Below are 114395 nucleotides of genomic sequence, written 5' to 3'. Positions count from 1 at the left end.
CTTCACCCTCGGTGCGGCGGTGGTGATCGCCATTGGCCAATTGCCGAACCTGTTGGGGCTGGAGTTATCGGCGAAAGCCACGGCGCTGGCGAGTCTGATGGATCTGCTGCAACACCTCAGGGCTGTGGATAAACCTTCACTCGTTCTCGGCGTGGCCACAGTGGTGGTCGGCGTGTTGCTGAAACAATTGCTGCCGCGCTGGCCGACGCTGTTGATCACGCTGGTGCTCGCCAGTCTGCTGGTGTGGCTGTGGCCGGCAATGTTTGGCCATGTGCATCTGGTCAGCGCCTTCGTCGGGCGCTTGCCGCCGTTCAGTGCGTTGCCACTGGATGTGGATTTGATCCTGCGCTTGCTGCCGAGCGCCGTGGCGGTGGGCATGCTCGGGCTGGTCACCAGCCTGTCGATTGCCCGCTCGATTTCCGCACGGTCGCAGCAGTTGCTCGACGCCAATCAGGAAGTCCGCGCGCAGGGTTTATCGAATATTGTCGGGGCGTTTTTTTCCGGGTCGTTGTCGGCCGGATCGTTTACCCGCTCGGGATTGAGTTATGAGGCGGGCGCCTGTTCGCCACTGGCCGGGGTGTTTTCGGCGATCTGGGTGGCGCTGTTTGCAATTTTCGGTGCGGGGCTGATTTCACACATTCCGATTCCCGCCATGGCCGGCAGCATTCTGTTGATTGCCTGGGGACTGGTCGATCATCGCGGCATCCGCGCATTGCTGCGGGTCAGCCGTGCCGAGTTCGTGGTCATGGCGCTGACCTGCCTCGCGACATTGTTACTGGAATTGCAGACGGCGATTTATGCCGGGGTGCTGGCGTCGCTGTTCTTCTATCTCAAGCGCACCTCGCAGCCGCGCGTGCAGCATTGGCGTGACGGTGAGGATGATGTGTTGCGGGTTGGCGGCTCGATCTTTTTCGGCGCCAGCCATTACCTGCAAGTGCGCTTGCAGCGGATGCACGGCGCGCGGGTGGTGATCGAGGCGCAGCAGATCAACTTCATCGATTATTCGGGGGTGGAGATGCTGCATCAGGAGGCGCGGCGCTTGTTGAGCCAGAATCGTAGTTTGACCTTGCGCCGGGCGCGGCCGCAGGTGGTGGAGGAGTTGAGGAAGCTTGAGGGGCCTGAGAAATGTCCGATCCGGTTTGAGGATTGATCTGATAGCACCGCATAACCCTGTAGGAGTGAGCCTGCTCGCGATAGCGGAGTGTCAGAAAAACCCTATCAACTGACACTCCGCTATCGCGAGCAGGCTCACTCCTACAAGGATTATTGCGCTAGTTGGCGGCGCAGTTCGGCCAATACTGGCGCCGTATCGGGACGCACACCCCGCCACAAAAAGAACGCCTCGGCGGCCTGCTCGGCCAGCATCCCCAACCCATCCATCGACACCGCCGCGCCATGCTCGCTGGCCCAGCGGCAGAACGCCGTCGGTTCCTTGCCGTACATCATGTCGTAACACAGGGTTTTGCCCGGTTCGATCAGGCTCGGCGCAATCGGCGGTACATCACCGGTCAGGCTCGCCGACGTCGCATTGATGATCACGTCCACCGGCTCGCGCAGCCAGTCAAACCCGCTCGCCGACACAGGCCCCAGATCGCAGAACAACTCGGCCAGCAACTCAGCCTTGTCCACCGTGCGATTGGCGATGATCACCGAGGCCGGTTTCTCCGCCAACAACGGTTCGAGCGCCCCGCGCACCGCGCCGCCCGCACCGAGCAGCAAAATTCGTTTGCCGGTCAGGCTGAACCCGGCGTTTACCGTCAGATCCCGCACCAGTCCGGCGCCGTCAGTGTTGTCGCCGAGCAATGAACCGTCGGCGAGTTTGCTCAAGGTGTTCACCGCGCCAGCACGCTGTGCTCGCGCGGTGAGGCTGTTGGCCAGACGGTAGGCGTCTTCCTTGAACGGCACGGTCACATTGGCGCCGCGACCTTGTACGAAAAAGGCTTCAGCACAGCCGGAAAAATCGTCGAGCGGCGCCAGCAGGGTGCTGTAGTCGAGGCTCTGGCCGGTCTGTTCGGCGAACAATTTGTGAATCATCGGCGATTTGCTGTGGCCGATCGGGTTACCGAAAACGACGTAACGATCCATCAGAAATCCTCAGGCTTCGGCCAACCAGTCGCGGTCTTGCAGGAAGTACTCGGTCAGGCGCGCTTCTTCGCTGCCCGGTTCAGCCTTCCAGTCATAGCCCCAGCGCACTTGTGGTGGCAGCGACATCAGGATCGACTCGGTACGTCCGCCCGATTGCAGGCCGAACAACGTGCCACGGTCATAAACCAGGTTGAACTCGACGTAGCGCCCACGGCGGAATTCCTGAAATTCGCGCTGCTGCGCGGTGAACGCAGCGTTTTTGCGGCGCTGCACAATCGGCAGATAAGCATCGATGTAGGCGTCGCCGATGGCGCGCATGAAAGCGAAGCTGGTGTCGAAGTCCCACTCGTTCAAGTCATCGAAGAACAGCCCGCCGATGCCGCGCGGTTCGTGGCGGTGCTTGATGTGGAAGTAGGTGTCGCACCAGGCCTTGTAGCGCGGATAAACGTCGGTGCCGAATGGCGCGCAGGCTTGCTCGGCGACCCGATGCCAGTGGATGCAGTCTTCTTCGTTGCCGTAATACGGAGTCAGGTCGAAGCCGCCACCGAACCACCAGACCGGCTCTTCGCCTTCTTTCTCGGCGATGAAAAAACGCACATTGGCGTGAGACGTCGGCACATGCGGGTTGTGCGGGTGGATCACCAGCGACACGCCGAGGGCCTCGAAACCGCGACCGGCCAATTCCGGGCGATGGGCGCTGGCCGATGGCGGCAGACCGCTGCCGAAAACGTGGGAAAAGTTGACGCCGCCCTTTTCGATCAGCGTGCCATTCTCGATCACGCGGGTGCGACCGCCACCGCCGGCAGGCCGGGTCCAGGCGTCTTCGACGAAGCGCGTGCCGCCGTCTTCGCTTTCGAGTGCGGCGCAGATGCGGTCTTGCAGGTCGAGCAGATAGGCCTTTACGGCGTCGGTGCGGGTCGTCATGGCTTCACCTTGAATCGGGCGGCGCCCCGCAGGCGGGCGACGCAAATGGGCGCGTAGCATACCACCGCAGAACAGCGCGCCGCAGTTGACGAAGATCAAGCATGGGAGTTGGATAGGGGGTTCACGAAAGACCCAAGGAGAGCAGGCAGATGGCAAAGCGTATCCAGTTCCGCGCCCACGGCGGCCCCGAAGTGCTCGAATTTGTTGATTACGAACCCGCCGCACCCGGCCCGAATCAAGTGCGCGTGGCGAACAAGGCGATTGGCCTGAATTTCATCGACACCTATTACCGCAGCGGTCTGTATGCGCCGCCAGCCTTGCCGTCCGGCCTCGGCGCCGAAGGTGCAGGCGTAGTTGATGCGGTCGGCAGCGGCGTCACCCGTTTCAAGGCCGGTGATCGCGTGGCCTACGGCAGCGGCCCTTTGGGCGCTTACAGCGAGTTGCACGTTTTGCCTGAAGCCAATCTGGTGAAACTGCCGGATGAAATCAGTTTCGAAACCGCCGCCGGCGTGATGCTCAAGGGCCTCACCGTGCAGTACCTGCTGCGCCAGACCTATGAATTGAAGGGTGGCGAAACCATTTTGTTCCACGCCGCTGCTGGTGGTGTCGGTTCGCTGGCCTGCCAATGGGCCAAGGCGCTGGGCGTAAAGTTGATCGGCACCGTCAGCTCGAAAGAGAAGGCTGAGCTGGCCAAGGCCAATGGCGCTTGGGCGACCATCGATTACAGCCACGAAAACGTTGCCGAACGCGTGCTGGCGTTGACCGATGGCAAGAAAGTCCCGGTGGTTTACGACGGTGTGGGCAAGGACACGTGGCTGACGTCGCTGGACAGCGTTGCACCGCGTGGTCTGCTGGTGAGTTTCGGTAATGCGTCGGGCGCGGTGGACGGCGTGAATCTGGGGATTCTTGCGGCGAAGGGTTCGCTGTACGTGACCCGGCCGACGTTGGCGACTTATGCCAATAACGCGGAGAACTTGCAGCGGATGGCGGATGAGCTGTTTGAGATGATCATCAGCGGCAAGATCAAGGTGGATATCAGCCAGCGTTATTCGTTGGCTGAGGCGGCCAAGGCGCAGACTGAGTTGTCGGCTCGACGCACGACAGGTTCGACAATTCTGTTGCCTTGACGGGCCCCATCGCGAGCAGGCTCACTCCTACAGGGGAACGCATTCCAAATGTAGGAGTGAGCCTGCTCGCGATGGAAGCGACGCGGTCTTAAGCCGGGCGCACAATGTTGCCCGTGGCCAAATCACGAATCAGGCTCGGGTTCTTGCGCCCACCCAATTCCCCGCCCAACACCAGATCAATCTGCCCACGGAAATACTGTTCAACACGCAACCGCGTGCGCGCTGCCGGGCGCCCTTGCGGGTTGGCCGAGGTCGAAATCAACGGGCCGACCATCGAGCACAGATCACGCACCTGCGGATGATCGCTAACGCGCAGCGCCACCGTGTCGTGCACACCCGTCACCCATTCCGGCAACAAGCCCTGATGTGGCACCAGCCAGGTGTTCGGCCCCGGCCAGGTGCTGGCCATGCGATCGAGCCACTCTTGCGGGAAGTCTTCGAACAGGAAGTCGAACTGGCGGATGTTGTCGGCGACCAGAATCAGGCCCTTATTGACCGAGCGATTCTTGATCGCCAGCAGCCGATCCACCGCTTCTTCATTCCACGGGTCGCAACCCAGGCCCCAGACGGCTTCGGTTGGATAGGCAATCACCGCCCCGGCGCGAATCTCTCGTGCGGCTTGTTGCACACGCCAACTGTTGACCATGAAAAAACTCTCCACAAACAGGTTTCGCGCAGTTTACCGATCTTCCTTGTAAAACCTAGCTCACCCGCGCAAACCAGCGGCCGTTTTCACTCACCGCGCGGCCATCCATTTCCAGTTCGGTCAGCGCTGCCAGCACTTTCGGTAACGCCCAGCCGCTGCTGTCGGCCAGACCTTCGCTGGTATGCGGCGCGGCGTGCAGCAACATCAGCAGTGGATGATCGACTTTCGGCGTGTCTGCGGCTAGCGGCAAACGCTGCCAGCCGCGCAGGGCTTCGAGAATGTGCTCGATGGTTTCCACGAGCACCGCGCCATCGCGAATCAACTGGTGACAACCGCGCGCGCCGGGGTGATGAATCGAGCCGGGAATCGCGTAAACCTCGCGCCCCTGTTCCGCTGCCAGCCGCGCCGTGATCAAGGATCCGCTAGCAACGCTGGCCTCGACCACCAGAACGCCAAGGGACAAACCGCTGATGATCCGGTTGCGCCGGGGGAAGTTGCTCGCGGTCGGCCCGGCGTCCAGCGGAAACTCCGAAAGCACCGCACTGCCGGACGCGATCATCGCGTCGCAGAGGCGTCGATTGCGCTGTGGATAAAAGTTTTCCAGCCCGGTGCCGAGCACCCCGACGGTCAGCCCGCCGACATCCAGCGCGGCTTGATGCGCAGCAGCATCAATGCCCAGCGCCAGACCGCTGGTGATGACAAAACCGGCCCCGGCGAGGCTGCGGGAAAACGCCGCCGCCGTGTCCATTCCCGGACGCGAAGCGCGGCGGCTGCCGACCATCGCCAACTGCGGTTTCTCCAGAATCAGTGGATCACCCGCGACAAACAGCAGCGGCGGCGGATCAGGAATCTGCGCCAGCAGTGCCGGGTAATCCGGCTGATCCCACATCAGCAAATGATGCTCCGGCCGCTCTAGCCAGCGCATTGCGTGGCTGGCGCCATCGCGCACTTGCGGGCAACGGCGCGCTTCGGCACTCGCCGCCGGCATTCCCAGCGAACGCCAGGCACTCGCGGGCGCGCTGATGGCTTTTGAGGCCGAGCCAAAGGCTTCGAGCAATTTGCTAAAACGCTTCGGGCCGATTTCCGGCAAGCGGTGCAGGCGCAGGCGCGCTTCCAGTTCTGCCGGGGAAACCGGCGCGGAGGCAGACATCATCATGGATCATCCTTGATCGTTATAAGCTCCGAACCATTCGGAACAAGCTGTGGATAACTCTGTTGGTAACTTGTGAAGCAAGCTTACGGATTTCGCACCTTGTCGAGCACCGCCAGCGAGCGCGATGCGTTAAGGACGAGGCCGTAACTGAGTTTGTCGTAGGTGCGGAACACCATCAGCAACCCGGCGCGTTCGTCGGGAATTTTCAGCGGTTGGCCAGTGATACGGTCGCGCACGGTTTCGCCGGTTTTCATGACCTCCAGCACGTTGCCTTCGACCAATCCGTCGCGTTTGCCCTTGTTCAGGGTGACCACGTCCATCACGCCGATCTGAGTGACGCCGCGTGGCACGTCGATGATCACGCCGTTGATCTGGGTAGCGGGTGCGCTGGGCATGAACGTCGAGTTGATTGAACGCTCTTCGCCGCTGAACAAACGGTCGCCGAGGCGCACTTCCTGCGTGGTGCGTTGCAGGGCGAGGGTGGCAACGTCACCTTCGGTCGCGACGATTTCACCGCCGCCGATGTCGTCGGCGTTGATGCCGAGGAACTCCTTGGTCTGCGGATCGGTGTAGACCTTGCCCTGGCGGAAGATGCCGTAGACCGGTTGATTCGGGTCGAAATGGCCGCGCGCGTAGATGCGGTCGCCTGTGCCGCTGAGCACACGCTCGGCATCGCCGGCGACGATATACGGCGCCTTGTCGAAATCTTCGGCCTTGTCGACGATGCGGTTGCTCAGCAGAAAACTGTTGATCGATTTCAGCGGAATGCTCGGAATCGCCTCGGCCACCGGGCTGGTGCGAATCCGAGGCGAGAGTTTGATGGTGCCGCGCGACTCGCCGCGATTGAGCGTCAGACGCGGCTGGCCATTGACGTAGCTGAGCGTCAGCGTGTCGCCGGGATAGATCAGGTTGGGGTTCTCAATTTGCGGATTGGCCCGCCACAACTGCGGCCATTGCCAGGGCTCGCGCAGGTATTTGCCGGAAATGTCCCAGAGTGTGTCACCCGTAACCACCGTGTATTGCTGTGGAAAACCATCCCTGAGTTGCACTTGCCCTTGCGCTACGCCGGCCGAAGCCAGCAACAGCAGGGCGAGTAGTGTTTTCCTCATGCAGTGAATCCCTTTATCATGTGCGTTCGCGTGAACCGTCAGAGCCCCCGTGGCTCGCTTGAGCAAAATGCACAAGCTACGCTTCACAAACGGTAGCCTGCATCTTCGGACCTGCCAGGCCATCGACCCGACTTTACTCAACACGTGCAGCAATCAAAGCCTATGGCCATTTTAGACATCCTCGAATTTCCGGACCCGCGTCTGCGCACTATCGCCAAACCTGTGGCTGTAGTGGACGACGAAGTGCGTCAGTTGGTCGACGACATGTTTGAAACAATGTATGAAGCGCCGGGCATCGGCCTCGCCGCGACCCAGGTCAACGTGCACAAACGTATCGTCGTGATGGACCTTTCCGAAGACCGTACCGAGCCCCGGGTGTTCATCAACCCCGAGTTCGAATCGCTGACCGAAGAAATGGAGCAATACCAGGAAGGCTGCCTCTCGGTACCGGGTTTCTACGAAAACGTCGACCGCCCGCAGAAGGTCAAGATCAAGGCGCTGGACCGCGACGGCAAGCCCTATGAACTGATCGCCGAAGGCCTGCTCGCGGTGTGCATCCAGCACGAATGCGACCACCTCAACGGCAAATTGTTCGTCGATTACCTGTCCACGCTCAAACGCGACCGGATCAAGAAGAAACTGGAAAAGCTCCACCGCCAGAACGCTTGATGCCCCTCCTTCAAAGGCTTGCTGCGGCAAGCCTTTTTCTTTTCAAGAGACGCCTTCCATGACTGAGCCACTGCGCATCGTTTTTGCCGGTACCCCGGAATTTGCCGCCGAACACCTCAAGGCCCTGCTGAGCAGCCCTTACGAGATCGTTGCGGTCTACACCCAACCGGATCGTCCGGCCGGTCGCGGGCAAAAACTGATGCCGAGCCCGGTCAAACAGCTCGCGCTGGAAAATAATATCCAGGTGTTGCAGCCGCCGACGTTGCGCAACGCTGACGCTCAAGCCGAGCTGGCCGCGCTGAATCCGGATTTGCTGGTGGTGGTCGCCTACGGCCTGATCCTGCCGCAAGTGGTGCTGGATATTCCGCGCCTGGGTTGCATCAACAGTCACGCCTCGTTGCTGCCACGCTGGCGCGGTGCGGCACCGATTCAGCGCGCCGTCGAACACGGTGATGCCGAAAGCGGCGTGACCGTGATGCGCATGGAAGCCGGCCTCGACACCGGGCCGATGCTGCTCAAGGTCGTCACGCCGATCACTGGCGAAGACACTGGCGGCTCCTTGCATGATCGCCTCGCCGAGATGGGCCCGCCGGCCGTGGTGCAAGCGATTGCCGGTCTGGCCGCAGGCACGCTGGAAGGCGAAGTGCAGAACGATGAACTCGCCACTTACGCGCACAAATTGAACAAAGACGAAGCACGCATCGACTGGAGCCGTCCGGCGGTTGAACTGGAGCGACTGGTGCGCGCCTTCAATCCATGGCCGATCACCCACAGCACTCTCAACGGTGAAGCGCTGAAAGTGCTGGCGGCGACCATTGCCGAAGGCAACGGCGCGCCGGGTGAAATCCTCAGCGCCAGCAAGGACGGCCTGGTCGTCGCGTGCGGCGAACAGGCGCTGTGCCTGACCCGCCTGCAGTTGCCCGGCGGTAAAGCGCTGAACTTCAGCGATCTGTTCAACAGCCGTCGCGAGAAATTCGCTGTCGGTACGGTGCTCGGCGCAGCGGTGGACGCGCAATGAACCCGCGTCTGGCCGCCGCCAAGGCACTCGCCGCCGTGCTCAGCGGCAAAGCTTCGCTGAACAGTTCACTGCCGACACAACTCGACAAGGTCGAGGATCGCGATCGCGGTTTCACTCAGGATCTGGCGTTCGGCACCGCGCGCTGGCAGCCGCGCCTGTCGGCACTGGCGGAAAAACTTCTGCAGAAGCCGTTCAAAACCGCCGACGCCGATGTCGAGGCGTTGCTGCTGGTCGGCCTCTACCAATTGCTCTACACCCGCGTGCCGGCCCATGCCGCCATCGGCGAAACCGTGGGTTGCGCCGACAAGCTGAAAAAACCTTGGGCCAAAGGCCTGCTCAACGCGGTGTTGCGTAATGCTCAGCGCGAAAGCGAAACGATTTTTGCCGAACTGGAACGTGATCCGGTGGTGCGTACCGCTCACCCGCGCTGGCTGCAGAAATCCCTCAAAGCGTTTTGGCCGGAGCAGTGGGAAGCCATCTGCGAAGCGAACAACGCGCATCCGCCGATGATCCTCCGGGTCAACCGCCGCCATCACAGCCGCGACGCTTACCTCGGTCTGCTGACTGAGGCCAGCATTGCTGCGACACCGTGCGTGTACAGCCGCGACGGCATCATCCTCGAAGCCGCCGCCGACGTGCGTAGCCTGCCGGGTTTTGCCGAAGGCTGGATCAGCGTGCAGGACGAAGCGGCGCAACTGGCCGCCGACCTGCTCGACCTGGCGCCAGGCCAACGCGTGCTCGACGCCTGCTGCGCGCCGGGTGGCAAGACATGCCATATCCTCGAAGCCGAAGCGGCGCTGGCCGGCGTGGTCGCGGTGGATCTGGAAGCCAAGCGACTGGTGCGCGTGAAGGAAAACCTTGAGCGCCTCGGCCTCAACGCCGAACTGATCGCCGCTGACGGTCGCGACACCGAAAAATGGTGGGACGGCAAACCGTTCCAGCGCATCCTGCTCGACGCGCCGTGCTCGGCCACCGGCGTGATCCGTCGCCATCCGGACATCAAGCTGACTCGTCAGCCGGACGACATCGTCGCCCTCGCGCAACTGCAAGGCGAGCTGCTCGACGCCATGTGGAAAACCCTCGAAGTCGGCGGCATTCTGCTTTACGCCACCTGCTCGACGCTGCCGACCGAGAACACCGAAGTCATCGCCGCGTTTCTTGAGCGCACACCGGGCGCCCGCGAACTGGATCTGGCCACCACGGCCGGGATCAAACAGCCGCATGGTCGCCAATTGCTGGCCCAGCAGGGCGGGCATGACGGGTTCTACTACGCCAAGCTGATCAAGATCGCTGCCGCACGCGGCTAAATGGATTCAATGGAGTGACTGGATGAAAATCATCATCCTCGGGGCAGGGCAGGTCGGCGGTTCGCTGGCTGAGCACCTCGCCAGCGAAGCCAACGACATCACCGTGGTCGACACCGACGGCGAACGCCTGCGCGACCTCGGCGATCGTCTCGACATCCGTACCATTCAGGGCCGAGGCTCGTTACCGACGGTGCTGCGTCAGGCCGGCGCGGACGACGCCGACATGCTGGTGGCGGTGACCAACAGCGACGAAACCAACATGGTCGCCTGTCAGGTCGCCCACACGTTGTTTCACACGCCGACGAAAATCGCCCGAGTGCGCGAAGCCTCGTACCTGACGCGCGAAGAGCAGTTGTTCCAGAACGAAGCGATTCCGGTCGACGTGCTGATCAGCCCCGAGCAAGTGGTGACCAATTACATCAAGCGCCTGATCGAATATCCGGGCGCGTTGCAAGTGATCGACTTCGCCGGAGGTCAGGCGCAACTGGTCGCGGTGCGCGCCTATTACGGCGGGCCGCTGGTCGGTCAGCAACTGCGCCAGTTGCGTGAACACATGCCGAATGTCGAAACCCGCGTCGCAGCGATTTTCCGTCGTGACCGGCCGATCTTGCCGCAGGGCGACACGGTGATCGAGGCCGACGATGAAGTCTTCTTCATCGCCGCGCGTGAGAATATTCGCGCAGTGATGAGCGAAATGCGCCGTCTCGACGAAACCTACAAACGCATCGTCATTGCTGGCGGCGGGCAGATCGGTGAGCGCCTGGCCGAGGCCATCGAAAGCCGTTATCAGGTGAAAATCATCGAGATGAACCCGGCGCGCTGCCGCTACCTCTCCGACACCCTCGACAGCACCGTGGTGCTGCAGGGCAGCGCATCCGACCGCGATTTGCTGCTGGAAGAGAACATCGCCGACGCCGACATTTTCCTCGCGCTGACCAACGATGACGAAGCCAACATCATGTCGTCGCTGCTGGCGAAACGGCTGGGGGCGAAGAAGGTCATGACGATCATCAACAACCCGGCCTACGTCGACCTGATTCAGGGCGGCGACATCGACATCGCCATCAGCCCGCAACTGGCGACCATCGGCACGTTGCTGGCGCACGTACGCCGTGGCGATATCGTCAGCGTGCACTCACTGCGTCGCGGTGCGGCGGAAGCGATCGAGGCGATTGCCCACGGTGATGCGAAATCGAGCAAGGTCATCGGCAAGCCGATCGAGAAGATCGGCCTGCCGCCGGGCACCACGATTGGCGCGGTAATCCGCAACGAACAAGTGATCATCGCCCACGACGACACGGTGATCGAGGCGGGCGACCATGTGATTCTGTTCCTTGTGGATAAAAAGCATATTCGCGATGTGGAGAAGCTGTTTCATGTGGGGCTGAGCTTTTTCTGAGGTTGATCGTTCCCACGCTCCGCGTGGGAATGCAGCCCGGGACGCTCTGCGTCCCAAGAGCGGACGCAGAGCGTCCATTGAGGCATTCCCACGCGGAGCGTGGGAACGATCACTGAAGCGAGGGTGCAAAAATGCTCGAATCCCTGGAAAAAATGCTCGCCAAGGGTGTGGATAACTCTCTGCTGCGCTTCGGCCTGGGCAAGGGCTATCTGGATCTGGGCGAAAACGGCAAAGCCGCCGAACATTTCCAGCGCTGCGTCGGCTTCGATCCGAAGTATTCCGCCGCGTGGAAACTGTTGGGCAAGGCGCAACTGGCGCTGGGCGACACTGCCGCCGCGCGTCAGGCATGGGAACAAGGTCTGGAAGCCGCTCGCGCCCATGGCGACAAGCAGGCCGAGAAGGAAATGACGGTGTTTTTGAAGAAACTCGATCGTCAGGCGCAGTGACGTTCTACAAGTAGCGCAAGCCGATGCCTTCGGCGTCGACCGTTACCACTTCCATTCGCACGCGTGGCGCGCCTGTGGGTAAATCCTGCACCTGGCCGTAAACCACCGCACCTTTGGGCAACGACGCCAGGCTCGGATGCTGCACATACACCCCGGTCGGCGATAGGTTGCGGGTTTGCCCGAGGCATTCGCCGAAGCTGTCGTGGGTGATTTTGATGCGGAAGGATTTGCGGTGTTCGGACATCTTGGTGCGCCCTTTTTTGAACGGTTCTGTGGATAACCTCAAGCAGGATCAAAAGATCGCAGCCTGCGGCAGCTCCTACAAGTTATCCACAGAGTGTGCCAACTTCGTCAGTACCAGCGTTCTTCACCGGGTGGACGCTTTTTGAAGCGTTTCATGCTCCACATGTACTGGCTTGGGTACGCGGCGACGTAGCGCTCGACGACTTTGCTCATTGCTGCGCAGGATTCGGCGGTATCGGTGCTGTACATGGCTTCGGGCGCGGCTTCGAGGATCACTTTGTAACCAGACCCGTCGGGCAGGCGCAGCGCATGCAGGAACACGCCGACGGCTTTGCCACCGGCCAACATGTTCGGCACGAATTTGCTGGTCAGCGCCTGCGTGGCGAAGAACGGCACGAAGATCCCGGCGGATTCGGCCGGTTCCGGGTCAGCGGGGATGCCCACTGCACCACCTTTGCGCACTTCCTTGATCACGCTGAGAATGCCTTCCTTGGTGGAGGCGGCGACCTTGTTGCCCAGTTGCACGCGCTGTTTGCGCAGCAATTCGTCCACAGCTTTGAGCTTCGGCGGGCGATAGAAAATGATCGGTTTGCACTGACTGCAATAGAAGTGGTTGAGCACTTCCCAGTTGCCGAGGTGGCTGGTGATGCCGACCACGCCTTTGCCCGAGGCCAAAGCGTCTTTCAGCACGTCGAGGCCTTCGACTTCGCGCACCAGATCGATCGAACGCTGCGCCGGCCAGATCCACGCGCAGGCGCTTTCGGTCAGCGACTTGCCGATGTCTTTCAGGCTCTGCCCGACCAGACGCTCACGTTCGGCCGGATCCATCTGTGGAAAACATTTGGCGAGGTTGATCCGCACCACGTCGCGGGAGCGGTTGGGGGTTTTCCACATGATCCAGCCGATCGCCGAACCCACGGCCTGCACGGCCCGCCATGGCAGCAGGGCAAACAGCCGCAGAGCGCCTACCAGCAAGGCGCCTTTAAACTTTTCCACAGGTCACTCCTGATCTTGTGCGGTGCGCGAGGCGGCCATTCTAACCGGCGTTGACGAGCTGCGCGTAGCGGTCGCAGTCGCGGGTGTGATCCATGACCATGCCCGAAGCCTGCATCAGCGCGTAGCAAATGGTCGGGCCGACGAACGTGAAACCGGCCTTTTTCAGGGCTTTGCTCATCGCCAGTGCTTCGGGGGTGATCGCCGGGACTTCGCTGCGATCCTTGAAATGATTGATGATCGGTTGGTCGTTGACGAACGACCAGAGGAAGGTCACCGGATCCTCCAGCGCCAGCCAGGCCTGGGCATTGCGGCGGGCGGCGTTGAGTTTGAGGCGGTTGCGGATGATCCCCGGATCGAGCATCAATTCGTCGATTTCGGCGTCGCTCATCTGCGCCACGCGCTGCACGTCGAAGCCGAACAGCACCTCGCGATAACGCTCGCGTTTGCGCAGCACGGTGATCCACGACAGGCCAGCCTGGAACCCTTCGAGCAAAAGCAACTCGAACAAACCCTGCGCATCGCGTAGCGGCGTGCCCCACTCCTGATCGTGATAAGCCATGTACAGCGGATCTTCGGTACACCAAAAGCAGCGTGGCATAAGGCTCCAGGGGGTGGAGGTGCGACTGAATCGGGTATACTCCCGCTCTTTAAATCGCAGCCCAAGAAACAGGTGAATTTCGTGAGCCAGCCTACGCCAGCCGTGCGTACCTTCCAAGACTTGATCCTCGCGCTCCAGCAATACTGGGCCGAGCAAGGTTGCGTGGTACTTCAGCCCTACGATATGGAAGTAGGCGCCGGCACTTTCCACACCGCGACCTTCCTCCGTGCCATCGGCCCGGAAACCTGGAACGCCGCTTACGTGCAGCCAAGCCGCCGTCCGACTGACGGCCGTTACGGCGAAAACCCGAACCGTCTGCAGCACTACTATCAGTTCCAGGTCGTGCTGAAGCCGAACCCGGACAACTTCCAGGAACTGTACCTGGGCTCCCTCAAGCATGTCGGCCTCGATCCACTGGTTCACGACATCCGCTTCGTCGAAGACAACTGGGAATCGCCGACCCTCGGCGCCTGGGGTCTGGGCTGGGAAGTCTGGCTGAACGGTATGGAAGTGACGCAGTTCACTTACTTCCAACAGGCGGGCGGCATCGAGTGCTACCCGGTGACCGGAGAGATCACATACGGTCTTGAGCGTCTGGCCATGTACCTGCAAGGCGTGGATTCGGTCTACGACCTGGTCTGGGCTGACGGCCCGATGGGCAAAGTCACCTACGGCGACGTGTTCCACCAGAACGAAGTGGAGCAGTCCACTTACAACTTCGAACACGCCAACGTCGACAAACTGTTCGAACTGTTCGACTTCTATGAAAGCGAAGCCAAGCGCCTGATCGAACTCGACCAGCCGCTGCCGTTGCCGAGCTACGAAATGGTGTTGAAGGCCTCGCACACCTTCAACCTGCTGGATGCGCGCCGGGCGATCTCGGTGACCGCGCGTCAGCAATACATTCTGCGCGTACGCACCCTGGCGCGTTCCGTTGCGCAAGCCTACCTGCTGGCGCGCGCCAAGCTGGGCTTCCCGATGGCGACCCCGGATCTGCGTGACGAAGTACTGGCCAAGCTGGAGGCAGCACAATGAGTGCGCAAGATTTTCTGGTTGAACTGGGCACTGAAGAACTGCCACCGAAAGCCCTGAACACCCTGGCTGACGCGTTCCTCGCCGGTATCGACAAGGGCCTGCAAGCCGCTGGCCTGAGCTACGAGACTAAAACCGTCTACGCCGCGCCGCGTCGTCTGGCTGTGCTGATCACCGCGCTGGCTACCCAGCAACCGGATCGCAGCATCAACCTCGACGGCCCGCCACGTCAGGCGGCGTTCGACGCTGAAGGTAATCCAACGCAAGCAGCACTGGGTTTCGCGAAGAAGTGCGGCGTTGATCTGAGCGAAATCGATCAGAGCGGCCCGAAACTGCGTTACAGCCAGAGCATCGCCGGCAAGCCGACCGCGAGCCTGCTGCCGACCATCGTCGAAGATTCGCTGAACGACCTGCCGATCCCGAAACGCATGCGTTGGGGTGCGCGCAAGGAAGAGTTCGTGCGTCCGACCCAATGGCTGGTGATGCTGCTCGGTGACCAGGTCATCGACTGCACCATCCTCGCGCAGAAGGCCGGCCGTGATTCCCGTGGTCACCGCTTCCATCACCCGGAAAGCGTGCGCATCGGTTCGCCGTCGAGCTACCTCGCCGACCTGCGTGCCGCTTACGTGCTGGCCGACGCCAACGAGCGTCGCGAGATCATCAGCAAGCGCACCGAAGAGCTGGCCACCCGTCAGGAAGGCACGGCAATCGTGCCGCCGGCACTGCTCGACGAAGTCACCGCGCTGGTTGAATGGCCGGTGCCGCTGGTGTGCTCGTTCGAGGAACGTTTCCTCGACGTGCCGCAAGAAGCGCTGATCACCACCATGCAGGACAACCAGAAGTACTTCTGCCTGCTGGATGCCGACGGCAAGTTGCTGCCACGTTTCATCACTGTGGCCAACATCGAAAGCAAAGACCCGCAACAGATCATCGCCGGTAACGAGAAAGTGGTTCGCCCACGTCTGACCGACGCCGAGTTCTTCTTCAAGCAAGACAAGAAGCAGAAACTCGAAGCCTTCAACGATCGCCTGAAGAACGTGGTGTTCCAGGAAAAACTCGGCAGCGTCTACGACAAGGCCGAGCGCGTATCTAAACTGGCTGCGTACATCGCCGCACGCATTGGCGGCAACGCTTCGTGGGCTGCTCGCGCTGGCCTGCTGTCGAAGTGCGACCTGGCCACCGAAATGGTTGGCGAGTTCCCGGAGATGCAAGGTGTCGCCGGTTACTACTACGCCCTCAATGACGGCGAGCCGGAAGACGTCGCGCTGGCGCTGAACGAGCAATACATGCCACGCGGTGCCGGTGCTGAACTGCCAGCCACCCTGACCGGTGCCGCCGTTGCGATCGCTGACAAGCTCGACACCCTGGTCGGTATCTTCGGTATCGGCATGCTGCCAACGGGCAGCAAAGACCCGTATGCCCTGCGCCGTGCGGCACTCGGCGTGCTGCGTATCCTCATCGAGAAGAAGCTCGATCTGGACCTGAACGACGCTGTGGCTTTCGCCGTGAATGCGTTCGGTACCAAGGTCAAGGCTGCCGGCCTCAACGAGTCCGTGCTGGAATTCATCTTCGACCGCCTGCGTGCGCGTTATGAAGACGAAGGCGTTGAAGTCGCTACTTACCTGTCGGTACGTGCCCTGAAGCCGGGTTCGGCGCTGGACTTCGATCAGCGTGTGCAAGCGGTGCAGGCCTTCCGCAAACTGCCGGAAGCAGCAGCGCTGGCGGCGGTGAACAAGCGTGTATCGAACCTGTTGAGCAAACTCGAAGGCGCAGTACCGACCGAGGTACAAGCGAAGTACTTCGACAACGCCAACGAGTTCTCGCTGTACTCGGCGATCCAGCAAGCGGATCAAGCGGTACAACCGATGGCTGCGGCGCGTCAGTACAACGAATCGCTGGCACGCCTGGCGGCATTGCGTGAGCCGGTGGATGCGTTCTTCGACGCGGTGATGGTCAATGCCGACGACGCCAATGTGCGGGCCAACCGTTACGCGCTGCTGGCGCGTCTGCGTGGTCTGTTCCTCGGCGTTGCCGACATTTCGCTGCTGGGTTGAGGGATTGCTGTTGAAACTGCTGATTCTCGATCGGGACGGAGTGATCAATTACGACTCCGACGCTTACATCAAGTCAGTGGCGGAGTGGATTCCGTTGCCCGGCTCGATCGAAGCGATTGCGCAGTTGAGCAAGGCCGGCTGGACGGTGGCGGTGGCCACCAACCAGTCGGGCATTGCTCGCGGCTATTACGACCTCGCCACCCTCGATGCCATGCACGCACGCTTGCGTGAGCTGGTCGCGGAGCAGGGCGGTGAAGTCGGGCTGATCGTGTATTGCCCGCATGGGCCCGACGAAGGCTGCGATTGCCGCAAGCCGAAGCCGGGGATGTTGAAAACCATCGCGGCGCATTACGACGTCGAGCTGAGCAATGTCTGGTTCGTCGGCGACAGCCTTGGTGACCTGGAGGCTGCCAAAGCCGTCGATTCACAGCCAATTTTGGTAAAGACCGGAAAAGGCGAAAAGACTCAGGGCAAAACCCTGCCGGTTGGCACTCTGATTTTTGACGATCTGGCGGCGATTGCCGCAGAACTTATCCACAACTAGAGTACTTCTGAAGTTCCTGACCAGGGATTGATCGGGAGTGCGCTTGAACACTCGGGCATTGCCCCGTCACGGTAAACGTCACTATGTCGATACTGCGGGCCATCAGGATTTTTCTCTTTTACCTGCTGCTGGGCACCACCTCCCTGCTGTGGTGCAGCTTGAGTTTTTTCATCGCGCCGTTTCTGCCGTTCAAGGCGCGTTATCGTTTTATCAACGTGTACTGGTGCCGTTGCGCCTTGTGGTTGACCAAGGTATTTCTCGGTATCCGTTACGAAATCAAAGGCGCGGAAAACGTGCCTGACCGGCCCTGCGTGATTCAATCGAACCACCAGAGCACTTGGGAGACGTTCTTTCTCTCCGCTTATTTCTCGCCGTTGAGCCAAGTGCTCAAGCGTGAATTGTTATTCGTGCCGTTCTTCGGCTGGGCCATGGCCATGTTGCGGCCGATCGCGATTGACCGCGACAACCCGAAAGCAGCACTGAAACAAGTCGCCGCGAAAGGTGACGAGCTGCTCAAGGACAACGTTTGGGTGCTGATCTTTCCGGAAGGCACACGCGTGCCGTTTGGCACTGTCGGCAAGTTCTCCCGCAGTGGTAGCGCTTTGGCGGTGAATGCGGCGCTTCCGGTACTGCCGATTGCACACAATGCCGGCAAATTCTGGCCGAAAGTCGGCTGGGGTAAAAAGTCCGGCGTGATCACTGTGGTCATCGGCGAACCGATGTACGCCGAAGGCACAGGCCCGCGCGCCATTGCCGAGTTGAACGACCGGGTGCAAGCCTGGAACGAGAAGACTCAACGCGAAATGGGCTCACTGCCGCCGGCCCCGCAGGCACCAGTCGCCAACGATCAAATCGCTGTCTGAGATTTTGTGGATAACCTGTGTACGGTTTGTTTGAAAAGGCTTGAATATTGAGATTAAGTAATTGATTTACTTATATATTTCTCAAGCTCATAAAAGACCGTAAAAGGTGCATAAGTTTTTTTCCGATGTAAAAAAACCGGCTGATATAGCCGGTTTTTTTGTGCCTGATTATTCGTGAATCAGCGGTAACTCCAGCAGGAACGTGGTGCCTTGATCCACCACGCTGCGGCATTCGATTTTACCGCCATGGTGATCAACCACCGCTTTGACCATCGACAGGCCCAGCCCCACACCATCGATGCCTTGGGCGGAGGAAAAACGGCGGTACTGACTGAACAGATCCGGCAATTCATCGGCGGCGATGCCTTTGCCTTGATCGATCAATTCACAGTGCAACCATTCCTCACGGCAACGGACGCGCAGGATGATCGTGGTGTCGGCCGGGCTGTACTTGATCGCGTTTTCCAGCAGGTTGAACAGCGCGCGGGTCAGCAAGCCTTGATCGGCATTGATCAGACGTTCCTGCGACTCTTCATCCATGTCATGCAGCAGCTCGATGCGTTTCTGCTGGGCAATGGGCAACGCTTGATCCAGCACGTCGAGCACCAGCATCGCGAACAACGTCGGTTGAAATTGGTAAGTCTCAGACTCAGCTCGCGCCAGCAGAACAAAACCGTCGGTCAGATCCAGCGCGCGGCGCACCTGACGTTCGATCTGTTCGAACAACGGCGCATCAGCCCCGGCCTGATGGCGATGCACATCCACCAAAGCGAGGATCGCCGAGTGCGGCGCGCGCAGGTCGTGGGACAGAAAGCGCAGCAATACGCTGCGTTGTTCTTCCGCCGCGCGCTCAGCGCTGAGGTCGGTGAGGCTCAACAGCCAGCCAATCGGCGTGTCACCGTCCACCGGCAGCAGGGCGGCACGTTCCAGGCGCAGGCTGCGTTCCTTGTGGTCACGGAATTCCAGCAGCGGAAGGCCGGATAACGCTGGACGTGGCTCTGTGGATAATTCCGGATAGCCGAGGCGGGCGAGTTGATCGAGGACGTCGTCGCCCACTAATGCAGTATCGAACAACGCGCGGGCCTTGCGATTGCCCAGCAGGATCTGCCCCTTGGGATCGCTGATCAGTGTGGCGACCGGCAAGTATTCCAAACCGTCTGCGATGAAGCGTCGAGTATCGCGGGTGCGGCTCATGGCTTGCTCCAAGGCCATGATCTGCCCCTGCAAACGATCGGCGCCGGTGAATTGCGTGCGACGGCGTTCGGGGAAAACCTTCGGCTCTCCATCCAGCCGCGTCAGCTCCCAGCCGAAATAAGTCAGCACCACACTCAGACGCCGCCAGTTCCAGATCAGATAGCCGAACAACATGCCCAACACCGCCGGCGTCGGCGACCACCAGCGACGCATCTCCGCCAGCCCGGCGCTGGTCAGCAGCACGCCGGCCATGCCAACCAACGTTATCCACAACGCCCAGCGCGGACGCCACAACAGCAAACCAAGTACGCACGCCACCAGCCCAACCGAAAGCATCGCCCCCATGACGGGAGCCGCACCGTGCAGGTTGATCTGCGCGCGATACGACAACAGCGCAGTCAGCGGCAACAGCACTAGACTTATCCACAACCACTCGCGCACCAGCTGTCGAAACAGGCGCTGCACTTGGCTGGGCTCGCGGCTTTCGCGCCGGCGATTAGTGTTCATTTGGAAAAACGGCAGGGCAGGGTGAATGGTTTCATGGGCCACAGGTCTGAGACGTAGACCCGAAGAATCATAGCGGACGTCGACCAACGGCGGGCTGCTTACTTTCACTGCGAGGGCCGAGCGACTATGGTTGTCCGCCACTGCCCAAGCAACAAGGAATAACCGCGAATGCGCGTTGCGATTCTGGACGACGAACCCGCCGAACTGCGCCGGGTCGAGCAAACCCTGCAGCAAATGGCCGATGCCGGCGAACAGCCGTGGTCACTGCACAGCTTCGAACGCGGTGAAGACCTGCTGCGCCAACTGCGCCGGGAAACCTTCGACCTGCTGATCCTCGACTGGCAACTGCCCGACCTCACCGGCCTGGCCCTGCTGCGCTGGACCCGCGAACACATGGAAGCGACACCAGCGGCAATCATGCTCACCAGCCGTGATGGCGAGAGCGACATCGTTCAGGCGTTGAATGCGGGGGCGGATGATTATGTGAGCAAGCCGTTTCGGCCGAATGAATTGAAGGCGCGGGTGGCCGCAGTATTGCGGCGGCACAGCCAGCAACGTGCGCCGGCGACAGAAGTGCTGAGCTTTAATGATCTGACGTTTGATGACGCTGAACTGACCGTCACTCGCGAGGGAAAGCCGATTGTCATGACCGAGCGCGAGTATCGACTGGCGCGGTGTCTGTTCAGCAACCTGGGGAGGCCGTTATCGCGGGATTATCTGTATGAACGGTTTTGGCCGCATGAGGAGATGGCGTCGTCGCGACCGCTGGATACGCATATTTATCGGCTGCGGAACAAGCTCGGGCTGACGGCGGATCGAGGGTGGCAGCTGTTGACGATTTATGGGTATGGGTATCGGTTGGAGAGTGTGGTGTCGAACTCGCACTAATGGTTATGGTTGTTTCACTCTTCTCCGGCGCGACCCTTCAATTTTTTGATCGCAGATTCCAACTGCTTGATGCTCGTTGCCGGCATTGGAAGATCCTCTGGCATGGTGCCGCCTAGTTCGGAAATGGTTTCTCTGACTTTTCGACCAACCTGCAGGTGAACGTCGTTAGCTTGTTGCTTGCCCTGAACATTGTCGCGACGCAATTTATCTTCAGCCTGAGTCGCTCGAAATAAATTAGCGGCCAGTTCAGTCGAGCCCATGTGATCAAGAATTTTTTGGCTTTTTTTGAGGCCTTTGCGCTGGTGGATCGCTTTCTGATCAAGTCCTCCGTAGAGCCCTTGATATCCATGATTCTGGAAAACGGCGAAATCCAATTCTGTCTCAACGCCTGCCTGCTGTGCCGTTTCAACCAGAAGTTTGTTGTGCTCGCGTAACTCATTGCGCAGCAACAAACGCTTCTGATCGTCCCTTAGACTCTGAAATTCGGAATCGTCTGTCAGCTCCTGACGTCGGGTCTGAATCGCAAAGTAGGTTTGCCCTGCGGCGATGACGGGCTTGGATGGATCTCCGTTCTGGACAACCAGATAGCAGGCATAGCGGGAGAGGTGGATATCCTTCAGTTCTCGCAGAGAACCAGACCCCAAGGAGACCATTTTGCTGGCTTCAACAAAATGGTCGGATACCGGATGATCACCGTGTTCACAAGCTTGTATAGCCTTGGCGATAACGTTCTCGAAGTTACGCCACGTTCTGTATTCCAGCAGCGGAGCAAGGTCTCGGGCAGACCAATACTCCACTCCACTGTCGGTTCGGTATTTGAGGCCTTCAAACGTCTGATGCTGTTCGCTCAACGGTAAATCCTCTGCTGAATGAATAAGTCGAAAGTAGCCAGACAGAGCGTTGCACTGACGCGAGGAGTTATCAATCCGGAAAACATGTACATACAAATCATGACGCAGACTTGTATGCATGGAGGGATGCTTGAAACGTATAAACCCCGATGAGCCAAAACTCACCGGGGTTTATTTTTTACTTTAAGTCCGAACAAAATTCGTTAGAAATCCAGGTTCGAAACCGCCAATGCATTGCTCTCGATGAAGTCACGGCGAGGTTCGACCGCATCACCCATCAGGGTGTTGAAGATCTGGTCTGCGCCGATGGCGTCTTCGATGGTGACTTTCAACATGCGGCGCACGCTTGGGTCCATGGTGGTTTCCCACAGCTGATCCGGGTTCATTTCGCCCAGACCTTTGTATCGCTGAATGGTGTGGCGCTTGGTGCTTTCAGCCATCAGCCAGTCCAGTGCTTCCTTGAACTCGGTGACTGCTTTCTTGCGCTCGCCGCGCTGGATGTACGCGCCTTCGTCGAGCAGGGTGCTCAGTTGAGCGCCGAGGGTGACGACGGTTTTGTAGTCGTTGCTGCCGAAGAAGTCGCGGTTGAAGGTGACGTAGTTCGACAGGCCGTGGGAGATCAGTTCGACCTCTGGCAGCCACACGCCACGTTCACGATCTTCACGCAGACTGGCCTTGTAGACCAGACCGGACTTCTCGACGGTGCGCAAACGCGCTTCGTACTGGGCCAGCCACTCTTGCATCGCTGCGTGGTCGCCGAGCTTTTCCAGGCTCACGGCCGGCAGGTAGATGAAGTGCTCGGTCAGTTCCTGCGGGTACAGGCGCGACAGACGCTTGAGGGTCTTCATTACCATGCGGAAGTCATTCACCAGACGCTCGAGCGCTTCACCGGAAATGCCCGGGGCTTCTTCGTTCAGGTGCAGGCTCGCATCTTCCAGGGCCGACTGCGTCATGTACTCTTCCATGGCGTCGTCGTCTTTGATGTATTGCTCTTGCTTGCCTTTCTTGACCTTGTACAGCGGCGGCTGAGCGATGTAGATGTAGCCACGCTCGATCAGCTCCGGCAACTGACGGAAGAAGAAGGTCAGCAGCAGGGTACGGATGTGCGAACCGTCGACGTCAGCATCGGTCATGATGATGATGTTGTGATAACGCAGCTTGTCGATGTTGTACTCGTCGCGACCGATACCGCAGCCCAGTGCGGTGATCAAGGTGCCCACTTCCTGGGAAGAGATCATCTTGTCGAAACGGGCTTTCTCGACGTTGAGGATCTTGCCCTTCAACGGCAGGATCGCCTGGGTCTTGCGGTTACGCCCCTGCTTGGCAGAGCCGCCCGCGGAGTCACCTTCCACGAGGTACAGTTCAGAGAGCGCCGGGTCTTTTTCCTGGCAGTCAGCGAGCTTGCCCGGCAGACCGGCGATGTCCAGCGCGCCTTTGCGGCGGGTCATCTCACGGGCTTTACGCGCCGCTTCACGGGCACGCGCAGCGTCGATCATCTTGCCGACGACCAGCTTGGCTTCGTTCGGGTTTTCCAGGAGGAAGTCGGAGAAGTACTTGCCCATTTCCTGTTCGACCGCGGTCTTCACTTCGGAAGAGACCAGCTTGTCTTTGGTCTGCGAGCTGAACTTCGGATCCGGTACTTTTACCGAGATGATCGCGGTCAAGCCTTCACGCGCATCATCACCGGTGGTGGCGACTTTGTGCTTCTTCGCCAGGCCTTCGGCTTCGATGTAGGTGTTCAGGTTACGCGTCAGTGCCGAACGGAAGCCCACCAGGTGGGTGCCGCCGTCGCGCTGCGGAATGTTGTTGGTGAAGCACAACAGGTTCTCGTTGAAGCTGTCGTTCCACTGCAGGGCGATTTCCACGCCGATGCCGTCTTCACGTTGGATGTTGAAGTGGAACACCTGGTTGACCGCAGTCTTGTTGGTGTTCAGGTACTCAACGAACGCACGCAGGCCGCCTTCGTATTTGAACAGCTCTTCCTTACCGCTGCGTTCGTCCTTGAGGACGATGCCGACACCGGAGTTGAGGAAGGACAGTTCACGAATACGCTTGGCCAGGATGTCCCAGCTGAAGTGGATATTCTTGAAGGTGTCCGCCGACGGCTTGAAGTGAATCTGGGTGCCGGTGGTTTCGCTGTCGCCAACGATGGCCATCGGTGCCTGAGGCACGCCGTGGACGTAGGTCTGTTCCCAGATCTTGCCGCTGCGGCGAACGGTCAGTACCAGTTCTTCGGACAGCGCGTTCACTACCGAAACACCTACACCGTGCAGACCGCCGGATACTTTGTAGGAGTTGTCGTCGAACTTACCGCCAGCGTGGAGGACGGTCATGATGACCTCGGCGGCGGAAACGCCTTCCTCTTTGTGCACGTCTACCGGGATGCCACGGCCGTTGTCTTTAACGGTGATGGACTCATCCGGGTGGATGATGATGCTGATGTCGTCGCAGTGGCCGGCGAGGGCTTCGTCGATCGAGTTGTCGACCACCTCGAACACCATGTGGTGCAGACCGCTGCCATCGTCGGTGTCACCAATGTACATACCGGGACGTTTGCGTACGGCATCCAGGCCTTTCAGCACTTTAATGCTCGTTGAGTCGTACGTATTTTCTTCGCTCAATGCCTTCACTCCCGATGGTCGTGGGTCTGGGTGATACGGCCCTGTTCCACGTGGAACAAAGCGACTGGCGTTTCCGTCTGCCAGCCTTCCCTCAATAATTCGTGATCTACACAGGTGATAAACACCTGGCAGCGTAAGTCTTCCAGCAAACGGCACAGCGCGCGGCGGTGGTTCTCGTCCAGTTCGGACGGCAGGTCATCCACCAGATAAATACACTGACCGCGTCGGGCCTGGCTGACCAAGTGCCCTTGGGCAATCCGCAGTGCACAGACCACCAACTTCTGCTGACCCCGGGACAAAATGTCCGCGGCGTTGTGGGCGCCCAATCTAAGACGCAAATCAGCGCGTTGCGGTCCGGCCTGGGTATGACCCATTTGCTGATCCCGTTGCAGGGATCCAGCCAGTACGGCGCTCAATTCCCGGTCTTTGTCCCAGCCTCGGTAATAGCTGAGCGTCAAACCTTCGAGCTCAACCAGTTCGCTCAAGGTTTGTTCAAAGACTGGTTTCAAGGCTTTGATGTAAGCGCGGCGGTATTCATCGATTTCAGCGCTGGCCTGGCACAGTTCCCTGTCCCAAACCGCTTGCGAAACGGCGTCAAGTGTACCATGCCGCAGCCAGGAGTTTCTCTGGCGCAAGGCCTTCTGCAAACGCTGCCAAGTGGCCATGAAACGCGGCTCAACGTGGAACACGCCCCAGTCGAGAAACTGCCGGCGAATCTTCGGCGCGCCTTCAAGCAGGCGGAAGCTGTCGGGGTTGATCAACTGCAGCGGCAGGATCTCCGCCAGTTGCGCAGCGCTGCGGGCGTTCTGCCCGTCGATACGGATCTGGAACTCGCCCTGACGATCGCGCGAGATGCCCAAAGCGCTATGACCACCCTCGGCCAATTCGACCTGACCGAACACGGTACAGGCGAGTTGTTCGTACTGGATGACCGGCAACAGACGCGTGCTACGAAACGAACGGGCAAGCCCCAGCAGATGAATGGCTTCCAGAACACTGGTTTTGCCGCTGCCGTTAGCGCCGTAAAGAATGTTGATGCGGGGGGAGGGGGAGAAGGTCACCGGGTGCAGATTGCGCACCGCGGTGACCGAAACACGACTTAAGGACATCCAGGGTCAGCTGATTACAGACGCATCGGCATGACAACGTAAGCCGAGTCGTCGTTGTCGGACTCTTGCACCAGCGCGCTGCTGTTGGAGTCGGACAAAATCAGGCGAACCTGCTCGGTGGTCATCACGCCCAGTACGTCGAGCAGATAGCTCACGTTAAAGCCGATTTCCAGGGAGCCGCCGTTGTATTCAACGCCCACTTCTTCTTCCGCTTCTTCCTGCTCCGGGTTGTTGGCCTGGATCTTCAACTGACCGTTGGCCAGTTGCAGACGGATACCGCGGTATTTCTCGTTGGACAGAATCGCTGTACGGCTGAACGCTTCACGCAGCGCTTGGCGATCGCCCAATACCAGCTTGTCGCCGCCCTTCGGCAGAACGCGCTCGTAGTCCGGGAATTTACCGTCGACCAGTTTCGAGGTGAAGGTGAATTCGCCGGTGGTGGCGCGGATGTGATGCTGACCCAGAACGATGCTGACATTGCCGTCCGGCTCGGTGAGCAGACGCGCCAGTTCGAGAATACCTTTGCGCGGCACGATCACCTGATGGCGATCCGGCTGACCGATATCGGCTTTCATCGAGCACATGGCCAGACGGTGACCGTCGGTGGCCACGGCGCGGATGATGCCTTCGGACACTTCCAGCAGCATGCCGTTGAGGTAATAACGCACGTCCTGCTGGGCCATGGCGAAGCTGGTGCGTTCGATCAAGCGACGCAGTTTGCTCTGCTCGAGGCTGCAGGTCAGCGAACCCGGGCCTTCTTCAACGGTCGGGAAGTCGTTGGCAGGCAGGGTCGACAGGGTGAAACGGCTACGGCCGGCCTTAACCACCAGCTTCTGCTCGTCGACCTTGATATCGATCAGCGCATCGTTGGGCAGGCTTTTGCAGATGTCCATCAGCTTGCGCGCAGGCACGGTGATGGAACCTGTTTCCGCAGGCTCTTCAAGTTGCACACGACCGACCAGCTCGACCTCAAGGTCGGTACCGGTCAGCGACAGTTGCTGGCCTTCGACTACCAACAGCACGTTGGACAGTACCGGCAAGGTCTGTCGACGCTCGACGACGCCTGCGACCAGTTGCAGGGGTTTCAACAGGGCTTCGCGTTGAATGGTGAAATGCATGGTCTAGTCCCTTGCCTTAATAAGCTGCGCTGGTGTTCATCAAGTAGTCAGTGTACGCAGCAGGTTCTTGTAGTCCTCGCGGATGTCCGCGTCGGATTCCTTAAGTTCGTTGATCTTGCGGCAGGCGTGCAACACGGTGGTGTGGTCGCGGCCGCCAAACACATCGCCGATTTCCGGCAGGCTGTGGTTGGTCAATTCCTTGGACAACGCCATCGCCACCTGACGCGGACGTGCGACCGAGCGCGAACGGCGCTTGGACAGCAAGTCGGAGATCTTGATCTTGTAGTACTCGGCGACGGTGCGCTGAATGTTATCCACAGAGACCAGTTTGTCCTGCAACGCCAACAGGTCTTTCAGGGATTCGCGAATCAGCTCGATGGTGATGTCGCGGCCCATGAAGTGCGAGTGGGCGATCACGCGTTTCAGCGCGCCTTCCAGCTCACGGACGTTGGAACGAATACGCTGGGCGATGAAGAACGCGGCGTCGTGCGGCAAGTCGACTTTGGCCTGATCGGCCTTTTTCATCAAGATCGCCACGCGGGTTTCCAGTTCCGGCGGCTCGACGGCAACCGTCAGGCCCCAGCCAAACCGGGATTTAAGGCGCTCTTCAAGGCCTTCGATTTCTTTCGGATAGCGGTCACTGGTGAGAATGACCTGCTGGCCACCTTCAAGCAGAGCGTTGAAGGTGTGGAAAAACTCTTCCTGCGAACGCTCTTTACGGGCGAAGAACTGAATGTCATCGATGAGCAGCGCATCCACCGAACGGTAGAAACGCTTGAACTCGTTGATCGCGTTCAGTTGCAGCGCCTTGACCATGTCGGCCACGAAGCGCTCGGAATGCAGGTACACGACCTTGGCATTCGGGTTCTTCTTTAATAGATGGTTACCCACCGCGTGCATCAAGTGAGTTTTACCCAAGCCAACGCCACCATAAAGGAAGAGTGGGTTGTAGCCGTGCTTCGGGTTATCCGCCACTTGCCAGGCCGCCGCGCGGGCGAGCTGGTTGGATTTACCTTCGACGAAATTCTCGAAGGTGAACGTACGGTTCAGGTAGCTGGTGTGCTTGAGCGCACCTTCGACTTGCACAGTGCGTTGCTCGGCGCGAACCGGGGCCTGCTGCGAAGCGGCGCCGGACATCGGATCGAAGCTGTCGCGAGACGGTTCATCGCTGACTTCCGGGCTTTTCTGTGTCGAGCGCTTGGCGCTCGGTGCTGGCGTCTGAGTCGGCGCTGGCGTGTTCGCCGGGGCAGCATTCGCTTGCGCCTGGGAAGCTTGCGCTGCCGCCAGTGGCGCATTCGGTGCGGCACGCGGTGCCGAGCTGCGTTTGCTGCCTATTAATAAGGAAAGCGCAGGCGCCATGCCGTTGCCGTGCTCATCCAGCAGTTCAAGGACGCGCCCCAGGTACTTTTCGTTGACCCAGTCCAGAACAAAACGGTTCGGTGCGTAGACGCGCAACTCGTCGCCTTCGGCTTCGACCTGTAGTGGACGGATCCAGGTGTTGAATTGTTGGGCAGGCAGCTCCTCGCGCAAAAGCTCCACGCACTGCTGCCAAAGTTCCACTGACACGGATATCCCCTAAGTTGAAAGCCGGTGAGGCAAAAACAAGCGGCCATTGTAGCGGCGAGCCGCCCACTTATCCACATGCAGGTTGCCCGGTGAACATGATTTATCAATGCGTTAAACCAAAAAAAGGCGACCAACGGTGTGTGAATAAGCTCTGTGGATAACCGCCCCTGAGGGCACTGGACAACTGGGGGTTGAACTCGGTGGATAACCTGCCTGTGGATAACAGGCCATTCCACGCACAGGTTATCCGACAGTGCAGCACAGGCTGAACACGGTTTTCCACTGTAGTTGTCATTCTCTGTACATCACGTGAAATATGGGCTCATGGCACTTATCCACAGAAGATGACGGCCCTAGCTTTTATAAGCTTTACAAAAAAGCTTTAAATAAGTCCCTTCTTTATTTTTATGTTTGGCAGACAGGCTTTCAGCCACAGAGGCCCCCCAGATCTATTTATAAGGAAACGCTGGTTGGAAATTGACCTGAGGGCTTGCTTTCTCTAGAATCCCCGGTCTCTTAAAACGGGGGCCATTCCGGCCCGTTGTGGACGAACCAGGTAACACGACAATGAAACGTACTTTCCAACCAAGCACTATCAAACGCGCCCGTACTCACGGCTTCCGTGCTCGCATGGCTACCAAGAACGGCCGTGCTGTCCTGTCGCGTCGCCGCGCCAAAGGTCGTGCGCGTCTGGCAGTTTGATAATCCGGTACTGGAGGTGAGTCAGGACTTCAGTCGGGAAAAGCGTCTGCTTACCCCCCGGCATTTCAAGGCAGTCTTTGACTCCCCTACCGGCAAGGTTCCGGGGAAAAATCTCCTGCTCCTTGCACGCAACAACGATCTTGATCACCCCCGTCTCGGGCTGGTTATCGGGAAAAAGAGCGTAAAGCTCTCCGTTGAGCGCAATCGCCTCAAACGTTTGATGCGCGAATCGTTTCGTCTGCACCAGGATTCACTGGTCGGCTGGGACATCGTTATCGTCGCGCGCAAAGGTCTTGGCGATGTAGAAAACCCCGAATTGATTCAGCATTTCGGCAAGCTCTGGAAGCGTCTGGCACGCAGCAAGCCAGTTCCAGAAGTCAAAACCGAAACTGTAGGGGTAGACAGTCCTGATGCGTAAACTGGCCCTCGTTCCGATCCAGTTTTATCGCTATGCCATTAGTCCTTTGATGGCCAGCCACTGTCGTTTCTACCCCAGTTGTTCCTGCTACGCGTATGAAGCCATTGAAAATCATGGCCTTCTGCGCGGTGGCTGGCTGACCTTTCGTCGTTTAGGTCGCTGTCATCCGTGGAATCCCGGTGGTTATGACCCGGTTCCACCTATCCCTACCTCCCGTTCTTCTTCGATGGCCGAGTAATCATGGATATCAAACGCACGATCCTGATCGTCGCCCTGGCAATCGTGGCCTACGTTATGGTTCTTAAATGGAACCAGGACTATGGTCAGGCTGCTTTGCCGACTCAGAATGTTGCTTCCAGTACGACTACATCCGGTTTGCCGGACACCGCCACTGGCAATAATGCTGCCGCCAGTGACGATATTCCGCGCGCCGCTAGCGATACCAGCGCACCTGCCGAAACACCGGTAGCCGCCAGCAAGGATCTGATCCAGATCAAAACCGACGTGCTCGATCTCGCGATCGATCCACAAGGTGGTGATGTTGCTCAACTGACCTTGCCTCTGTATCCACGTCGTCAGGATCGTCCTGATGTTCCGTTCCAGCTGTTCGATAACGGCGGCGAACGTGTTTATCTGGCCCAAAGCGGTCTGATCGGCACCAACGGCCCGGACGCAAACCCGGCCGGTCGTCCGGTCTACTCCTCGGAGAAGAAGACTTATCAACTGGCTGACGGTCAGGACCAATTGGTCGTAGACCTGAAGTTCAGCAAGGACGGCGTCAATTACATCAAGCGTTTCACCCTGAAACGCGGCCTGTACGACGTAGCCGTTTCCTACATTGTGGATAACCAGAGCGCTCAGCCCTGGAACGGCGCAATGTTTGCTCAGTTGAAGCGTGATAACAGCGCTGACCCTTCGTCCACCACTGCTACTGGCACCGCGACTTACCTGGGCGCTGCCCTGTGGACAAGTTCGGAGCCGTACAAGAAAGTGTCCATGAAGGACATGGACAAGGCGCAGCTGAAAGAAACCGTCACCGGTGGTTGGGTAGCCTGGCTGCAACACTACTTCGTGACTGCGTGGATTCCGGCGAAGGGCGAAAACAACGTCGTTCAGACCCGTAAAGACAGCAAAGGCAACTACATCATCGGTTACACCGGTCCAACACTGACCGCTGCACCAGGTGCCAAAGTTGAAACCAGCGCTGTGCTGTACGCCGGTCCGAAAAGCCAGGCTGTGCTGAAGCAGTTGTCCCCAGGTCTGGAACTGACCGTCGACTACGGCATTCTGTGGTTCATTGCTCAACCGATCTTCTGGTTGCTGCAACACATCCACGCGATCGTTGGTAACTGGGGCTGGTCGATCATCTTCCTGACCATGCTGATCAAGGGTCTTTTCTTCCCTCTGTCGGCTGCCAGCTACAAATCGATGGCGCGTATGCGTGCCGTTGCACCGAAACTGGCTGCACTGAAAGAACAACATGGCGATGACCGGCAGAAAATGTCGCAAGCCATGATGGAGCTGTACAAGAAAGAGAAGATCAATCCGCTGGGTGGTTGCTTGCCAATCCTCGTGCAGATGCCGGTTTTCCTTTCGCTGTACTGGGTTCTGCTGGAAAGCGTGGAAATGCGCCAGGCGCCGTTCATGCTGTGGATCACTGACCTGTCGATCAAGGATCCGTTCTTCATTCTGCCGATCATCATGGGCGCAACCATGTTTATCCAGCAGCAGTTGAACCCGACTCCTCCGGATCCGATGCAGGCGAAGGTCATGAAAATGATGCCAATCATCTTCACCTTCTTCTTCCTGTGGTTCCCGGCGGGTCTGGTGCTGTACTGGGTTGTGAACAACTGCCTGTCCATCACCCAACAGTGGTACATCACACGTAAGATCGAACGGGCTACCAAAGCAGCCGCTTGATTTACACTGTGGATAACCACTCAAAACGCCCCCTAGTGGGGCGTTTTGCTATCTGTCATTTTTGTCTGGATTCCGGTTAATGAGCGTACCTCGTGAAACCATCGCCGCCGTCGCCACTGCTCAAGGCCGTGGTGGTGTGGGCATCGTCCGTATTTCCGGGCCGTTGGCCAGTGTTGCGGCGAAAGCCATCAGCGGCCGCGAACTGAAACCGCGTTACGCCCATTACGGCCCGTTTTTCACTGACGACAAACAGGTGCTCGACGAAGGTCTGGCGCTGTATTTCCCGGGGCCTAATTCGTTCACCGGTGAAGACGTTCTGGAATTGCAGGGCCACGGCGGCCCGATCGTTCTGGATATGTTGCTCAAACGCTGCCTGGAACTGGGCTGCCGTCTGGCACGTCCGGGTGAATTCAGCGAACGCGCCTTCCTCAATGACAAACTCGACCTGGCGCAAGCCGAGGCGATTGCCGATTTGATCGAAGCCAGTTCTGCACAGGCTGCACGTAATGCCCTGCGTTCATTGCAGGGTGCGTTTTCCCAGCGTGTGCATAACTTGACCGAACAGTTGATCGGTCTGCGCATCTACGTCGAAGCCGCCATCGACTTCCCGGAAGAAGAAATCGACTTCCTCGCCGATGGCCATGTGTTGAGCATGCTCGACAAAGTGCGCGATGAATTATCCACAGTGCTGCGCGAAGCCGGGCAGGGTGCCTTGTTGCGCGATGGCATGACCGTAGTGATCGCCGGCCGTCCGAACGCCGGCAAGTCCAGCCTGTTGAATGCGTTGGCCGGTCGCGAAGCGGCAATCGTGACAGAGATCGCCGGCACCACTCGCGACATCCTCCGTGAACATATCCACATCGACGGCATGCCGTTGCACGTTGTCGATACCGCTGGCCTGCGTGATACCGATGATCATGTGGAAAAGATCGGCGTCGAGCGCGCATTGAAAGCCATTGGCGAAGCTGATCGGGTGTTGCTGGTAGTCGACGCCACTGCGCCGGAAGCACTGGATCCGTTTGCCCTGTGGCCGGAGTTCCTCGAAACGCGGCCGGATCCGGCGAAAGTCACCTTGATCCGCAATAAAGCCGACCTGACCGGCGAAGCCATTGTTCTGGAAACCAGCGAAGACGGGCACGTGACGATCAGTCTCAGCGCCAAATCCGCCGGTGAAGGCTTGGATCTGTTGCGCGATCATCTCAAAGCCTGCATGGGTTACGAGCAGACCGCGGAAAGCAGTTTCAGTGCACGTCGCCGGCATCTGGAGGCCTTGCGCCACGCCAGTGCGGCACTGGAACACGGCCGCGCCCAGCTGACCTTGGCTGGCGCCGGAGAGTTACTGGCGGAGGATTTGCGCCAGGCCCAGCACTCTCTCGGCGAAATCACCGGGGCGTTCAGCTCTGATGATCTCTTGGGTCGAATCTTTTCCAGTTTCTGTATCGGTAAATGATAAAAAGGGGCTGTGGACAATTTATCCACAGCCCCTTTTTCGTTTTACCAGTTGTAGGAAACTGTACCGAGCAGAGTGCGATCCTCACCCCAATAGCAACGACCCGCGTCGTTGCAACCCGACACATACTCCTTGTCGAACAGGTTCTTCGCATTCAGGTCGACGCTCCAGTGCGTATCGATCTGATAACCGATGGCCGCATCCACCAAAGTGACGTCGCCGGCATCCAGCTTTCCGTAGAGAGAAGGCGAGGTGTACGCGAAGGCACTGTCGAAGTAACGCACACCGCCGCCTAAGTACAAACCTTTCAAGTCGCCATCGAGGAAGCGGTATTTAGCCCAGACCGAGGCCTGATTACGTGGCACGCCGGTCATTTGATGGCCTTTGACCAATGACGTCGCGGCATCCTTGGTGATTCGCGCGTCGGTGTAGGTATAGGCCGCAGTGACGTTGAGGTTCTGGGTCAGGTTGCTGTTGAGTTCCAGTTCCACACCCTTGGAACGGCTTTCGCCCACCTGGCGGTAGCTCGATGTAGTGGCGTCGAAGTAGGTGTCGTCCTTTTTGCGCAGGTCATACACCGATGCTGTGAAGGCAGTGTCCCAGCCGATCGGTTCGTACTTCAGGCCCACTTCATATTGGCTGCTGGTGATCGGATCGAGCGGCGCGCCGGCATTGGAAATCTGCTGCACCGGCACGAACGAGGTCGAGTAGCTGACATACGGCGTCATGCCGTTGTCGAACTGGTACATCACGCCGCCCTGATAGGTGAACTTCTTGTCCTCGGAGCTGATGTCGCTCGACTGAGCGACCTTGTCGCGAAAATCACTGTCGACCCAATCTTGACGGCCACCGAGCAGGAACAGCCAGTGGTCGTACTTGCTCTGGATCTGTGCATAAACCCCTTTCATCTGCTGTTCCAGCAAGGTGTTTTGCACCGCAATCGGCGTGGTCGGATCGCGCAGGTACACCGGGTTATACACATCGATCGGCCCGACGATGCCGGCGTTCCAGTCCTGATTAAAGGAGGTGCGATCGTAGCTGGCGCCGAACAACACGGTGTTCTCCAGACCGCCGACCTGGAATTTGCCTTCCAGTTGGTTATCCAGCGAGTACACCATCGATTTGTTGAAGCGATCGTAGGCAGTCATGTTCAGACGCGTACCGAACCCGGCGTTATTGAGGTTGCCCGGCCAGGTTTCGTGGCGGGTAATGCGCGACTGCATGTAGCGCGAGTTCTGGCGGAACTGCCAGTCGTCGTTGAACGAGTGGCTGAATTCGTAGCCGGTGCTCCAGGTTTCCCGTTCGAAGGTATTCCAGTCCGGATCGCCGAGCATGGTGCCTTTGGATAACTTTCCATTGGGGTTTGTCAGCAAAGTCCCGGCGGCCGGTAGGCCAAGTTCCATGTTGGTGTGATCCTTCTGGTAGTTGGCCAGCAGGGTCAGCGTGTTGAAATCATCGAAATTCAGGGTCAGCGATGGCGCGATGTAAATGCGGTCGTCCGGAACGTGATCGGTCTGGGTGTCGGACTTGCGGCCAAGCATCACCACGCGTCCGAGTACGTTGCCGCTGTCATTGAGTGGGCCGGAGACATCGACGCCGATCTGCCGGCGATTGTTCGAGCCATAACCCAATTGCACTTCACCTTGCGGTGCAGCGGTCGGTCGTTTGCTCACCAGATTGACCAGACCGCCCGGTGCGTTTTCCCCATACAGGAGAGAAGACGGGCCACGGAAAATCTCGACGCGCTCCAGTCCGTAGGGCTCGGTGCTGGTGTCGTACCGATTGCCCTGGACGCGTAGTCCATCGCGCAACAGACCGTAGCCATAATCGGTGGCGTTGAAACCGCGAATATAGAACAGGTCTCCGGCCAGACTGTCGCCAGCGGCAAACGGTGGGGCAAAGATCCCCGGCACGTAGCCGAGCACCTCGGTGAGTGTCTGAGATTTCTGATCTTTCATGCGCTGGGCGGTGACGACTGACACCGAGCGCGGCGTTTCCGACAACGGCGTACTGGTTTTCGTACCGATTCGACTGTTCTGCGCCTTGTATCCGACGTCCGCCGCGTAATCCAGATTCATCGGGTTGGCCAACTGACCATTGATGTTGGTCGGGGCCAGCTCCAGCGAATCACCGTTTGGCAGCGCCTGCAGAATGTAACTGCCCGGCGCCTGCGGTACGGCTTGCAAACCTGAGCCTTGCAGCAGTTGGGCAAAACCTTGGTCGACGGTGAAGTTGCCGTTCAACCCGACACTGCGCAAACGGCTGGTCTGTTGCGGCGAGAACGACAGAATTACGTTGGCGGCCGAGGCGAACTGGCTCAGTGCATTGTCCAGAGGGCCCGCTGCAATCGCATAACGCTGAGTGGCCGATGCAGCGACGGCGTTATGGCTGATCACCAGACAGGACGCGGCGCTGGTCATCAGTAGGCTGTAAGCAATGCAGTGGTAGGAAAAACGCTGACGAAACGTGGGAAGACGCATGGGTGGATAAGCCCTGAAGGTGGCAAAGAGCCGCGTTTATCGCGATTACCTGTAGGGCCGGGTCAGGGCCAAAAAAGATAACCCTGTTTGCGATTTATTTTGCCCAGGCGAAATTTCGTTCAAACGTTGTGGCTGATCGAGACCCAGTAACGAGTGAAATAGCGCACGTTGATCGGCAGCGACGCCTGTAGATTGGCCAAGACTGCGTCAGTTGAATTCAGGCGGAATGTCCCGGAAACCCGCAGCTCCCGGGCACGCGCGTCGCAATGCAAAACTCCGCTGCGATAACGGCCCAACTCGTCAATCACATCGCCCAAGCGTGCATCGAGGACGATCAATTGGCCGTTGATCCACGCCACTTCCGAGGGTTTGAACGGATGAATGAGGCCTATGTGTTGACGATCAAAATCAGCGCCTTCGCCTGCCTGCAAGATTTTTGCGGCCGTTGAAGTATCACCGGGCTGAACACTGATCCGGTCTTCCAGCACTCCAACTCGGGTAGAACTCGATAGCTGGTGAACGGAGAAACGAGTGCCCAATGCTTGAATCCGGCCATCCCGGGTTTCGACGAAAAAGGGCCGTTGATCACCCAGCTTTCCGGTTTGAATGAGGATCTCGCCGGAGCGCAGGCGAATCAGCCGCTGAGCCGGGTTGAGAGACACATCAATGGCAGTGTCGGTGTTGAGTTGAATCTGGCTGCCATCCGCCAATGTGATATTGCGACGCTGGCCAACGCCGGTTTTATAGTCGGCCCAGACATTTCCCAAGGAAGTGTGTTGCTGAACATTCCAGCCAACGAACCCCGTGCCCGCAGCGAGCAGCAACAGTTTCAGCACTTGGCGACGTTGCTGACCGTTATTTAGCGCGCGACGTTTCAGATCCTGTGGCAGCGTGCCGAGGTGGCGCTGCAATTGTTCCATCTGGTTCCACGCCGCCAGATGCGCAGGGTCGCTATCTATCCACAACTGCCAGGCCTTTTGTTCGGCGAGCGTTGGCGGATCCGCCTGAAACTGCACGTACCAACTGGCGGCTGCTTCGAAGATCTGGCGATTGGGGGCGAGGGCCATCAACGTTGCGCCATGATCAGGGCACATTCCGTCAGCGCGCGGATCATGTGCTTCTTCACCGTGGTCAGCGAAACCTTCAGCTGCAAAGCGATCTGTTGATAAGTCAGGCCATCGATCTGCGAGAGCATAAAGATTTGTTGGCTTCTGGCGCCGAGCCCGGCCAAGGCTTTATCCACAGCGACCAGAGTTTCGATGATCAGCGCCTTGTCTTCCTCGCTGATGGCGGTGGCTTCCGGTCGAGCCGCGAGGGTCTGCAAATACGCTGCTTCGATGGCCTGCCTTCTATAACGATCAATGACCAGACCGCGTGCAATGGTCGCCAGATAATCCCGTGGCTCACGAATCTGTGCGGCATTGCGCGCCGCCAGAATCCGCACGAACGTGTCATGCGCGACATCGGCGGCATCGCAGGCGTCATGCAATTTTCCCTTGAGCCACCCGTATAGCCACGAATGGTGTTGCTCGTAGATTTGCTCGATCGCAGCAGTGTGGGCGGGTAGGGACATAGGAAGAGTGGGCGAGTTAATGATAATGCCTATTATTAGCCTCTGTTACGTTCTCTCACAATAGCCCTCGCACTTCCCTCCATCGGCTTCTTTGTCGCCAGCAAACACTCGTTGACGATTTTTTTGCGCCTTGAAAACGCCGTTTTATCGATTTTCTGTGGATTAAGCCCTGTGAATAACTGCCACTAAGGGCAGTTGATAACAGGGCTTCAAAACTGGATATAAACCCCTCTGTGGATAACCACCCCTTTCATCCACAGGCTTAAACCGGTTATCCAAGGCCCTCATTGGCACATGGACACAGGGTTTTGAATCTCTGTACATATTGAATATAAAGGCCTGTAGCGATCTATCCACAGAAATGATGCTCAGTAGAAATAAACATAAAAACAAAGGTTTTATAAATTTCTTTCTTTTTTATTCTTTTAACCTTGAGTTCTCCACAGCTGGTTAAATTTTGTGCAGAGGGTTCTTTAGGAAGGGCGAAGTCCCTATACTTGTCGACCAGGTTCAAAAACCTGATCTCAAACTATTCCTGAATTACCTACTTAAGCAGGCACGAGGTGCGTGGTGGATTTCCCTTCCCGTTTTGAAGTGATCGTCATCGGCGGCGGTCATGCCGGTACCGAGGCAGCACTGGCCTCAGCACGTATGGGGGCAAAAACCCTGTTGCTGACGCATAACGTGGAAACCCTCGGTGCCATGAGTTGCAACCCGGCCATCGGTGGTATTGGCAAAAGCCATCTGGTCAAGGAAATCGACGCCCTCGGCGGCGCGATGGCCATGGCTACCGATAAGGGCGGCATCCAGTTTCGCGTGTTGAACAGCCGTAAAGGCCCAGCCGTACGGGCGACCCGTGCGCAAGCCGACCGTATTCTGTACAAGGCCGCTGTCCGCGAAATCCTGGAAAACCAGCCGAACCTGTGGATATTTCAACAAGCCGCTGATGACCTGATCGTCGAGCAGGAACAAGTCCGTGGTGTTGTCACGCAAATGGGTCTGCGGTTCTTCGCCGATTCCGTGGTGTTGACCACCGGTACGTTTCTCGGTGGACTTATCCACATCGGTTTGCAGAATTTTTCCGGCGGCCGTGCCGGTGATCCGCCGTCGATCGCCTTGGCACACCGTCTGCGTGAAATGCCACTGCGTGTCGGGCGCCTGAAAACCGGCACACCGCCGCGTATTGATGGCAAATCTGTGGATTTCTCGGTGATGACCGAGCAACCCGGTGATACGCCGATCCCGGTGATGTCGTTCATGGGCAACAAAGAACAGCATCCACGCCAGGTCAGCTGCTGGATCACTCACACCAACGCCCGCACCCACGAAATCATCGCCGCGAACCTCGATCGTTCGCCGATGTATTCCGCTGCCGGTGAAATCGAAGGCATCGGCCCGCGCTATTGCCCGTCGATCGAAGACAAGATCCACCGCTTTGCCGACAAGGAAAGCCATCAGGTGTTTATCGAGCCGGAAGGTTTGACCACCCATGAGCTGTATCCGAACGGGATATCCACAAGCTTGCCGTTCGACGTGCAATTGCAGATCGTGCAATCGATTCGCGGCATGGAAAACGCACACATCGTGCGTCCGGGTTATGCGATCGAGTACGACTACTTCGATCCGCGCGACCTGAAGTACAGCCTGGAAACCAAAGTCATCGGCGGTCTGTTCTTCGCCGGGCAAATCAACGGCACCACCGGTTACGAAGAAGCCGGCGCTCAAGGTTTGCTCGCGGGCGCCAACGCCGCACTGCGCGCCAAGGGCAAAGAAGCCTGGTGCCCGCGTCGCGATGAAGCGTACATCGGTGTTTTGGTCGACGACCTGATCACCCTCGGTACCCAAGAGCCGTACCGCATGTTCACTTCCCGTGCCGAGTACCGCCTGATCCTGCGCGAGGACAACGCCGACCTGCGTCTGACCGAAAAAGGTCGCGAGCTCGGTCTGGTCGATGACGCGCGTTGGGCGGCCTTCTGCAAAAAGCGTGAAAGCATCGAACTCGAAGAACAGCGCCTGAAAAGCACTTGGGTTCGCCCGAATACGCAGCAGGGCGATGCGATTGCCGAAAAATTCGGTACGCCACTGACTCACGAATACAACTTGCTCAACCTCTTGAGCCGTCCGGAAATCGACTACGCTGGTCTGGTCGAAGTGACCGGCAACGGCGCCGAAGATCCACAGGTTGCCGAGCAGGTTGAAATCAAGACCAAATACGCCGGTTACATCGACCGTCAACAGGACGAAATCGCCCGTCTGCGCGCCAGTGAAGACACGAAATTGCCTGTGGATATCGATTACACCAACATTTCCGGTCTCTCCAAGGAGATCCAGAGCAAGCTAGGCGCGACTCGACCAGAGACGCTAGGCCAGGCTTCGCGGATCCCTGGCGTGACCCCGGCAGCGATTTCGCTCTTGATGATTCATTTGAAAAAACGCGGCGCGGGCCGTCAGTTGGAGCAAAGCGCTTGAGTTCTAAGGTCACTTCGCAACACGCCGAAGAGTTATCCACAGGAGCCCGCGAGCTCGGTGTCAACCTCACTGAAACCCAGCACGAATTGCTGCTGGGTTATCTGGCCCTGTTGATCAAATGGAACCAGGCCTACAACCTGACCGCCGTGCGCGATCCGGATGAAATGGTTTCGCGCCACTTGCTCGATAGTCTCAGCGTGATGTCGTTCATCGAAAACGGTCGCTGGCTCGACGTCGGCAGCGGCGGCGGCATGCCGGGAATCCCGTTGGCGATCCTGTACCCGGACTCGCAAGTGACCTGTCTGGACAGCAACGGCAAGAAAACCCGCTTCCTGACTCAGGTCAAACTCGAACTCAAACTGGATAACCTGCAAGTTATCCACAGTCGTGTCGAAGCGTTCCAGCCTGCGCAACCGTTCAACGGGATCATTTCCCGGGCGTTCAGCAGCATGGAGAACTTCACCAACTGGACTCGCCATCTCGGCGATGCCGATACACGCTGGCTGGCAATGAAGGGCGTTCATCCGGCCGATGAGCTGGTAGCATTGCCGGCAGACTTCAAACTCGATAGCGAACACGCCCTGGCCGTACCCGGTTGCCAAGGCCAACGCCATCTGCTGATACTGCGCCGCACGGCATGATTGGGAACACAAGCAAGAATGGCTAAGGTATTCGCGATAGCGAACCAAAAGGGTGGTGTGGGCAAGACCACCACCTGCATCAACCTCGCAGCATCCCTGGTCGCGACCAAGCGCCGGGTGCTGTTGATCGATCTCGATCCACAGGGCAACGCCACCATGGGTAGCGGTGTGGATAAACACGGCCTGGAAAACTCGGTTTACGACCTGCTGATCGGCGAATGCGATCTGGCCCAGGCCATGCACTATTCCGAGCACGGCGGTTATCAACTGCTGCCGGCCAACCGCGATTTGACCGCGGCAGAAGTGGTGCTGCTGGAAATGCAGATGAAGGAAAGCCGTCTGCGCAGCGCGCTGGCGCCGATCCGTGAAAACTACGATTACATTTTGATCGACTGCCCGCCGTCGCTGTCGATGCTGACTCTGAACGCATTGGTCGCTGCTGACGGGGTGATTATCCCCATGCAGTGCGAGTATTTTGCGCTCGAAGGTCTCAGCGACCTTGTGGATAACATCAAGCGCATCGCCGAACTGCTCAATCCGAACCTGAAAGTCGAGGGCCTGCTGCGGACGATGTACGACCCGCGCCTGAGCCTGATGAACGATGTTTCGGCGCAGCTCAAGGAACACTTTGGCGAGCAGCTGTACGACACGGTGATCCCGCGCAACATCCGTCTGGCCGAAGCGCCAAGCTACGGCATGCCGGCGCTGGCTTACGACAAGCAATCGCGCGGCGCCCTGGCTTATCTGGCCCTGGCCGGCGAGATGGTTCGCCGTCAGCGCAAAAATTCACGCATCGCCGCCGCTCAGGCAACTTAAGGAATCCCCATGGCCGTCAAGAAACGAGGTCTCGGACGTGGACTGGATGCACTGCTGAGTGGTCCGACTGTCAGCGCGCTGGAAGAACAAGCCGCGCAAGCTGACACCCGTGAGCTGCAGCACCTGCCGCTGGATCTGCTCCAGCGCGGCAAATACCAGCCGCGTCGGGACATGGATCCGCAAGCGCTGGAAGAGCTGGCGCTGTCGATCAAGGCACAAGGCGTGATGCAGCCGATCGTGGTGCGCCCGATTGGCGGTGGCCGTTTTGAAATCATCGCCGGTGAACGTCGCTGGCGCGCGAGCCAGCAAGCCGGGCAGGAAACCATTCCGGCGATGGTGCGCGACGTCCCCGATGAAACCGCGATCGCCATTGCGCTGATCGAGAACATCCAGCGCGAAGACCTCAATCCGATCGAAGAAGCGGTGGCCTTGCAGCGTTTGCAGCAGGAATTCCAGTTGACTCAGCAGCAGGTTGCCGAGGCTGTGGGTAAATCCCGCGTCACTGTGGCTAACCTGTTGCGGCTTATTGCGCTGCCGGAAGTCATCAAGACCATGCTGTCCCACGGCGACCTGGAAATGGGTCATGCCCGTGCTTTGCTCGGTTTGCCCGAGAATCAGCAGGTTGAAGGGGCGCGACATGTTGTCGCACGCGGCCTGACCGTGCGCCAAACTGAAGCACTGGTTCGCCAGTGGTTGAGTGGCAAACCGGAGCCTGTGGAAGCCAGCAAACCCGACCCGGACATCGCCCGCCTCGAACAGCGTCTGGCCGAGCGCCTAGGCTCTGCGGTGCAGATTCGCCACGGGAAGAAGGGAAAGGGTCAGTTGGTGATCGGTTATAACTCGCTCGATGAGCTTCAAGGTGTGCTCGCACACATCCGCTGAAACATTTCCTCATGTAGCGCGCAGTCGGAAATCACTACCTGACAGTTGAATAGGGGCAGAACCGCCCCTATACTCTGCGCGCATTTTGTCGGCACAAATTATGCCAAGTTATTGAATTCTGGCAGCCGACCATTGGAGAGCAATAGTGATGGAAACCCGCAAGCCAAACCGCCTGCCGTTCCATCGCCTGGCGGTATTTCCGGTGTTAATGGCTCAATTTGTCATTTTGCTCATTGCCGCTTTGGCGCTCTGGCAATGGCACGGAGTCGTTGCCGGATACTCGGGACTTTGCGGAGGCCTGATAGCCTTGCTGCCCAATGTTTATTTCGCTCATAAGGCATTTCGGTTTTCCGGCGCCCGAGCAGCCCAGTCCATCGTCCGGTCTTTTTATGCCGGCGAGGCAGGCAAACTGATTTTGACAGCAGTGCTTTTTGCGCTGGTGTTTGCAGGTGTGAAGCCGCTGGCGCCGATAGCTGTATTCGGCGTGTTCGTGCTGACTCAGTCGGTCAGCTGGTTCGCTCCCCTGCTGATGAGAACAAGACTTTCGAGACCTTAGGGCGTTTGAGGCAACCATGGCAGAAACAACCGCTTCGGGCTATATCCAGCACCACTTGCAGAACCTGACCTTCGGTCAGCTACCTAACGGCGGCTGGGGCTTTGCCCACACCGCAGCAGAAGCCAAAGAAATGGGCTTCTGGGCTTTCCACGTCGATACTCTCGGCTGGTCGGTCGCGTTGGGTCTGATCTTCGTTTTTCTTTTCCGCATGGCGGCCAAGAAAGCGACTTCGGGTCAGCCGGGTGCTTTGCAGAACTTCGTTGAAGTATTGGTCGAATTCGTCGATGGCAGCGTGAAAGACAGCTTCCATGGCCGTAGCCCGGTGATTGCACCGCTGGCACTGACCATCTTCGTCTGGGTGTTCCTGATGAACGCCGTCGACCTGATCCCGGTCGACTGGATTCCTCAGCTGGCCATCCTGATCTCCGGTGACCACCACATCCCGTTCCGCGCCGTGTCGACTACCGACCCGAACGCAACTCTGGGCATGGCGTTGTCGGTTTTCGCACTGATCATTTTCTACAGCATCAAGGTCAAGGGCATCGGCGGCTTCATCGGCGAACTGACCCTGCACCCGTTCGGCAGCAAGAACATCTTTGTTCAGGCCCTGCTGATCCCGGTGAACTTCCTGCTGGAATTCGTGACCCTGATCGCTAAACCGATCTCTCTTGCTCTGCGTCTGTTCGGCAACATGTATGCCGGTGAGCTGGTGTTCATTCTGATCGCTGTGATGTTCGGCAGCGGTCTGCTCTGGCTGAGCGGCCTGGGCGTTGTTCTGCAGTGGGCTTGGGCTGTGTTCCACATCCTGATCATCACCCTGCAGGCGTTCATCTTCATGATGCTGACCATCGTCTACCTGTCGATGGCGCACGAAGAAAACCATTAAGACCAGTCTCGACTAGTCTGATGTCCTTCCCGGTCAAACGGGAAGGGGCTCTTCACAGGGCACCTGAAACGATTTGTTTTACCGCTTTAATCTAAAAAACCTAAACCATACGACGTAAAAGTCGGGAGGAAAGATGGAAACTGTAGTTGGTCTAACCGCTATCGCTGTTGCACTGTTGATCGGCCTGGGCGCACTGGGTACCGCAATTGGTTTCGGCCTGCTGGGCGGCAAGTTCCTGGAAGGCGCAGCGCGTCAGCCAGAAATGGTTCCAATGCTGCAAGTTAAAATGTTCATCGTTGCCGGTCTGCTCGACGCCGTAACCATGATCGGTGTTGGTATCGCGCTGTTCTTCACCTTCGCGAACCCGTTCGTTGGTCAGATCGCTGGCTAATTACTCGGATATTCCGGGTAATTTGGTGTGATGGACAACGTAACTGCGAGGTGTTGGCGTGAACATTAATGCGACCCTGATTGGCCAGTCCGTTGCGTTCCTGATTTTTGTACTGTTCTGCATGAAGTATGTATGGCCTCCGGTCATCGCTGCTCTGCACGAACGTCAAAAGAAGATCGCTGATGGTCTGGACGCTGCCAGCCGTGCAGCTCGCGACCTGGAGTTGGCCCAAGAAAAAGCGGGTCAGCAACTGCGCGAAGCGAAAGCTCAGGCAGCTGAAATCATCGAGCAAGCCAAGAAACGCGGTAACCAGATTGTCGAAGAGGCCGTTGAAAAGGCCCGTGTCGACGCTGACCGTGTGAAGGTTCAGGCTCAAGCCGAGATCGAACAGGAACTGAACAGTGTCAAAGACAAGCTGCGCGCCCAAGTGGGTTTGCTGGCTGTCGGCGGCGCCGAGAAGATCCTGGGTGCCACAATCGATCAAAACGCGCACGCAGAGCTGGTTAACCAACTGGCTGCTGAAATCTAAGCGAGGGCGATCATGGCAGAACTGACCACGTTGGCCCGACCTTACGCTAAGGCGGCCTTCGAGCACGCTCAGGCCCACCAGCAACTGGCCAATTGGTCAGCCATGCTCGGCCTGGCTGCAGCGGTGTCACAAGATGACACCATGCAGCGCGTGCTCAAGGCCCCGCGACTGACGAGCGCAGAAAAGGCCGCCACGTTTATTGACGTGTGCGGCGACAAGTTTGATGCCAAGGCACAGAACTTCATCAACGTCGTTGCCGAAAACGACCGTCTCCCGCTTCTGCCGGAGATTGCCGCTCTTTTCGACCTGTACAAGGCCGAACAAGAGAAGTCGGTAGACGTTGAAGTGACCAGTGCTTTCGCATTGAACCAAGAACAGCAAGACAAACTCGCCAAGGTTCTCAGTGCACGACTCAACCGGGAAGTGCGCCTGCAAGTCGAGGAAGATAAAGCCCTTATTGGGGGTGTTGTCATCCGCGCCGGCGACCTGGTTATCGATGGCTCGATTCGCGGCAAAATCGCGAAACTTGCCGAAGCATTGAAATCTTGAGTTTGAAGGGGCAGCAGAGCAATGCAGCAACTCAATCCTTCCGAAATAAGTGAAATTATCAAGGGCCGCATCGACAAGCTCGATGTGACCTCCCAAGCCCGTAACGAAGGCACTGTCGTCAGCGTATCTGACGGCATCGTGCGGATTCACGGTCTGGCCGACGTAATGTACGGCGAGATGATCGAGTTTCCGGGCGGCGTCTACGGTATGGCCCTCAACCTGGAGCAAGACTCCGTAGGTGCCGTTGTATTGGGCGCTTACCAGTCTCTGGCTGAAGGCATGAGCGCCAAGTGCACCGGCCGCATCCTCGAAGTTCCTGTTGGTAAGGAACTGCTGGGTCGCGTAGTCGACGCACTGGGTAACCCTGTTGACGGCAAAGGTCCACTGGGCAACACCTTGACCGACGCGGTCGAGAAAGTTGCACCGGGCGTGATCTGGCGTAAGTCGGTAGACCAGCCTGTACAGACTGGCTACAAGGCTGTCGATGCCATGATTCCTGTCGGCCGTGGCCAGCGTGAGCTGATCATCGGTGACCGTCAGATCGGTAAAACCGCTCTGGCGATCGACGCGATCATCAACCAGAAAGACAGCGGCATTTTCTGCGTCTACGTAGCTATTGGTCAGAAGCAATCGACCATCGCCAACGTGGTTCGCAAGCTGGAAGAAAACGGCGCCTTGGCCAACACGATCATCGTGGCTGCCAGTGCTTCGGAATCTCCTGCGCTGCAATTCCTGGCACCGTACTCCGGTTGCACCATGGGTGAATTCTTCCGCGACCGCGGTGAAGACGCGCTGATCGTTTATGACGATCTGTCCAAGCAAGCAGTGGCTTACCGCCAGATTTCCCTGCTGCTGCGCCGTCCACCAGGCCGTGAAGCTTACCCAGGCGACGTGTTCTATCTCCACTCCCGTCTGCTGGAGCGCGCATCCCGCGTTTCGGAAGAATACGTAGAGAAGTTCACCAACGGCGCAGTGACCGGCAAAACCGGTTCCTTGACCGCACTGCCGATCATCGAAACCCAGGCTGGCGACGTTTCCGCGTTCGTTCCGACCAACGTGATTTCCATCACCGACGGTCAGATCTTCCTGGAATCGGCCATGTTCAACTCGGGCATCCGCCCTGCAGTGAACGCCGGTGTTTCGGTATCCCGTGTGGGTGGTGCCGCTCAGACCAAGATCATCAAGAAGCTCTCCGGTGGTATCCGTACCGCTCTGGCTCAGTACCGTGAACTGGCGGCATTCGCCCAGTTCGCTTCTGACCTGGACGAAGCGACCCGTAAGCAACTTGAGCATGGTCAGCGCGTTACCGAGCTGATGAAGCAGAAGCAATACGCACCAATGTCGATCGCTGACATGGCGCTGTCGCTGTATGCCGCTGAGCGTGGGTTCCTGACTGACATTGAAATCGCCAAGATCGGCAGCTTCGAACAAGCGCTGATCGCTTTCTTCAACCGCGATCACGCCGATTTGATGGCCAAGATCAACGTTAAAGGTGACTTCAATGACGAAATCGACGCTGGCATGAAAGCCGGTATCGAGAAGTTCAAGGCCACCCAAACCTGGTAAGCCGCAGCGGGAGCCGCGAGGCTCCCGCTTGCTAACCTGATAGGTGTTACATGGCAGGCGCAAAAGAGATTCGCAGTAAGATTGCGAGCATCAAAAGCACGCAAAAGATTACCAGCGCCATGGAAAAAGTGGCGGTCAGCAAAATGCGCAAGGCACAAATGCGCATGGCTGCTAGCCGTCCTTATGCGGAGCGTATCCGCCAGGTTATTGGGCATCTGGCCAACGCCAACCCGGAGTACCGCCACCCGTTCATGATCGACCGCGAAATCAAGCGTGTTGGTTATGTTGTGGTGAGCAGTGACCGTGGTCTGTGCGGCGGCTTGAATACCAACCTGTTCAAGGCCCTGGTCAAGGACATGGCGGTAAACCGCGAAAACGGCGTCGAGATTGATCTGTGTGTCGTTGGTAGCAAGGGTGCGGCCTTTTTCCGTAACTTCGGCGGTAACGTCGTTGCAGCTATCAGCCACCTGGGTGAAGAGCCGTCGATCAATGACTTGATCGGCAGCGTCAAGGTGATGCTGGATGCCTACCTGGACGGCCGTATTGACCGCCTGTCCGTGGTGTCCAACAAGTTCATCAACACCATGACGCAACAGCCTACCGTGGAGCAGTTGATTCCACTGGTGGCCACCCCGGATCAGGATCTCAAACACCACTGGGACTATCTCTACGAACCGGATGCCAAAGAGCTGCTTGACGGCTTGATGGTCCGCTACGTTGAGTCGCAGGTCTACCAGGCGGTGGTCGAGAACAACGCGGCTGAACAAGCTGCGCGGATGATCGCGATGAAGAACGCTACCGACAACGCCGGTGATTTGATCAGCGATTTGCAGCTGATCTACAACAAGGCGCGTCAGGCTGCGATCACCCAAGAGATCTCGGAAATCGTCGGCGGCGCTGCCGCGGTTTAACGGTTCAAATATTCAGAGGATCCAGCTATGAGTAGCGGACGTATCGTTCAAATCATCGGCGCCGTTATCGACGTGGAATTTCCACGCGACAGCGTACCGAGCATCTACAACGCTTTGAAAGTCAAAAGCGATGCCGGCACCACTCTGGAAGTTCAGCAGCAGCTGGGCGACGGCGTGGTTCGTACCATTGCGATGGGTTCCACCGAGGGCTTGAAGCGCGGTCTGGAAGTTACCGATTCTGGCGCAGCCATCTCCGTACCGGTCGGTAAAGCGACCCTGGGCCGGATCATGGACGTCCTCGGTAACCCGATCGACGAAGCTGGCCCGATCGACACCGAAGAGCGTTGGGGCATTCACCGTCCAGCGCCTTCGTTCGCTGAACAGGCAGGCGGCAACGACCTGCTGGAAACCGGCATCAAGGTTATCGACCTGGTTTGCCCGTTTGCCAAAGGCGGTAAAGTCGGTCTGTTCGGTGGTGCCGGTGTAGGCAAAACCGTAAACATGATGGAACTGATCCGTAACATCGCCATCGAGCACAGCGGTTATTCCGTGTTCGCCGGTGTGGGTGAGCGTACTCGTGAGGGTAACGACTTCTACCACGAGATGAAGGACTCCAACGTTCTGGACAAAGTGGCACTGGTTTACGGTCAGATGAACGAGCCGCCGGGTAACCGTCTGCGCGTAGCACTGACCGGCCTGACCATGGCCGAGAAGTTCCGTGACGAAGGTAACGACGTTCTGCTGTTCGTCGACAACATCTATCGTTACACCCTGGCCGGTACTGAAGTATCCGCACTGCTGGGCCGTATGCCTTCGGCAGTAGGTTACCAGCCGACCCTGGCTGAAGAGATGGGCGTTCTGCAAGAACGTATCACTTCGACCAAGGAAGGTTCGATCACTTCGATCCAAGCGGTATACGTACCTGCGGATGACTTGACCGACCCGTCGCCAGCGACCACCTTCGCCCACTTGGACGCCACCGTCGTTCTGTCCCGTGACATCGCTTCCCTGGGTATCTACCCAGCGGTAGATCCACTGGATTCGACTTCGCGCCAGCTGGATCCGAACGTAATCGGCCAGGACCACTACGACACTGCTCGCGGCGTTCAGTACGTTCTGCAACGTTACAAAGAGCTGAAGGACATCATCGCGATCCTGGGTATGGACGAGCTGTCGGAAGCCGACAAGCAGTTGGTAAACCGTGCTCGTAAGATCCAGCGCTTCTTGTCGCAGCCGTTCTTCGTGGCTGAAGTCTTCACCGGTGCTTCGGGTAAATACGTTTCCCTGAAAGACACCATTGCTGGCTTCAAAGGCATCCTCAACGGTGACTACGACCACCTGCCAGAACAAGCGTTCTACATGGTTGGCGGCATCGAAGAAGCGATCGAGAAAGCCAAGAAACTGTAATCCCGGCGCCCGGCAACGGGCGCTAATTTAGGTTGAGGCAATCAGATGGCTATGACAGTCCATTGCGATATCGTCAGCGCGGAAGGGGAAATCTTTTCCGGCCTGGTCGAGATGGTGATTGCGCACGGTGCACTGGGTGATCTTGGTATCGCTCTGGGTCACGCGCCGCTGATCACTAATCTGAAGCCAGGTCCGATCCGCCTGATCAAGCAAGGCGGGGAAGCCGAGGTGTTCTACATCTCCGGTGGTTTCCTCGAGGTTCAGCCGAACATGGTCAAAGTGCTTGCCGATACCGTGCAACGTGCTGCCGACCTGGATGAAGCTCAGGCTCAAGCAGCTCTCAAGGCTGCCGAGCATGCTCTGCATGAAAAGGGCGCTGATTTCGACTACAGCGCTGCGTCAGCTCGTCTGGCCGAGGCTGCAGCTCAGCTGCGCACCGTCCAGCAGATCCGCAAGAAGTTTGGCGGTTAATCCGTCAGCCGCTTGTTGTGCGATTGATAAAAAAGGGTAGCCTCGGCTACCCTTTTTTCTTTTTCCGAATTCAACCCCGGTCGCAGTTGCTGACCACCCAGGATTGGTAGCCAGTCATGTCTCTTGAAATCGTTATCCTCGCGGCCGGTCAAGGCACTCGTATGCGTTCGGCCCTGCCGAAAGTTCTGCACCCGATTGCCGGCAATTCCATGCTGGGCCATGTTATCCACAGCGCCCGCCAACTCGATCCACAACGCATCCATGTAGTGATTGGCCATGGCGCCGATGTGGTGCGTGAACGTCTGGCGGCTGATGATCTGAATTTCGTCCTGCAGGACAAACAGCTCGGCACCGGGCACGCCACCGCCCAGGCTGTGCCGTTCATTTCCGCTGACACCGTGCTGATCCTTTACGGTGACGTTCCGCTGATCGAAGTCGAAACACTGCAACGTCTGCTCAAGCACGTAGTGCCGGGGCAGATGGGTTTGCTCACCGTCGAACTCGACGACCCGACCGGTTACGGCCGTATCGTGCGCGACTCTGACGGTAAGGTCGCGGCCATCGTTGAGCACAAAGACGCCAGCGAAGCGCAGCGCGCAATCACCGAAGGCAACACCGGCATTCTCGCCGTCCCGGCCGATCGTCTGGCCGATTGGATGAGCCGCCTGTCGAACAACAACGCTCAGGGCGAGTATTACCTTACTGACGTGATTGAAATGGCGGTCAGCGATGGTCTGGTAGTGGCCACCGAACAACCGCACGACCCGATGGAAGTGCAGGGCGCCAACGATCGCAAACAACTGTCCGAGCTGGAGCGTCATTACCAGTTGCGCGCCGGCCGCCGTTTGATGGCGCAAGGCGTGACCCTGCGTGACCCGGCGCGTTTTGATGTGCGCGGTGAAGTGACCGTGGGTCGCGATGTGCTGATCGACATCAATGTGATCCTCGAAGGCAACGTTGTTATCGAAGACGACGTGGTGATCGGCCCGAACTGCGTGATCAAGGACAGCACCCTGCGCAAAGGCGTGGTGATCAAGGCCAACAGTCATATCGAAGGTGCCGTAATGGGCGAGGGCAGCGATGCCGGTCCGTTCGCGCGTCTGCGTCCGGGCACCGTGCTTGAAGCGCGCGCGCATGTGGGTAACTTTGTTGAACTGAAGAATGCGCACATGGGCGAGGGCGCGAAGGCCGGTCACTTGACCTATTTGGGCGATGCCGAAATCGGTGCGCGCACCAACGTGGGTGCGGGCACCATCACCTGCAACTATGACGGCGCCAACAAGTGGAAAACCGTGTTGGGTGCAGATGTGTTCATCGGCTCCAACAATTCGTTGGTCGCGCCTGTGGATATCTCTGATGGTGCGACCACAGCGGCCGGCTCAACGATTACGCAGAATGTGGATAACGCGCAGTTGGCGGTTGGTCGTGCGCGGCAGAAGAACATTGATGGCTGGAAGCGGCCGGTGAAAATCAAAAAGGACTGAGTTATCCACAGCGGCTTTTTGAAGATCAAAAGATCGCAGCCTTCGGCAGCTCCTACGGGGACTGTCGGAGGGCTGCGATTTTTTATGAGCAATGGGTTGACGATTTATGGCCAATAGGTTTTGATTGCTTCCGTTATCTTTCGAATCGAAACTTAAGCCGCCATGTCGAAACGCAACACGCCCCAACGCCGCCACAACATTCTTGCCTTGCTCAATGAGCAGGGCGAAGTCAGTGTGGATGAGCTAGCCAAGCGCTTCGAAACCTCTGAAGTTACGATTCGCAAGGATCTCGCCGCACTGGAAAGCCATGGCTTGTTGCTGCGCCGTTACGGCGGGGCGATCACCATGCCGCAGGAGCTGGTCGCGGAAACCGCGCAGAGCGTTTCCAAATACAAACAGGCGATTGCCCGCGCGGCGGTGAAACGCATCCGCGAGCACGCGCGCATCATCATCGACAGCGGCAGCACCACCGCCGCGATGATCCCCGAACTTGGCCAGCAGCCAGGTCTGGTGGTGATGACCAATTCCCTGCACGTCGCCAATGCCTTGAGCGAACTCGAACACGAACCGGTGCTGTTGATGACCGGTGGCACCTGGGATCCGCATTCGGAATCCTTCCAGGGCCAGGTTGCCGAGCAGGTACTACGCTCTTACGACTTTGACCAGTTGTTCATCGGCGCCGACGGTATCGATCTGGTGCGCGGTACCACGACCTTCAATGAACTGCTCGGTTTGAGCCGGGTCATGGCTGACGTGGCGCGGGAAGTTATCGTCATGGTCGAGGCCGACAAGATCGGCCGCAAGATTCCCAATCTGGAGCTGCCATGGAGCAGCGTCCATACCCTAATTACCGATGATCGCCTGCCTATCGATGCACGCGATCAGATCCAGGCCCGCGGTATCAACGTGATTTGCGCGGCTGTCAGTCAGGAGAAATAAGCATGTGTGGAATTGTCGGCGCAGTCGCTGAACGCAACATCACCGCCATCCTGCTCGAAGGCCTCAAGCGCCTCGAATATCGTGGTTACGACAGCGCCGGTGTGGCGGTGTACACCAACGACGAAACCCTCGAGCGCATGCGTCGCCCGGGCAAAGTCAGCGAACTCGAAGCCGCGTTGGCCGAGCACCCGCTGGTGGGTCGTCTGGGTATCGCCCACACTCGTTGGGCCACCCACGGTGCGCCGTGCGAACGTAACGCCCACCCGCATTTCTCCGGCGACATCGCGGTGGTGCATAACGGCATCATCGAAAACCACGAAGCTTTGCGTGAACAACTGAAAGCACTGGGCTACGTGTTCACCTCGGACACCGACACCGAAGTCATCGCTCACCTGCTCAACCATAAACTCAAGGATCAGCCTGATCTGACTGTCGCACTCAAAGCGACCGTCAAAGAACTGCACGGCGCTTATGGTTTGGCGGTGATCAACGCCAAGCAACCGGATCGTCTGGTTGCCGCACGCAGTGGCAGTCCGCTGGTGATTGGTCTGGGACTGGGCGAGAACTTCCTCGCTTCCGACCAATTGGCGTTGCGTCAGGTGACTGACCGCTTCATGTACTTGGAAGAAGGCGATATCGCCGAAATTCGCCGCGATAACGTGCAGATCTGGGACGTGAGCGGCAACGCTGTCGAGCGCCAGACCGTGCAGTACACCGACGGCGCCGAAGCTGCCGACAAAGGCGAATTCCGCCACTACATGCTCAAGGAAATCCACGAGCAACCGGCCGTTGTCCAGCGCACCCTCGAAGGTCGACTGAGCAATGATCAAGTGCTGGTTCAGGCTTTCGGTCCGCAAGCCGCCGAGCTGTTCGCCAAAGTGCGCAACGTGCAGATCGTCGCCTGCGGCACCAGCTACCACGCCGGTATGGTCGCGCGTTATTGGCTGGAAGAACTGGCCGGCATCCCGTGCCAGGTCGAAGTCGCCAGCGAGTTCCGCTACCGCAAAGTCGTGGTGCAGCCGGACACCTTGTTCGTGACCATCTCGCAGTCCGGCGAAACCGCCGACACCCTGGCCGCGCTGCGCAATGCCAAAGAACTGGGTTTCCTCGCCAGCCTGGCGATCTGCAACGTCGGCATCAGCTCGCTGGTGCGTGAATCCGACCTGACCCTGCTAACCCAGGCCGGTCGCGAAATCGGCGTCGCTTCGACCAAAGCCTTCACCACGCAACTGGTCGGCCTGTTGTTGTTGACCCTGTCGTTGGGTCAGGTTCGCGGCACGTTGGCCAAAGGCGTTGAAGCCACTTTGGTCGAAGAACTGCGCCGCCTGCCAACCCGCCTCGGCGAAGCGCTGGCGATGGACAGCACCGTGGAAAAAATCGCCGAACTGTTCGCCGAGAAGAACCACACCCTGTTCCTCGGCCGTGGCGCGCAATTCCCGGTCGCGATGGAAGGTGCCTTGAAGCTCAAGGAAATCTCCTACATCCACGCCGAAGCCTACCCGGCCGGCGAACTGAAACACGGCCCGCTGGCGCTGGTGGATAACGACATGCCAGTGGTCACCGTTGCGCCCAACAACGAACTGCTGGAAAAGCTCAAGTCCAACCTGCAGGAAGTCCGCGCCCGTGGCGGCGAACTGATCGTGTTCGCCGACGAAAAAGCCGGAATGACCAACGGCGAAGGCACCCACGTGGTGCAAATGCCGCACATCCACGACATCCTCTCACCGATCCTCTACACGATCCCGCTGCAGTTGCTGTCGTACTACGTTGCGGTGCTGAAGGGCACGGACGTGGATCAACCGCGTAATCTGGCGAAGTCGGTGACGGTGGAGTAATTGGTCTTACGCGGGGGCGAGAATTTTCTTGCTCCTGCGTTGCTTTTTAGGCTCCAACACTCTCGCTATTTATCTACAAAAAATCCGCAAATAAATCCGCGTACTACTCGAACTTCCGACTATTCCTACATTACCTATAGCTAGGTAAACCGGGGGTTGTGGCGTACTCTGAAATCCGCGAAAAAATCCGCGAATCTTGGAGGTCGAATGAGCGCTGAAGCTATCTTGGGGAATCATTGGCTGGAGCCGCTGGTTCCGACATTTCCCAGTGAAATTCTGCAATTGGCAGAGCAAGTGCCATTTCAGGCAGGAAAACTCAGCGCCATCGTTGCTCCGCAAATGGTTCGGCGAGTGGGTGGATTGCTGCGGGTCACCAGCAGCTTTTATAGCAATCTGATTGAGGGCCAATTTACTGAGCCGGTAACGCTTGCGCCGACAGCCCCGAGACGTAATCCCAAAGAGCTGACTGAGCTGGCGGTGACGCATATCGGTACACAGCAAGCTTTTGAACGAGCGCTGTCACTGCACAACAAACTGCCTTGGGAGGCAATGTTCAGCAGCGCATTTGTTTCCCGGGTACATAAGCGCCTGTTTCAGGGGGCCAGCGGTGACCAATTGCATTTGCGCGACGCAAGTCGATTGGTGCCTGGCCAGCTTCGAGATGTAGCGGCCCAGGAAGTTCTCGTCGGCAATCATGCCGCGCCCTCCAGTCAATCCGTAACACCGATGCTCAATCGTATGCAGCAGGTCTACGGCCGCTTGCCCGATGCACGGAGCCGCTTGCTCGCGGTCATGGCTTATCACCATCGATTAGCCTGGGTGCATCCTTTCGTTGATGGAAACGGTCGCACCGGCAGGCTGATCACCCACCTGCAACTGCAGAAACTGGGACTGGTATCGCCCTTGTGGTCGTTATCGCGAGGACTTGCTCGCCAGCAGGACACTTATTACGCGCGTTTGGCCAATGCGGACAAATCGCGTCGCGGTGATCTGGATGGGCGTGGTCAACTCACCCAAGCGAGGCTGTTCGAATTTGTCGGTTTCATGCTGGAGACCTGTCTGGATCAGATGCGCTATACCGAGCAGGCACTGAACGTCTCCAACATGCGTGAAAGACTTCACACCATTTTTGCGTGGGACGAGCGTATTAAAAGGGCCGGTCTCAAGCCCGAGGCAGCACGTGCTTTGCACATTCTGCTGACTCAGGGCGTGCTGAGTCGGGCGGACTTCAAGATATTCACCGGACTGTCTGACCGGGTCGCGACTGATCAACTTAGAAGTCTTGTCCAGCTGGGACTTGTGGAAAGTGCTACGCCTAAAGCCCGAGATCTTTATCCGGGATTGCCCGTGTGGTTTGCACAGCTTCTATTTCCGGACTTGCATCAACGAATGATGGCTGCAAGCTAAGGAGTTGTTGGATGGATCGCTTCCAGGAAATGCACATCTTCACCACCGTCGCCCAAGAGCAGGGCTTCTCCTCGGCCGCGCGGCGTTTGGGCCTTTCCGCGGCCAGTGTGACGCGGGCGGTGGCGGCGCTGGAGTTGCGCATTGGTACGCAGTTGTTGATTCGTACCACGCGCAGTGTGCATTTGAGCGAGGCGGGGCAGCGTTATCTGGAGGATTGTCGGAGGATTCTTGCGGAGGTGCAGGAAGCCGAGGATTCGGCGGCGGGCAGTCATGCGCAGCCGCGTGGGCAATTGACGGTGACGGCGCCGGTGTTGTTCGGCGATCTGTTTGTGACGCCGGTGATGGCGGGTTATCTCGCGCAGTATCCGGAAGTCACGATCAACGCGGTGCTGGTCGACCGGATCGTCAACATGGTCGAAGAGGGTATCGATGTGGCGGTGCGCATCGGTGATCTGCCCGACAGCAGCCAGCATGCGATTAGGGTCGGTGAGGTGCGTCGGGTGATTTGTGGCTCGCCGGACTATTTCGCCAGGCACGGTCGGCCGATTCATCCTCATGCGCTGGCAGGCGTGCCCGTTGTGGCGACTTCAGCAATTGGGCAGCAACGCACCTGGCCGTTTCTCGATGGAGGCGAACCGTTCAGCGTGCGACCTGAACCGCGTCTGATCGTCACGGCCAATCAGGCTGCAATTACGGCGGCTGCCATGGGCTTGGGGATGACGCGAGTCTTGTCTTATCAGGTGGCGAGCAAGGTGGCTGCCGGTGAATTGGAAATCGTCCTCGCCGAATTCGAACTGCCCGCATTGCCGATCCATGTGGTCTATCAGGGCGGGCGCAAGGCGCCGGCGCGGATTCGCAGTTTTGTCGATTTCGCGGTACAGGCTTTGCGCGAACATCCCGCGTTGAAAAATGCAGCGTTATTGCACGAGCTGAAATAATCGTTTGCAGTTACTGGTGATTCTGTTGTTTTCGCGATCAGGGGAAGATGGCCCCCTCGGCGCGCTCATCCCCGCAGCGGCGCCCCTGTTCAGCGGAGTCGACCATGCAAGCGATCAAACTCTACAACTTCCCGCGTTCTGGCCACGCTCATCGCGTCGAGTTGATGCTGTCCCTGCTGCAATTGCCGACCGAGCTGATTTTCGTCGATCTGGCCAAGGGTGAGCACAAGCAGCCCGCGTATCTGGCCATCAACAGCTTCGGCCAAGTCCCGGCGATTGATGACGGCGGCGTGGTGCTCGCCGATTCCAACGCTATTCTGGTGTATCTGGCGCAGAAGTATGGCAACGGACGTTGGCTGCCTGCGGATCCGGTCGGTGCCGCGCATGTGCAGCGTTGGTTGTCGGCAGCCGCCGGGCCGATTGCTTTTGGCCCTGCTGCTGCACGCTTGGTCACCGTATTCGGCGCGCAACTGAATGCTGAAGAAGCCATCACCCGTGCGCACAACCTGCTGAAAGTGATGGACATCGAACTGGGCAAAACTCCGTATCTGGCCGGCGAAGAACCGACCATCGCCGACGTCTCGGCCTACAGTTACATCGCTCATGCGCCGGAAGGCAATGTGTCGCTGGATGAGTACGCCAATGTTCGCGCCTGGCTGGCCCGGGTCGAAGCCTTGCCCGGGTTTGTCGGCATGCCGCGCACCGTCGCCGGCCTGCAAACCGCAGTCTGATTCCCGCAATCCACACTGTGCCGACGGTGCAGGGGAGAGGTCGTGATGGAACGTTCACCGTGGCACGCTGGCGAGCAACAGTTGCAGGCGAAAGTCGGGGTTGCCGAACGCATGGAGGCGTTCGGGCGTAAGGTGATTCGCACGTGGATGCCGGATCAGCACCGTGAGTTCTATCAGCAATTGCCCTTTATGCTGTACGGCGCCGTCGATGCGCAGGGCCGGCCGTGGGCCAGTGTGCTTGAAGGTGCGCCGGGCTTTGCTCATTCGCCGGATCCCGAGCACCTGCATTTCGCCAGCCAATCCTCGGCCGATGACCCGGCGCAACTGCGCAACGGCGAGCCGATCGGTTTGCTCGGCATCGAACTGCACACCCGCCGGCGCAATCGCCTTAACGGCCATGTCGATAATCTGACCGCGCAGGGATTCGACGTCAGCGTGGATCAGGCTTTCGGCAACTGCCCGCAATACATTCAGTTGCGCCAGTTTCAGCGCGTGCCACTGACGGATCCGCAAACCCGCCCGGCTCAGCATCTGGACGCTCTCGATGAGACGGCCACGGCGTTGATCGAAGGCGCCGACACGTTCTTCGTCGCCAGTTATGTCGATGTTGATGGTCAGCGCGCGGTGGATGTTTCCCACCGCGGTGGGCAGCCAGGTTTCGTCCGGGTGGAAGGGAATCGTCTGACCATCCCCGACTTTGCCGGCAATCTGCATTTCAATACCCTCGGCAATTTATTGCTCAACCCCAAGGCCGGCCTGCTGTTCATCGACTTTTCCACAGGCGATGTGCTGCAACTCAGCGGGCGCACCGAGATCATTCTCGAAGGCCCGCAAATCGAGGCGTTTCAAGGCGCGGAACGCCTGTGGACATTTGACGTGGAAAAACTGGTGCGACGTCCGGCGGCATTGGCGTTGCGCTGGCGCTTCGACGGCATGTCGCCGACCAGTCTGTTGACCGGTAACTGGGCCGAGGCGGACGCACGTTTGCAAGCGCAGGCGTTGGGCAATCAATGGCGGCCGCTACGGGTGGCGAAGATCGAAGCGGAGAGTCAGCACATTCGCTCGATCTATCTGGAGCCCGCCGATGGCGCCGGTTTGCCGGTGTTTCTTGCCGGTCAGCATTTGCCGCTGCGTTTCACCGTGGAGGGCGAGGTACACATTCGTACTTACAGCCTTTCGAGTGCGCCATCGGATGGTTTCTACCGGATCAGCGTCAAGCGTGAGGGCCTGATTTCGTCGCATCTGCATGAGCAGATTAATGTTGGCGATGTACTCGAAGCGCGTGCGCCGCAGGGGCATTTCACCGTCGCACCGCTGGAGCAGCGACCGTTGGTGCTATTGGCTGCTGGTGTGGGAATCACGCCGTTGCTGTCGATGCTGCGCGAGGTGGTGTACCAAGGCTTACGGACGAGGAGGATTCGTCCGACGCTGTTGTTGCAGAGTTCACGCAGCCTGGCCGATCAACCGTTTCGCAAGGAACTGGATCGCTTGCTGGAAACGTCTGGCGATGCGGTGCGGGTGTTGCGTTTGCTCAGCCAGCCGGAAGCCGATGTGCTCGAAGGTGCAGATTTCGATCTCCCTGGGCGGATTGATGCGCAGGTGTTGAGGAATGTGCTGGAGGTCGAGGATTTCGACCAGATCGATTTTGTCCTCTGCGGCCCCGGTGGGTTTACTCAAGGGCTGTACGACACCCTGCGCGAACTGGATGTACGCGATGCGCAGATTTATGCGGAAACCTTTGGCCCGTCGACACTGAAACGTCAGGCCGATCCGGATGCAATCGTGATTGAGCAACCGCCCGTAGCGACCACTTCGGTTCCGGTGGTGTTCGAGCGTTCGGCGAAAGAGGCGCGTTGGCAGCCGGATGGTGGCAGTTTGCTGGAACTGGCGGAAAGCCGTGGATTACGTCCGGAGTTCAGTTGCCGGGGTGGTTCATGTGGAACCTGCAAGACGCGGCTGGTCAGCGGTGCGGTGAATTATCCTCAGGTGCCGGCGGATATGCCGGAGGCGGGGCATGTGCTGATTTGTTGTGCGGTGCCGGCGCAGAGCGGCCAACCCTTGGTGTTGGATTTATAAACCGATCCCTGTAGGAGCTGCCGAAGGCTCGGGCCGCGATCGGACGATCTTTTGATCTTGAAAACAAAAGTCAAAAGATCGCAGCCTTCGGCAGCTCCTACAGTGGAATGTGTTTCAGGCTGGGATCAGGCGTAGGACAGGGATTTTTCTTCGAGCAATTCCTGATACAGCTCCGTCCACTTGCGGCCCATTTCGTCGGCTGTGAATAACTGCCGATACCGCGCCTCCGCTTTCACCCCCATCGCCGCCGCACGCACCGGATCATCCCAAAGCGTACGCATCGCCTCGCGAAACGCCTGCGGATGACTCGGCGGCACCACCAATCCGGTCTCGTTGTGAATATTGATGTAACTGGTACCCGTGCCGATCTCGCTGGAGATCATCGGTTTGCCGTACATCGCGCCTTCCAGCAGCGAAATACCGAACGCTTCCGAACGCAGGTGCGACGGGAAGACGATCGCGTAGCTCAATTGCAGCAACGCGACTTTGTCTTCGTCGCCCAAGCGCCCGAGGAAATGAATGTTGCGCAGCCCCAACGCAGCGGCTTGCGCATGCAGCTCCTGCTCGAGCGGGCCGGCGCCGACGATCACCACCGGGTAATCCACGTCTTTCAGCGCATCAAGCAGGATGTGCAGGCCTTTGTAATAACGCATGACCCCGACAAACAGGAAAAACTTATCCCCAAGCTGCTGGCGCCAGCGGTTCATGCGCTCGCTATCGGCCTGTGGATAACCGGCCTTGTTCAAACCGTAGGGGATGACTCGAGTCTTGTCCTGAAACTGCTGCAGCACATCGCTGGTGTGCAGGTAGTTCGGCGACGCCGCGACAATACGGTCGGCGCTGGCGAGGAAGCGGTTCATCAGTGGCCGGTAAAGTTTCAGCAGATGCTTCTGGCGAATGATGTCCGAGTGATAGGTCACTACGCTGGGTTTTTGCATGCCGCTGGCGAAATGCACCAGATCCATGAACGGCCACGGAAAGTGGTAGTTGACCACATCGGCCTCGGCGGCCATTTCGCGAAACTGTTTGAATACGCTCCAGGAAAAACCGGTGGAGGCGAACTGAATGTCGAGTTTGGCGCGGTGCACTTCGTGGTGACCGAGTTTGACCACGGGCGGTGTCGGGTCGCTGCTGAGTGTCAGCACCTGGCCGTCGATACCGTGCTGGGCGCCGCTTTCGCAGAGCTGGAAGATCACTTGTTCGATGCCGCCGACCGAATCAGGCAGGTACGTTTTGAAAAAGTGAAGTACGCGCATATCAACCTCCCATGGCCTGGCGGTAGGCACCGGCCGTGGCCTGTGCACAACGCTCCCAGGAAAAAAGCCGTGCCTGCTGCAATCCGGCTTCTCGGCATGCCTGCCAATGTGCTTGATCGTCGATCAGAAGGCTCATCGCATCGCGCAAGCCTTGTGCATCGTCAGCTTGAATATAGTTGCCGGCCGGGCCCGCCACTTCCGGCATCGCCGAAGAACCGGTGACCACCACCGGCGTGCCGCTGGCCATCGCCTCCAGCACCGGCAGACCGAAACCTTCGTACAGCGAAGGAAAAATCAGTGCCCGCGCGCCGGCGAGCAATTGCGCCACGTGTTCATCGGGCAAGTAACCGAGCAGGCACACATGACCGCTGGCCAAGGCTTGACGCAATTCTTCACTGAACTGATCGCGCTGCCAGCCAGCCATGCCGACGATCAGCAGCGGAAAACGCTCGCGCACGGCTTCTGGCAACAAGGCGTGGGCGCGCAGGGCCAGCGTCAGGTTTTTGCGCGGCTCCAACGTGCCGACACAGAGGAAATATTCGCGCGCCGTAACCGCGTGCGTTTTGAGCACCGCGTCGATCGCCAATGGCTCACGCGGATGAAAGCGTGCCGCGACGCCCAACGGGGCGACCACAAAGCGCTCGGCCGGCAAGCCGAAATAATCCTGAGCTTCATCGGCGATGGCTTGCGAGTCGGTGAGAATCAGCTGCGCCTGCGCAACGCCGATCGCCAGTCGCCGCTCGATTTCCTTGAGCCGCGCGGCGGGCTGCGTGTCGGGGAAGTGCAGGTGCGTGAGGTCGTGCAAAGTAATCACCGTCGGGCCGTCGAAGGCCAGCGGCCACAGGCTCGGCTCGTGATACAGATCGATGCCTTGCGCGCGACCCTGATCGAAACGCTTCTGCTCCAGCCAGCGCCGCGCCTGATAGGCACCGGGGATTTGCCGCAGCAGCGGCGTCAAACGCGAGTAACCGGGCATGGCCGCTTCCGGCAGCGCCGAACTCCAGCCCCAGCCGTGGAACAGCGTGACTTCGACATCAGGTTCGCTGCGCAAGGCGTTGACCAGTTCAGCGACGTAATGGCCGATGCCGGTGCGCGGCGCCTGCAGAATTCTGGCGTTAAGCGCTATGCGCATGCTGCTTCTCTTCGGTAGGCAGCGATGTGTTCAGGTTGCGCTCGATCCGCTGAACCAATTGCGCGCTCGCTTCGCGCCAACTGAGCCAACGCCATTGTTCAAGGCTCAGGGCGGCCGGAAACTTGCCGGAGTGCTCCATACCGGTCACCAGATCGGTCAGGCTTTGCGGGTCTGCCAGATCGAAATAGGCCATGTAATCGCCGCCGATTTCGCGGAACACCGGAATATCGCTGGCCATTGCCGGTAATCCACGTTGCATGGCTTCCACCAGTGGCAAGCCGAAACCTTCGACGTAAGACGGGAACACCAGCGCGGTGGCGTGGGAGTAGGCATGTTCCAGACTTCTGTCGGACAGTGAGTTGTACATGAACAAGCGGCGGTTCAGTTCAGGGTGCTTGCGAATGCGCTCGACCAAGGCATCACACTTCCAGCCAATTTTCCCGACAATGCACAAGCGTGCCGTGGATCCCGTGGCCCAGGCGCGTTCGAAGGCATCCAGCAGATAAGCGTGATTTTTGCGCGGCTCGATGGTGCTGACCATGAGGAACACCGGCTCGGCCGTTTTGAACATCTGCAGCAAGGCTCGATCCACCTCGGCACCGGCATCGCTCAGATCCAGTTCCGAGCCCAGGTGGAAGTAATCAAACCAGCGTTGTTCGACTTGTTGCGCGCCAATCCGGCGCAGCATCTCCTCGCGCACTTGGTCGCGGATAGTCGTCGAAATCGCCACGTAGCCATCGGCCGTGCGGGCGATCCAGTCGAACCAGTCGTTGAAAACCTTGACCAGGCCGGCATCGCAGAACTGCGGATGGGTCAGGGGGATCAAGTCGTAAATCACCGAGATGATACCGACGCCGTCACGCTTGAGTTGCTCGGCCAAAGGGAAAAAATTGGCGTGCCATGACGAGTCGAGCAACACCAATTGATCGCCCGCCCGGTGGGCTAACGGGACGCAACGTTCGGGAATGGTTTTACCTTTCAGGACTCGTTCGAGCACGCGCATAGGCAAACTGAAACAGGCAAATGCGCTGAGCCGGCAGCCGACGTAGAGCACTCGGCGGGCGAAATGCGACTGGCTGAACGGACGGCGGCGCTCCAGTGCACGGTGGCGCAGCCAGAAGGCGTTGGCCCATTGCTCCAGCTTCACGCGCAGGCTCACCAGGTCGAGCTTGGGTGATTTCAGCGGGGCCAGACTTTTCACTTCATAGAGACCGCCATCAATCATCACCACCGGGATGCACTCGACAGTTTCATCGGCCGCCGGCAGTTGCTGGATGACGTTGCGCACCACGCGTTGAATGCCGGAGTTGGCGGTCGGGTGTTCGAAAACGTAAGTGCACTCCACCAACAGTCGCGTCATCGCAAGATCTCCATATCAGGCGTTTGTACAAGGGGTTCACTGGAGCGGGTGATGTCGGTTTGCGCTTGCAGCCACGAGCAGCCGACAAAGTCTTCCTGGCGATTGTTGATGACGTGGAAGACCAGGCCGTAATCGCGCCATTCGAAGTTGCGATCCAGGTGCGAGTCGAGACGTGACAGGCTCAACGCGACCGAATAACTGCCCTTGCCCAGACGCATGTCGAAGGCGAAGCGGAAGGTCACGCGCTCGCCGGCGCTCAGGTCGGTGACGGCTTTGTCGAGGCGATGGGTGTTGATCCCGTAGATGGCCTGACCCAGCCGATCCTTGATCATGAAACCGAGAATCAGCCGTTCGATGTCTTTACGAACTTCGGTCTGCACCTCCAGCACCACAGGCTGACCGACTTCTGCGACTTCGAGGCTGCGCCCGCGTGCATCGAGCAGGCGCACGCTGATAATCCCCGCTTCGCCGGTGCCGGAAATGGTTTGCACCTGACCGTTGGCAAGCATTTCCTGGCGTACCGTCTGCCCCTCGCGCTGAGCGAGCATGGCGTTGTAATAGTCCATGACTTCTTCGGGTTTACCGCGCATGGCCAGACGCCCGTTTTCGAGAAGAATGGCGCTGTCGCAGATCGACTGAATGGCCGAGCGGTCATGGGAGACGATCAGCAGAGTGGTACCGGCCGCGCGGAAGCTGCGTATGCGTTCGAAGCTTTTGTGCTGGAAGTAGGCATCACCGACCGACAAGGCTTCGTCGACGATCAGAATGTCCGGGCGTCGCGCGGTGGCGACACTGAACGCCAGACGCATCTGCATCCCGCTGGAATAGGTGCGCACGGGTTGATCGATGGCTTCGCCGATTTCGGCAAAGCTTTCGATTTGCGGCATCAGTTGTTCAATCTCTTCGACTTGCATGCCCAGTAACTGACCTGACATGAAGGCGTTCTGTCGGCCGGTGAAGTCCGGGTGAAAACCCATGCCCAGTTCCAGCAGCGCGGCAACCCGGCCTTCCAGTTGAATGTGGCCACAGGTCGGCTGGGTAGTGCCGGTGATCATTTTCAGCAGGGTGCTTTTACCCGCGCCGTTGACGCCGACGATGCCGACGGCCTCCCCGGGTTTGATCTCGAAGTCGACGTCTTGCAGGATCCAGTGCTGATGGTGGCGGGTTCCGGAAAACGGCACCAGCCATTCAAACAGGCGGCTCCAGCGATTCGGGTACTGTTTGTAGGCCTTGCCCAGGCCGGTAACGCGTATATGTCCCATCAGAGCTCGTCCACCATTTCACCGACGCGATGACGAAACAGCCGCAACGCCATGGCACAGAGCAACAGACCGATGATCAGCAGCGGAATCAGCGAGGACCAGTCCGGCCATTGGTTATAGAGAAACACATTCTGGTAACTGGTCATCAGGGGGGTCATCGGGTTCAGTCCGATAACGTGTTGAATGCCCGGCGGCAGAATCGACAGTGGGTAAACGATCGGTGTCAGCCAGAACCAGAATTGCAGGCAAATTCCGAACATCTGACCGACGTCGCGAAAGAACACGTTGAGAATGCCAAGCAACATCCCCAGCCCGGCGGCGAAGATCACTTGCAGGATCAGCAGCGGGATCAACGCCAGCAAAGCCATGCCAGGCAAGCGTCCGCTGATCAGCAGGAAGCCGAAGAACAATCCCAGAATGATCGCGAAGTTGATGCCGGCATTGAGGAGCGCAATCACCGGCAGACAGATACGCGGGAAGCTGATTTTTTTCAGCAGGTTCGCGTTTTCGAGGAACATGCCCTGGCTGCGCGAGGTAATTTCGGCGAACAGTCCCCAGGTCAACAGGCCTGCACACAGGTAGACGCTGTAGGCCAGGCCGTCATCAACACCCGGCAGGCGCGCGCGCATGATCTGGGAAAAAATCACCGTGTAGACCACGATCATCGACAGCGGGTTGAGCACAGTCCACAGCGCACCGAACAGCGAGTTGCGATAGCGCGATTGAAACTCCCGCTTGACGCTACCGAGGATGAATCCCCGATAGCTGTACAACGAGCGGTACAGGGAAAGCAGCATTTAAACCGTCCTGCCGTATTGGTCTTCGAAGCGGACGATGTCGTCCTCTCCCAGGTATTCGCCGCTTTGCACTTCGATGATCACCAGATCGATCACCCCGGGGTTTTCCAGGCGATGTTTATGGCCGGCGGCAATAAAGGTCGATTCATTTTTCGCCACCAGCGTGGTGCCGGTGCCGTTGTTGGTGACCTTGGCCATGCCTTCGACGACCACCCAGTGTTCGTTGCGGTGATGGTGCATTTGCAGGGACAGCTTGCCACCGGGTTTGACCACGATGCGCTTGATCTTGAAACGCGGCCCTTCTTCGAGAACCGTGTAAGTCCCCCACGGGCGGCTGACGGTACGATGCAGCCGATAGGCTTCGTGGGATTTGTCCTTGAGTTGCTTGGCCACCCGACGCACGTCCTGCGCCCGGTCGGCGTGGGCCACCAGCACCGCGTCGGCGGTGTCGACGATGATCAGGTTATCCACACCCACCGTCGCCACCAGCCGGTCTTCGCTCTGCACGAAGTTATTGTGGCTATCAATGAAGATCGCGTCGCCGCTGGCGCGGTTGTTGTCGGCATCGGCGGGCACCAGAGCCGCGACGGCGCCCCACGAACCGATGTCGCTCCAGTCAAAACCGGCCGGCACCACCACGACTTTTTCCGAGCGTTCCATCAGCGCGTAGTCGATGGAGATGTCGGTGATTTCCGCGAACAGCGCCGGTGACAGCTCTTGTTGCAGGCAACCGACGGTTTCGATCGGTGCGCTGGCGGCCATGCAGGCGCGGGTCTGTTCCAGCAGTTCAGGCGCGTGCAATTGCAGTTCGGCAATCACCGCCGCCGTGGTGAAGCAGAACATCCCCGAGTTCCACAGGAAGTTGCCGCTTTCCAGGTAATGCGTGGCGGTTTGCAGATCGGGTTTCTCGACGAAACGCTGCACTTTCGCCGCGCCTTTGGCGTCCAGCGGCGCGCCGGTTTCGATGTAGCCGAAGCCGGTTTCCGCTGCGGTCGGGATCACACCGAAAGTCACCAGATAACCGTCCTTGGCCAGATTCACCGCGTGCTCGACGGCGGTTTTCAGCGCGTCCTGATTGACGATCAAATGGTCGGCCGGCATCACCACCATGATCGCGTCATCACCGTGCAGCGCTTGCAGCGACAACGCTGCGGCAGCAATCGCCGGCGCGGTGTTGCGCCCGGTTGGCTCCAGCAGGAAGTGCCCGCGATGGCGCGAGACGTGGGCGGCGCAATAGTGATCCTTGCTCTGGAAGTAGTACTCGCGATTGGTCACCGTGACGATGTCGCCCCAGCCGTCGAGCAAAGCTGCCGCGCGCTGGTAGGTCTTGCCGAGCAGCGACTGGCCGTCGGGCAAATTCATGAACGGTTTCGGATGGCCCTCGCGGGACACCGGCCACAAACGAGTGCCGGCACCGCCGGACAAAATCACGGGGATCAGCATGGCCTACTCCTTGGCGACGCGTTTCATGTCCGCATCCATCATCATGCGGATCAAGGTATCCAGGTCGGTTTTCGGCTTCCAGCCCAGCACGCGCTGAGCCTTGGCCGGATTGCCGAGCAGCACTTCAACTTCGGCCGGGCGGAAAAACGCCGGGTCGATCTTCACGTAATCGCGGTAGTTGAGGCCGACGTGATCGAAGGCGATGCGGCACATCTCGCGCACCGTGGTGGTGACGCCAGTGGCAACCACGAAATCGTCAGGCTTGTCCTGTTGCAGCATCAGCCACATGGCTTCGACGTAATCGCCGGCAAAACCCCAGTCGCGTTTCGCATCGATGTTGCCCAGCGCCAGCTCCTGCTGTTTGCCTTGCTTGATGCGAGCAGCGGCGTCGGTGACCTTGCGGGTGACGAACTCAATGCCACGCAGGGGCGATTCATGGTTGAAGAGGATGCCGCTACTGGCGTGCAGGTTGAAGCTTTCGCGATAGTTGACGGTGATCCAGTGGCCGTAGAGCTTGGCCACGCCGTACGGGCTGCGCGGATAGAACGGGGTGTTCTCATCCTGCTGCTCGGCCTGGATCAGGCCGAACATTTCGCTGGTCGAGGCCTGATAGAAGCGCGTGTGCGGGCTGAACTGACGAATCGCTTCAAGCAAGTGCGTGACGCCCAGGCCATCGACGATGCCGGTGGTCACCGGTTGATCCCAGGAGGCGGCGACAAAACTTTGCGCGGCGAGGTTATAGACTTCGTCCGGCGCCGATTTGATGACCGCGCGCTGTACCGAGCAGGCATCGGCCATGTCGCCGTCGAGATAAACGATGTCGGCTTCGACACCCATCTCGCGCAGGCGCCAGCGCGAATCGCTGCTGCGTCGTGCGACCAGGCCATGAACCTTGTAGCCCTTGTCGAGCAACAGTTTCGCCAGATAAGCGCCGTCCTGGCCGGTGATCCCTGTGATCAGTGCACTTTTAGTCATTCTTGTTTTACTCGCTTCTCCCAGTCGGACAGGATCGCCCGCAGGGATTGTTGTGTGGTGATGTCAGGCGTCCATCCTGTGGTTTTGGTCAGCCGTTCATGGCTGCCGCAAACGCGACGCTGATCGGCGCGTCGCATACGTGCCGGATCCTGAACCAGTTGCATGGTTACTTCGGCCAGATCGGCCAGTTGTTCAATCAGACTGCGGATGCTCTGCTCCCGCCCCGAGCAGATGTTGTAAACCTGTCCTGCCTGGCCCTTTTCCAGCAACGCGAAATACGCCGAGACCACGTCGCCAACATCGAGAAAATCGCGGCTGACGTCAATATCGCCGACTTCCAGTTGTGGTGCTTGCAGACCTTGCTTGATGCGAATGATCTGTCGCGCCGCGCTGGCGATGACAAAACTTTCTTTCTGCCCGCTGCCGATGTGGTTGAACGGCCGCGCGACCAGTACCGGCCAGCCCTCACTCAAACCCCATTGCAGGCTGAGAAACTCGGCCGAGATTTTGCTCACCGCGTACGGGTTACGCGGGCAGGGCGCTTGTTGTTCGGTGATCGGCAGATCGTTCTCGCTGACCTGACCGTAAACGTCGCCAGAGCTGACGTACAGGAAGGAGCCCTGAAAACCACGGGCCTTGAGGGCCTGCAACAGATTGAGGGTGCCGAGCAGATTGATGTCGAAGGTGCGGGCCGGGTCGCGGAAGGCTTCAGGGACGAATGTCTGGCCAGCCAGATGAATGACCGCGTCTGGCATGTGCGGCCACAGGTCGCTGAGGCTGTGCGGATCCGTCAGGTCGAAACGTGAAGCCGCAGGCAGCAGTTCCCACGCAGCGTCGGGCGAGGCCAAACGTGACTGAATATGTTGTCCAACGAATCCACTGAGACCCGTGACGAACAGACGCTTTTTCAAACAGCGACCCCTTGGTCTTGGTTTTCGCAGCACTTCCTACAGGCTTTAGAGAAGGGTCTGTCAGATCGGTTGGAAAATCCGCTAAGACGACAGGCGAAAACGTTGTTGTAGTTATTTGCTGTCAATCTGTGCCAATTGCCGAGCAATTTCAACCGGCCAAACCGTGACCGGTCAGTTCTCGTCAGCGTAGCCAAATTTATTCTCGCCGGGCGGTTCACGAATCCTTGATGGATGTGTTTAGAATGCCCCTCGCCGCCATTCTTCAAAGTTTGTCGCAAGGGTCGCGAGCCAGAGTGAAACCAACCACTAAAACAAGAACGAAGACGTCTCCCATGACGAAGGACGAAGGCCGGTAAAACCGATTCGATCCGACGCTTGGCCGTCATAGCATGAGACTGCCGGGATGGTGGTTTCATCGTGGAATGCCATGAATTTCATTCTTTACTCGGACGTCAACGACCGCTCCATCAGCCAGAGTCTTGGGCGTCCCGAATACAGCTATTACTTCGTGCTCAAGGCCTATCGCCCTGTGCTGGAAAGCCTTGGGCGGGTGCATGTCGTAGCCTCGGCGGCTGAAGTCGATCCGCTGTATCGACACCTGCAAGAGGCCGGTGAAGAGTGTCTGTTTCTTTCGTTCTCGCCACCGCATAAAACCCCGACTGACCTGCAATGCCCGACGGTGTGCGTGATCGCGTGGGAGTATGACTCGATCCCTTCCGAGTGCCACCCCGATGATCCCCGCCAGGACTGGAGCCAGACGCTGGCGCGGCATGGCCGGGTGATCACGCTGTCCAGCCACACGGCCGAAGCGATCCGCCGCACCTTGGGTGAAGACTTTCCTGTACTGGTTCTGCCCACGCCATTGTGGGAAGGTTTTGCCGCTGTGCGTGAGCAATTTCCGCCCGCAGCGGTGAACGCCGGAGCGACGTTGCAGATCAAGGGTTGCATCATCGACAGCCGCGCTCTGGGGTTGTCTGCCGACGGTCTGATCGCCCCCATTCACAACGAGCAGGAACTGGAAACCCGTGGCCTGGCCGAGCCGGTCGAGGAGACGCCGGCAGAACCTCTGCCACCTCCCGAGCTGACCCCGCGCCGTCGGGCATTCATCACCAGGCATTATCTGCGTGAAGGCGTTCGAGCTTTCACCCGTCCTTCCGAGCATCGGCCGCTGTTTCTGCTCAAGCACAACCTGCTGATGTGGTATCGCGAAGCCGTCAGCGATTTATTGCCCGATGCGCTGCGCCAAAAGCTTTCCGGTCTGCGTACGCCGGCCCCCGAGCCCTTGCCTCTGGCGACGACGGTCGCGCAAGCCATGGAGCAAGTCGAACATCCTCAAGCGGTGTTGCCCGATACCAGCGAGTACGCACAGATCGACGTCAGTGGCGTGGTCTACGTGAGCGTGTTCAACCCTGATGACGGGCGCAAGAACTGGCATCACTTGATCACGGCATTCTGCTGGGCCATGCGCGATGTCGAAGACGCGACGCTGGTGCTGAAAATCACCCAGAACGACCTGTCGAGTTACTACGTTCATCTGATCACGTTGCTGTCGCAACTGTCGCCTTTTGCCTGCCGCGTGGTGGTCATGCATGGCTATCTCGAAGACGAGGAATTCGCCCGGTTGTATGGCGCGGCGAGTTTCTATGTCAACGCGTCACGCTGCGAAGGGTTGTGCCTGCCGTTGATGGAATTCATGTCGTGCGCCCGTCCGGTGATCGCGCCAAACCACACGGCCATGCGCGATTACATCGATGAAGAAGTCGGCTTCATCGTCAAGTCCAGCCGCGAGCCGACCATCTGGCCGGAGGACGTGCGGATTCTGTATCGCACGCTGCGCCATCGCCCGGACTGGGGCTCGCTGAAAACCGCTTACGAGGACAGCTACGCGATGGCTAAAAATCATCCGCAGGCTTACCAGACCATGGCCGCCGCCGCTGATCAGCGTATGCACGATTACTGCGGATTCGCGCCTGTGCAGCAACGCCTGGCAGCGTTTCTCGGGCTGACACCTGTCCGTGACGTCGCTTCGCAGCCAATCGAAGCGGGGGCTGCCTCATGCTGATCATCATTCATTCGGAAACCAACAAGAGCAATATCCAGCAAAACCTCGGCCGGCCCGAGTACAGCTATTACTTCGTGCTCAAGGAATTCCGCCCGGTGCTGGAACGCATCGGGCAGGTCATCGAGGTAAGTAATCCCGACGAATTGGTCGATCGCCTGTATTTCGATTGCCTGAGCCGTGGCGAAGCATGTGTTTACCTGTCGTTCTCGCCGCCGCATCGCACGCCGATTCATTATGCGTGCCCGACCATTCCGGTATTTGCCTGGGAATTCAGCACCATTCCGACCGAGAGCTGGCAGGGTGAACCGCGCCATGACTGGCGTGTGGTGCTGGAGGCCTGCGGCAGGGCGATCACCCATTCGACGTTCACGGTCAATACCGTGCGCGATGTGATGGGGGCCGATTATCCGGTGTGTGCAATCCCGGCGCCGGTGTGGGATCGCTTCGCTGCGCGTGGTCAGTCATTGAGCAAAAGCTCAGTGGTGGAAAACGTGCAGTTGAATTTGCGAGGTCTGTTGATCGACAGCCGCACCGTCGACTTGCGGCCGTATGGCCCAAGCGAGCTGCAAGAGGGGACGCCGATGTCGTTCAGCGGTCCACCGCAGGATTGCACGGTGCAACTTGAGGGCGTGGTCTACACCTCGGTGTTCAATCCCTATGACGGGCGCAAGAATTGGCATGACATGATCAGTGCATTCTGCAGCACTTTTCGTGACGTGCCCGATGCAACGCTGGTGCTGAAACTCACCCACCATGACATCGCCAATGCGCTGTACGACATGGTGCATCATCTCTACAAGAATCAGACGTACCAATGCCGGATCGTGTTGATCCACGGCTATCTGGCTGATGTTGATTATGAAGCGCTGGTGCAGGCCACCAGTTACGTGGTCAACAGCTCCTACGGCGAAGGGCAGTGCCTGCCGTTGATGGAATTCATGTCGTGCGGCAAACCGGCGATTGCACCGCTGAACACGGCAATGGCCGATTACATCGACGGCGATTGTGCGTTCATCGTCGATTTCACTGAAGAGCTCACGGCCTGGCCGCACGATCCCCGCGCGGCGTATCGGACGATGCGCTACATGACCGACTGGGATTCGCTGTGTACGGCCTATCGCGCCAGCTATGACGTGGCGAAAACCGATGGTCAGCGCTACGCCAGAATGTCGGCCCACGCCGTCAGCAATCTGCAGCGCTTTTGCAGTCAGGCCAACACCGAACAGCGTTTGCGGGCATTTTTTGAACAACGTCTGCAATCGGCTCAGACGCCTCCTGCACAAGTCTCGCGCGCATGATTCGGCGACTGCTCGCACGATGGTTGCCCGCGCCCGCGCCGATGCCCGAGCCTGCGCCGCTCCCCAGCGTTTCGCCTGCTGATGTCGGTTTGCATGACGCCGTGCTCGACGGCTGGTTTTTAGGCGACTCGGGCGAATTGCTCAAAGGTTTTGCAATCACGGCGGATGACACGCTGCTCGACGTTGGTTGCGGCGAAGGCGTGGCAACATTGTTCGCTGTCCGTCAGGGCGCCTCGGTGATTTTCACTGACAGTGAACACCACAAGGTGCGCGATCTTGCCCGGCAGGTCGACGCGCAAAGCCATCAACTGAACCTGGGCCTGGTCAGCAACAGCCTGCCGCTGCCATTAGCCGATGGCTGCGCCAGCAAAGTGGTGTGCATGGAAGTGCTGGAGCACATCGACCACCCGGAACCATTCATGGCCGAACTGGTGCGCATGGGGCGCCCCGGTGCGCAATACCTGCTCAGCGTACCGGCACCGGTGGGCGAGCATTTGCAGAAGGGCATCGCCCCGGCCAGCTATTACCAATCGCCCAATCATGTGCAGATTTTTACCCCGGAGCGTTTCGCCGCATTGGTAGAGGACGCGGGTCTGGTAATCGAGCATCGCCAGGCCAATGGATTTTTCTGGGTGATGGGGATGATATTTTTCTGGGCGAGCGAGCGCGCGGCCGGCAGAGATCCCGGCGGCGCGGTGCGTGATCGCATTCAGGCGCCGTATCCACCGTTGATGGAAAGCTGGGCCCGCACCTGGCAAGACCTGCTGGCCCAGCCCGATGGCCATGCGATCAAACAGACCCTCGATCAATTGATGCCGAAAAGTCAGGTCATCATCGCCCGCAAACCTCTGGACGCAGGGCGCACGTCATGACCGGCAAACGGATCATGGGCATCGAAAAATTGCGCGCCATCGCTGTGCCGGGCGTTTTGTTCCATCACTTGCCAGGCAACCGGTTCGCCGATGCCAGCCGATCCTCTGGAGCGTTCTCATGCTGCAACTTTTGAAAAAATTATTGCCGACAGCACCGGCTCCAGTTGCCGAGCCGCCTGCCGCTGTGATCCCCGAGAAAAAAGATTCTTACATGGTCGGCCTGCACGACGCGGTGCTCAGCGGCTGGTACACAGAGGCGACCGGCGAGCTGTTCAAAGGCTTTGTGGTGAGCCCTGACGACGTATTGCTCGACGTCGGCTGCGGTGATGGCGGCAATGTGCATTTCTGCGGCATGCGCGGGGCGAAAATCATCATCGCCGACATCGACGCGGCCAAGGTCGAAGCGACGCGTCAGCGCCTGAGTGACACGCCGGCGCGCGATATCGAATGCCATGTCACGGACTGCAATCCTTTACCGATAGCCGACGCCACGGCAACGCGGGTGGTTTCCACCGAAGTGATCGAGCATGTCGATGACCCGGCGCAATTTCTTTCTGAACTGGTACGGGTCGGCAAGCCGGGTGCCATGTACCTGCTGAGCGTGCCGCATTCAAGTTCCGAAAACCTGCAAATAGGCATCGCCGCCGATGAGTATTTCCAGAAGCCCAACCACATTCGGATCATCAGCGAAGAGCAGTTCAAGACGATGGTCAGCGATGCCGGGCTGGAGATCATCAGCCACAGCCAGCACGGGTTTTACTGGTCGGTGTGGATGCTGTTGTTCTGGGAAGCCAAGGTTGATTTGAACAACCCGGATCATCCGTTGCTCAATCACTGGGCGGATACCTGGCAGGCGTTGCTCAGCTCGCCACGTGGCGCGCAGATCAAACAGGCGCTGGACTCGGTGATTGCCAAAAGCCAGATCATCATTGCCCGTAAACCCGGAGTACCTCTGTAGGAGCTGCGGCACGCTGCGATCTTTTGATCTTGATTTTAAAAAACAGGATCAAAAGATCGCAGCCTCGTTTCACTCGACAGCTCCTACAGGGTTTTTGTGTAACCTTGCAGCCTTGTGGTGTTCGGGGGTTGGAAGGTATGCGGTTTATTGTCGGTCTGTTCTTGGGCATCTTGCTTGTGGGTTGCAAGCAGCAAGACGCGCCACCCCTCGACCAACAACTCTACATCTGGCAACGCCAATGGACGCCGGCCCATGAGTCAGCGTTGCGCGACAGCCACAATGATTTCTCGACGCTGCGCGTCCTCGCCCTGCAAGCCTTCCCCAACGCCGGATGGAGCCGCGCGCGAATCGATGCGCCGTTGTTGAAAGCCGATGGCCGTGCGTTGATCGCGGTGATTCGTCTCGACGGCCAGCTCAAGTCGCTGGATCAAGATCAAGTCACCGCGCAGATTCTCCAGGTGCTCGCCGATTGGCAGGCGCAAGGCTTGACGCTGAGCGGCGTCGAGATCGATCACGACGCCGGTAATGCGCGGTTACCGGCCTACGCTGAATTCCTCAAACAGCTGCGCTCGGCATTGCCGACAGACATTGCGCTGAGCATCACCGCACTGCCAGCCTGGCTCGACAGCGCGCAATTGCCGACACTCCTGCAAACCGTCGACAGCAGCGTGCTGCAAGTCCACGCGGTCAGCGATCCGCGTCGAGGGCTGTTCGATTCCGATCAGGCGTTGAAGTGGGCCAAGGCCTGGGCGCGAATCACCGATAAACCTTTTTATCTCGCGCTGCCGGCCTACGGAGTCGCGCTGTTGCCGGACGACGGTGGGGCGCCGGTGGTGGAAAGCGAAGTGCAACTCGAGCGCGGTGGCGAGCGTCAGGAACTGCTCGCCGATCCGCTGCCATTGAGCCAACTCGGCAAGACCCTGCGCGAAGACCCGCCGGCGCATCTGGCCGGGTTGATCTGGTTTCGCTTGCCGCTGGCCAACGATCGCCGCGCCTGGAGTCTGACCACGTTGCGCGCGGTGGCCCGTGGCGATCAACTCGTCAGCCAGCTCGGCGTGACGTTCAGCGAAAACGATGGTCTCTACGACATCAAACTCGACAACCCCGGCAACCTCGACAGTGCCTGGCCCGCGCAAATCACCTTGAAGGCGCAACGCTGTGAAGGTGCCGATGCGCTCGCCGGTTATGCATTGCAACAAGGCCCGGATCTGCTTACCTTCACCCGCCTGCACGACGGCCGATTGCCGGCGGGCGGACAACGCGCCATCGGTTGGGCGCGTTGCGCACATATTGATCAAGGAGGTTCGCATGTTGACCCGTAACTGGCCCCGCCATCTGCTCTGCCTGAGCCTCTGCTTGCCATTGGGCTCGGCGCTGGCCTGCGGCCCGGACTTCCCGATGCGCCTGCTCGACAATCGCGGGCAAACCCTGGCGGATCTGCCGGAGGGCAACTTCAACTTCGAACTCAGCCGCCTCGGCAAAGCCATTGCCGGGCTGAACAACGTCACGGCGGCGACGCACAATCCCAACGACCTGTACGGCGAAGAAAACGCAGCCGCCGACGCGCGCGATAAGGCTGAACAGCTGGGTTTGAGCGCCGATCAGCAAACGCTGGTCAAGCAACTGCGCGGCCTGACCGATGCCCATCAGGTCGAAGTGCAGGGCGCCAGCCTGCCGGCAGAAATCCGCTTGTACGTGGCCGGCGCGGTCGCATTTGCCACGGGCGATCATCAACTCGCCGTCGAGTATTTCAACAAGTTGCTGGCGTTGCCGGCAGATCAGCGTCCGTTGCGCAGCACCTGGGCTGCGTATTCTCTCGGGCGCACGTTGTTCGCCATGAGCAGCGAAGCCGGGGATAAGGTCGTCGCGCTGGAGCGATCGCGTGATGCGTTCCGTCAGGCTCGGCAACTGAGCATCGACGGTTTCAGCGATCCGTTGGAGCTGGGTGTCGCCAGCCTCGGCGAAGAGGCGCGGGTGGTGCGTGCCGCTGGCGACTGGAACGCCGCCATCGAATTGTATGAAGCGCAGAACCTGCACGGTTCCGCCGTGGGTTACACATCGCTCAAGCAATTGATGAATGAGTTGGCGGAATTGCCCGAGGCCGAACTGGCCGAATTGCTTCAGCACACATCGGTGCAGCAACTGGTCACGGCGTCCTTGGTCAGCCGTCAGGGCTGGTCGTTTGGCGACGAACCGCCGAACGAGAAGAAACTGGTGAAGCTGCTGCAAAACAGCACCCGTGGCAGTCTCGAAAATGCAGATCGCCTGGCAGCGATGAGTTATCAACAGGGCGATTACGCCGGTGCCAAAGCTTTCCTCGAAAATGCCGGCGATGGCGGACTCGCGTGGTGGCTGCGCGCGAAACTGGCGGTGCGTGACGGCGACAAAAATGCCGCCGCCGCAGCCTATTCGAAAGCCGCGCAGGCCTTCCCGCAGAAAGAAGATTGGGGTTATCGCCGTACCCCGGACTGGGCGTACGAAAGCCTGCAGCCGAAATGCCGGGTCGAAGGCGAAAGCGCGATTCTCGCCTTGCAGCGCGGCGAATACCTGCAAGCGTTCGTGCAGTTGTATCGCAGCAACAGCACCTATTGGTTCGATGCGGCGACCGTGGCCGAACGTGTGCTGACGGTTGAAGAGCTGAAAAAATACGTCGACGATAACGTCCCGGCACCGCCCGCACTGACCCAGCAGGAGCGCGATAACTACGTGCCGCTGCCGGTCGCCGCCAGCCTGCGCAATCTGCTCGGTCGGCGCTTGCTGCGCGAAGGGCATTACGCCGAAGCGGTCGCGTATTTCGACAATTCCGACCTGCAAAACAAGGCGCGGCTCTACGGTGAGCAACGCTTGAAAGCCGATTCCGCATGGTGGCCGACCAAGCGTGCCAGTGCGCTGTACAACGCCGCGTGGACGGCGCGCGAGTGGGGCATGGACATCCTCGGTTACGAGATGGCCCCGGATTACGCCACGTTCGGCGGCAACTTCAGCCTGGAAACCACCGAGCTGACAGTCGGTCCGCTGGTCAGCGAAGCCGAAGTGCAGCGCCAGAAGGCCAGCGAAGCGAAACCGGATCAGCGCTATCACTACCGTTTCGTCGCCACCGAATTGGCCAGCCGCGCCGCCGACAACCTGCCGCACACCAGCCAGGCATTTGCTGCCGTGCTGTGCAACGCGGCGGGTTGGAACAGCAGCCTCGAAGAGCAGAGCGCGCTGTATCAGCGTTACATCAAGGAAGGCCCGTACGTGTTGTGGGCGGTGGATTTCGGCAATCAGTGCCCGTACCCGGATTTCGAAAACGCCGACAAGCGTTACGTCACCCAGGTCACGGACTCCGTACGCGCGACGCTGCGACCATACAAGTGGCCGGTGCAGGTTGGCGCGATTGTCTTGGTCACGGCCGCCGCGTTGCTGTTGATCAGCCGTCGTCAGCGCAAGGCCCGCAAAGGCTAAGCCTGCTGGACGAAAGTCAGGCGCACGGCGAAACCGATCAACAGGCTGCCGAACAACCATTGCTGCAGCCGTTGCGCCGTTGGACTGTGTTGCAGCCAACGGCCCAGCGCGGCGCCGGTCAGCGCATAGGCGCTGTCGAACAGCAGACCGACGCCGACCAGCAGCGCACCGAGCAGGGCGAACTGGCTCAGCACTGGCGCGCCGTCGGCGACGATGAACTGCGGCAACAGCACCGAGCAGAACAACAGGGCTTTGGGGTTGAGTAGATTGGTCAGCAAACCGCGCCGGATCGCTTCGCGCCATTGGCCGTGGCTATCGGCAGTTTCACCTGTCGTCAGGTTCGGCAGCAGTGTGCTGCGCAGGCATTGAATGCCGATCCACAGCAGATACGCCGCACCGGCGAGCCGCACCACTTCGAACGTCCACGGCGCTGCTTTGAATAGCGCCGCCAGCCCCAACGCCGCCAATGCCACATGACAACCTCGAGCAATCGCCAGGCCTATCGCCGTGGCCAATGCGGCGCCGCGGCCCTGACGCGCACCGGTTTGCAGGAGCAGGATCATGTCTGGGCCGGGCAGCAGAAAAACCACCGCCAATGCCAGGAAAAACAGCCAGAGACTCGCCACGGTTCAGTCCTTTCGTTGTCGATTCGGTAGCGCCAGTCTAGGGCTGAAGGGCGGGGCAGGTGCTTGCGTAGTCGGCTTCAAAAGCTTCTGCAATTGGCATAACCTGCTAGCTTTATGCGCGATAACTATTGGGATCTGCCAAACATGAAACTGGATGCCTTCGACCGCAAAATCCTCGCCGCCCTGCAACGGGACGGGCGCCTGAGCAACGTCGAGCTGGCGGATGAAATCGGCTTGTCGGCATCGCCGTGTTTGCGCCGGGTGCGCATGCTGGAAGAGGCGGGGGTGATTCGCGGCTATCAGGCCAATCTTGATCGCGATGAAGTCGGGTTGGGGCTGACGGTGTTTGTCGGGGTCAAGGTCGAACGCCACAACGACGAACAGGCCGAGGCGTTTTATGCGGCGGTGACGGCGCTGCCGGAGGTGATATCGGCGTTTCTGGTGTCGGGGGAATCGGATTTTCTGCTGCAAGTGGTGGTGCCGGATCTGCGCGCGTATGACCGCTTTCTCAGCGGCTGCCTGTTGAAGTTGCCGGGGGTGAGTGACATCCGCAGTAACTTTGCGATTCACACGGTGAAGACACCGGGGGCTTTGCCTTTGGGGCATCTGCCGGCCTGACAAGCAAAGATCGCAGCCTTCGGCAGCTCCTACAGGGGGCGCATTTCATGTAGGAGCTGCCGAAGGCTGCGATCTTTTGATCTTCTACATCTGCGTCGCCATCCCCTCGACATTCATCGCCGCCTGGCGCAACGCTTCCGAGCGCGTCGGGTGCGGGTGACACGTCAAGGCAATGTCCTCCGCCGACGCACTGAATTCCATCGCCACACAAAACTCGCCAATCATCTCACTCACGCTCGGCCCCACAAGATGCACGCCGAGCACTTCATCCGTGCGTTCATCGGCGAGGACTTTGGCAAAACCCTCGGTCTCATGGTTGATCTTCGCCCGGCTGTTGGCGGTGAACGGAAACTTGCCGACCTTGTAGGCGCGACCCTCAGCCTTGAGTTGCTCTTCAGTCTTGCCGACGCTGGCCAGTTCCGGCTTGGTGTAGATCACGTTGGGGATCAGGTCGTAATTCACCTCGCCAGCCTTGCCGTGGATCTGCTCGACGCAGGCCATCGCTTCATCCTCAGCCTTGTGCGCGAGCATCGGCCCGGACGTCACGTCGCCAATCACCCAGACGCCAGCCGCTTCGGTGCGATGCTGTTTATTGGCGAGCATGCCGCGCTTGTCGGTGCTCAGACCGACGTTTTCCAGGCCCAGGCCTTGGGTGTACGGACGACGACCAATCGCCACCAGCACGTAATCGGCTTCGAGCAGTTCCGCCGTGCCGCCCGCCGCCGGCTCAACGCTGAGCTGCACGCCGTTCTCCGACGACGTAGCGCTGGTGACTTTCGAACTCAACTTGAAGGCGATGCCCTGTTTGCTCAGCGAGCGTTGCAGGGTTTTGCCGGCTTCGGCATCAACACCGGGGCAGATGCGGTCGAGGTATTCGACCACGGTCACCTGCGCGCCGAGTCGCCGCCACACCGAACCCAATTCCAGACCGATCACGCCGGCCCCGATGACCACCAGATGCTTGGGCACTTCGCTCAGCGACAACGCGCCCGTGGAATCGAGGATGCGCTTGTTGTCGATCTCGACACCGGGCAGGGGAGTGGGCTCGGAGCCGGTGGCGATGATGATGTCTTTGGCAGTCAGCTCGACCTTATTGCCCTGATCGTCAGTCACCGTAACCTTGCCCGGCCCATCGATGTGGCCCCAGCCCTTGATCCAGTCGACCTTGTTCTTGCGAAAGAGAAACTCGATGCCTTTGGTCAGGGCGGTCACGCTTTCGTCTTTCTGTTTCATCATTTGCGCGAGGTTCAGCGTCGGTTTGACTTCGATGCCGAGGTTGGCGAATTCCGCACCCATGGCCGCGTCATACAGCTCCGAGGCGTGCAACAGGGCTTTGGACGGCATGCAACCGACGTTCAGGCAGGTGCCGCCGAGGGTCGCCCGACCTTCGACGCAAGCGGCCTTGAGGCCCAACTGGCCGGCGCGGATCGCCGCGTTATAACCACCGGGGCCGCCGCCCAGAATCACTACGTCATAGTTGCTCATGCGCTTGCTCCTGATGAATGGATGCGGATCGCTAAAAGTAGCTGTCGATAAAAATTACGAACGTAATATGTGCGTTTCCAGACATTTCGGTCAAGGCTTCAGGCAAGCGACAGGTTGGGCGCCTTTGAATATGGGTAATTGTGTACGAATATTTCACGCTTTTCGTTATATCGTAACGATATGAACCGTGAGCCTATGATTTTGGGGTGATATGCAAGTTGATCTGGAGGTGGATGGCACGCAGGTGACCGGACTGCCGCGTTTTCAGCAGGCGACCATGCAGGGCAGGCGACTGCGGCGTTGGGCGTTGGGCCTTGGCGGATTGGCCGGGGCGGGCTGGGTGTCGGCGTTTTTCGTCGGGTTGTTTGCGCCGCAGTCATTGTGGCTGCCGCTGCTGGTCAATCAGAGCGCGGCGTTGCTGGTGCTGGTCGCCGGGCTGCAATCGGCGTGGTGGGTGACGCAGTGGCGCGCGCAGGTGATCAATCCTGGTGTGCTGACGCCGACTGCCGACGATCAAGCGATTGCGCCAGAAGGTTGGTACGAACGCCTGCTGGATCGCCTCAGTCAGCGCGGTTTGCATGTGCTTGGCCAGATCGGTGCAGCGACGCTGTGGTTGGGCGGTTGGTCGTTGCTGGTGGCGCTGAGCATCGAACAGGTGTGGAACCTGACGTTACCCGCCGCAACCGTTGGAGTGTCCGCCTCCGTCGGTGCGGCGTTGGCGTTGCTGCTGGCGTTCGGCTTGCTGGTACTGGAGCGGCAACTCGCTCAGGAGAATCCAGCGCAATGGCCAGAAGCAGGAGCGCTGGCGCAACTGACGCGCATGGCGATCATCAGTCTGGTGCTCGGCGCGCTGTGTTTATTGTTCGCTGGCGAGAACGCGGTTTGGCCGGTTCGCGTGGCGGTACTCATCGGCATCTTGCCGGGATTGGTCGCGATCGAGCTGCTATTGCGCGCGGTACTCTCGGTCTTCAGCCCACGCCGCGAACAGCTCGAACCGACGCTACTGGCGCGCAGTTTCGTCGCCGACATGCTGCGCTGGCCGCCGCAGCCGTTGCTCGCGTTGCAGCATGAATTGCACAACCGTTTTGGCATCGATCTACGTCAGATCTGGGCGTTCAGTTACATGCGCCGAGCGTTTCTGCCGGTGTTGGTGCTGATCACTGCGGTGGGTTGGTTGCTCACCGGCATCCACGAAATCCCTCTTCAGGGTCGCGGCATTTATGAGCGTTTCGGCAAACCGGTGCAGGTGTTTGGCCCCGGTTTGCACACAGGTTTGCCGTGGCCGTTGGGTCGCGTGTTGATCGTCGAAAACGGCGTGGTGCATGAACTCGCTACCAGCGTCGGCGAGAACCCGGCACCGCCACAAGCCGATCCTGCTGAAGGCCCGGCGCCGATGACGGCGAACCGCTTGTGGGACGCCAGTCACGTCAACGACAAGTCGCAAGTGATCGCCAGCAGCCGTGGCGATCAGCAGAGCTTTCAAATCGTCAACATGGACGTGCGCTTCGTCTATCGCATCGGCCTGACTGATCAGGCGGCGCTGGCCGCGACGTACAACAGTGCCGATGTACCCACACTGATCCGCAGCACCGCCAGCCGGATTCTGGTGCACGACTTTGCCTCGCGCACGCTCGACGGTTTGCTCGGCGAAGATCGGGTAGGGCTGGGCGAGGAGATCGGTCGCGCGGTGCAAAGTGATCTGCAACAACTCAACAGTGGTGTGGAGATTCTCGCCACGGTGGTTGAAGCCATTCACCCGCCGGCCGGTGCCGCCAATGCTTATCACGCGGTGCAAGCGGCGCAGATCGGCGCCCAGGCGTTGATCTCCCGCGAGCGTGGCGCGGCGGCCGAAGCGAGTAATCAGGCGCAATTGCAGGCCAGCCTCGCTCGCGATCAGGCCAGTGCCAATGCACGCGAAACCAGTGCCACGGCGCAGGCGGCGGATCTGAAATTCAGCGCCGAACAAAAAGCCTACGCCAGTGCCGGCCAGGCCTTTGTGCTGGAGCAATACCTCGCGCAGCTCAGCCAAGGCCTGAGCAAAGCCAAATTGCTGGTACTCGATCATCGCCTCGGTGGCAGCAGCAATGCGCCGACCATCGACCTGCGTACCTTCACGCTGCCGGCTGACCCGACGCCCGCGCGCACCACCGCTCAACCAGGAGTCGCCCATTGAGCCAGTCGCACACACACGAACCGCATGATCACAGCAGCCACGATCACGGCCACGGCGGACATCACCATCATCATGGGCATCATCACCACGGAGCGCCGGAAGAGGCGGGGCCTTTCCCGTGGCGGCGCATGGGCTGGGCGGTGTTGCTGGTGGCGTTCGCTATCGCGGCGGCGAGCCTGGTGCAAGTGCGCTCCGGTGAAGCCACGGTCATTACTCGCTTCGGTAATCCATCGCGGGTATTGCTTGAACCGGGTTTGAGCTGGCGCTGGCCGGCGCCATTCGAAGCGGCGATTCCGGTGGATCTACGTCTGCGCACTACCTCCAGCGGCTTGCAGGATGTCGGTACCCGCGACGGTTTGCGCATCATCGTTCAGGCTTATGTGGCGTGGCAGGTGCAGGCCGACCCGGACAATGTGCAGCGCTTCATGCGCGCAGTGCAAAACCAGCCCGACGAAGCGGCGCGGCAGATTCGCACCTTCGTTGGCTCGGCGCTGGAAACCACCGCAAGCAGTTTCGATCTGGCAAATCTGGTCAACACCGATGCCAGCCAAGTGCACATCGCTGACTTCGAAGCGCAGTTGCGTCAGCAGATTGATCAGCAATTGCTGGCGACCTATGGCGTGCGTGTTGTGCAAGTCGGCATCGAGCGTTTGACCTTGCCGTCGGTAACGCTCACCGCCACGGTCGATCGCATGCGCGCCGAGCGTGAAACAATTGCTACCGAACGCACGGCGATCGGCAAACGCGAAGCGGCGCAAATCCGTTCCGCTGCCGAACGCGATGCGCGAATTGTGCAAGCTGACGCCACCGTGAAAGCCGCAGAAATCGAAGCGCAATCTCGCGTCGAAGCCGCGCAGATTTATGGCCGCGCCTACGCCAGTTCGCCTCAGCTGTATAACTTGCTGCGCTCGCTGGACACCCTCGGCACCATTGTCACGCCGGACACCAAACTGATTCTGCGCACCGACGCCGCGCCATTCCGCGTATTGGTCGATGGCCCGCCGACACTCGACAGCAAATCCGGATTGCAGCCATGAGTGAAGAAGTTCCACGTGGAACACATTCGCTAAACAGTCCGTGGATTCAGGCCGGTCGTTTGGCATTTTTTGCCCTGTATGCGGTAACGGTCTTGGCCGCATTGGCGTGGGCATTCTCTAACGTGCGGCAGATCGACCCGCAGAATCGCGCCGTGGTTTTGCACTTCGGCGCGCTGGATCGCGTACAGAACGCCGGTCTGTTGTTGGCCTGGCCGCAGCCATTCGAACAGGTGATTTTGCTGCCTGCAGCGGATAGGGTGATCGAACGCCGAGTGGAAAATCTGTTGCGCAGCGATGAGGCGTTGAAGGCTGATCGCGTCGCTTCGTTCGCCACACCGCTGAGCGATGCGCTGGCCGGGTCTGGTTATTTATTGACCGGTGATGCCGGCGTGGTGCAACTGGATGTGCGGGTCTTTTACAAAGTCACCGACCCTTACGACTTCGTCTTGCAGGCCGATCATGTGCTGCCAGCACTGGATCGATTGGTCACCCGCAGCGCCGTCGCACTGACGGCCGCGCGCGATCTCGACACTATTCTTGTCGCTCGTCCGGAGTTGATCGGCGCTGACAATCAAGCCGCCGAACGCCGTGAAAGGCTGCGCGGTGATCTGGTGCAAGGCATCAACAAACGCCTCGCCGAGTTGAAGGCGAGCGGGCAGGGCATCGGTATCGAAGTGGCACGGGTCGATGTGCAATCGAGTCTGCCTGACCCTGCCGTAAGTGCGTTCAACGCCGTGCTGACTGCCAGTCAGCAAGCCGATAAAGCCGTGGCCAACGCGCGCACCGACGCCGAGAAACTCACCCAGACCGCCAACGAACAAGCCGACCGCACGCTGCAAGTGGCTCACGCGCAGGCGGGTGAACGCCTGGCCAAAGCCTCGGCCGACACCGCCACGGTGTCGAGTCTGGCCAGCAGCGCCGACCCGCAAATGCTCTTGCGCCTGTTCCGCGAACGCATGCCGAAGATTCTCGGCCAGGCCGGATCAGTGACCACGGTCGATCCGAAAGACGATTCCCGCCTGATCATTCAGGGAGCCAGTAAATGACTGCGACGACCGCCGCACCGAGCCTGTTGTCCTCGGCCGAACAACGCCGCGCTGCTCGGCAATTGACCCTCGCGATGCTTGCGCTGGGCTTGCTCGGTCTCGGTTTGATCTGGCGTTGGCTGGTGCCGGAGCAAACCGGTGTCAGTCAGTTGCTGCTGGGTTTTGCTTCTTTATTAGTCGCCGTGCCGGTGATGCGTTCGGCGTGGTTCAGCCTGCGTTATCCAAGCCTGCACGGCATCACCGATCAACTGATTGCCTTGGCCATGCTCGGCGCGTGGGCGACTGGTGATCTGCTGACGGCGGCGCTGCTGCCGATCATCATGATCTTCGGCCACGTGCTGGAGGAGCGCAGTGTCATCGGTTCGCAGGAAGCGATCCATGCGCTTGGCCAACTGACGCGCAGTCACGCGCGCAAGGTTCAGGCTGGTGGTTCGATCCTCGAAGTGGACAACGGCACGCTGAAATCTGGCGACACTGTTGAGGTGCGCGCCGGTGATCGGGTGCCGGCGGACGGTCGGGTTTTGTCCGGTCAGGCCAGTCTCGATACCGCTTCGATTACCGGCGAGTCGGTGCCGGTCGAGGCGGGCGTCGGCATGACGGTGTTCGGTGGCGCGATCAACCTTGATGGGCTGCTGCGTATCGAAGTCACCCGCACCGGCGATGAATCGACCCTCGGCAAAGTCATCGCCCTGATGCAAAACGCCGAGCGTTCGAAACCACCGATCACTCGTTTGCTCGAGCGTTATGCCGGCAGCTACATGGTGCTGGTGTTGTTGCTGGCGGCGGTGACCTGGTTCGTCACCAATGATGCGCAGGCGATGCTCGCGGTGTTGGTGGCGGCGTGTCCGTGCGCGTTGGTGTTGTCTGCGCCGGCGACGGCGATTGCCGGTGTCGCGGTGGCGGCGCGGCACGGGATTCTGATCCGCAGTTCGGCTTTTCTTGAAGAACTGGCTGACCTGACCTCGCTGGTCGTCGACAAGACCGGCACGCTGACTTACGGCACCTTGCGTTTACAGTCGATCGACAGTTCCCACACAGACACTTCCGCGATTACCGCACTGGCTGCCAGCCTCGGAGCGGCGAGCAGTCATCCGGTGAGTCGAGCGCTGGCGGGGTTGGTCAGTCAGGAACAGTCCGTCGCCCTGAGTGAGATACACGAGCGTCAGGGCCTTGGTGTGGTCGCGATGACGGAGCAGGGCGAAGCGGCGCTGGGGCGACCGGAGTTGTTCGCGCAATTGGGCATCATTACTACGACCGTTCCCGAGCACGACGGCCCGATTGCCGGGTTGTCCTTGAACGGTGAATTTCTTGCGTGGTTGTTGCTGGCTGACAGCGTCAAACCGGAGGCGCGTTTTGCCCTCAGCGAGTTGCGCGAATTGGGCTTGGGTCGGCAACTGTTGCTGACCGGTGATCGGCAGAGTGTCGCTCAGACTTTGGCGCGTGATGTTGGTTTGCAAGAGGTTCAAGCCCAGGCCTTACCCGAGGACAAACTCAATCGTGTGCTCAAGGAAATCGACAACGGTTTCCGGCCGATGGTGGTGGGTGACGGCATCAACGATTCGTTGGCACTCAAGGCCGGTGTGGTCGGCGTGGCGATGGGCGCCGGCGGTGCGGACATCGCGTTGGCCTCGGCTGACATCGTGCTGATCGGCAGCGATCTGCGCCGGCTCGGAACCTGTGTACGCCTCAGTCGCCAGTGTCGACGAACATTGCAAGTCAACGTGGTCATCGGTCTGGGCTGGACGCTGGCCATCGTTGTGTTCGCCGCATTCGGTTGGTTGGGTGCCGCCGGGGCGATGATCGCGGCGCTGTTGCATAACCTCAGTACGCTACTGGTGTTGGGCAATGCCGGGCGGCTGCTGCGCTTTCAGGAACCACTGCTAAAGCTCAAGGACGATCATTGAAATTATTTTTGACCCTCGTGTAACGCCATCCGGGTGGCTCTCTCTAGTGCTATGTCGGCACTGAACAAACCGTTCAGCCGACATCCCTGACGATGACCGAGGAAAACAAAAATGACTATCAAGACCGCTGCTGCTGGTGCTGCTCTCGCTTTTGCCGCTGCTACGATGTTTGCCGGTGTTTCGACTACCGCTACGGCTGCTGATGCCAACGTTCACTGCTACGGCGTCAATGCCTGCAAAGGCCAGAACGACTGCAAGACCAAAGATCACGCCTGCAAAGGTCTGGGCACCTGCAAAGGCATGGGCTTCAAGGCCATGACTCAAGCGGCTTGCGAAAAAGCAGGTGGCAAGGTCGGCGAATAACTGACCGCAAGTGCCGCCGCAGTGGTTCACGCCACTGCGGCCACTTTTAGCAGGAGTCCGACATGTCAGCTTCGCTTCCTTTCCTGGGTTACGGCCTCGGTTTACGCAGCGCTTATTATCAGCAGATCCTCGAACAGTCGCCGGACGTCGACTGGTTTGAAGTGGTCTCCGAAAATTTCATGGTGCAGGGCGGCAAGGCCCTGTATTACCTGGATGCCATCGCCGAGCGCTATCCACTGGTGATGCATGGTGTGTCCTTGTCCATCGGTGGGCCGCATGCCCTCGATCCGGACTATCTAAAAAAACTCAAGCAACTGGCTGAGCGGGTCAAACCGGCATGGGTCTCCGATCACCTGTGCTGGAGCCGTGGCAACGCCCATCAGTTGCACGATTTGCTGCCGCTGCCCTATACCGCAGAAAGCCTTGAATACATCGCCGGCCGTGTGTCGCAGGTTCAAGATGTCTTGCAGCGGCCGCTGGTGCTGGAGAACGTCTCCAGCTATGTGCGCGCCGCGTCGGACGAGTTCAGCGAATGGGAATTTCTCGCGGCCCTGAGCCGGGAGAGTGGCTGCGAGTTGTTGCTCGACGTTAATAATGTCTACGTCAGTTCGCGCAATCACGGCTTCGATCCATGGGCGTTCATTCAAGGTTTGCCGGCAGAAAAAGTGCGCCAACTGCATCTGGCCGGGCACAACGACTACGGTGATTACGTCATCGATACCCATGACCATCCGGTGAGCGATCCAGTTTGGGCGCTGTATCAACGCACGCTGGAACACATCGGCCCGGTGGCGACCTTGCTGGAACGCGACGATCATTTCCCGCCGTTCGAAGAGCTGCTTGCCGAGCTGCACAAGGCCCGCGAGTTGGGTGATACGGTTCTGGCCGGGAGACAGCAATGCGCTTGAAGGAATGGCAACTGGCGTTCGAAGCGTTTCTGCTGGATGCCGCGCCGGCCGATCGCGCCTTGGCCGACAGCCTGATCGGCGGGCCGACGCTCGACGTCGGTACTGGCCTGGCGATTTATCACAACGCTTACGCGGCGCGTTTGCTGGAAGTGCTGACCCACGATTTCCCGGCTATTCATTATTGGATGGGCGATGAAGAATTCGATCTGCTCGCCACCGCGTACATTCGCCACTATCCGTCGGCGCATTACAGTCTGCGTTGGCTGGGCAAAGGTTTTGAAGCGTTTATCCGCGACCATCTGGTGCCCGAGCAAAGCGCGCCGCTGGCGGAACTGGCCGCGCTGGAATGGGCGTTCACCCTGGCGTTCGATTCACCGGCTGGCAACCCGCTGACGATCAATGCGATGGCGACGCTGGCGCCGGAAGAGTGGCCGACCTTGCAGTTCAAACCGACGCCTTCGCTGCAATGGCTGGCGTGTGAATTCAACAGCGTCGCGATTTGGCGCTCGGTAAAGGATGAAGCGGATTTCCCGCACAGCGTGGCACTCGAAACACCTCAGGTCTGCGTGATCTGGCGTCACGAGTTGGTCTGCAACTATCGCAGTCTGGATAGCGCTGAAGCGAATGCATTGAACGGGTTGTTGAACGAAGGCTGGAGTTTCTCCGAACTGTGCGAGGCGTTAGCAGTCATCTATGGTGAGGACGCTGCGCTGCAAGCTGTTACGTGGTTGAAACAGTGGGTTCAGGATGGCTTGCTGGAGCGTCTGCAACGATAGTTTTGGCTAATTAAATCGATAGCCTGCTATTTTTCAAGGATGGTCTACCCTCAGATCTGACGGTCTGAAACAAGGGGGATTTTCCATGCTCGCGCAACTTCCACCGGCCTTACAGAATCTGCAGCTACCGCTTCGCTTGCGACTCTGGGATGGCCATGAGTTCAATCTGGGGCCGGCGCCCAGCGTCACCATCGTGGTCAAGGACCCGCAGATGGTCACCCAGTTCACCCATCCCAGCCTCGATGCGCTCGGAGCGGCATTCGTTGAAGGCAAGCTCGAACTGGAGGGCTCGATCAGCGAGGTCATCCGGGTCTGCGACGAATTGAGCAACGCGTTGCTCGGTGACGATGACGACAATCAGCCGGTGCGGGCCTTGCACGACAAGGAAACCGACGCCAAAGCCATTTCCTACCACTACGACCTATCCAACGCGTTCTACCAGCTCTGGCTGGACAGCGACATGGCGTATTCCTGCGCGTATTTCGAAACGGGCAGCGAAACTCTGGAGCAGGCGCAGCAAGCCAAATTCCGCCATTTATGCCGCAAGCTACGTTTGCAGCCGGGCGAATACTTGCTGGATGTCGGTTGCGGTTGGGGTGGGCTGGCACGTTTTGCCGCACGCGAATTCGGCGCGAAAGTCTTCGGCATCACCTTGAGCAAAGAACAACTGGAACTGGCGCGCGAGCGAGTAAAAGCCGAGGGCCTCGAAGACCAGGTCGAACTGCAACTCCTCGACTATCGCGACCTGCCGCAGGATGGCCGTTTCGATAAGGTGGTCAGCGTCGGCATGTTCGAGCATGTCGGCCACGCCAATCTCGCCGAGTACTGCAAAACCCTGTTCGGCGCGGTGAAGGAGGGCGGTCTGGTGATGAACCACGGCATCACCGCCAAGCACACGGATGGCCGTCCGGTGGGACGCGGCGCTGGCGACTTTATCGAGAAATACGTATTCCCCAACGGCGAGCTGCCGCACCTGTCGATGATCTCGGCGGAGATCAGCGAAGCGGGGCTGGAGATTGTCGACGTCGAAAGCCTGCGCCTGCACTACGCGCGCACACTGGATCACTGGAGCGAACGGCTCGAGGACAACCTCGAAGCCGCCGGCAAACTGGTGCCGGATCAGTCGTTGCGCATCTGGCGTTTGTACCTGGCCGGTTGTGCTTACGCCTTCGCGCGCGGCTGGATCAATCTGCACCAGATTCTCGCGGTGAAAGCACATCCGGATGGCAGCCACGAACTGCCATGGACACGCGACGACATCTATAACCCCTAAACCCTTTTCCTCTCCTTAGGGAGAGGGGGCTTTAGAGAATCGGTGAAATAAGCCGGGCGATCCGCATGCCGAGTTGTTGCAGGCGGTGGATCTCCCGGCTTTCTTCTTTGGCGACTTCATCAGACTGCGCGAAGTCGTCGTTGAGCATCTGTTCCACGTCGGCGGCGAACGCACTGTCGACCGTCAGCAACATCACTTCGAAATTCAGCCGGAACGAACGGTTGTCCAGATTGGCGCTGCCAATCGCGCTGATCTCGCTGTCGATCAACACCACTTTCTGATGCAGAAACCCTGGACGGTAACGGAACACCCGCACGCCGGCGCGCACCGCTTCGAATGCATAAAGGCTGGAAGCGGCGTAGACGATGCGGTGGTCGGGGCGCGAAGGCAGTAGCAATCGCACATCGACACCGCGCAACACCGCCAGTCTTAACGCGGCGAAAACCGCTTCATCGGGGATGAAATACGGGCTGGTGATCCACACCCGTTCCGTTGCCGCGTGGATCGCTTCGACGAAAAACAGCGAGCAGGTTTCGTACGCATCGGCCGGGCCGCTGGCGAGCAATTGGCAGAGCACGCCGTCTTCGGGGTATTCATCCGGCAGGATCAGCGGCGGCAGGGTGCGTGCGGCCCAGAACCAGTCTTCGGCAAACGATTCCTGCATGCACGCCACCACCGGACCACGCACTTTGACGTGGGTATCGCGCCACGGTGCCAGCGGTGGTTTTTCGCCCATGTATTCATCGCCGACGTTGTGCCCGCCGACGAAACCGACCACGCCATCGACCACGACGATCTTGCGGTGGTTACGGAAGTTGACCTGAAAGCGGTTGAGCCAGCCGCTGCGCGTGGCGAAAGCTTTGACCTCGACACCGCCATCACGCAGCGCCTGCACGTAACTGTGGGGCAGGGCATGGCTGCCGATGCGGTCGTAGAGCAGGTGAATGGTCACGCCATCGGCAGCTTTCTTCAGCAGCAGATCACGCAGGCGCTGGCCGAGGCGGTCATCGTGGATGATGAAAAACTGGATCAGCACCGCTTCCTTGGCCTGCTCGATGGCGTGGAAAATCGACTCGAATGTCGCCGTGCCGTTGATCAGCAGCTGCACTTCGTTGTTCGCCAGACACGGCATGCGCCCAAGCTTGGGCATCGCCCGCAGTGAGGCGTAGGCATTCGAGGCGCGCGCGGTCAGGGCTTCTTCCACCCAAGGCCGCCAGTTCAGTTCGGAAATGGCCTGACGCATTTGTTCGTTGGCCTGACGCCGCGCCTTGATGTAGCCATCAAACGTGCTGCGGCCGAACACCAGGTACGGAATTAGCGTGAGGTAGGGAATAAAGATCAGCGACAATGCCCAGGCGATCGAGCCTTGAGCCGTGCGCACGGTGAGCACCGCGTGAAGGGCGGCGATCAAGCCGAGGGTGTGTATCAGGGCAATCAGGTAACCGAAAATGTGCGGTCCAAAATAATCCATGGGGCAGCCTTGCTCCGGAAGATTCAATGCTTAACAGACCATGTTCTGTCGCGATTGTCGCTATTTAATTGGTGCATGAACCGAAGCAATCGGCCGACGTCTAACGGCCACTACTGATCAGGAGTTTTTCGATGAACGTTCGTCTGCTGGGTTTGGCGCTGGGTCTGGGTTTGGCTTTGCCGGTGGTTGCTCAGGCGCAGATGCTGCAGCCGGGTCTGTGGGAAATGACATCGAGCAACGTCAAGGTCGATGACCAGCCTATGGATGTGCAATCGATCCTCGGTCAACTGCAAGGGCAGATGACCCCGCAACAGCGCGCGGCGCTGGAGAAAAACGGCATCAATATCGGCGGCAAAGGCATCCGCGCCTGCCTGACGCCAGAGCAGGTGGCGACCAACGATATTCCGTTGGCCGACCCGCAGTCGGGCTGCAAACAGCAGATCACCGATCGCACCGGCAACCAGTGGAAATTCCGCTTCAGCTGCCCGAAAGCACAGGGCACCGGCGTCGCGACGTTCCTCAGTGATCGTGAATTCACCACGGTGGCGAACGGCACGTTCAATGCGATCGGGATCAACCAGAAGGGCAGTCTGGAAACCCGTGCGGTCTGGCTCGGCCAGGATTGCGGCGCTGTGAAACCCCGCGCTTAATGCGATCCCTGTAGGAGCTGCGGCACGCTGCGATCTTTTGATCTTTATTGCCAAAAACAAGATCAAAAGATCGCAGCCTCGTTGCACTCGTCAGCTCCTACAGGGTTTTTGAATCAGCGCATGAATCGTAGCGCTAGCCCGCGACATCCTTCATTCACCCGTCCCTCCCGCCACGCAATCTGCCCCGACACAATCGTCGAATTCACCCGATGCCGAAAGCTGCGCCCGGCAAACGGCGTCCATCCGCACTGCGACAGAATCGGCTGCCGATCGACCTCCAGCCTCTGCGCTTCAACCAACACCAGATCCGCCCAATACCCTTCACGCAAATAGCCACGATCCGGAATCGCAAACAGATCCGCGACGCGATGGCTGGTCTTCGCCACTAACGTCGTGACCGGCAAAACCCCATCCGCCACCAACTCCATCAGCGCCGGCAACGCATGCTGCACCAGTGGCAATCCCGACGGCGCCTGTGCGTAAGGCCGCTGCTTTTCTTCCCAGGTATGCGGTGCATGATCGCTGCCAATAACGTCCAATCGATTGCTGTTCAAAGCCTCCCGCAAAGCATCACGATCGTTCTGACTCTTGATCGCCGGGTTGCACTTGATCAGGTTGCCGAGGCTTGGATAGTCGCGATCATCGAACAACAAATGATGCAGACACACTTCAGCGGTGATGCGTTTCTGCGCCAACGGTTTGTCCTCAAACAACGCCAACTCTCGCGCGGTGGTCAGGTGCAAAACGTGAAGGCGTGTGCCGTGACGTTTCGCAAGTTCCACCGCCAGTGATGAGGATCGATGACACGCCTCGGCATTACGAATGAGCGGGTGAGCGGCGGAAGGAATACGATCGCCGAACAGCTCGCGCAGATTGGCCGCGTTAGCGTCGATGCTTGGTGTGTGTTCGCAATGCGCCAGCAGGATGGTCGGCAGTTCGGCGAACAGTCGCTCAAGGATCTGCGGATCATCCACCAGCATGTTGCCGGTCGACGCGCCCATGAACACTTTCACCCCGGCCACTTCACACGGATTGAGCGCAGCCACCGTATCGAGATTGTCCCGACTCACGCCAAAGTGAAATCCGTAATTGGCCACCGAGTTGATCGCCGCCCGACGCTTTTTATCCGCCAGTGCTTCGAGGGTGAGGGTGGCCGGGTTGGTGTTGGGCATGTCCATGAAGCTGGTGATGCCACCGGCGACCGCCGCGCGCGACTCGGTGTGAATGCTGCCCTTGGCCGGCGCACCCGGTTCACGGAAATGCACCTGATCATCGATCATCCCCGGCAGTAACCATTGGCCGTTGGCGTCGATTTCCACTGAGGCGTTTTCACCTTCAATGCTTCGCGCAATTTTGACGATGCGCCCGTTGCTGACCAACAGATCGCCGTCAAACTCGCGCCCTTCGTTGACCATTCTGGCGTTGCGAATCAGCACGCTGCTCATGGTTTCAGAACTCGTTCTGCAAGGCTTTGTAGCCGCGCACCAGATCGACATTGGTGCGCGCCACGTCTTCGGAAAACTCCGAAGCGCTGACGCTCACCGGCGGGAATAACGAGAGGTCGGTGTTCGGGCCGATGCGGGTGGTGGAGGGCACGTAGAACGCGTCCGGCAAATCGCGACCATCGACCACCGAGTTGTGCCGTACCACGCAGCCGTTGCCGACGATGCAGTTGAACAGCACGCTGTTGAAACCGATGAACACGCGGTCGCCAACCACGCATGGGCCATGCACGATGGAGCGGTGGGCGATGGAACTGAACTCGCCGATGGTCACCGCCGCACCGGATTTTGAGTGAATCACCACGCCGTCCTGGATGTTCGAATTGGCGCCGATGGTGATCGGCTCCATCTCGCCCGAGGCGTCCACTTCGTCGGCGCGTATTACTGCGTAGGGGCCAACGAAAACGTTCTCGCCAATCACCACTTTGCCGCAGATGATCGCGGTTTTATCGACGTAAGCCGACTCGGCGATTTGCGGTAAATCACCTGAAGGATTCTTGCGGATCATGGTTTGCTCAGCGCGTCGTAAAGGGTGTTGAGGTTGTATTCGAACAGGCCGGTGAAGGTGCTGGCCGGGCCGCTGGCGGCGAGGGCGTCGGAGTACAACGTGCCGCCGATGTGCGCGCCGCTTTCATCAGCGATCTGCTTGAGCAAGCGAGCGTCCTTGATGTTTTCCATGAACACCGCTTTGACCTTGGCCTGACGAATCTGGGTGATCAGCGCAGCGACTTCGGCGGCCGAGGGTTCACGCTCGGTGGACAAACCCTGTGGCGCCATAAAGTCGATGCCATAGGCCTGACCTAGATAACCGAAGGCATCGTGGCTGGTGACGATCTTGCGATTGCCCGGCGGCAGCGAACCGAGCTTGGTTTTGGCTTCGGCGAGCAGGGCGTAGATCTGCTTCAGATAGGCTTGGCTGTTGCGTTGGTAGTCGGCCTTGTTCGCCGGGTCGGCAGCGATCAGCGCCTTGGTGATGTTGGCAATGTACAACTCGGTGTTCGCCAGATTGTGCCAAGCGTGCGGGTCGGGAACGGTTTCGCCGTCCTCATCCAGAGAGCGTGGAATCACGCCATGGCTGGCACTGATGACCCTAGCTTTGGTCTCGGTGCTGGTCACCAGTCGATCCAGCCACGGCTCGAAACCGAGGCCGTTCTTGATGATCAGTTTGGCGCCGAGTAACGCTTTGGCATCGTCCGGCGTCGGCTCGTAAGTGTGTGCGTCGGCGTCCGGGCCGACCATGTTGGTGATCTGGATATGCTCGCCGCCGACCTGATGCACCATGTCGCCGAGAATGCTGAAGCTGGTCACCACCGGTAATTTTTCTGCCGCCGACAATGACATCGACAGCAGCAGACTGAACAACACGAGTAGAGCGCGCATCGGGAAACACCTCATTGGGATGTGAGCAAGGGCGGGCGGCGCAGCAGACCGTGAACCGGCCCGAACACCACCGACAACAGATAGCCGACGCCTGCGACCAGCACGATGGCCGGGCCGCTTGGCAGCGAGTAGTAGAACGACAGGAGCAAACCGAACCACACCGAGAGGCAACCGATGACGGCGGCGATGCCAATCAGCATCGGTAAACGACGGCTCCAGAATCGCGAAGCAGCGGCGGGGAGCATCATCAGCCCGACGACCATCAGCGCACCGATGGCCTGAAAACCGATCACCAGATTGAGCACCACCAGCGTCAGGAACACACCGTGGGCGAGTGGGCCGAGGCGGCTGACGGTTCTCAGGAACAGTGGGTCGAGGGTGTCGAGCAGTAGCGGTTTGTAGATCAACGCCATGGCGATCAGGCTGAATCCCGAGACCCACAACATGCCGGTTAGGGTCGGGCCGTCGACGGCCAATGCTGAGCCGAACAGCAGGTGAAGCAGGTCGAGGCGTTTGCCGGCGATGCCGAGAATCAGCACACCGCTGGCGAGGGAGATCGGGTAGATCGCGGCGAGGCTGGCGTCTTCGCGCAAACCGGTGCGGCGGGTGATCCATGCGGCGAGTCCGGCCATGCTCAGACCGGCGCCGAGGCCGCCGAGTGTGAGTGCGGGAAGGCTCAGGCCGGCGAACCAGAATCCCAGCGCGGCGCCGGGGAGGATGCCGTGGGCGACGGCGTCACCGATCAGGCTCATCCGTCGCAGGATCAAAAACACACCGAGTGGTGCCGTACTGCACGCCAAGACCAGGCCGCCGAGCAGGGCGCGGCGCATGAACACGAACTCGTTGAACGGTTGCCATAAGTGGGCGACGGCGAGCATCAGGCCACCTGCGTGTGAGGGGTTTGCCGGATCAGTTCTACGCTGGCGCCGTACACGCATTCGCGGTTTTTGATCAGCAAGGTCTGCGGGATGTGTTGGCGCACGGCGGCGAGGTCATGGCAAACGACGACCAGTGTTCGGCCTTCGTTGCGCCAGGCGTGGATGTGCTGCCAGAGCAGCTGCTGGCCAAGTTCGTCAAGGGCGGCATGGGGTTCGTCGAGGAGCAGAACCGGGGCATCGGTCAGGCTCAAACGAGCGAGCAGTGCGCGTTGTAATTCGCCGCCGGAGAGGGCCATGAGCGGACGCTGTTCGAGTCCGCTGAGGTGCCAGTTTTCCAGTGCGTCTTTCAGGCGTTGTGCGCGCAGTTGGGTGGAGAGTCGGCGTCCCCAGAAACCAGCGGCGATCAGTTCCTCGAGGCTGATGGGGAATTGGCGGTCGAGGTGCTGTTGTTGGGGCAGGAACGACAAGCCGCTTTGACGTGGAACACTCAGGCTGACTTTGCCTGCCAAAGGTTTTTGCAGCCCGGCGATGACTTTCAGAAGGCTGCTTTTGCCACAGCCGTTGGCACCGATGATGGATGTGAGAGTGCCGCTTTCCAGCTCTAGATTCAGGGGTGTGGTCAGCGGTTGACCGGGTGCGCCCCAGCTCAGGGATTGGCAGCGGATCATGCTTGCTCACGCTGCCAGTGGCTTTCCGCGACGGCGTCGTGGGCGTGAAGGCTCTCTGCGTGGATCACTCGCAGATGGAATTGGTTAACCCCGGGTGTACGGCGAAGGGCGAGATTCAATCGTCGTGCTGCGTCTTCGCAGAACATCAGGTTCTGCCCGTTGGCGAGGGCGAAGGCTTGCTCGTCGGCGCGTTTAACTGCGGTTTGTACGGCGGTGCCTAGGGCGGCTTCGGCGTCGTTGATGATCGCGCTCAGAGGTAATTCATCGATGAATTCGTCGAGGTGCACATGCAGTTGTGCGGTGCTGCGTTGGCTGTGAGGTGTGGCGATGATGCCCTGGGTCGAGCCGAGCCAGGCCAGAATGTCTGCGTGCTGAAGGGCTTTATTGGCGAAGTCGTCGACGAATTGTTGCTGGATTAACTGTCGAGCCAAGGCTGCTGAACACGGGCAAGTCGAAGAGTAGGGCACTTCAATTTTGAGTTCCACGTGGAACATCTTGTTTTTCAGACTGGCTGAAATGGTCGCGGGATAGGATTTCCAACCGGCCAATGGACTGATCAACGCAGGACGTTTCAGCAGTAAATCGGTGTGGATATTCAGGTAGGCGCAGCTGGATAAACCTTCGTGACTATCCAGAAAACGCTTGAGCACTTGGTGCAGCAGAGCGGGGGAAAGGCTCTCTTGTTCCAGTTTTTCCAGCGCCAGATAGAGGCGTGACATGTGAATCCCGCGAGCCTCGCCGTCATCCAGACTCACTCCCGCATCAGCTTTCGCACTCAAGCGTTGGCCTTCCAATAAAACAGGTAATGCGATGCCGTGCATGCCCACCCATTCGAGGGGCAAGGCTTGGCGAGCGGACTGCGCGGCGATATCCGGAAGTGTCAGCGAATTCATGTTCGGAACCATGGTGTTGAATGAATTGGATGTTACATTATAACAATGCAATCCACGATGCCTTTTTCATGAACAGGTTTTCATATGCACAGACGCCATCTGCTCAATTTGATTCTGGCGAGCGCTGCCTTCGCCCTTCCGTTCAGTGTTTCGGCCGCGCAGATTCGTAACGCGCGGCTTTGGCGTTCTGATGAGAAGTTGCGATTGGTCTTCGATTTGAGCGGGCCTGTGCGCTACAAGACCTTCACCCTCAGTGCTCCAGAACGGCTAATCATCGATGTGTCCGGCGCAAATCTAAGCGGGGATTTCAGTCAGTTGACGCTGAACGGCACGGTAATCCGGTCGATTCGATCCGGGCCTTTTGGTCAGGGAGACACGCGGATAGTTCTCGATCTGAGCAAACCAGTGCTGCTGAACAGCTTCCTTTTGGCGCCGCAGGATGGCCAAAGTCATCGGTTGGTTCTGGATTTAGTCACTGCGAAAACGTCGCCAGTGACCACAATGGTTCCACGTGAAACACCCAAGATCGGCGCTCATCCTAAGCGCGACATCATCGTAGTCGTCGATCCAGGACATGGCGGAAAGGATCCCGGTGCGGTCGGCGCGAAAGGTGAGCGGGAGAAAGATGTGGTGCTTTCCATCGCTCAGCTACTCGCCAAACGCCTGAAAAAGGAAAAAGGATTCGACGTAAAACTGGTGCGCAATGACGACTTCTTCGTGCCTTTACGAAAGCGCGTGGAGATTGCCCGTCAGCACAAAGCCGACATGTTTATCTCGGTGCATGCCGATGCGGCGCCACGGCTGACAGCCTCCGGCGCCTCTGTGTATTGCTTGTCTGAAGGTGGCGCGACATCGGCGACGGCGCGCTTTATGGCGCAGCGGGAGAACGGAGCGGATCTACTTGGCGCTACCAGTCTGCTCAATCTCAAAGACAAAGATCCAATGCTCGCCGGGGTGATTCTCGACATGTCGATGAATGCGACCATTGCCGCCAGTCTGCAACTGGGCAACACCGTGCTGGGCAGTTTGGCGGGTATCACCACGCTGCATCAGAAGCGCGTGGAACAGGCTGGATTTGCCGTGTTGAAGTCGCCCGATGTGCCGTCGATTCTGGTGGAAACCGGCTTCATTTCCAATGTTCGCGACAGTCAGCGACTGGTCACGGCGCGGCATCAACAGGCCGTGGCGGATGGTTTGTTTGAGGGATTGCAGCGCTACTTCGAGAAAAATCCACCGATCAACAGCTATCTCGCCTGGCGACAGGAGCAGCAAAAAGCGCAGGTCTAGCAGCCGACGATTCGGCTGCAAGTGAATTTCGCACTGCTGCCGCCCGAGCTGGAGAAGCGATTAATGGTCGTCCAGCCGACGCGGCGGGTGTAGCCAACCCACGCTTCGCCATCAGAGGCGACACCGGTGAAGAATGTCAGTTGGCCAAAGCGACTGTTGGTTTGCGCCCAATAACGCTGCCCAATCTTTTCAAATCCACGCAGGTAAAGCGTATTGCCGAGAGTGTTGACGCTATACGCATTGCCCTCGGCATCGATGCACGCCAGCAGATTAGCGCTACGTGTGCAGCTGGCCAGCGGCGGCAACTGCGCCGACGCATTGCCAGCAATCAGCAATCCAAGGCTCAACAACGAGCATTTCAGCGCAGTTTTCATTACCAATTCCGCGTGTGGGATGGGCTCAGCTTCCTGCTGTTTATCGCTCAGGGCAAGAGCAGGGCTGGTTTATTCGTGTTGTTATACTATAACATAAATAATAACTGAGCCTGAGCAGGCCGATTTCAAGCGTTTAGCTTCAACGAAACCCTCGTATGAAGCCTCAAAACGCCAAGCGCTAGTGAATGCGTCAATCGGCTGCCTTCCTATGAGGATTATCCAATGTCAGCCGAATTGCCCGTCACCGTACTTTCAGGATTTTTGGGCGCCGGAAAAAGTACACTTTTGAATTACGTACTACGTAATCGAAAGGGCCTTCGCGTCGCAGTCATCGTCAATGATATGAGCGAGATCAATATCGATGGCAGCGAAGTCCAGCGTGATGTCAGCTTAAACCGCGCAGAAGAAAAAATAGTCGAAATGAGCAACGGCTGTATCTGCTGTACGTTACGCGTAGACTTGCTCGAAGAAGTCAGCAAACTCGCCCGGGAAGGGCGCTTCGATTATTTGCTGATCGAATCCACCGGCATCTCCGAGCCGTTACCGGTCGCTGAAACCTTCACCTTCCGCGATGAACACGGGCAAAGCCTCTCCGACATCGCGCGTCTCGACACCATGGTCACTGTAGTCGACGGTGTGAATTTCCTGCCGGACTACCAGGCGGCAGAAAGCCTCGCCTCCCGTGGCGAAATTCTTGGCGAGGAAGACGAGCGCTCGATCACCGACCTGTTGATCGAACAGATCGAGTTCGCCGACGTGCTGTTGATCAGCAAGATCGACCTGATCAGCCAGCCCGAGCGTGAGGAATTGATCGCCATCCTCAAACGCCTCAACGCCCAGGCCGAGATCATTCCGATGGTCATGGGCGAAGTGCCGTTGGAGAAGATCCTCAACACCGGTCGCTTCGATTTCGACAGAGCCGCGCAAGCACCGGGCTGGCTGCAGGAATTACGCGGTGAGCACGTTCCGGAAACCGATGAATACGGCATCGCTTCCACAGCCTATCGCGCGCGCAGACCCTTTCACCCTGAGCGATTCTTCAACTTCATCGATCGTCCGTGGCTGAACGGAAAATTGCTGCGCTCCAAAGGATTTTTCTGGCTGGCGAGCAAACCCACAGACGCCGGTAGTTGGTCGCAGGCCGGCGGCTTGATGCGCCACGGTTTTGCCGGGCGCTGGTGGCGTTTCGTGCCGAAAAACCAGTGGCCGCAGGATCAGGAAAGTACCGCCGCGATCATGGAAAACTGGATACCGAGCGTAGGAGATTGCCGTCAGGAACTGGTGTTCATCGGTCAGAACATCGATTTCCTACAGCTCTCCGACGAATTGGACGACTGCCTGCTCACCGATGAAGAGATGGCCCTCGGCGTAGACGGCTGGCGATTGCTGGCGGATCCGTTCGGCCCTTGGCATGAAGAGGCCGCCTGATGCTCGCCCTCAAACTCATGCAAAACCGTACGCGCCATCAGCACCAAGGGCCGACACCTGAAACGCTGACGAAAATCCTCCAGGACGACACCAACCTCGCCGTGTGGCAGCGGCAATTGCCGTTGCACATCAGCGATTTCGCTCAGTTACTGCTATCGCTCAACGAACCGTTGGCGGAATCACTGTGCCTGGAGTTGCCGAAAGAGGACGCCGAGCCTGACCTGACCGGGTTGGCCTCAGGCTTCCGTGATCTGGAAGGTTACGAAGGCTTTATCGCTGACCTGAAATGGCTGGTCAGCGCCTTCGCCTGTTTGCTGGGCGCCAAGCGCATCGGCCTGCGCCTGCGGGTGCTCGATAAAGCCATGTGCCCGCGATTTCATGTCGATCACGTGCCGGTGCGACTGATCACCACCTACGCCGGCGTCGGCAGCCAATGGCTGAAGGAAGGCACGATGGATCGCCAGCAACTGGGGCAGGCCAACGCCGAATCCCAAGCGCAAATCCAGCAACTCAACAGCGGCGACGTCGCGCTATTGAAAGGCGAGAAATGGCACGGCAATGAAGGCTTCGGTCTCATCCATCGCTCACCGCAACCGGCCGCTGGCGAGCGTCGTTTGATACTGACCCTCGACTGGCTCGGTTAAGGCTTGAGCCACGACCCTTGGCTCTGGCCTTCGCAATACGGCTTTAAATACGCTGCATCGGCGGCGACGCCGTAATAGTGGATGTCCTGGCGGTAAGGCATATTGGCGACTTGCGCGTTGCTGCACACGCCAAACGCACCGGTCGGGCACTGATCGACGTATTGCACGTCGACTTTCTGCCCGGCCAGCGTCGGTTGGCAGAAGCCATCGTTGAACAGTTTCTGCGGAATGTTGCGGTTCTGCTGACAGACTTTGACGTCGAGCCGCTCGCCCTGACTGTGCACCACGCAGGCCTGAGCCCACGCTTCGCTCGACAGCAGCGCCAACAGCAACGACCATCCCATCCAACGCATCTTCGAATCTCCCAAGAAAACTCCCGGCCATGTTGCAGAACATTCCTACCCATGTCATTGCTGGCCCTTTGGGCGCCGGCAAGACCAGCCTGATTCGCCAGCTCATGGCCCAGCGGCCAGAGGGCGAGCGTTGGGCAGTACTGATCAATGAATTCGGCCAGATCGGCCTCGACGCCGCGCTGCTGACCAGCGACGCCGATGGTATCGCACTGGGCGAAGTGGCCGGGGGCTGCCTGTGCTGCGTCAATGGCGCGCCGTTTCAGATCGGCCTCGGGCGTTTGTTGCGCAAGGCCAGGCCCGATCGATTGTTTATCGAACCGTCCGGGCTGGGGCATCCGGCGCAATTGCTCAAACAGTTAAATGAGGCGCCATGGCTGGGTGTGCTGGCGGTGCAGCCTTGTGTGTTGGTGCTGGATGCTCAGGCGCTTGAGGCGGGGAAAGCGTTGCCGGCGGCGCAGCGGGAAGCGTTGGAAAGCGCAGGCCTGTTGCTGTTGAACAAGGCTGAAACTCTCGATGAACCGGCTCGGGCAAAAATCGCCAGCCAGTTGCCGCCAGTCCGGTTGATCTGGACGCAACAGGCGCAACTATCGCTCAGCGAATTGCCGGGCCTGGCTGCACAAGCGGTCAGCGGTGTGGATAACTTGGTCGTACCCAAGGGATTAGGGCAGATGCCGGCCGTCTGGAGCGATCCGACGCTGCCGTTTTGCCTGAGTCAGGCGCAGGAGGGAGGCTGGAGCATTGGCTGGCGTTGGCATCCGGGGCAGATGTTCAACAAGCAGCGCATTGCTGAGTGGCTGGCCAGCCTCAATTGGCAGCGGGCGAAACTGGTTATCCACAGCGCGGATGGCTGGGTGTCTGCGAATGCTTTGGATAATGCCGAGTTGAATTGGCAGGTAAGTGAGTGGCGGAGGGATTCGCGGATCGAGTTGATCTTCGGTGAGGCGCTGGATGTTGAGGTGTTGCAGCGGGGTTTGTCGGGGTGTCGGGAGGGGTAGATCAAAAGATCGCAGCCTTCGGCAGCTCCTACATGGGATTTATGTACGCCCTGTAGGAGCTGCCGAAGGCTGCGATCTTTTTATCTTTAGGGTTACCACTTCGTATGTTCCTGCCGCCACTGGCTCAGCTCGATAACTTCCGCCCGCGGCCGCTGCACCTCAACCACCGGCGGCGTATCGTCGAACGGTGCCGGGTAGGGCGCCAGCTCAATCTGCGCACTGTGCGCACCAAACTGGGTAATCGTGCCGTTATGCCGGGATTCGCCAGTCACGGTGAATTCGAAGTTGTAGACCCGCGCCAGCCGTCGGCGACCGTTGGCGTCCTTGATCAAACCGATCTTTTTCAGCGCGACGTTACCGTCCAGCAGCTCGACGCCGACGTTGATGCAATGCTGTTTGACCCGCGCCAGCGCGCGCTCGCGCAAGCCGTGGTTGTGCCACAGCCACGCGCCGGCCACGGCGAACAGCATCAGCACGAAGATGTTTTCGAGGGTCAGCATCAACATCAAACTCCAAAAGATAGCGTCAGCTTAACTGCGTCGCCGGTCTGTCGTACAGGCTGCGTTTCGTCGCATACTGCGCGGCTTGAATTTCAATCGTTTTACGGAATGCCCCGAATGAAACGTACGCCTCATCTGCTCGCCATTCAGTCCCACGTGGTGTTCGGCCACGCCGGCAACAGCGCTGCGGTTTTTCCGATGCAGCGGGTCGGCGTCAACGTCTGGCCGCTGAACACGGTGCAGTTTTCCAACCACACTCAGTATGGCCAGTGGACGGGTGAAGTGCTGGCGCCGCAGCAGATTCCCGAACTGGTCGAAGGCATCGCCGCGATTGGCGAGTTGGGCAACTGCGATGCGGTGCTGTCCGGTTATCTCGGCAGCGCGGCGCAGGGCCGGGCGATTCTCAGCGGCGTAGAGCGCATCAAGTCGGTCAACCCGAAGGCTCTGTATCTGTGTGATCCAGTGATGGGCCATCCCGAGAAGGGTTGCAGCGTGCCGACCGAGGTCAGCGACTTCCTGTTGGAAGAAGCGGCGGCCGTGGCCGACATCATGTGCCCGAACCAGTTGGAGCTGGACAGCTTTTCCGGGCGTAAACCGCAGTCGCTGTTCGATTGCCTGGCCATGGCGCGGGCGCTGCTGGCACGTGGGCCGAAAGCGGTGCTGGTCAAACATCTGGATTACCCGGGCAAACCGGCGGATGGCTTTGAGATGTTGCTGGTGACGGCTGAAGGCAGCTGGCATCTGCGTCGTCCGCTGCTGGCGTTTCCGCGTCAGCCGGTGGGCGTCGGCGATCTGACGTCCGGCCTGTTTCTGGCGCGGGTGCTGTTGGGCGATAGCCTGGTGGCAGCGTTCGAATTCACGGCGGCGGCGGTGCATGAAGTGTTGCTGGAGACCCAGGCGTGCGCCAGTTACGAGCTGCAGCTGGTGCGGGCGCAGGATCGGATTGCGCATCCGCGGGTGAAATTCGAGGCAACGGCGATCAGTCTGTAATCGCGTTATCGTTCAAAAAAGATCGCAGCCTGCGGCAGCTCCTACAGGGGAATACAAAACCCTGTAGGAGCTGCCGAAGGCTGCGATCTTTTGCTTTTGATCTCAGGCGTCGCCCTTGATCTCCTGATAGCGCTTCTCCAGCTCCTGACGAATCTGCCGACGCTGCTGCGCCTGCATATACCGACGCTTGTCTTCACTGTTCTGCGGTTGCAGTGGCGGCACGGCGGCCGGCTTGCGCTGGTCATCGACCGCGACCATGGTGAAAAAGCAGCTGTTGGTGTGGCGTACCGAGCGCTCGCGGATGTTTTCGGTGACGACTTTGATGCCGACTTCCATCGAGGTATTGCCGGTGTAGTTGACCGACGCGAGGAAGGTCACCAGTTCGCCGACATGGATCGGCTCGCGGAAAATCACCTGATCCACCGACAGCGTCACTACGTAACGGCCGGCATAACGGCTTGCGCAGGCGTAGGCCACTTCGTCGAGGTATTTGAGCAGGGTGCCGCCGTGGACATTGCCAGAGAAGTTGGCCATGTCGGGGGTCATCAGTACCGTCATCGACAGCTGGGCGTTTCCGGGTTCCATAACGTTCTCACGGATCAAGGCTGAATTCTGGAAGCACCTCTGCGGGTGCCTGGTCGCTTTTCAAAAGCACCGTTATCGGGACGCCGGGCGACGGGCCGCCGTCACGCCGGGATCGATCTGTTTCCATATATTGCACCGCCTTCCAGCCGCAAGTCGCGGTGTTAACCTGCAAAAGCCCCTCTCAAGGGCAATTCCCACACGAAAAGCGGATTTTTACTTCGCTCGCTCAGACTTTTCTGACGTCTGACTGCGAGCCTCGTCCATCAAGGAGCCCACGCCATGCATGCCATCAGTTTTATTCAGGATCTGGCAGTGATCATGTTGGTCGCGGGTGTGGTGACCGTGTTGTTCCACCGCTTCAAGCAACCGGTGGTGCTCGGCTACATCGTCGCCGGTTTCATCATTGGCCCGCACACGCCGCCGTTCGGCCTGATCCACGACGAAGAAACCATCAAGACTCTCGCCGAGCTTGGGGTGATTTTCCTGATGTTCTGCCTCGGGCTGGAGTTCAGCCTGCGCAAGTTGTTCAAGGTCGGCGCGACGGCGTTTATCGCGGCGTTTCTCGAAATCGTCCTGATGATCTGGATCGGTTACGAAATCGGCCGCTGGTTCGACTGGAACACCATGGACTCGCTGTTCCTCGGCGCGATTCTGGCGATCTCCTCGACCACCATCATCGTCAAAGCACTCAATGATCTGAAGATGAAAAACGAGCGCTTTGCGCAGTTGATCTTCGGCGTGCTGATCGTCGAAGACATCCTCGGCATCGGCATCATTGCGCTGCTATCCAGTATCGCCGTCAGCGGCACAGTCAGCTCTGGTGAAGTGTTTTCCACTGTTGGCAAACTGTCGCTGTTCATGATCGTCGCGCTGGTCATCGGCATTCTGCTGGTGCCGCGCCTGCTGGCTTATGTGGCCAAATTCGAAAGCAACGAAATGCTGCTGATCACCGTGCTAGGCCTGTGTTTCGGCTTCTGCCTGCTGGTGGTCAAACTTGAATACAGCATGGTGCTCGGCGCCTTCCTGATCGGCGCGATCATGGCTGAATCGCGGCAATTGCTGAAAATCGAACGATTGATCGAGCCGGTTCGCGATTTGTTCAGCGCAATCTTCTTCGTCGCCATCGGCTTGATGCTCGACCCGATGATCCTGCTGCAATACGCGTGGCCGATCGCGGTGATTACCGTCGCCGTGGTGCTCGGCAAGATGTTGTCCTGCGGCCTTGGCGCTTTTATCGCCGGCAATGACGGACGCACCTCACTGCGCGTGGGCATGGGTCTTTCACAGATTGGCGAATTTTCCTTCATCATCGCCGCGCTGGGCATGACCTTGCAGGTCACCAGCAACTTCCTCTATCCAGTGGCCGTGGCCGTTTCGGTGATCACCACGTTGCTGACCCCGTACCTGATTCGCGCGGCGGATCCGCTGTCGATCAAGTTGTCGAGCGCCATGCCCAAGCGTCTTGGGCGCGTACTGGGGATGTATGGCGAATGGCTGCGCAGCATTCAGCCGCAAGGCGAGGGCGCGATGCTGGCGTCGATTATTCGTAAGATCCTGCTGCAAGTCGGGGTCAATCTGGCTCTGGTGATCGCGATTTTCTTTACCGGCGCATTCTTCGCTGAACGTCTTTCGACCTGGCTGCAGGACTGGATCGCCGATCCTAGCTGGCAGAAGGCGTTGATCTGGGGCGGGGCATTGCTGGTGTCGTTGCCGTTCTTGATCGCCGCTTATCGCAAGCTCAAGGCGCTGTCGATGCTGCTGGCGGAGATGGGCGTGAAACCCGAGATGGCCGGGCGTCACACACAGCGAGTGCGCCGGGTGATCGCCGAAGTGATCCCGATTCTCTCGCTGCTGGTGATTTTCCTGCTGTTGTCAGCCTTGTCGGCCAGTATTTTGCCGACCAACAAGTTGCTGATGCTCATTGCCGTGGTCGCGGCCGCCGTGGCGGCGCTGCTCTGGCGCTGGTTCATCCGCGTGCACACGCGGATGCAGGTGGCGCTGCTGGAAACCCTCGACAACCACAAAGAGTCGTCGGGGCATTGATCGGCCGGGGCGGCTGGCCGATCAGCTTTCCAGCCAGACGTCCCGCGCCCAGTGCCACACCGACTCCCAGGATTCTTCGGTGATCAGCTCTTCTTCGCCCGACCACAGCACCACAGTGCCGTCTTCTTCGACGCAGTAGTAGTTCTCACCGTCCTGGCAGATCGGGATGAGGTCACGCGGTACGCCGATGTCCCACGCATTGGCCGCAACATCCGGCAAATAGGTGTGCGACTGCGGGTCGGTGACAGTTACTGGCTCCAGGCTGCCGTAGACCACATCGCTGACGGTCAGCAAAAATTCTTTGAAGACAAATGGGATGTTGATGAAGAGTTCTTCTTCGACTTCCACCAGTTGGTCTTCGTCAGGCAACTCCAAAGGAACCGGTACGGGTTCGTTGGCTTCGCGCAGTTGTTCGATAATTTCTTCCACGTCCGGGATCCTCTTGCTTGAATGGCGCGGTTTATATGGGCCGGTTTATACAGTAGCTCGCTATAGATGCAACCGCGAAATAGAAAACCCCAGCCGAGGCTGGGGTTTTTTATTACAGCAAGTGAACCGCGCGAGGGGATCAGCCGTTCTGGCGGATACCGGCGACCAGCCAAGGCTGGTTCTCGCCCTGCGGACGTTCCATGTTCCAGCTTTCGCTGAACACTTCGCCCTGATCGAAGCGCGAGGACTTCGACACACCGTTGAAGGTCAGGGTGGCGATGGTCTTGTCGGCACGGTCATCCACGCCATCCAGTTGAACCTGGAGGTTGTCGATGTAGGTCGACTGGAACGCGTCGCCCAGATCCGCTCGCTCACGCTTGAGGAACTCGAGCATTTGCGGGGTCACGAACTCGGCGATCTTGTCCATTTCGTTGGCGTCCCAGTGCTGCTGCAGCGACTGGAAGTGGCTGCGTGCAGCTTCAAGGAAGTTCTGCTCGTTGAACCAGGCTGGCGCGTTGATCACCGGACGGGCGGCAGCAGGTGCAGCCGAACCACCGAAGATCGAACCCATGGCCGCAGGCTTCTGCTCGAACACTTCACGCTGCATTGGCGCGCCGGCCGGAGCCAGGTGCTCCTGCTGCTTGCGTCGACGTGCGGCGATGAAGCGGAAGATCACGAACGCGATCACGGCCATGATCAGGATGTCGAAGATCTGCATGCCCTGGAAGCCGCCGCCCATGAACATGGAAGCGAGCAGACCACCGGCAGCGATACCGGCCAGTGGGCCGAGCCATTTCGAAGCACCGCCGGCCTTGGCCGCAGCGCCTGCGGCACCGGCAGCACCAGCGGTCGCCGCAGCGCCGCCCATGCCTGGAGAAGAAGGAGCCATCTGGCTGGTCTGGTGCGACGGCGCAGCGCCGGCGCTTTTGCCACCACCAAAGCGCTTGGCGTTGGCGTCGAGGCTCATCGTCAGGCCGATGCACAACGCCATGGCGATGCTAAGAAAACGTTTCATAAAGGGATTTCCCGTTTGTGGAGACACGCGCGCCATGTTGCACAGCTGAAGTGTTACTGGCTAGCGAGAGAGTGTTTCGGGCTTTTGCCTGACAGGTTGCGTTCAGCTTCGCGAGGCAATCAGCGGATGTACTTTTGGCTGTAGGAAAAGGGGATTGGTTCAGCCGGATTTTGGCTCAAAACATCAACCCGTGTAGGAGCCGAGCTTGCTCGCGAAGGCGGTCTGTCAGTCAACACAACAGTTGAATGTTCCGCCGCTTTCGCGAGCAAGCTCGGCTCCTACAAAGAGCAAAGAGCAATTGAATGGGGCTTAGATAGCTTCCAGCTTGGCGTAACCCAGCATCAGCCACTTGCTGCCTTCGCTGAAGTTCACCTGCACCCGTGCCTGCGCGCCGGCGCCTTCGAAGTTGAGGATCACGCCCTCACCAAAGATCGAATGGCGTACCGCCTGGCCCAGACTCAACCCGGTTTCCGGAATTTCACTGCCGGCGAACAGGTTGCTGCCGCTCATCGACTGATTGCCGCCGAACGGTCGGCTGACGCTGTTCGACAAACGGACTTCCTGAATCAGACCTTTCGGCACTTCGCGTACGAAACGCGAGACCTTGTTGTAGGTTTCGCTCCCGTACAAGCGGCGAGTTTCCGCGTAGGTCATCACCAGATTCTGCATCGCCCGGGTGATGCCGACGTAAGCCAGACGCCGTTCTTCCTCAAGACGTCCCGGCTCTTCCAGGCTCATCTTGTGCGGGAACAGGCCTTCTTCCATGCCCACGAGGAACACGTAAGGAAATTCCAGGCCTTTGGCGCTGTGCAGGGTCATCAATTGAATGCTGTCTTCGTGCTCGTCGGCCTGGGTGTCGCCGGCCTCCAGCGAAGCGTGGCCGAGGAATGCCGCCAGTGGCGTCAGCTCTTCGTCTTCTTCGTTGTTTTCGAAGTTGCGCGCGGCGCTGACCAATTCCTCAAGGTTTTCTACCCGAGCCTGGCCTTTCTCGCCTTTTTCCGCTTCGTGATAAGCGATCAGGCCGGATTGCTCGATGACGGTTTGCGTCATCAAGTGCAGCGGCATCTCGGCGCACTTGGCGGCGAGGTTCTCGATCAGCTCGATAAACGCGCCCAAAGCTCCCGCCGCACGACCGGTCAGGCCTTTATTAGCGACCAGCAGGCGCATGGCTTCCCACATCGACACATCGCTGTGACGTGCGTGCTCGCGAATCGCCTCGACAGTTTTCTCACCGATGCCTCGGGCCGGAACGTTGATCACCCGTTCCAGCGCCGCGTCGTTACCGCGACCTTCGAGCAAACGCAGGTACGCCATGGCGTTCTTGATTTCCGCTCGCTCGAAGAAGCGCTGACCGCCATAGATGCGATACGGAATACGCTCGCGCAGCAAAGCTTCTTCCAAAACGCGCGATTGGGCGTTGGAGCGATAGAGAATCGCGATATCGCTACGGGCCAAACCGGTTTTCAGCGCGCTTTCGATGGTTTCGACAACGTAGCGCGCTTCATCATGTTCGTTGAACGCGGCGTATAGATTGATCGCCTCGCCATCGCCGCCGTCCGTCCACAGCTCTTTGCCGAGGCGCCCGGTGTTGTTGGCGATCAAGGCGTTGGCAGCTTTGAGGATGCCGGCGGTGGAGCGGTAGTTTTGCTCGAGACGAATGGTCACCGAATCGGCGAAGTCGGACGAGTACTGATGAATGTTCTCGATCTTCGCGCCGCGCCAGCCGTAAATCGACTGGTCGTCGTCGCCGACCACCATCAGGCTGTCGCCGCCCTTGCCGAGCAGGCGCAACCAGGCGTACTGCACGGCGTTGGTGTCCTGGAACTCGTCCACCAGAATATGGCGGAAGCGCTTTTGGTAGTGCGCCAACAGGCCCGGGTGATCGCGCCACAAATCGAGGGCGCGCAGCAGCAATTCGGAGAAGTCGATCACACCGGCGCGCAGGCACGCCGCCTCGTAGGCTTCGTAAATGCTGCGCATGGTCGCCAGGTACAAATCGCCGCTGGCCTGAATATGTTGCGGCCGCAGACCTTCGTCTTTCTGGCCGTTGATGAACCACTGCGCCTGACGGGCCGGCCAGCGTTGCTCGTCGAGACCCAGCTCGCGGATCACCCGCTTGACCAGCCGTTGCTGGTCGTCGCTGTCGAGAATCTGAAACGTCTGGCTCAAGCCCGCTTCCTGCCAGTGCGCCCGCAACAAGCGGTGCGCCAGGCCGTGGAAGGTGCCGACCCACATGCCGGCCGGGTTGATCCCCAGCAACTGCTCGATGCGGTGACGCATCTCGGCAGCGGCCTTGTTGGTGAAGGTCACCGACAGAATGGAGTGGGGCGAGGCGTTTTCGACCTGGATCAACCAGGCGATACGGTGCACCAGCACTCGGGTTTTACCGGAGCCAGCACCGGCCAGGACCAACTGACGGCCAACGGAGGCTGCTACAGCCTGGCGTTGGGCATCGTTGAGGGAGTTCAGCAGAAGGGAGAGATCATCGCGCATCGGGGCATTCTAGGGTGCGCCGCAGGCCCGGGCAAACCGAGCTTTGCATTAGCCGATGAAAGTGCTGCCAATGACGACCGGTCGGTCATCGGCGACAGCCGTTGGCCCGCTTGGCTCTGCGGGTTTCAACGGTGCCTGAGGGGGGAAAAGTTTTGCGCAAATTATGATCTGGCGTGGTTTGGCAAGTTGATCGGCTTGTGTATGCTCCGTCCACGTTTCGGGCGCACGCCCTCCTTATAAGAACAAGAACGTTGCCCATGACCCTCAGCTCCGAACTGTCGGGCCCCTCTGTGGAACCCCGGGTTATCCGCAAGCACTACGCCACCGAGATGGCGGTCGAGCGCACGCGCCTGCTGTATCAGGGTTCTTTATTGCCCACGCTGTTCATGTTGATTAATGGTCTGGTCTGCGCCGGTTTGCTCTGGAGCCCGCAGCGCTACTTCGTGGTCAGTATTTGGCTGGTGTGGTTGCTGTCGCTGGTTGCCCTGCGGGTGATCCAAGTGGCCGCGTTCGATTCCGCCATTCCCAATCGACAGGCGCAGCCGATCTGGCGGCGAATGTTCCTGCTCGGCTCAACGATGACCGGCCTGACGCTCGCCGGCGCCGGCATCGCTCTGGTGCCCGCCGATAACTTCATGCAGCAAGCCTGGGTGTTCGGCCTGATTGGCGCCGCGACATTGTCGGCCAGTGTCGCGTACGCGGTGAGTCTGCCCGCATTTTTGTCCTTCACCTTGCCGTGTCTGTTGCCAGCGATCGGCTATCTGTTTTGGGGCGGCGACGAGCAGGCGCGCGGTTGGGGCTGGCTCGGGTTGATCTTGCTCGGCTCGCTGAGTGTGGTGGCGTGGCAGGTCAATCGGCTGATCGATCGCGGCTTGCTGCGGCGCTTTCAGAATCAGCACCTCATTGAACACCTGCAACAGACCCAATCCCGTAGCGAGCAACTCAATCAGGAACTGGCCAAGGAGATCGACCACCGGCGTTGTGCCGAGGGCAAGTTGCGCGAAGCCCAGGCTGCCCTTGAAGATCGTGTTGCCCAGCGCAGCCGCGAACTGGACGCCGCCAATCAGGCCCTGAGCAAAAGCGAAGCGCGGCTGGCGCTGGCGTTGAAGGCCAGTGAGCTGGGGCTATGGGACTGGAACCTGCAAACCGACGAAGTCCATCACACGCAGATTCAGGAATTGTTCGGCCTCGCCCCGGAATACGTCACGGCGCTGCTGCGCGATCTCAAACCGCGATTGCACCCCGAAGACGTGCCCAACCTCAAACTCGCGCTGACCGAGCATTTAAAGGGCCGCACCGAGGATTATCAGATTGAGTACCGCGTGCGTCACGGCGACGGTCATTGGGTGTGGATCGAAGACCGTGGCCGCGCGGTGGAGCGCAGTGACAGCGGACGCGTAATCCGCATGGTCGGCACCCGCCGCGACATCAGCGTCAGTAAAAGCCTCGAAGAACAGCAACGCCTGGCGGCGACGGTTTTTGAAGCGGCCAGCGAAGGCATCGTCATTCTCGACCCGAACTACGCGCTGATCGCGATCAATCAGGCGTTCAGTCGTGTCACCGGTTACGACATCGACGACATGCTCGGGCGCAACGTCGTCGAACTGCCGTGCAGCCGCGATGCGCGCCGCCATTACGTGGCGATCCGTCACGCGCTGGAGCAGCACGGCAGTTGGCAGGGTGAGTTGGTCGAGACGCGCAAGAACGGCGAGCTGTATCCGCAGTGGCTGCAATTGAATGCGGTGCGCGACAGTCGCGGTAATGTCAGCCATATCGTCGGCTTCTTCGCCGATCTCTCCGCGCGACGCGAATCCGAAGAGCGCATGCGTTACCTGACCCATTACGACGAACTCACCGGGTTGGCCAATCGCTCGCTCTTCCGTGAACGTCTGCACGAAGCGCATCAGCGTTCACGTCAGGGTCGGCGCAGTCTGGCGTTGCTGCACATCAATCTGGATCGCTTCAAATTGCTCAACGACAGTCTCGGCCATGAAGTCGCTGACCAGTTGTTGCAGAAGATGGCGCGGCGGCTGGTCAACGCGTTACCGGAGGCCGACACCATTGCGCGTTTGTCCGGCGATGAATTTGCGGTGCTGTTCGATGCTTACGGCAACCTGTCGAGTCTGGCACGGGTCGCTACGCGATTGTCGGCCAAGCTGCGTTTGCCGCTGACGGTTGAAGGGCATGAATTGGTGGTCAGCGCCTCGATGGGCATCAGCATGCTGCCGGACAACGCGCGGGAAATTGCTGCGCTGGTCAGTCAATCGAACATGGCGATGCAACACGCCAAACACCTCGGCGGCAACAACTTCCAGTTCTACACCGAGAGCCTGCAGGCCAGCACCCTCGAGCGCTTGCAGCTGGAAAACCAGTTGCGCAAAGCCATCGAGGACAAGCAGCTCAAAGTGTTTTACCAGCCGAAGCTGTGCCTCGAATCGGGGCGCTTGAACGCGGCGGAAGCGCTGGTGCGCTGGGATCACCCGACCATGGGCCGGGTGCCGCCGGGGGATTTTATCGGGCTGGCCGAAGAAACCGGATTGATCGGCCCGATCGGCGAATTCGTCTTGCGTCAGGCATGCTGGCAGGCGTGCGAATGGCAGCGGCAAGGGCTGGAGCCGATCCGCGTTTCGGTGAACCTCTCGGTGCATCAATTGCGTCAGGGCAAACTGGTCAGTCTGGTGCGTCAGGTGCTGGAGGAAACCGGTCTGGCGCCGCACTACCTCGAACTGGAACTGACCGAAAGCCAGTTGCTCGACAGCGTCGAACACATCATCGCGACCTTCCAGCAGCTGCGCGATCTGGGCGTGAAACTGGCCATTGACGACTTCGGCACAGGCTATTCGTCATTGAGTTATCTCAAGCGTATTCCGGTGGATTACGTGAAGATCGATCAGGCGTTCATACGCGGATTGGGCGAGGGCAGTGAGGATGCGGCGATTACCCGTGCGATCATCGCTATGGCCCACGGGCTGTCGCTGAAAGTGGTCGCCGAGGGCGTTGAACGGCAGGATCAGCTGGAATTTTTACGCGCCGAACGTTGCGATGAGGTGCAGGGCTATCTGATCAGTCGTCCGGTGGAGGCCGCCGGTCTGGCCGGGCTTTTGCGTGAACAGGAAAAACCGCTTTAAGGGCTACATGCACCCCATCGCGCCTGATATGGGGACATGGAGTTACGCATTGAGCAGGCAAAAAGCCAATTCATGTAGTATAACTACAAGCGTGCTACATCCTTGCCCATAAGAAGAGTCCAGCCCCTTGAATCTGCTGCAACACATCGCCCAGTCACGTCACCTGTTACGCAAGTCGGAGCTCAAGGTCGCCGACCACGTGCTGCTTGACCCTGCGGCCGTGATGCACAGTTCCATGGCCGACCTGGCCCACAACGTCGGCATCAGTGAGCCGACCATCGTGCGCTTCTGTCGCGCCATCGGTTGCTCCGGTTTTCAGGATCTCAAACTGAAGTTAGCGCAGAGCCTTGCGGCCGGTGCCAGCTTCGGTCAGTTCGCCATCCATGAAGACGACTCGGTTGCCGATTACAGCCTGAAGATTTTCGACACCACGTTGCACACGTTGATGGAGGTTCGCGAGAAGCTCGATCCGATTGAGTTGCAGCGCGCGGTGACGCTGATGTCGCAGGCGCAGCGCGTCGAGTTCTATGGTTTTGGCGCGTCGGGCGCAGTGGCCGCGGATGCGCAGCACAAGTTCTTCCGGTTGTTGCTGACCGCAGCGGCGTATTCCGATCCGCACATGCAGGCGATGTCGGCGGTGACGTTGAAGCCGACCGATGTGGCGATCTGTATTTCCCAGTCCGGGCGCTCCAAGGATTTGCTGATCACCGCCAATCTGGTGCGTGAGAGCGGGGCGTCGTTGATTACCTTGTGCCCGAGCCAGACGCCGTTGGCCGAGTTGTCGACGGTGAATCTGGCGATCGATGTGCATGAAGACACTGAGATCTATACGCCGCTGACCTCGCGTATCGCGCACTTGGTGGTGATTGATGTGTTGGCGATGGGCGTGGCCATGGCGCGTGGGCCGAGCCTGGTTAACCACCTCAAGAGCGTGAAGCGCAGTTTGCGTAGTTTGCGTTTGTCGCCCAAGGCAGCCAAAGCTCTGGATGATTAAGATCAAAAGATCGCAGCCTTCGGCAGCTCCTACACGGTCAATGTAGGAGCTGCCGAAGGCTGCGATCTTTTGCTTTGTAGTCGGCAACTTTCATCAAACCGTCATCCCCCACGCCTATTGTGAAACTCCCGTCATCGCCTTGGGAGACTCGAAATGGCTCAGCCCTACGAAGAACGCAACAGCGCCGCGAAAACCCGTCGTCAGCAGGAAGACCAGCGCCGCATGGAATTTCGCCGCGCTATCGAAGATCGCTTCGAACTCCGTCAGCTTCAAGCCGAAATCGGCGACTTTCCCGACATCACTCACTGGCAGGCGGCACCCGTAGCTTCCCGTCGAAGCGCTCAACCAGCGCGCTGATCTGCACGCGTTCGCTGCGGATAAACGCCAGGAAGGCGTGCGCCACCGGTGACAAGCGTTTGGCTTTCGCTTGCACCAGGCACCAGCTACGCAGCAGCGGCAATTCCTCGACCGGCAGCTCGACGAGCCCGCCAGTCGCCAGCTCCAGGTTCAGGGCGTGGCGCGTCAACAGCGCCAGGCCCAGACCCGCTTGCACACATTCACGCTGCGCTTCGGCCGACGCCACTTCCTGAGTCTGAGTGAAGTGCACGCGCTTCTCTTTGAAATACTCTTCGCACGCCAGTCGCGTACCCGAGCCGGGCTCGCGGATCAGCAGCGTGTAAGGCTCCAGATCCTGTAAACGCAGCGGGCCCATGTGCGCCAACGGGTGATCCGGGCGCGCCACGGCAACAATCGGGTTGTTGAGGAATGGCAAAAATTCCAGGCCCATGTCCTGCGGCACCATCGACATGATCACCAGATCGTCACGGTTGTCCGACAGCCTGCGAATGACCTGGCCACGGTTGACCACGGTCAGTTGCAGATTCACTTCCGGGTGCTGGCGTTTGAACGCGGCAAACAGGTGCGGGACGAAATATTTGGCGCTGGATTCCACCGCCAGTTTCAGCTGACCCTGCAGCGAACCCTGCATGTCCGACAGCTGCATATCGAGATTTTCCAGACGCCCGAAAATGTCCCGGCTGGCGCGCTGAAGGGCTTCAGCGGCTTCGGTCATGTAGAGTTTTTTGCCGACATAATCGAATAATGGCTGGCCGATCAGCTCTTCCAGCTGCTTTATTTGCAAGCTGACCGCCGGTTGGGTGAGCGACATTTCATCCGCGGCGCGGCTATAAGAGCGTAAATCACACACCTCGTTGAAGATCTGCAGCTGACGCAATGTCATACGCATCAAGGACTTACGCATTTTATTCGGGCTCGGCACGCGGATAGATGTTCGAACTATAAGTCTTTACTTATGGCTAACCCAATTATTATTCATTTTTGTTAATCCCTTATGAGCGCTAGTGTGGATCTGCGACTAAATTGAAACATTTGGTCACGCGTCGACCTGGGTCTAGCAGGTCGTGGTGCCACCGGCTCAAGGGAACCTCCAAGTGATAACAAAGATCCTGATCGCCAACCGTGGTGAGATTGCCGTACGAATCGTGCGAGCCTGCGCCGAAATGGGCATTCGCTCGGTAGCGATTTTTTCCGACGCCGACCGCCATGCGCTGCATGTGAAGCGTGCGGACGAGGCCCACAGCATCGGTGCCGAGCCACTC

106 protein-coding genes (2 of these 106 running past the window's edge) are annotated in these 114395 nt (G+C 59.1%); 64 read left to right on the top strand and 42 right to left on the bottom strand.

Going from position 1 to position 114395, the window contains the following annotated elements:
- Positions 1-1150: the 3' portion of a SulP family inorganic anion transporter gene (locus tag AD669_RS27530; RefSeq protein WP_053125340.1), read on the top strand. 419 nt of this gene lie to the left of the window's left edge; the window shows 1150 of its 1569 coding nt (coding positions 420-1569); its start codon lies beyond the left edge, outside the window; its stop codon occupies positions 1148-1150.
- Positions 1151-1263: 113 nt separating this feature from the next.
- On the opposite strand, the gene aroE is transcribed toward AD669_RS27530, so the two are convergent.
- The gene (aroE, locus tag AD669_RS27525; protein WP_053125338.1) at positions 1264-2085 is read right to left on the bottom strand and encodes a shikimate dehydrogenase; all 822 of its coding nucleotides are present in this window, start codon (positions 2083-2085) and stop codon (positions 1264-1266) included.
- A gap of 9 nt (positions 2086-2094) precedes the next feature.
- Positions 2095-3009 (bottom strand): oxygen-dependent coproporphyrinogen oxidase, encoded by a 915-nt coding sequence (gene hemF / locus AD669_RS27520; protein WP_053125461.1) that lies wholly within the window; start codon positions 3007-3009, stop codon positions 2095-2097.
- A 149-nt stretch (positions 3010-3158) separates the two neighbouring features.
- On the opposite strand from hemF, the gene AD669_RS27515 reads away from it, so the two are divergent.
- Entirely contained in the window at positions 3159-4136 is a 978-nt protein-coding gene (locus tag AD669_RS27515; RefSeq protein WP_053125336.1) for an NADPH:quinone reductase, read from the top strand.
- 88 nt (positions 4137-4224) lie between these two features.
- Here AD669_RS27515 and AD669_RS27510 read toward each other — a convergent pair whose 3' ends face one another.
- The 3 genes from AD669_RS27510 to AD669_RS27500 form a co-directional block, all read right to left on the bottom strand.
- On the bottom strand, positions 4225-4782 hold the full coding sequence (locus AD669_RS27510) for an L-threonylcarbamoyladenylate synthase (protein ID WP_053125335.1): 558 nt from the start codon (positions 4780-4782) through the stop codon (positions 4225-4227).
- 55 nt (positions 4783-4837) lie between these two features.
- Positions 4838-5938, bottom strand: a complete 1101-nt coding sequence (gene dprA, locus AD669_RS27505; protein WP_053125333.1) for a DNA-processing protein DprA — start codon at positions 5936-5938, stop codon at positions 4838-4840.
- A gap of 80 nt (positions 5939-6018) precedes the next feature.
- Positions 6019-7044, bottom strand: coding sequence for a LysM peptidoglycan-binding domain-containing protein (locus AD669_RS27500; RefSeq protein WP_053125331.1), 1026 nt, complete (start codon positions 7042-7044; stop codon positions 6019-6021).
- A 162-nt stretch (positions 7045-7206) separates the two neighbouring features.
- On the opposite strand from AD669_RS27500, the gene def reads away from it, so the two are divergent.
- The 5 genes from def to AD669_RS27475 all read left to right on the top strand — a co-directional run bounded on the left by def (position 7207) and on the right by AD669_RS27475 (position 11883).
- Positions 7207-7713: a peptide deformylase gene (def, locus tag AD669_RS27495; protein ID WP_053125329.1), complete on the top strand. Its 507-nt coding sequence runs from the start codon at positions 7207-7209 to the stop codon at positions 7711-7713.
- A gap of 58 nt (positions 7714-7771) precedes the next feature.
- Positions 7772-8731 (top strand): methionyl-tRNA formyltransferase, encoded by a 960-nt coding sequence (fmt, locus tag AD669_RS27490; protein WP_053125327.1) that lies wholly within the window; start codon positions 7772-7774, stop codon positions 8729-8731.
- Positions 8728-10038, top strand: a complete 1311-nt coding sequence (gene rsmB, locus AD669_RS27485; RefSeq protein WP_053125324.1) for a 16S rRNA (cytosine(967)-C(5))-methyltransferase RsmB — start codon at positions 8728-8730, stop codon at positions 10036-10038. Before fmt ends, rsmB begins: the two co-directional genes overlap by 4 nt.
- Positions 10039-10060: 22 nt before the next feature.
- Positions 10061-11437, top strand: a complete 1377-nt coding sequence (gene trkA / locus AD669_RS27480; RefSeq protein WP_053125322.1) for a Trk system potassium transporter TrkA — start codon at positions 10061-10063, stop codon at positions 11435-11437.
- A gap of 131 nt (positions 11438-11568) precedes the next feature.
- Positions 11569-11883, top strand: a complete 315-nt coding sequence (locus AD669_RS27475) for a tetratricopeptide repeat protein (protein ID WP_053125320.1) — start codon at positions 11569-11571, stop codon at positions 11881-11883.
- Between the two features lie 4 nt (positions 11884-11887).
- On the opposite strand, the gene AD669_RS27470 is transcribed toward AD669_RS27475, so the two are convergent.
- The 3 genes from AD669_RS27470 to AD669_RS27460 all read right to left on the bottom strand — a co-directional run bounded on the left by AD669_RS27470 (position 11888) and on the right by AD669_RS27460 (position 13720).
- Positions 11888-12127 (bottom strand): PilZ domain-containing protein, encoded by a 240-nt coding sequence (locus tag AD669_RS27470; protein ID WP_053125318.1) that lies wholly within the window; start codon positions 12125-12127, stop codon positions 11888-11890.
- A 107-nt stretch (positions 12128-12234) separates the two neighbouring features.
- Positions 12235-13122: a lysophospholipid acyltransferase gene (locus tag AD669_RS27465; RefSeq protein ID WP_008084359.1), complete on the bottom strand. Its 888-nt coding sequence runs from the start codon at positions 13120-13122 to the stop codon at positions 12235-12237.
- Between the two features lie 40 nt (positions 13123-13162).
- The gene (locus tag AD669_RS27460; protein ID WP_053125317.1) at positions 13163-13720 is read right to left on the bottom strand and encodes a DNA-3-methyladenine glycosylase I; all 558 of its coding nucleotides are present in this window, start codon (positions 13718-13720) and stop codon (positions 13163-13165) included.
- A gap of 81 nt (positions 13721-13801) precedes the next feature.
- Between AD669_RS27460 and glyQ the strand changes: the two genes are divergently transcribed.
- The 4 genes from glyQ (at position 13802) to AD669_RS27440 (ending at position 18213) form a co-directional block, all read left to right on the top strand.
- The gene (gene glyQ / locus AD669_RS27455) at positions 13802-14755 is read left to right on the top strand and encodes a glycine--tRNA ligase subunit alpha (protein ID WP_025112261.1); all 954 of its coding nucleotides are present in this window, start codon (positions 13802-13804) and stop codon (positions 14753-14755) included.
- A complete protein-coding gene (glyS, locus tag AD669_RS27450; protein ID WP_053125315.1) occupies positions 14752-16806 on the top strand; it encodes a glycine--tRNA ligase subunit beta in 2055 nt (684 codons plus the stop codon). The genes glyQ and glyS overlap by 4 nt, the downstream gene beginning before the upstream one ends.
- Before the next feature lie 4 nt (positions 16807-16810).
- Entirely contained in the window at positions 16811-17350 is a 540-nt protein-coding gene (gene gmhB / locus AD669_RS27445) for a D-glycero-beta-D-manno-heptose 1,7-bisphosphate 7-phosphatase (RefSeq protein ID WP_172680173.1), read from the top strand.
- 83 nt (positions 17351-17433) lie between these two features.
- On the top strand, positions 17434-18213 hold the full coding sequence (locus tag AD669_RS27440; protein WP_053125312.1) for a 1-acyl-sn-glycerol-3-phosphate acyltransferase: 780 nt from the start codon (positions 17434-17436) through the stop codon (positions 18211-18213).
- Between the two features lie 168 nt (positions 18214-18381).
- Here AD669_RS27440 and AD669_RS27435 read toward each other — a convergent pair whose 3' ends face one another.
- Complete coding sequence (locus tag AD669_RS27435) at positions 18382-19914, bottom strand: ATP-binding protein (RefSeq protein ID WP_053125310.1); 1533 nt, start codon at positions 19912-19914, stop codon at positions 18382-18384.
- Between the two features lie 168 nt (positions 19915-20082).
- On the opposite strand from AD669_RS27435, the gene AD669_RS27430 reads away from it, so the two are divergent.
- Positions 20083-20802 carry a response regulator transcription factor gene (locus tag AD669_RS27430; protein WP_053125308.1) on the top strand — a complete coding sequence of 240 codons (720 nt, stop codon included), beginning with the start codon at positions 20083-20085 and terminating at the stop codon, positions 20800-20802.
- A 14-nt stretch (positions 20803-20816) separates the two neighbouring features.
- On the opposite strand, the gene dinD is transcribed toward AD669_RS27430, so the two are convergent.
- The 5 genes from dinD to dnaA all read right to left on the bottom strand — a co-directional run bounded on the left by dinD (position 20817) and on the right by dnaA (position 28067).
- Positions 20817-21653, bottom strand: a complete 837-nt coding sequence (dinD, locus tag AD669_RS27425) for a DNA damage-inducible protein D (RefSeq protein ID WP_053125306.1) — start codon at positions 21651-21653, stop codon at positions 20817-20819.
- Between the two features lie 203 nt (positions 21654-21856).
- Positions 21857-24274 carry a DNA topoisomerase (ATP-hydrolyzing) subunit B gene (gyrB, locus tag AD669_RS27420; RefSeq protein ID WP_008084382.1) on the bottom strand — a complete coding sequence of 806 codons (2418 nt, stop codon included), beginning with the start codon at positions 24272-24274 and terminating at the stop codon, positions 21857-21859.
- A gap of 5 nt (positions 24275-24279) precedes the next feature.
- Positions 24280-25383 carry a DNA replication/repair protein RecF gene (gene recF, locus AD669_RS27415; protein WP_053125303.1) on the bottom strand — a complete coding sequence of 368 codons (1104 nt, stop codon included), beginning with the start codon at positions 25381-25383 and terminating at the stop codon, positions 24280-24282.
- A 14-nt stretch (positions 25384-25397) separates the two neighbouring features.
- A complete protein-coding gene (gene dnaN, locus AD669_RS27410; protein WP_053125301.1) occupies positions 25398-26501 on the bottom strand; it encodes a DNA polymerase III subunit beta in 1104 nt (367 codons plus the stop codon).
- A gap of 39 nt (positions 26502-26540) precedes the next feature.
- Positions 26541-28067 carry a chromosomal replication initiator protein DnaA gene (gene dnaA, locus AD669_RS27405; RefSeq protein ID WP_053125299.1) on the bottom strand — a complete coding sequence of 509 codons (1527 nt, stop codon included), beginning with the start codon at positions 28065-28067 and terminating at the stop codon, positions 26541-26543.
- 567 nt (positions 28068-28634) lie between these two features.
- On the opposite strand from dnaA, the gene rpmH reads away from it, so the two are divergent.
- The 5 genes from rpmH (at position 28635) to mnmE (ending at position 32557) form a co-directional block, all read left to right on the top strand.
- On the top strand, positions 28635-28769 hold the full coding sequence (rpmH, locus tag AD669_RS28365) for a 50S ribosomal protein L34 (RefSeq protein WP_003213577.1): 135 nt from the start codon (positions 28635-28637) through the stop codon (positions 28767-28769).
- 16 nt (positions 28770-28785) lie between these two features.
- Positions 28786-29187 carry a ribonuclease P protein component gene (gene rnpA / locus AD669_RS27400; protein ID WP_042704971.1) on the top strand — a complete coding sequence of 134 codons (402 nt, stop codon included), beginning with the start codon at positions 28786-28788 and terminating at the stop codon, positions 29185-29187.
- Complete coding sequence (gene yidD / locus AD669_RS28360) at positions 29180-29425, top strand: membrane protein insertion efficiency factor YidD (protein ID WP_010465488.1); 246 nt, start codon at positions 29180-29182, stop codon at positions 29423-29425. Before rnpA ends, yidD begins: the two co-directional genes overlap by 8 nt.
- A gap of 2 nt (positions 29426-29427) precedes the next feature.
- Positions 29428-31107 (top strand): membrane protein insertase YidC, encoded by a 1680-nt coding sequence (yidC, locus tag AD669_RS27395; RefSeq protein ID WP_053125297.1) that lies wholly within the window; start codon positions 29428-29430, stop codon positions 31105-31107.
- A 79-nt stretch (positions 31108-31186) separates the two neighbouring features.
- Entirely contained in the window at positions 31187-32557 is a 1371-nt protein-coding gene (mnmE, locus tag AD669_RS27390) for a tRNA uridine-5-carboxymethylaminomethyl(34) synthesis GTPase MnmE (protein ID WP_053125296.1), read from the top strand.
- Positions 32558-32601: 44 nt separating this feature from the next.
- Here the strand turns inward: mnmE and AD669_RS27385 are convergent, their stop codons facing one another.
- The 3 genes from AD669_RS27385 to AD669_RS27375 all read right to left on the bottom strand — a co-directional run bounded on the left by AD669_RS27385 (position 32602) and on the right by AD669_RS27375 (position 36610).
- Positions 32602-35037, bottom strand: a complete 2436-nt coding sequence (locus AD669_RS27385; RefSeq protein WP_053125295.1) for a TonB-dependent siderophore receptor — start codon at positions 35035-35037, stop codon at positions 32602-32604.
- Between the two features lie 119 nt (positions 35038-35156).
- Positions 35157-36104, bottom strand: a complete 948-nt coding sequence (locus tag AD669_RS27380) for a FecR domain-containing protein (protein ID WP_053125294.1) — start codon at positions 36102-36104, stop codon at positions 35157-35159.
- Positions 36104-36610, bottom strand: a complete 507-nt coding sequence (locus tag AD669_RS27375) for a sigma-70 family RNA polymerase sigma factor (RefSeq protein WP_053125292.1) — start codon at positions 36608-36610, stop codon at positions 36104-36106. The genes AD669_RS27380 and AD669_RS27375 overlap by 1 nt, the downstream gene beginning before the upstream one ends.
- A gap of 570 nt (positions 36611-37180) precedes the next feature.
- Between AD669_RS27375 and mnmG the strand changes: the two genes are divergently transcribed.
- From mnmG to AD669_RS27275, 20 genes are all read left to right on the top strand, one after another.
- On the top strand, positions 37181-39079 hold the full coding sequence (gene mnmG, locus AD669_RS27370; protein ID WP_053125290.1) for a tRNA uridine-5-carboxymethylaminomethyl(34) synthesis enzyme MnmG: 1899 nt from the start codon (positions 37181-37183) through the stop codon (positions 39077-39079).
- On the top strand, positions 39076-39720 hold the full coding sequence (gene rsmG, locus AD669_RS27365) for a 16S rRNA (guanine(527)-N(7))-methyltransferase RsmG (RefSeq protein ID WP_007911906.1): 645 nt from the start codon (positions 39076-39078) through the stop codon (positions 39718-39720). The genes mnmG and rsmG overlap by 4 nt, the downstream gene beginning before the upstream one ends.
- A gap of 18 nt (positions 39721-39738) precedes the next feature.
- A complete protein-coding gene (locus tag AD669_RS27360; RefSeq protein ID WP_007911909.1) occupies positions 39739-40536 on the top strand; it encodes a ParA family protein in 798 nt (265 codons plus the stop codon).
- Positions 40537-40545: 9 nt separating this feature from the next.
- Positions 40546-41418, top strand: coding sequence for a ParB/RepB/Spo0J family partition protein (locus AD669_RS27355; protein ID WP_008084408.1), 873 nt, complete (start codon positions 40546-40548; stop codon positions 41416-41418).
- Between the two features lie 148 nt (positions 41419-41566).
- The gene (locus tag AD669_RS27350) at positions 41567-41974 is read left to right on the top strand and encodes a F0F1 ATP synthase subunit I (RefSeq protein WP_008084411.1); all 408 of its coding nucleotides are present in this window, start codon (positions 41567-41569) and stop codon (positions 41972-41974) included.
- 16 nt (positions 41975-41990) lie between these two features.
- Positions 41991-42860, top strand: a complete 870-nt coding sequence (gene atpB, locus AD669_RS27345) for a F0F1 ATP synthase subunit A (protein WP_053125288.1) — start codon at positions 41991-41993, stop codon at positions 42858-42860.
- 133 nt (positions 42861-42993) lie between these two features.
- Positions 42994-43251: a F0F1 ATP synthase subunit C gene (gene atpE / locus AD669_RS27340; protein ID WP_003097235.1), complete on the top strand. Its 258-nt coding sequence runs from the start codon at positions 42994-42996 to the stop codon at positions 43249-43251.
- Positions 43252-43309: 58 nt separating this feature from the next.
- Positions 43310-43780, top strand: a complete 471-nt coding sequence (locus tag AD669_RS27335) for a F0F1 ATP synthase subunit B (protein WP_003229781.1) — start codon at positions 43310-43312, stop codon at positions 43778-43780.
- A 12-nt stretch (positions 43781-43792) separates the two neighbouring features.
- On the top strand, positions 43793-44329 hold the full coding sequence (locus AD669_RS27330; protein ID WP_053125286.1) for a F0F1 ATP synthase subunit delta: 537 nt from the start codon (positions 43793-43795) through the stop codon (positions 44327-44329).
- 21 nt (positions 44330-44350) lie between these two features.
- A complete protein-coding gene (gene atpA, locus AD669_RS27325; RefSeq protein ID WP_007911958.1) occupies positions 44351-45895 on the top strand; it encodes a F0F1 ATP synthase subunit alpha in 1545 nt (514 codons plus the stop codon).
- A 50-nt stretch (positions 45896-45945) separates the two neighbouring features.
- Entirely contained in the window at positions 45946-46806 is an 861-nt protein-coding gene (gene atpG / locus AD669_RS27320; protein WP_007911960.1) for a F0F1 ATP synthase subunit gamma, read from the top strand.
- Between the two features lie 27 nt (positions 46807-46833).
- Positions 46834-48213, top strand: a complete 1380-nt coding sequence (gene atpD, locus AD669_RS27315; protein ID WP_016984062.1) for a F0F1 ATP synthase subunit beta — start codon at positions 46834-46836, stop codon at positions 48211-48213.
- A 45-nt stretch (positions 48214-48258) separates the two neighbouring features.
- Positions 48259-48684, top strand: coding sequence for a F0F1 ATP synthase subunit epsilon (locus tag AD669_RS27310; protein ID WP_053125284.1), 426 nt, complete (start codon positions 48259-48261; stop codon positions 48682-48684).
- Between the two features lie 116 nt (positions 48685-48800).
- A complete protein-coding gene (gene glmU / locus AD669_RS27305) occupies positions 48801-50168 on the top strand; it encodes a bifunctional UDP-N-acetylglucosamine diphosphorylase/glucosamine-1-phosphate N-acetyltransferase GlmU (RefSeq protein WP_053125282.1) in 1368 nt (455 codons plus the stop codon).
- Positions 50169-50330: 162 nt separating this feature from the next.
- A complete protein-coding gene (locus AD669_RS27300; protein WP_053125280.1) occupies positions 50331-51107 on the top strand; it encodes a DeoR/GlpR family DNA-binding transcription regulator in 777 nt (258 codons plus the stop codon).
- A 2-nt stretch (positions 51108-51109) separates the two neighbouring features.
- Positions 51110-52942, top strand: coding sequence for a glutamine--fructose-6-phosphate transaminase (isomerizing) (gene glmS / locus AD669_RS27295; RefSeq protein ID WP_053125279.1), 1833 nt, complete (start codon positions 51110-51112; stop codon positions 52940-52942).
- A gap of 207 nt (positions 52943-53149) precedes the next feature.
- Positions 53150-54349, top strand: coding sequence for a Fic family protein (locus AD669_RS27290; protein WP_256218973.1), 1200 nt, complete (start codon positions 53150-53152; stop codon positions 54347-54349).
- Between the two features lie 11 nt (positions 54350-54360).
- Positions 54361-55287, top strand: coding sequence for a LysR family transcriptional regulator (locus AD669_RS27285; protein ID WP_053125278.1), 927 nt, complete (start codon positions 54361-54363; stop codon positions 55285-55287).
- A gap of 104 nt (positions 55288-55391) precedes the next feature.
- Positions 55392-56018 (top strand): glutathione S-transferase family protein, encoded by a 627-nt coding sequence (locus tag AD669_RS27280; RefSeq protein WP_053125277.1) that lies wholly within the window; start codon positions 55392-55394, stop codon positions 56016-56018.
- 45 nt (positions 56019-56063) lie between these two features.
- The gene (locus AD669_RS27275) at positions 56064-58094 is read left to right on the top strand and encodes a pyridoxamine 5'-phosphate oxidase family protein (RefSeq protein WP_053125271.1); all 2031 of its coding nucleotides are present in this window, start codon (positions 56064-56066) and stop codon (positions 58092-58094) included.
- A 125-nt stretch (positions 58095-58219) separates the two neighbouring features.
- Here the strand turns inward: AD669_RS27275 and AD669_RS27270 are convergent, their stop codons facing one another.
- The 8 genes from AD669_RS27270 to AD669_RS27235 are packed head-to-tail and all read right to left on the bottom strand — an operon-like array spanning position 58220 to position 67230.
- Positions 58220-59350 (bottom strand): glycosyltransferase family 4 protein, encoded by a 1131-nt coding sequence (locus AD669_RS27270; protein ID WP_053125269.1) that lies wholly within the window; start codon positions 59348-59350, stop codon positions 58220-58222.
- A gap of 1 nt (position 59351) precedes the next feature.
- Positions 59352-60482, bottom strand: coding sequence for a glycosyltransferase family 1 protein (locus tag AD669_RS27265; protein WP_053125457.1), 1131 nt, complete (start codon positions 60480-60482; stop codon positions 59352-59354).
- On the bottom strand, positions 60466-61842 hold the full coding sequence (locus AD669_RS27260; protein WP_053125267.1) for a glycosyltransferase family 1 protein: 1377 nt from the start codon (positions 61840-61842) through the stop codon (positions 60466-60468). The genes AD669_RS27265 and AD669_RS27260 overlap by 17 nt, the downstream gene beginning before the upstream one ends.
- On the bottom strand, positions 61839-63104 hold the full coding sequence (locus tag AD669_RS27255; protein ID WP_053125265.1) for an ABC transporter ATP-binding protein: 1266 nt from the start codon (positions 63102-63104) through the stop codon (positions 61839-61841). Before AD669_RS27255 ends, AD669_RS27260 begins: the two co-directional genes overlap by 4 nt.
- Positions 63104-63901, bottom strand: coding sequence for an ABC transporter permease (locus AD669_RS27250; protein ID WP_053125263.1), 798 nt, complete (start codon positions 63899-63901; stop codon positions 63104-63106). Before AD669_RS27250 ends, AD669_RS27255 begins: the two co-directional genes overlap by 1 nt.
- On the bottom strand, positions 63902-65344 hold the full coding sequence (locus tag AD669_RS27245; RefSeq protein ID WP_053125261.1) for a mannose-1-phosphate guanylyltransferase/mannose-6-phosphate isomerase: 1443 nt from the start codon (positions 65342-65344) through the stop codon (positions 63902-63904). It lies immediately after the preceding gene.
- Between the two features lie 3 nt (positions 65345-65347).
- Complete coding sequence (gmd, locus tag AD669_RS27240; RefSeq protein ID WP_011336673.1) at positions 65348-66319, bottom strand: GDP-mannose 4,6-dehydratase; 972 nt, start codon at positions 66317-66319, stop codon at positions 65348-65350.
- Positions 66316-67230: a GDP-mannose 4,6-dehydratase gene (locus AD669_RS27235; protein ID WP_053125259.1), complete on the bottom strand. Its 915-nt coding sequence runs from the start codon at positions 67228-67230 to the stop codon at positions 66316-66318. The genes gmd and AD669_RS27235 overlap by 4 nt, the downstream gene beginning before the upstream one ends.
- 427 nt (positions 67231-67657) lie before the next feature.
- Here AD669_RS27235 and AD669_RS27230 point away from each other — a divergent pair, with 427 nt between their 5' ends.
- The 7 genes from AD669_RS27230 to AD669_RS27205 all read left to right on the top strand — a co-directional run bounded on the left by AD669_RS27230 (position 67658) and on the right by AD669_RS27205 (position 75867).
- Entirely contained in the window at positions 67658-69292 is a 1635-nt protein-coding gene (locus tag AD669_RS27230) for a glycosyltransferase (RefSeq protein WP_053125456.1), read from the top strand.
- Entirely contained in the window at positions 69286-70590 is a 1305-nt protein-coding gene (locus tag AD669_RS27225; RefSeq protein ID WP_053125257.1) for a glycosyltransferase, read from the top strand. Before AD669_RS27230 ends, AD669_RS27225 begins: the two co-directional genes overlap by 7 nt.
- Positions 70587-71462 carry a bifunctional 2-polyprenyl-6-hydroxyphenol methylase/3-demethylubiquinol 3-O-methyltransferase UbiG gene (locus AD669_RS27220; protein WP_053125255.1) on the top strand — a complete coding sequence of 292 codons (876 nt, stop codon included), beginning with the start codon at positions 70587-70589 and terminating at the stop codon, positions 71460-71462. Before AD669_RS27225 ends, AD669_RS27220 begins: the two co-directional genes overlap by 4 nt.
- Positions 71459-71596, top strand: coding sequence for a hypothetical protein (locus tag AD669_RS28525; protein WP_156316195.1), 138 nt, complete (start codon positions 71459-71461; stop codon positions 71594-71596). The genes AD669_RS27220 and AD669_RS28525 overlap by 4 nt, the downstream gene beginning before the upstream one ends.
- Positions 71581-72420 carry a class I SAM-dependent methyltransferase gene (locus tag AD669_RS27215; RefSeq protein WP_053125253.1) on the top strand — a complete coding sequence of 280 codons (840 nt, stop codon included), beginning with the start codon at positions 71581-71583 and terminating at the stop codon, positions 72418-72420. Before AD669_RS28525 ends, AD669_RS27215 begins: the two co-directional genes overlap by 16 nt.
- A gap of 137 nt (positions 72421-72557) precedes the next feature.
- Positions 72558-73742: a DUF3142 domain-containing protein gene (locus tag AD669_RS27210; protein WP_053125251.1), complete on the top strand. Its 1185-nt coding sequence runs from the start codon at positions 72558-72560 to the stop codon at positions 73740-73742.
- Positions 73729-75867, top strand: coding sequence for a hypothetical protein (locus AD669_RS27205; protein WP_053125249.1), 2139 nt, complete (start codon positions 73729-73731; stop codon positions 75865-75867). The genes AD669_RS27210 and AD669_RS27205 overlap by 14 nt, the downstream gene beginning before the upstream one ends.
- On the opposite strand, the gene AD669_RS27200 is transcribed toward AD669_RS27205, so the two are convergent.
- Entirely contained in the window at positions 75864-76493 is a 630-nt protein-coding gene (locus AD669_RS27200) for a LysE family translocator (protein WP_053125247.1), read from the bottom strand. The genes AD669_RS27205 and AD669_RS27200 overlap by 4 nt on opposite strands.
- A gap of 144 nt (positions 76494-76637) precedes the next feature.
- Here AD669_RS27200 and AD669_RS27195 point away from each other — a divergent pair, with 144 nt between their 5' ends.
- Positions 76638-77111 carry an Lrp/AsnC family transcriptional regulator gene (locus AD669_RS27195; RefSeq protein WP_053125245.1) on the top strand — a complete coding sequence of 158 codons (474 nt, stop codon included), beginning with the start codon at positions 76638-76640 and terminating at the stop codon, positions 77109-77111.
- Between the two features lie 84 nt (positions 77112-77195).
- Here AD669_RS27195 and lpdA read toward each other — a convergent pair whose 3' ends face one another.
- Positions 77196-78596, bottom strand: a complete 1401-nt coding sequence (gene lpdA / locus AD669_RS27190; protein WP_053125243.1) for a dihydrolipoyl dehydrogenase — start codon at positions 78594-78596, stop codon at positions 77196-77198.
- 211 nt (positions 78597-78807) lie between these two features.
- Here lpdA and hflK (AD669_RS27185) point away from each other — a divergent pair, with 211 nt between their 5' ends.
- The 8 genes from hflK (AD669_RS27185) (at position 78808) to cfaB (ending at position 88076) form a co-directional block, all read left to right on the top strand.
- On the top strand, positions 78808-80769 hold the full coding sequence (gene hflK / locus AD669_RS27185) for a protease modulator HflK (RefSeq protein WP_053125241.1): 1962 nt from the start codon (positions 78808-78810) through the stop codon (positions 80767-80769).
- The gene (gene hflC, locus AD669_RS27180) at positions 80766-81806 is read left to right on the top strand and encodes a protease modulator HflC (protein ID WP_053125239.1); all 1041 of its coding nucleotides are present in this window, start codon (positions 80766-80768) and stop codon (positions 81804-81806) included. Before hflK (AD669_RS27185) ends, hflC begins: the two co-directional genes overlap by 4 nt.
- A complete protein-coding gene (gene hflK / locus AD669_RS27175) occupies positions 81803-82852 on the top strand; it encodes a protease modulator HflK (RefSeq protein ID WP_053125237.1) in 1050 nt (349 codons plus the stop codon). Before hflC ends, hflK (AD669_RS27175) begins: the two co-directional genes overlap by 4 nt.
- Positions 82849-84756 carry a heavy metal translocating P-type ATPase gene (locus tag AD669_RS27170; protein ID WP_053125235.1) on the top strand — a complete coding sequence of 636 codons (1908 nt, stop codon included), beginning with the start codon at positions 82849-82851 and terminating at the stop codon, positions 84754-84756. Before hflK (AD669_RS27175) ends, AD669_RS27170 begins: the two co-directional genes overlap by 4 nt.
- A 111-nt stretch (positions 84757-84867) precedes the next feature.
- The gene (locus AD669_RS27165; protein WP_053125233.1) at positions 84868-85119 is read left to right on the top strand and encodes a hypothetical protein; all 252 of its coding nucleotides are present in this window, start codon (positions 84868-84870) and stop codon (positions 85117-85119) included.
- 62 nt (positions 85120-85181) lie between these two features.
- Positions 85182-86027, top strand: coding sequence for a DUF692 domain-containing protein (locus AD669_RS27160; RefSeq protein ID WP_053125231.1), 846 nt, complete (start codon positions 85182-85184; stop codon positions 86025-86027).
- Entirely contained in the window at positions 86018-86803 is a 786-nt protein-coding gene (locus AD669_RS27155; protein WP_053125229.1) for a DNA-binding domain-containing protein, read from the top strand. Before AD669_RS27160 ends, AD669_RS27155 begins: the two co-directional genes overlap by 10 nt.
- A gap of 85 nt (positions 86804-86888) precedes the next feature.
- The gene (gene cfaB, locus AD669_RS27150; protein WP_053125227.1) at positions 86889-88076 is read left to right on the top strand and encodes a C17 cyclopropane fatty acid synthase CfaB; all 1188 of its coding nucleotides are present in this window, start codon (positions 86889-86891) and stop codon (positions 88074-88076) included.
- 31 nt (positions 88077-88107) lie between these two features.
- On the opposite strand, the gene cls is transcribed toward cfaB, so the two are convergent.
- Entirely contained in the window at positions 88108-89547 is a 1440-nt protein-coding gene (gene cls, locus AD669_RS27145; protein WP_053125224.1) for a cardiolipin synthase, read from the bottom strand.
- A gap of 131 nt (positions 89548-89678) precedes the next feature.
- On the opposite strand from cls, the gene AD669_RS27140 reads away from it, so the two are divergent.
- Positions 89679-90197, top strand: a complete 519-nt coding sequence (locus AD669_RS27140; RefSeq protein ID WP_034152149.1) for a DUF3617 domain-containing protein — start codon at positions 89679-89681, stop codon at positions 90195-90197.
- A 113-nt stretch (positions 90198-90310) separates the two neighbouring features.
- Here the strand turns inward: AD669_RS27140 and AD669_RS27135 are convergent, their stop codons facing one another.
- Genes AD669_RS27135 through folE2 form a run of 6 tightly spaced genes read right to left on the bottom strand, consistent with a single transcriptional unit; the run spans position 90311 to position 95518 of the window.
- Positions 90311-91642 carry a dihydroorotase gene (locus AD669_RS27135; protein ID WP_053125222.1) on the bottom strand — a complete coding sequence of 444 codons (1332 nt, stop codon included), beginning with the start codon at positions 91640-91642 and terminating at the stop codon, positions 90311-90313.
- A 4-nt stretch (positions 91643-91646) separates the two neighbouring features.
- Positions 91647-92207, bottom strand: coding sequence for a carbonate dehydratase (locus tag AD669_RS27130; protein WP_053125220.1), 561 nt, complete (start codon positions 92205-92207; stop codon positions 91647-91649).
- Positions 92204-93079 (bottom strand): metal ABC transporter substrate-binding protein, encoded by an 876-nt coding sequence (locus AD669_RS27125; protein WP_053125218.1) that lies wholly within the window; start codon positions 93077-93079, stop codon positions 92204-92206. The genes AD669_RS27130 and AD669_RS27125 overlap by 4 nt, the downstream gene beginning before the upstream one ends.
- An 11-nt stretch (positions 93080-93090) precedes the next feature.
- Positions 93091-93957: a metal ABC transporter permease gene (locus AD669_RS27120; RefSeq protein WP_053125215.1), complete on the bottom strand. Its 867-nt coding sequence runs from the start codon at positions 93955-93957 to the stop codon at positions 93091-93093.
- Positions 93957-94625, bottom strand: coding sequence for a metal ABC transporter ATP-binding protein (locus AD669_RS27115; protein ID WP_053125213.1), 669 nt, complete (start codon positions 94623-94625; stop codon positions 93957-93959). Before AD669_RS27115 ends, AD669_RS27120 begins: the two co-directional genes overlap by 1 nt.
- The gene (gene folE2 / locus AD669_RS27110; protein WP_053125211.1) at positions 94622-95518 is read right to left on the bottom strand and encodes a GTP cyclohydrolase FolE2; all 897 of its coding nucleotides are present in this window, start codon (positions 95516-95518) and stop codon (positions 94622-94624) included. The genes AD669_RS27115 and folE2 overlap by 4 nt, the downstream gene beginning before the upstream one ends.
- 84 nt (positions 95519-95602) lie before the next feature.
- Between folE2 and AD669_RS27105 the strand changes: the two genes are divergently transcribed.
- Positions 95603-96805: an N-acetylmuramoyl-L-alanine amidase gene (locus AD669_RS27105; protein WP_053125209.1), complete on the top strand. Its 1203-nt coding sequence runs from the start codon at positions 95603-95605 to the stop codon at positions 96803-96805.
- Here the strand turns inward: AD669_RS27105 and AD669_RS27100 are convergent.
- Entirely contained in the window at positions 96802-97179 is a 378-nt protein-coding gene (locus AD669_RS27100) for a hypothetical protein (protein WP_053125205.1), read from the bottom strand. The two genes, AD669_RS27105 and AD669_RS27100, sit on opposite strands and share 4 nt — an antisense overlap.
- Positions 97180-97401: 222 nt before the next feature.
- Here AD669_RS27100 and zigA point away from each other — a divergent pair, with 222 nt between their 5' ends.
- Together zigA and AD669_RS27090 are read left to right on the top strand one after the other, a co-directional pair.
- Entirely contained in the window at positions 97402-98607 is a 1206-nt protein-coding gene (gene zigA, locus AD669_RS27095) for a zinc metallochaperone GTPase ZigA (RefSeq protein WP_053125203.1), read from the top strand.
- The gene (locus tag AD669_RS27090) at positions 98607-99251 is read left to right on the top strand and encodes a DUF1826 domain-containing protein (protein ID WP_053125201.1); all 645 of its coding nucleotides are present in this window, start codon (positions 98607-98609) and stop codon (positions 99249-99251) included. Before zigA ends, AD669_RS27090 begins: the two co-directional genes overlap by 1 nt.
- Here AD669_RS27090 and AD669_RS27085 read toward each other — a convergent pair.
- The gene (locus tag AD669_RS27085; protein WP_053125198.1) at positions 99248-99604 is read right to left on the bottom strand and encodes a hypothetical protein; all 357 of its coding nucleotides are present in this window, start codon (positions 99602-99604) and stop codon (positions 99248-99250) included. The genes AD669_RS27090 and AD669_RS27085 overlap by 4 nt on opposite strands.
- Before the next feature lie 29 nt (positions 99605-99633).
- Between AD669_RS27085 and AD669_RS27080 the strand changes: the two genes are divergently transcribed.
- Positions 99634-100599, top strand: a complete 966-nt coding sequence (locus AD669_RS27080) for a GTP-binding protein (RefSeq protein WP_053125196.1) — start codon at positions 99634-99636, stop codon at positions 100597-100599.
- Positions 100600-100691: 92 nt separating this feature from the next.
- Here the strand turns inward: AD669_RS27080 and AD669_RS27075 are convergent, their stop codons facing one another.
- Entirely contained in the window at positions 100692-101099 is a 408-nt protein-coding gene (locus AD669_RS27075) for a DUF3301 domain-containing protein (RefSeq protein ID WP_053125454.1), read from the bottom strand.
- A 117-nt stretch (positions 101100-101216) separates the two neighbouring features.
- Here AD669_RS27075 and pdxY point away from each other — a divergent pair, with 117 nt between their 5' ends.
- On the top strand, positions 101217-102089 hold the full coding sequence (gene pdxY, locus AD669_RS27070; RefSeq protein WP_053125194.1) for a pyridoxal kinase PdxY: 873 nt from the start codon (positions 101217-101219) through the stop codon (positions 102087-102089).
- Positions 102090-102191: 102 nt separating this feature from the next.
- Here the strand turns inward: pdxY and AD669_RS27065 are convergent, their stop codons facing one another.
- On the bottom strand, positions 102192-102674 hold the full coding sequence (locus AD669_RS27065) for an acyl-CoA thioesterase (protein WP_003229693.1): 483 nt from the start codon (positions 102672-102674) through the stop codon (positions 102192-102194).
- A 279-nt stretch (positions 102675-102953) separates the two neighbouring features.
- Between AD669_RS27065 and AD669_RS27060 the strand changes: the two genes are divergently transcribed.
- Complete coding sequence (locus tag AD669_RS27060; RefSeq protein WP_053125192.1) at positions 102954-104717, top strand: cation:proton antiporter; 1764 nt, start codon at positions 102954-102956, stop codon at positions 104715-104717.
- A 21-nt stretch (positions 104718-104738) separates the two neighbouring features.
- Here AD669_RS27060 and AD669_RS27055 read toward each other — a convergent pair whose 3' ends face one another.
- The 3 genes from AD669_RS27055 to uvrD all read right to left on the bottom strand — a co-directional run bounded on the left by AD669_RS27055 (position 104739) and on the right by uvrD (position 108654).
- On the bottom strand, positions 104739-105146 hold the full coding sequence (locus tag AD669_RS27055; protein WP_008078852.1) for an SMI1/KNR4 family protein: 408 nt from the start codon (positions 105144-105146) through the stop codon (positions 104739-104741).
- Between the two features lie 139 nt (positions 105147-105285).
- Positions 105286-106161: a Tim44 domain-containing protein gene (locus tag AD669_RS27050; RefSeq protein WP_053125189.1), complete on the bottom strand. Its 876-nt coding sequence runs from the start codon at positions 106159-106161 to the stop codon at positions 105286-105288.
- 309 nt (positions 106162-106470) lie between these two features.
- Positions 106471-108654 (bottom strand): DNA helicase II, encoded by a 2184-nt coding sequence (gene uvrD, locus AD669_RS27045; RefSeq protein ID WP_053125187.1) that lies wholly within the window; start codon positions 108652-108654, stop codon positions 106471-106473.
- Positions 108655-108911: 257 nt separating this feature from the next.
- Here uvrD and AD669_RS27040 point away from each other — a divergent pair, with 257 nt between their 5' ends.
- The 3 genes from AD669_RS27040 (at position 108912) to AD669_RS28355 (ending at position 113133) form a co-directional block, all read left to right on the top strand.
- Entirely contained in the window at positions 108912-111782 is a 2871-nt protein-coding gene (locus AD669_RS27040; protein ID WP_053125185.1) for a GGDEF domain-containing phosphodiesterase, read from the top strand.
- A gap of 127 nt (positions 111783-111909) precedes the next feature.
- Positions 111910-112776 carry a transcriptional regulator HexR gene (gene hexR, locus AD669_RS27035; protein ID WP_053125183.1) on the top strand — a complete coding sequence of 289 codons (867 nt, stop codon included), beginning with the start codon at positions 111910-111912 and terminating at the stop codon, positions 112774-112776.
- Between the two features lie 153 nt (positions 112777-112929).
- A complete protein-coding gene (locus AD669_RS28355) occupies positions 112930-113133 on the top strand; it encodes a PA3496 family putative envelope integrity protein (protein WP_082341506.1) in 204 nt (67 codons plus the stop codon).
- On the opposite strand, the gene AD669_RS27025 is transcribed toward AD669_RS28355, so the two are convergent.
- Positions 113075-114037 carry a LysR family transcriptional regulator gene (locus tag AD669_RS27025; protein ID WP_053125179.1) on the bottom strand — a complete coding sequence of 321 codons (963 nt, stop codon included), beginning with the start codon at positions 114035-114037 and terminating at the stop codon, positions 113075-113077. The two genes, AD669_RS28355 and AD669_RS27025, sit on opposite strands and share 59 nt — an antisense overlap.
- A 190-nt stretch (positions 114038-114227) precedes the next feature.
- On the opposite strand from AD669_RS27025, the gene AD669_RS27020 reads away from it, so the two are divergent.
- On the top strand, positions 114228-114395 hold the 5' end (the start) of the coding sequence (locus AD669_RS27020; RefSeq protein ID WP_053125176.1) for an acetyl-CoA carboxylase biotin carboxylase subunit. It continues 1248 nt past the right edge of the window; 168 of the gene's 1416 nt are visible here — the first part of the coding sequence; its start codon is at positions 114228-114230; its stop codon lies off the right edge, out of view.

This window comes from Pseudomonas sp. P1.31, from assembly GCF_001269815.1.
GTDB lineage: Bacteria > Pseudomonadota > Gammaproteobacteria > Pseudomonadales > Pseudomonadaceae > Aquipseudomonas > Aquipseudomonas rustica.
The sequence above is the reverse complement of the archived record's forward strand: the minus strand, read 5'-3'. Positions and strand labels throughout refer to the sequence as shown.

Bases quoted from the DNA above. Each gene is read 5' to 3' on its own strand.
- AD669_RS27330 (WP_053125286.1), top strand. From the start codon at position 43,793: ATGGCAGAACTGACCACGTTGGCCCGACCTTACGCTAAGGCGGCCTTC.
- gmd (WP_011336673.1), bottom strand. From the start codon at position 66,319: ATGACTAAAAGTGCACTGATCACAGGGATCACCGGCCAGGACGGCGCT.
- AD669_RS27310 (WP_053125284.1), top strand. From the start codon at position 48,259: ATGGCTATGACAGTCCATTGCGATATCGTCAGCGCGGAAGGGGAAATC.
- yidC (WP_053125297.1), top strand. From the start codon at position 29,428: ATGGATATCAAACGCACGATCCTGATCGTCGCCCTGGCAATCGTGGCC.
- hflK (WP_053125237.1), top strand. From the start codon at position 81,803: ATGAGTGAAGAAGTTCCACGTGGAACACATTCGCTAAACAGTCCGTGG.
- AD669_RS27275 (WP_053125271.1), top strand. From the start codon at position 56,064: ATGGAACGTTCACCGTGGCACGCTGGCGAGCAACAGTTGCAGGCGAAA.
- AD669_RS27430 (WP_053125308.1), top strand. From the start codon at position 20,083: ATGCGCGTTGCGATTCTGGACGACGAACCCGCCGAACTGCGCCGGGTC.
- AD669_RS27260 (WP_053125267.1), bottom strand. From the start codon at position 61,842: ATGACGCGACTGTTGGTGGAGTGCACTTACGTTTTCGAACACCCGACC.
- AD669_RS27120 (WP_053125215.1), bottom strand. From the start codon at position 93,957: ATGCTCGCCGTCGCCCACTTATGGCAACCGTTCAACGAGTTCGTGTTC.
- AD669_RS27025 (WP_053125179.1), bottom strand. From the start codon at position 114,037: ATGCGTAAGTCCTTGATGCGTATGACATTGCGTCAGCTGCAGATCTTC.
- AD669_RS27360 (WP_007911909.1), top strand. From the start codon at position 39,739: ATGGCTAAGGTATTCGCGATAGCGAACCAAAAGGGTGGTGTGGGCAAG.
- AD669_RS27460 (WP_053125317.1), bottom strand. From the start codon at position 13,720: ATGCCACGCTGCTTTTGGTGTACCGAAGATCCGCTGTACATGGCTTAT.
- AD669_RS27440 (WP_053125312.1), top strand. From the start codon at position 17,434: ATGTCGATACTGCGGGCCATCAGGATTTTTCTCTTTTACCTGCTGCTG.
- AD669_RS27060 (WP_053125192.1), top strand. From the start codon at position 102,954: ATGCATGCCATCAGTTTTATTCAGGATCTGGCAGTGATCATGTTGGTC.
- glyS (WP_053125315.1), top strand. From the start codon at position 14,752: ATGAGTGCGCAAGATTTTCTGGTTGAACTGGGCACTGAAGAACTGCCA.
- AD669_RS27040 (WP_053125185.1), top strand. From the start codon at position 108,912: ATGACCCTCAGCTCCGAACTGTCGGGCCCCTCTGTGGAACCCCGGGTT.
- cls (WP_053125224.1), bottom strand. From the start codon at position 89,547: ATGGATTATTTTGGACCGCACATTTTCGGTTACCTGATTGCCCTGATA.
- AD669_RS27290 (WP_256218973.1), top strand. From the start codon at position 53,150: ATGAGCGCTGAAGCTATCTTGGGGAATCATTGGCTGGAGCCGCTGGTT.
- AD669_RS27130 (WP_053125220.1), bottom strand. From the start codon at position 92,207: ATGATCCGCAAGAATCCTTCAGGTGATTTACCGCAAATCGCCGAGTCG.
- hflK (WP_053125241.1), top strand. From the start codon at position 78,808: ATGCAAGTTGATCTGGAGGTGGATGGCACGCAGGTGACCGGACTGCCG.
- AD669_RS27115 (WP_053125213.1), bottom strand. From the start codon at position 94,625: ATGATCCGCTGCCAATCCCTGAGCTGGGGCGCACCCGGTCAACCGCTG.
- AD669_RS27270 (WP_053125269.1), bottom strand. From the start codon at position 59,350: ATGCGCGTACTTCACTTTTTCAAAACGTACCTGCCTGATTCGGTCGGC.
- cfaB (WP_053125227.1), top strand. From the start codon at position 86,889: ATGCTCGCGCAACTTCCACCGGCCTTACAGAATCTGCAGCTACCGCTT.
- AD669_RS27355 (WP_008084408.1), top strand. From the start codon at position 40,546: ATGGCCGTCAAGAAACGAGGTCTCGGACGTGGACTGGATGCACTGCTG.
- AD669_RS28525 (WP_156316195.1), top strand. From the start codon at position 71,459: ATGACCGGCAAACGGATCATGGGCATCGAAAAATTGCGCGCCATCGCT.
- AD669_RS27165 (WP_053125233.1), top strand. From the start codon at position 84,868: ATGACTATCAAGACCGCTGCTGCTGGTGCTGCTCTCGCTTTTGCCGCT.
- trkA (WP_053125322.1), top strand. From the start codon at position 10,061: ATGAAAATCATCATCCTCGGGGCAGGGCAGGTCGGCGGTTCGCTGGCT.
- AD669_RS27210 (WP_053125251.1), top strand. From the start codon at position 72,558: ATGCGGTTTATTGTCGGTCTGTTCTTGGGCATCTTGCTTGTGGGTTGC.
- AD669_RS27280 (WP_053125277.1), top strand. From the start codon at position 55,392: ATGCAAGCGATCAAACTCTACAACTTCCCGCGTTCTGGCCACGCTCAT.
- AD669_RS27160 (WP_053125231.1), top strand. From the start codon at position 85,182: ATGTCAGCTTCGCTTCCTTTCCTGGGTTACGGCCTCGGTTTACGCAGC.
- yidD (WP_010465488.1), top strand. From the start codon at position 29,180: ATGCGTAAACTGGCCCTCGTTCCGATCCAGTTTTATCGCTATGCCATT.
- recF (WP_053125303.1), bottom strand. From the start codon at position 25,383: ATGTCCTTAAGTCGTGTTTCGGTCACCGCGGTGCGCAATCTGCACCCG.
- atpA (WP_007911958.1), top strand. From the start codon at position 44,351: ATGCAGCAACTCAATCCTTCCGAAATAAGTGAAATTATCAAGGGCCGC.
- AD669_RS27135 (WP_053125222.1), bottom strand. From the start codon at position 91,642: ATGAGCAGCGTGCTGATTCGCAACGCCAGAATGGTCAACGAAGGGCGC.
- AD669_RS27155 (WP_053125229.1), top strand. From the start codon at position 86,018: ATGCGCTTGAAGGAATGGCAACTGGCGTTCGAAGCGTTTCTGCTGGAT.
- AD669_RS27105 (WP_053125209.1), top strand. From the start codon at position 95,603: ATGCACAGACGCCATCTGCTCAATTTGATTCTGGCGAGCGCTGCCTTC.
- atpG (WP_007911960.1), top strand. From the start codon at position 45,946: ATGGCAGGCGCAAAAGAGATTCGCAGTAAGATTGCGAGCATCAAAAGC.
- AD669_RS27510 (WP_053125335.1), bottom strand. From the start codon at position 4,782: ATGGTCAACAGTTGGCGTGTGCAACAAGCCGCACGAGAGATTCGCGCC.
- AD669_RS27475 (WP_053125320.1), top strand. From the start codon at position 11,569: ATGCTCGAATCCCTGGAAAAAATGCTCGCCAAGGGTGTGGATAACTCT.
- AD669_RS27090 (WP_053125201.1), top strand. From the start codon at position 98,607: ATGCTCGCCCTCAAACTCATGCAAAACCGTACGCGCCATCAGCACCAA.
- atpD (WP_016984062.1), top strand. From the start codon at position 46,834: ATGAGTAGCGGACGTATCGTTCAAATCATCGGCGCCGTTATCGACGTG.
- folE2 (WP_053125211.1), bottom strand. From the start codon at position 95,518: ATGAATTCGCTGACACTTCCGGATATCGCCGCGCAGTCCGCTCGCCAA.
- aroE (WP_053125338.1), bottom strand. From the start codon at position 2,085: ATGGATCGTTACGTCGTTTTCGGTAACCCGATCGGCCACAGCAAATCG.
- atpB (WP_053125288.1), top strand. From the start codon at position 41,991: ATGGCAGAAACAACCGCTTCGGGCTATATCCAGCACCACTTGCAGAAC.
- AD669_RS27085 (WP_053125198.1), bottom strand. From the start codon at position 99,604: ATGCGTTGGATGGGATGGTCGTTGCTGTTGGCGCTGCTGTCGAGCGAA.
- AD669_RS27140 (WP_034152149.1), top strand. From the start codon at position 89,679: ATGAACGTTCGTCTGCTGGGTTTGGCGCTGGGTCTGGGTTTGGCTTTG.
- AD669_RS27435 (WP_053125310.1), bottom strand. From the start codon at position 19,914: ATGAACACTAATCGCCGGCGCGAAAGCCGCGAGCCCAGCCAAGTGCAG.
- AD669_RS27080 (WP_053125196.1), top strand. From the start codon at position 99,634: ATGTTGCAGAACATTCCTACCCATGTCATTGCTGGCCCTTTGGGCGCC.
- AD669_RS27050 (WP_053125189.1), bottom strand. From the start codon at position 106,161: ATGAAACGTTTTCTTAGCATCGCCATGGCGTTGTGCATCGGCCTGACG.
- AD669_RS27380 (WP_053125294.1), bottom strand. From the start codon at position 36,104: ATGGCCCTCGCCCCCAATCGCCAGATCTTCGAAGCAGCCGCCAGTTGG.
- lpdA (WP_053125243.1), bottom strand. From the start codon at position 78,596: ATGAGCAACTATGACGTAGTGATTCTGGGCGGCGGCCCCGGTGGTTAT.
- AD669_RS27125 (WP_053125218.1), bottom strand. From the start codon at position 93,079: ATGCGCGCTCTACTCGTGTTGTTCAGTCTGCTGCTGTCGATGTCATTG.
- AD669_RS27075 (WP_053125454.1), bottom strand. From the start codon at position 101,099: ATGCTGACCCTCGAAAACATCTTCGTGCTGATGCTGTTCGCCGTGGCC.
- rpmH (WP_003213577.1), top strand. From the start codon at position 28,635: ATGAAACGTACTTTCCAACCAAGCACTATCAAACGCGCCCGTACTCAC.
- pdxY (WP_053125194.1), top strand. From the start codon at position 101,217: ATGAAACGTACGCCTCATCTGCTCGCCATTCAGTCCCACGTGGTGTTC.
- AD669_RS27375 (WP_053125292.1), bottom strand. From the start codon at position 36,610: ATGTCCCTACCCGCCCACACTGCTGCGATCGAGCAAATCTACGAGCAA.
- dprA (WP_053125333.1), bottom strand. From the start codon at position 5,938: ATGATGATGTCTGCCTCCGCGCCGGTTTCCCCGGCAGAACTGGAAGCG.
- AD669_RS27205 (WP_053125249.1), top strand. From the start codon at position 73,729: ATGTTGACCCGTAACTGGCCCCGCCATCTGCTCTGCCTGAGCCTCTGC.
- uvrD (WP_053125187.1), bottom strand. From the start codon at position 108,654: ATGCGCGATGATCTCTCCCTTCTGCTGAACTCCCTCAACGATGCCCAA.
- AD669_RS27500 (WP_053125331.1), bottom strand. From the start codon at position 7,044: ATGAGGAAAACACTACTCGCCCTGCTGTTGCTGGCTTCGGCCGGCGTA.
- AD669_RS27220 (WP_053125255.1), top strand. From the start codon at position 70,587: ATGATTCGGCGACTGCTCGCACGATGGTTGCCCGCGCCCGCGCCGATG.
- AD669_RS27385 (WP_053125295.1), bottom strand. From the start codon at position 35,037: ATGCGTCTTCCCACGTTTCGTCAGCGTTTTTCCTACCACTGCATTGCT.
- AD669_RS27065 (WP_003229693.1), bottom strand. From the start codon at position 102,674: ATGGAACCCGGAAACGCCCAGCTGTCGATGACGGTACTGATGACCCCC.
- rsmB (WP_053125324.1), top strand. From the start codon at position 8,728: ATGAACCCGCGTCTGGCCGCCGCCAAGGCACTCGCCGCCGTGCTCAGC.
- zigA (WP_053125203.1), top strand. From the start codon at position 97,402: ATGTCAGCCGAATTGCCCGTCACCGTACTTTCAGGATTTTTGGGCGCC.
- AD669_RS27285 (WP_053125278.1), top strand. From the start codon at position 54,361: ATGGATCGCTTCCAGGAAATGCACATCTTCACCACCGTCGCCCAAGAG.
- def (WP_053125329.1), top strand. From the start codon at position 7,207: ATGGCCATTTTAGACATCCTCGAATTTCCGGACCCGCGTCTGCGCACT.
- AD669_RS27515 (WP_053125336.1), top strand. From the start codon at position 3,159: ATGGCAAAGCGTATCCAGTTCCGCGCCCACGGCGGCCCCGAAGTGCTC.
- AD669_RS27225 (WP_053125257.1), top strand. From the start codon at position 69,286: ATGCTGATCATCATTCATTCGGAAACCAACAAGAGCAATATCCAGCAA.
- hemF (WP_053125461.1), bottom strand. From the start codon at position 3,009: ATGACGACCCGCACCGACGCCGTAAAGGCCTATCTGCTCGACCTGCAA.
- AD669_RS27245 (WP_053125261.1), bottom strand. From the start codon at position 65,344: ATGCTGATCCCCGTGATTTTGTCCGGCGGTGCCGGCACTCGTTTGTGG.
- AD669_RS27215 (WP_053125253.1), top strand. From the start codon at position 71,581: ATGCTGCAACTTTTGAAAAAATTATTGCCGACAGCACCGGCTCCAGTT.
- atpE (WP_003097235.1), top strand. From the start codon at position 42,994: ATGGAAACTGTAGTTGGTCTAACCGCTATCGCTGTTGCACTGTTGATC.
- glmU (WP_053125282.1), top strand. From the start codon at position 48,801: ATGTCTCTTGAAATCGTTATCCTCGCGGCCGGTCAAGGCACTCGTATG.
- fmt (WP_053125327.1), top strand. From the start codon at position 7,772: ATGACTGAGCCACTGCGCATCGTTTTTGCCGGTACCCCGGAATTTGCC.
- AD669_RS27300 (WP_053125280.1), top strand. From the start codon at position 50,331: ATGTCGAAACGCAACACGCCCCAACGCCGCCACAACATTCTTGCCTTG.
- AD669_RS27170 (WP_053125235.1), top strand. From the start codon at position 82,849: ATGACTGCGACGACCGCCGCACCGAGCCTGTTGTCCTCGGCCGAACAA.
- AD669_RS27195 (WP_053125245.1), top strand. From the start codon at position 76,638: ATGAAACTGGATGCCTTCGACCGCAAAATCCTCGCCGCCCTGCAACGG.
- AD669_RS27255 (WP_053125265.1), bottom strand. From the start codon at position 63,104: ATGGGACATATACGCGTTACCGGCCTGGGCAAGGCCTACAAACAGTAC.
- AD669_RS28355 (WP_082341506.1), top strand. From the start codon at position 112,930: ATGGCTCAGCCCTACGAAGAACGCAACAGCGCCGCGAAAACCCGTCGT.
- AD669_RS27230 (WP_053125456.1), top strand. From the start codon at position 67,658: ATGAATTTCATTCTTTACTCGGACGTCAACGACCGCTCCATCAGCCAG.
- AD669_RS27100 (WP_053125205.1), bottom strand. From the start codon at position 97,179: ATGAAAACTGCGCTGAAATGCTCGTTGTTGAGCCTTGGATTGCTGATT.
- AD669_RS27265 (WP_053125457.1), bottom strand. From the start codon at position 60,482: ATGCGCATAGCGCTTAACGCCAGAATTCTGCAGGCGCCGCGCACCGGC.
- dnaN (WP_053125301.1), bottom strand. From the start codon at position 26,501: ATGCATTTCACCATTCAACGCGAAGCCCTGTTGAAACCCCTGCAACTG.
- glmS (WP_053125279.1), top strand. From the start codon at position 51,110: ATGTGTGGAATTGTCGGCGCAGTCGCTGAACGCAACATCACCGCCATC.
- AD669_RS27350 (WP_008084411.1), top strand. From the start codon at position 41,567: ATGGAAACCCGCAAGCCAAACCGCCTGCCGTTCCATCGCCTGGCGGTA.
- mnmE (WP_053125296.1), top strand. From the start codon at position 31,187: ATGAGCGTACCTCGTGAAACCATCGCCGCCGTCGCCACTGCTCAAGGC.
- AD669_RS27470 (WP_053125318.1), bottom strand. From the start codon at position 12,127: ATGTCCGAACACCGCAAATCCTTCCGCATCAAAATCACCCACGACAGC.
- AD669_RS27250 (WP_053125263.1), bottom strand. From the start codon at position 63,901: ATGCTGCTTTCCCTGTACCGCTCGTTGTACAGCTATCGGGGATTCATC.